101 protein-coding genes (2 of these 101 cut by a window edge) are annotated in these 113,133 nt (G+C 62.8%); 61 read left to right on the plus strand and 40 right to left on the minus strand.

The genetic code is table 11. From position 1 onward, the window contains the following. A protein-coding gene (locus BLS08_RS05120; RefSeq protein ID WP_090336184.1) for an organic hydroperoxide resistance protein crosses the window boundary here: on the minus strand, positions 1 to 53 show its start. Its footprint begins 373 nt before the window's first position; only the first 53 of its 426 coding nucleotides appear in the window; the start codon lies at positions 51 to 53; its stop codon lies beyond the left edge, outside the window. 302 nt (positions 54 to 355) lie between these two features. Between BLS08_RS05120 and BLS08_RS05125 the strand changes: the two genes are divergently transcribed. The 3 genes from BLS08_RS05125 (at position 356) to thrC (ending at position 3,959) form a co-directional block, all read left to right on the plus strand. Further along, positions 356 to 1,084, plus strand: a complete 729-nt coding sequence (locus BLS08_RS05125; RefSeq protein ID WP_090336185.1) for a thioredoxin fold domain-containing protein — start codon at positions 356 to 358, stop codon at positions 1,082 to 1,084. 102 nt (positions 1,085 to 1,186) lie between these two features. Next, complete coding sequence (locus tag BLS08_RS05130) at positions 1,187 to 2,491, plus strand: homoserine dehydrogenase (protein WP_017675128.1); 1,305 nt, start codon at positions 1,187 to 1,189, stop codon at positions 2,489 to 2,491. Between the two features lie 58 nt (positions 2,492 to 2,549). Further along, complete coding sequence (gene thrC / locus BLS08_RS05135) at positions 2,550 to 3,959, plus strand: threonine synthase (protein ID WP_017675127.1); 1,410 nt, start codon at positions 2,550 to 2,552, stop codon at positions 3,957 to 3,959. A 57-nt stretch (positions 3,960 to 4,016) separates the two neighbouring features. Here the strand turns inward: thrC and BLS08_RS05140 are convergent, their stop codons facing one another. Further along, positions 4,017 to 4,268 carry a hypothetical protein gene (locus BLS08_RS05140; RefSeq protein WP_017675126.1) on the minus strand — a complete coding sequence of 84 codons (252 nt, stop codon included), beginning with the start codon at positions 4,266 to 4,268 and terminating at the stop codon, positions 4,017 to 4,019. 293 nt (positions 4,269 to 4,561) lie between these two features. Between BLS08_RS05140 and bacA the strand changes: the two genes are divergently transcribed. From bacA to BLS08_RS05190, 10 genes are all read left to right on the plus strand, one after another. Next, a complete protein-coding gene (bacA, locus tag BLS08_RS05145; protein WP_017675125.1) occupies positions 4,562 to 5,182 on the plus strand; it encodes a biofilm formation regulator BacA in 621 nt (206 codons plus the stop codon). Positions 5,183 to 5,196: 14 nt separating this feature from the next. Further along, entirely contained in the window at positions 5,197 to 5,892 is a 696-nt protein-coding gene (locus tag BLS08_RS05150; RefSeq protein ID WP_017675124.1) for a PspA/IM30 family protein, read from the plus strand. Between the two features lie 50 nt (positions 5,893 to 5,942). Next, entirely contained in the window at positions 5,943 to 6,584 is a 642-nt protein-coding gene (locus tag BLS08_RS05155) for an OB-fold-containig protein (RefSeq protein ID WP_017675123.1), read from the plus strand. A gap of 84 nt (positions 6,585 to 6,668) precedes the next feature. Next, positions 6,669 to 8,714, plus strand: a complete 2,046-nt coding sequence (locus tag BLS08_RS05160; RefSeq protein WP_017675122.1) for a flotillin family protein — start codon at positions 6,669 to 6,671, stop codon at positions 8,712 to 8,714. Positions 8,715 to 8,822: 108 nt separating this feature from the next. Continuing rightward, a complete protein-coding gene (locus BLS08_RS05165; RefSeq protein WP_026088396.1) occupies positions 8,823 to 9,062 on the plus strand; it encodes a hypothetical protein in 240 nt (79 codons plus the stop codon). Positions 9,063 to 9,244: 182 nt separating this feature from the next. After that, positions 9,245 to 14,482, plus strand: a complete 5,238-nt coding sequence (locus BLS08_RS05170; protein WP_017675120.1) for a DNA repair ATPase — start codon at positions 9,245 to 9,247, stop codon at positions 14,480 to 14,482. Then, positions 14,479 to 15,027 carry a rhomboid family intramembrane serine protease gene (locus BLS08_RS05175; protein WP_017675119.1) on the plus strand — a complete coding sequence of 183 codons (549 nt, stop codon included), beginning with the start codon at positions 14,479 to 14,481 and terminating at the stop codon, positions 15,025 to 15,027. The genes BLS08_RS05170 and BLS08_RS05175 overlap by 4 nt, the downstream gene beginning before the upstream one ends. 12 nt (positions 15,028 to 15,039) lie before the next feature. Next, positions 15,040 to 15,729 carry a phospholipase D-like domain-containing protein gene (locus BLS08_RS05180; RefSeq protein ID WP_017675118.1) on the plus strand — a complete coding sequence of 230 codons (690 nt, stop codon included), beginning with the start codon at positions 15,040 to 15,042 and terminating at the stop codon, positions 15,727 to 15,729. Beyond that, a complete protein-coding gene (locus BLS08_RS05185; protein WP_231976596.1) occupies positions 15,729 to 16,331 on the plus strand; it encodes a hypothetical protein in 603 nt (200 codons plus the stop codon). The genes BLS08_RS05180 and BLS08_RS05185 overlap by 1 nt, the downstream gene beginning before the upstream one ends. Beyond that, positions 16,280 to 16,480, plus strand: coding sequence for a hypothetical protein (locus BLS08_RS05190; RefSeq protein WP_081593803.1), 201 nt, complete (start codon positions 16,280 to 16,282; stop codon positions 16,478 to 16,480). The genes BLS08_RS05185 and BLS08_RS05190 overlap by 52 nt, the downstream gene beginning before the upstream one ends. 7 nt (positions 16,481 to 16,487) lie before the next feature. Here the strand turns inward: BLS08_RS05190 and BLS08_RS05195 are convergent, their stop codons facing one another. Then, entirely contained in the window at positions 16,488 to 18,218 is a 1,731-nt protein-coding gene (locus tag BLS08_RS05195) for a tetratricopeptide repeat protein (RefSeq protein ID WP_017675115.1), read from the minus strand. Between the two features lie 243 nt (positions 18,219 to 18,461). Between BLS08_RS05195 and gtfA the strand changes: the two genes are divergently transcribed. The 4 genes from gtfA to BLS08_RS05215 all read left to right on the plus strand — a co-directional run bounded on the left by gtfA (position 18,462) and on the right by BLS08_RS05215 (position 23,321). Then, complete coding sequence (gene gtfA, locus BLS08_RS05200) at positions 18,462 to 19,901, plus strand: sucrose phosphorylase (RefSeq protein WP_017675114.1); 1,440 nt, start codon at positions 18,462 to 18,464, stop codon at positions 19,899 to 19,901. Between the two features lie 64 nt (positions 19,902 to 19,965). After that, positions 19,966 to 20,505, plus strand: coding sequence for a YaeQ family protein (locus BLS08_RS05205; RefSeq protein ID WP_017675113.1), 540 nt, complete (start codon positions 19,966 to 19,968; stop codon positions 20,503 to 20,505). A 214-nt stretch (positions 20,506 to 20,719) separates the two neighbouring features. Next, positions 20,720 to 22,429: a single-stranded-DNA-specific exonuclease RecJ gene (recJ, locus tag BLS08_RS05210; RefSeq protein ID WP_017675112.1), complete on the plus strand. Its 1,710-nt coding sequence runs from the start codon at positions 20,720 to 20,722 to the stop codon at positions 22,427 to 22,429. Positions 22,430 to 22,595: 166 nt separating this feature from the next. Beyond that, the gene (locus BLS08_RS05215) at positions 22,596 to 23,321 is read left to right on the plus strand and encodes a tellurite resistance TerB family protein (RefSeq protein WP_017675111.1); all 726 of its coding nucleotides are present in this window, start codon (positions 22,596 to 22,598) and stop codon (positions 23,319 to 23,321) included. A gap of 14 nt (positions 23,322 to 23,335) precedes the next feature. On the opposite strand, the gene BLS08_RS05220 is transcribed toward BLS08_RS05215, so the two are convergent. After that, on the minus strand, positions 23,336 to 25,108 hold the full coding sequence (locus BLS08_RS05220) for a SulP family inorganic anion transporter (protein ID WP_017675110.1): 1,773 nt from the start codon (positions 25,106 to 25,108) through the stop codon (positions 23,336 to 23,338). 179 nt (positions 25,109 to 25,287) lie between these two features. On the opposite strand from BLS08_RS05220, the gene BLS08_RS05225 reads away from it, so the two are divergent. The 11 genes from BLS08_RS05225 (at position 25,288) to BLS08_RS05275 (ending at position 36,340) form a co-directional block, all read left to right on the plus strand. After that, complete coding sequence (locus BLS08_RS05225; RefSeq protein ID WP_017675109.1) at positions 25,288 to 26,949, plus strand: GMC family oxidoreductase; 1,662 nt, start codon at positions 25,288 to 25,290, stop codon at positions 26,947 to 26,949. A 79-nt stretch (positions 26,950 to 27,028) separates the two neighbouring features. Further along, entirely contained in the window at positions 27,029 to 27,964 is a 936-nt protein-coding gene (locus BLS08_RS05230) for an autotransporter outer membrane beta-barrel domain-containing protein (RefSeq protein WP_017675108.1), read from the plus strand. A gap of 178 nt (positions 27,965 to 28,142) precedes the next feature. Continuing rightward, positions 28,143 to 29,238 (plus strand): peptide chain release factor 2 gene (prfB, locus tag BLS08_RS05235; protein ID WP_100227586.1). Its coding sequence is split into 2 segments (ribosomal slippage): positions 28,143 to 28,214 and positions 28,216 to 29,238, totalling 1,095 coding nucleotides; the frame shifts between segments, so codons are not numbered across the junction. Between the two features lie 81 nt (positions 29,239 to 29,319). Further along, entirely contained in the window at positions 29,320 to 30,822 is a 1,503-nt protein-coding gene (gene lysS, locus BLS08_RS05240; protein ID WP_017675106.1) for a lysine--tRNA ligase, read from the plus strand. A 165-nt stretch (positions 30,823 to 30,987) separates the two neighbouring features. Continuing rightward, entirely contained in the window at positions 30,988 to 31,701 is a 714-nt protein-coding gene (locus BLS08_RS05245) for a TetR/AcrR family transcriptional regulator (RefSeq protein ID WP_021490309.1), read from the plus strand. Between the two features lie 43 nt (positions 31,702 to 31,744). Then, positions 31,745 to 32,296 (plus strand): hypothetical protein, encoded by a 552-nt coding sequence (locus tag BLS08_RS05250; protein WP_017675104.1) that lies wholly within the window; start codon positions 31,745 to 31,747, stop codon positions 32,294 to 32,296. A gap of 8 nt (positions 32,297 to 32,304) precedes the next feature. Further along, a complete protein-coding gene (locus BLS08_RS05255) occupies positions 32,305 to 33,594 on the plus strand; it encodes a flavohemoglobin expression-modulating QEGLA motif protein (protein WP_017675103.1) in 1,290 nt (429 codons plus the stop codon). Positions 33,595 to 33,641: 47 nt separating this feature from the next. Then, positions 33,642 to 34,301: a Bax inhibitor-1 family protein gene (locus tag BLS08_RS05260; protein WP_017675102.1), complete on the plus strand. Its 660-nt coding sequence runs from the start codon at positions 33,642 to 33,644 to the stop codon at positions 34,299 to 34,301. Positions 34,302 to 34,390: 89 nt separating this feature from the next. Next, on the plus strand, positions 34,391 to 35,137 hold the full coding sequence (locus BLS08_RS05265; RefSeq protein ID WP_017675101.1) for a TIGR00266 family protein: 747 nt from the start codon (positions 34,391 to 34,393) through the stop codon (positions 35,135 to 35,137). Continuing rightward, on the plus strand, positions 35,088 to 36,020 hold the full coding sequence (locus BLS08_RS05270; RefSeq protein ID WP_244756368.1) for an alpha/beta hydrolase: 933 nt from the start codon (positions 35,088 to 35,090) through the stop codon (positions 36,018 to 36,020). The genes BLS08_RS05265 and BLS08_RS05270 overlap by 50 nt, the downstream gene beginning before the upstream one ends. Beyond that, positions 36,017 to 36,340 (plus strand): PA3694 family proteiin, encoded by a 324-nt coding sequence (locus tag BLS08_RS05275; protein ID WP_017675099.1) that lies wholly within the window; start codon positions 36,017 to 36,019, stop codon positions 36,338 to 36,340. Before BLS08_RS05270 ends, BLS08_RS05275 begins: the two co-directional genes overlap by 4 nt. A gap of 839 nt (positions 36,341 to 37,179) precedes the next feature. Here the strand turns inward: BLS08_RS05275 and BLS08_RS05280 are convergent. From BLS08_RS05280 to BLS08_RS05290, 3 genes are all read right to left on the minus strand, one after another. Continuing rightward, the gene (locus tag BLS08_RS05280) at positions 37,180 to 37,965 is read right to left on the minus strand and encodes a lipotoxin F family OmpA-related lipoprotein LptF (RefSeq protein ID WP_017675098.1); all 786 of its coding nucleotides are present in this window, start codon (positions 37,963 to 37,965) and stop codon (positions 37,180 to 37,182) included. 47 nt (positions 37,966 to 38,012) lie between these two features. After that, positions 38,013 to 38,426: a DUF4398 domain-containing protein gene (locus BLS08_RS05285; protein WP_026088394.1), complete on the minus strand. Its 414-nt coding sequence runs from the start codon at positions 38,424 to 38,426 to the stop codon at positions 38,013 to 38,015. 420 nt (positions 38,427 to 38,846) lie between these two features. Further along, a complete protein-coding gene (locus BLS08_RS05290; protein WP_017675096.1) occupies positions 38,847 to 39,191 on the minus strand; it encodes a hypothetical protein in 345 nt (114 codons plus the stop codon). A 167-nt stretch (positions 39,192 to 39,358) separates the two neighbouring features. On the opposite strand from BLS08_RS05290, the gene ppc reads away from it, so the two are divergent. From ppc to BLS08_RS05325, 7 genes are all read left to right on the plus strand, one after another. Next, positions 39,359 to 41,995: a phosphoenolpyruvate carboxylase gene (gene ppc / locus BLS08_RS05295; RefSeq protein ID WP_017675095.1), complete on the plus strand. Its 2,637-nt coding sequence runs from the start codon at positions 39,359 to 39,361 to the stop codon at positions 41,993 to 41,995. A gap of 223 nt (positions 41,996 to 42,218) precedes the next feature. After that, the gene (adk, locus tag BLS08_RS05300; protein ID WP_017675094.1) at positions 42,219 to 42,866 is read left to right on the plus strand and encodes an adenylate kinase; all 648 of its coding nucleotides are present in this window, start codon (positions 42,219 to 42,221) and stop codon (positions 42,864 to 42,866) included. Between the two features lie 180 nt (positions 42,867 to 43,046). Then, on the plus strand, positions 43,047 to 43,808 hold the full coding sequence (locus tag BLS08_RS05305) for a 5'-nucleotidase, lipoprotein e(P4) family (RefSeq protein ID WP_017675093.1): 762 nt from the start codon (positions 43,047 to 43,049) through the stop codon (positions 43,806 to 43,808). Positions 43,809 to 44,185: 377 nt separating this feature from the next. Continuing rightward, positions 44,186 to 44,869 carry a tRNA (adenosine(37)-N6)-threonylcarbamoyltransferase complex dimerization subunit type 1 TsaB gene (gene tsaB, locus BLS08_RS05310; protein WP_017675092.1) on the plus strand — a complete coding sequence of 228 codons (684 nt, stop codon included), beginning with the start codon at positions 44,186 to 44,188 and terminating at the stop codon, positions 44,867 to 44,869. A 113-nt stretch (positions 44,870 to 44,982) separates the two neighbouring features. Continuing rightward, a complete protein-coding gene (locus BLS08_RS05315; protein ID WP_017675091.1) occupies positions 44,983 to 45,327 on the plus strand; it encodes a hypothetical protein in 345 nt (114 codons plus the stop codon). 42 nt (positions 45,328 to 45,369) lie between these two features. Beyond that, on the plus strand, positions 45,370 to 46,239 hold the full coding sequence (locus tag BLS08_RS05320; RefSeq protein ID WP_017675090.1) for a DUF72 domain-containing protein: 870 nt from the start codon (positions 45,370 to 45,372) through the stop codon (positions 46,237 to 46,239). Between the two features lie 12 nt (positions 46,240 to 46,251). Beyond that, a complete protein-coding gene (locus BLS08_RS05325) occupies positions 46,252 to 46,953 on the plus strand; it encodes an extensin-like domain-containing protein (RefSeq protein WP_017675089.1) in 702 nt (233 codons plus the stop codon). 91 nt (positions 46,954 to 47,044) lie between these two features. Here the strand turns inward: BLS08_RS05325 and BLS08_RS05330 are convergent, their stop codons facing one another. After that, positions 47,045 to 47,812 (minus strand): hypothetical protein, encoded by a 768-nt coding sequence (locus BLS08_RS05330; RefSeq protein ID WP_017675088.1) that lies wholly within the window; start codon positions 47,810 to 47,812, stop codon positions 47,045 to 47,047. A 106-nt stretch (positions 47,813 to 47,918) separates the two neighbouring features. Between BLS08_RS05330 and BLS08_RS05335 the strand changes: the two genes are divergently transcribed. Then, a complete protein-coding gene (locus tag BLS08_RS05335) occupies positions 47,919 to 48,710 on the plus strand; it encodes a class I SAM-dependent methyltransferase (RefSeq protein ID WP_017675087.1) in 792 nt (263 codons plus the stop codon). Between the two features lie 4 nt (positions 48,711 to 48,714). Here BLS08_RS05335 and BLS08_RS05340 read toward each other — a convergent pair whose 3' ends face one another. Next, entirely contained in the window at positions 48,715 to 49,350 is a 636-nt protein-coding gene (locus BLS08_RS05340) for a TetR/AcrR family transcriptional regulator (protein ID WP_017675086.1), read from the minus strand. Between the two features lie 91 nt (positions 49,351 to 49,441). Between BLS08_RS05340 and BLS08_RS05345 the strand changes: the two genes are divergently transcribed. After that, on the plus strand, positions 49,442 to 50,545 hold the full coding sequence (locus BLS08_RS05345) for an efflux RND transporter periplasmic adaptor subunit (RefSeq protein WP_026088392.1): 1,104 nt from the start codon (positions 49,442 to 49,444) through the stop codon (positions 50,543 to 50,545). 6 nt (positions 50,546 to 50,551) lie between these two features. Further along, a complete protein-coding gene (locus BLS08_RS05350) occupies positions 50,552 to 53,626 on the plus strand; it encodes an efflux RND transporter permease subunit (RefSeq protein WP_090336187.1) in 3,075 nt (1,024 codons plus the stop codon). 129 nt (positions 53,627 to 53,755) lie between these two features. On the opposite strand, the gene bfr is transcribed toward BLS08_RS05350, so the two are convergent. The 3 genes from bfr to BLS08_RS05365 all read right to left on the minus strand — a co-directional run bounded on the left by bfr (position 53,756) and on the right by BLS08_RS05365 (position 56,972). Next, entirely contained in the window at positions 53,756 to 54,226 is a 471-nt protein-coding gene (gene bfr, locus BLS08_RS05355; RefSeq protein WP_003462607.1) for a bacterioferritin, read from the minus strand. A 269-nt stretch (positions 54,227 to 54,495) separates the two neighbouring features. After that, entirely contained in the window at positions 54,496 to 56,025 is a 1,530-nt protein-coding gene (glpD, locus tag BLS08_RS05360) for a glycerol-3-phosphate dehydrogenase (RefSeq protein ID WP_017675083.1), read from the minus strand. A 188-nt stretch (positions 56,026 to 56,213) separates the two neighbouring features. After that, on the minus strand, positions 56,214 to 56,972 hold the full coding sequence (locus tag BLS08_RS05365; RefSeq protein WP_017675082.1) for a DeoR/GlpR family DNA-binding transcription regulator: 759 nt from the start codon (positions 56,970 to 56,972) through the stop codon (positions 56,214 to 56,216). A gap of 98 nt (positions 56,973 to 57,070) precedes the next feature. On the opposite strand from BLS08_RS05365, the gene ybaK reads away from it, so the two are divergent. The 3 genes from ybaK to BLS08_RS05380 all read left to right on the plus strand — a co-directional run bounded on the left by ybaK (position 57,071) and on the right by BLS08_RS05380 (position 60,191). Continuing rightward, the gene (gene ybaK, locus BLS08_RS05370) at positions 57,071 to 57,541 is read left to right on the plus strand and encodes a Cys-tRNA(Pro) deacylase (protein ID WP_017675081.1); all 471 of its coding nucleotides are present in this window, start codon (positions 57,071 to 57,073) and stop codon (positions 57,539 to 57,541) included. A 226-nt stretch (positions 57,542 to 57,767) separates the two neighbouring features. Next, positions 57,768 to 59,255, plus strand: a complete 1,488-nt coding sequence (gene glpK, locus BLS08_RS05375) for a glycerol kinase GlpK (protein ID WP_090336189.1) — start codon at positions 57,768 to 57,770, stop codon at positions 59,253 to 59,255. A 129-nt stretch (positions 59,256 to 59,384) separates the two neighbouring features. Beyond that, on the plus strand, positions 59,385 to 60,191 hold the full coding sequence (locus BLS08_RS05380; protein ID WP_090336190.1) for a PhzF family phenazine biosynthesis protein: 807 nt from the start codon (positions 59,385 to 59,387) through the stop codon (positions 60,189 to 60,191). Here the strand turns inward: BLS08_RS05380 and BLS08_RS05385 are convergent, their stop codons facing one another. Together BLS08_RS05385 and argF are read right to left on the minus strand one after the other, a co-directional pair. Next, on the minus strand, positions 60,192 to 61,298 hold the full coding sequence (locus BLS08_RS05385) for an ABC transporter ATP-binding protein (RefSeq protein ID WP_055986866.1): 1,107 nt from the start codon (positions 61,296 to 61,298) through the stop codon (positions 60,192 to 60,194). After that, on the minus strand, positions 61,295 to 62,215 hold the full coding sequence (gene argF / locus BLS08_RS05390) for an ornithine carbamoyltransferase (protein ID WP_090336192.1): 921 nt from the start codon (positions 62,213 to 62,215) through the stop codon (positions 61,295 to 61,297). The genes BLS08_RS05385 and argF overlap by 4 nt, the downstream gene beginning before the upstream one ends. 337 nt (positions 62,216 to 62,552) lie before the next feature. Here argF and BLS08_RS05395 point away from each other — a divergent pair, with 337 nt between their 5' ends. The 3 genes from BLS08_RS05395 (at position 62,553) to grxD (ending at position 65,695) form a co-directional block, all read left to right on the plus strand. Next, on the plus strand, positions 62,553 to 62,984 hold the full coding sequence (locus tag BLS08_RS05395) for a hypothetical protein (RefSeq protein WP_021490288.1): 432 nt from the start codon (positions 62,553 to 62,555) through the stop codon (positions 62,982 to 62,984). A gap of 145 nt (positions 62,985 to 63,129) precedes the next feature. Next, entirely contained in the window at positions 63,130 to 65,238 is a 2,109-nt protein-coding gene (locus BLS08_RS05400; protein ID WP_090336194.1) for a molybdopterin oxidoreductase family protein, read from the plus strand. A 130-nt stretch (positions 65,239 to 65,368) separates the two neighbouring features. Next, positions 65,369 to 65,695 carry a Grx4 family monothiol glutaredoxin gene (gene grxD, locus BLS08_RS05405; protein WP_013716756.1) on the plus strand — a complete coding sequence of 109 codons (327 nt, stop codon included), beginning with the start codon at positions 65,369 to 65,371 and terminating at the stop codon, positions 65,693 to 65,695. 61 nt (positions 65,696 to 65,756) lie between these two features. Here the strand turns inward: grxD and BLS08_RS05410 are convergent, their stop codons facing one another. The 3 genes from BLS08_RS05410 to BLS08_RS05420 are packed head-to-tail and all read right to left on the minus strand — an operon-like array spanning position 65,757 to position 68,890. Then, positions 65,757 to 66,095, minus strand: coding sequence for a YdbL family probable chaperone protein (locus BLS08_RS05410; protein WP_017675075.1), 339 nt, complete (start codon positions 66,093 to 66,095; stop codon positions 65,757 to 65,759). 31 nt (positions 66,096 to 66,126) lie between these two features. Beyond that, positions 66,127 to 66,318, minus strand: coding sequence for a YnbE family lipoprotein (locus BLS08_RS05415; RefSeq protein ID WP_003462588.1), 192 nt, complete (start codon positions 66,316 to 66,318; stop codon positions 66,127 to 66,129). A 4-nt stretch (positions 66,319 to 66,322) separates the two neighbouring features. After that, the gene (locus tag BLS08_RS05420; RefSeq protein WP_090336196.1) at positions 66,323 to 68,890 is read right to left on the minus strand and encodes an intermembrane phospholipid transport YdbH family protein; all 2,568 of its coding nucleotides are present in this window, start codon (positions 68,888 to 68,890) and stop codon (positions 66,323 to 66,325) included. A 132-nt stretch (positions 68,891 to 69,022) separates the two neighbouring features. On the opposite strand from BLS08_RS05420, the gene BLS08_RS05425 reads away from it, so the two are divergent. The 4 genes from BLS08_RS05425 to rmuC all read left to right on the plus strand — a co-directional run bounded on the left by BLS08_RS05425 (position 69,023) and on the right by rmuC (position 72,610). Next, positions 69,023 to 69,394, plus strand: a complete 372-nt coding sequence (locus BLS08_RS05425) for an antitoxin Xre/MbcA/ParS toxin-binding domain-containing protein (RefSeq protein ID WP_090336198.1) — start codon at positions 69,023 to 69,025, stop codon at positions 69,392 to 69,394. 233 nt (positions 69,395 to 69,627) lie between these two features. Beyond that, on the plus strand, positions 69,628 to 70,380 hold the full coding sequence (locus BLS08_RS05430) for an RES family NAD+ phosphorylase (RefSeq protein WP_090336199.1): 753 nt from the start codon (positions 69,628 to 69,630) through the stop codon (positions 70,378 to 70,380). 437 nt (positions 70,381 to 70,817) lie between these two features. Beyond that, complete coding sequence (locus BLS08_RS05435) at positions 70,818 to 71,069, plus strand: SEL1-like repeat protein (protein WP_017675070.1); 252 nt, start codon at positions 70,818 to 70,820, stop codon at positions 71,067 to 71,069. Positions 71,070 to 71,134: 65 nt separating this feature from the next. Continuing rightward, positions 71,135 to 72,610 (plus strand): DNA recombination protein RmuC, encoded by a 1,476-nt coding sequence (gene rmuC / locus BLS08_RS05440; RefSeq protein WP_021490283.1) that lies wholly within the window; start codon positions 71,135 to 71,137, stop codon positions 72,608 to 72,610. 14 nt (positions 72,611 to 72,624) lie between these two features. Here the strand turns inward: rmuC and BLS08_RS05445 are convergent, their stop codons facing one another. After that, positions 72,625 to 73,572: an alpha/beta fold hydrolase gene (locus tag BLS08_RS05445; protein WP_090336201.1), complete on the minus strand. Its 948-nt coding sequence runs from the start codon at positions 73,570 to 73,572 to the stop codon at positions 72,625 to 72,627. Between the two features lie 456 nt (positions 73,573 to 74,028). Then, positions 74,029 to 77,517 carry a hybrid sensor histidine kinase/response regulator gene (locus BLS08_RS05450; RefSeq protein WP_017675067.1) on the minus strand — a complete coding sequence of 1,163 codons (3,489 nt, stop codon included), beginning with the start codon at positions 77,515 to 77,517 and terminating at the stop codon, positions 74,029 to 74,031. Between the two features lie 216 nt (positions 77,518 to 77,733). On the opposite strand from BLS08_RS05450, the gene BLS08_RS05455 reads away from it, so the two are divergent. Both BLS08_RS05455 and BLS08_RS05460 read left to right on the plus strand, forming a co-directional pair. Then, positions 77,734 to 78,303, plus strand: coding sequence for a GNAT family N-acetyltransferase (locus BLS08_RS05455; protein ID WP_017675066.1), 570 nt, complete (start codon positions 77,734 to 77,736; stop codon positions 78,301 to 78,303). A gap of 5 nt (positions 78,304 to 78,308) precedes the next feature. Further along, positions 78,309 to 79,136 carry a helix-turn-helix transcriptional regulator gene (locus BLS08_RS05460; RefSeq protein WP_017675065.1) on the plus strand — a complete coding sequence of 276 codons (828 nt, stop codon included), beginning with the start codon at positions 78,309 to 78,311 and terminating at the stop codon, positions 79,134 to 79,136. A gap of 78 nt (positions 79,137 to 79,214) precedes the next feature. Here BLS08_RS05460 and BLS08_RS05465 read toward each other — a convergent pair whose 3' ends face one another. Then, positions 79,215 to 80,552, minus strand: a complete 1,338-nt coding sequence (locus BLS08_RS05465; protein ID WP_017675064.1) for an imelysin family protein — start codon at positions 80,550 to 80,552, stop codon at positions 79,215 to 79,217. A 190-nt stretch (positions 80,553 to 80,742) separates the two neighbouring features. Here BLS08_RS05465 and BLS08_RS05470 point away from each other — a divergent pair, with 190 nt between their 5' ends. Both BLS08_RS05470 and BLS08_RS05475 read left to right on the plus strand, forming a co-directional pair. Beyond that, the gene (locus BLS08_RS05470) at positions 80,743 to 81,315 is read left to right on the plus strand and encodes a LemA family protein (RefSeq protein ID WP_017675063.1); all 573 of its coding nucleotides are present in this window, start codon (positions 80,743 to 80,745) and stop codon (positions 81,313 to 81,315) included. Between the two features lie 10 nt (positions 81,316 to 81,325). Further along, positions 81,326 to 82,231, plus strand: a complete 906-nt coding sequence (locus BLS08_RS05475) for a GIDE domain-containing protein (RefSeq protein ID WP_017675062.1) — start codon at positions 81,326 to 81,328, stop codon at positions 82,229 to 82,231. 63 nt (positions 82,232 to 82,294) lie between these two features. Here BLS08_RS05475 and BLS08_RS05480 read toward each other — a convergent pair whose 3' ends face one another. After that, positions 82,295 to 84,349 carry a putative bifunctional diguanylate cyclase/phosphodiesterase gene (locus BLS08_RS05480; RefSeq protein ID WP_017675061.1) on the minus strand — a complete coding sequence of 685 codons (2,055 nt, stop codon included), beginning with the start codon at positions 84,347 to 84,349 and terminating at the stop codon, positions 82,295 to 82,297. A gap of 304 nt (positions 84,350 to 84,653) precedes the next feature. Between BLS08_RS05480 and BLS08_RS05485 the strand changes: the two genes are divergently transcribed. Beyond that, positions 84,654 to 85,949 carry an ammonium transporter gene (locus BLS08_RS05485; RefSeq protein ID WP_017675060.1) on the plus strand — a complete coding sequence of 432 codons (1,296 nt, stop codon included), beginning with the start codon at positions 84,654 to 84,656 and terminating at the stop codon, positions 85,947 to 85,949. A gap of 2 nt (positions 85,950 to 85,951) precedes the next feature. Beyond that, on the plus strand, positions 85,952 to 86,596 hold the full coding sequence (locus BLS08_RS05490) for a hypothetical protein (RefSeq protein ID WP_017675059.1): 645 nt from the start codon (positions 85,952 to 85,954) through the stop codon (positions 86,594 to 86,596). A 69-nt stretch (positions 86,597 to 86,665) separates the two neighbouring features. Here the strand turns inward: BLS08_RS05490 and BLS08_RS05495 are convergent, their stop codons facing one another. The 8 genes from BLS08_RS05495 to BLS08_RS05530 form a co-directional block, all read right to left on the minus strand. Then, the gene (locus BLS08_RS05495; RefSeq protein WP_003462535.1) at positions 86,666 to 87,247 is read right to left on the minus strand and encodes a superoxide dismutase; all 582 of its coding nucleotides are present in this window, start codon (positions 87,245 to 87,247) and stop codon (positions 86,666 to 86,668) included. 403 nt (positions 87,248 to 87,650) lie between these two features. Beyond that, on the minus strand, positions 87,651 to 88,982 hold the full coding sequence (locus BLS08_RS05500) for a DUF58 domain-containing protein (protein WP_017675057.1): 1,332 nt from the start codon (positions 88,980 to 88,982) through the stop codon (positions 87,651 to 87,653). Further along, a complete protein-coding gene (locus BLS08_RS05505; protein WP_017675056.1) occupies positions 88,979 to 90,013 on the minus strand; it encodes an AAA family ATPase in 1,035 nt (344 codons plus the stop codon). The genes BLS08_RS05500 and BLS08_RS05505 overlap by 4 nt, the downstream gene beginning before the upstream one ends. Next, complete coding sequence (locus BLS08_RS05510) at positions 90,010 to 91,200, minus strand: DUF4350 domain-containing protein (RefSeq protein ID WP_017675055.1); 1,191 nt, start codon at positions 91,198 to 91,200, stop codon at positions 90,010 to 90,012. The genes BLS08_RS05505 and BLS08_RS05510 overlap by 4 nt, the downstream gene beginning before the upstream one ends. Beyond that, complete coding sequence (locus BLS08_RS05515) at positions 91,197 to 92,783, minus strand: DUF4129 domain-containing protein (RefSeq protein ID WP_017675054.1); 1,587 nt, start codon at positions 92,781 to 92,783, stop codon at positions 91,197 to 91,199. Before BLS08_RS05515 ends, BLS08_RS05510 begins: the two co-directional genes overlap by 4 nt. Continuing rightward, positions 92,770 to 93,750 carry a stage II sporulation protein M gene (locus tag BLS08_RS05520; protein ID WP_017675053.1) on the minus strand — a complete coding sequence of 327 codons (981 nt, stop codon included), beginning with the start codon at positions 93,748 to 93,750 and terminating at the stop codon, positions 92,770 to 92,772. Before BLS08_RS05520 ends, BLS08_RS05515 begins: the two co-directional genes overlap by 14 nt. Continuing rightward, positions 93,747 to 94,472, minus strand: a complete 726-nt coding sequence (locus BLS08_RS05525) for an RDD family protein (protein WP_017675052.1) — start codon at positions 94,470 to 94,472, stop codon at positions 93,747 to 93,749. The genes BLS08_RS05520 and BLS08_RS05525 overlap by 4 nt, the downstream gene beginning before the upstream one ends. A 102-nt stretch (positions 94,473 to 94,574) precedes the next feature. Next, the gene (locus BLS08_RS05530) at positions 94,575 to 95,333 is read right to left on the minus strand and encodes a DUF975 family protein (RefSeq protein WP_017675051.1); all 759 of its coding nucleotides are present in this window, start codon (positions 95,331 to 95,333) and stop codon (positions 94,575 to 94,577) included. Between the two features lie 184 nt (positions 95,334 to 95,517). On the opposite strand from BLS08_RS05530, the gene sbcB reads away from it, so the two are divergent. Further along, positions 95,518 to 96,966 (plus strand): exodeoxyribonuclease I, encoded by a 1,449-nt coding sequence (gene sbcB, locus BLS08_RS05535; RefSeq protein ID WP_017675050.1) that lies wholly within the window; start codon positions 95,518 to 95,520, stop codon positions 96,964 to 96,966. A 199-nt stretch (positions 96,967 to 97,165) separates the two neighbouring features. On the opposite strand, the gene mvaT is transcribed toward sbcB, so the two are convergent. After that, positions 97,166 to 97,540, minus strand: coding sequence for a histone-like nucleoid-structuring protein MvaT (gene mvaT / locus BLS08_RS05540; RefSeq protein ID WP_017675049.1), 375 nt, complete (start codon positions 97,538 to 97,540; stop codon positions 97,166 to 97,168). Positions 97,541 to 97,837: 297 nt separating this feature from the next. Here mvaT and purU point away from each other — a divergent pair, with 297 nt between their 5' ends. From purU to BLS08_RS26285, 3 genes are read left to right on the plus strand one after another with little or no spacing between them, the layout of a single operon-like run. Then, positions 97,838 to 98,689 carry a formyltetrahydrofolate deformylase gene (purU, locus tag BLS08_RS05545; RefSeq protein ID WP_017675048.1) on the plus strand — a complete coding sequence of 284 codons (852 nt, stop codon included), beginning with the start codon at positions 97,838 to 97,840 and terminating at the stop codon, positions 98,687 to 98,689. A 45-nt stretch (positions 98,690 to 98,734) separates the two neighbouring features. Beyond that, complete coding sequence (locus BLS08_RS05550; protein WP_017675047.1) at positions 98,735 to 99,160, plus strand: CBS domain-containing protein; 426 nt, start codon at positions 98,735 to 98,737, stop codon at positions 99,158 to 99,160. Between the two features lie 16 nt (positions 99,161 to 99,176). Then, positions 99,177 to 99,350 carry a hypothetical protein gene (locus BLS08_RS26285; protein ID WP_017675046.1) on the plus strand — a complete coding sequence of 58 codons (174 nt, stop codon included), beginning with the start codon at positions 99,177 to 99,179 and terminating at the stop codon, positions 99,348 to 99,350. A gap of 41 nt (positions 99,351 to 99,391) precedes the next feature. Here the strand turns inward: BLS08_RS26285 and BLS08_RS05555 are convergent, their stop codons facing one another. Further along, entirely contained in the window at positions 99,392 to 101,269 is a 1,878-nt protein-coding gene (locus BLS08_RS05555; protein ID WP_017675045.1) for a methyl-accepting chemotaxis protein, read from the minus strand. A 158-nt stretch (positions 101,270 to 101,427) separates the two neighbouring features. On the opposite strand from BLS08_RS05555, the gene BLS08_RS05560 reads away from it, so the two are divergent. Next, positions 101,428 to 102,903: a helicase HerA-like domain-containing protein gene (locus BLS08_RS05560; protein WP_017675044.1), complete on the plus strand. Its 1,476-nt coding sequence runs from the start codon at positions 101,428 to 101,430 to the stop codon at positions 102,901 to 102,903. 139 nt (positions 102,904 to 103,042) lie between these two features. Here the strand turns inward: BLS08_RS05560 and BLS08_RS05565 are convergent, their stop codons facing one another. Next, a complete protein-coding gene (locus BLS08_RS05565; RefSeq protein WP_017675043.1) occupies positions 103,043 to 103,264 on the minus strand; it encodes a hypothetical protein in 222 nt (73 codons plus the stop codon). Positions 103,265 to 103,507: 243 nt separating this feature from the next. Further along, entirely contained in the window at positions 103,508 to 104,383 is an 876-nt protein-coding gene (locus tag BLS08_RS05570; RefSeq protein ID WP_017675042.1) for an aldose 1-epimerase, read from the minus strand. A 107-nt stretch (positions 104,384 to 104,490) separates the two neighbouring features. On the opposite strand from BLS08_RS05570, the gene BLS08_RS05575 reads away from it, so the two are divergent. Continuing rightward, on the plus strand, positions 104,491 to 105,246 hold the full coding sequence (locus BLS08_RS05575; RefSeq protein ID WP_017675041.1) for a FadR/GntR family transcriptional regulator: 756 nt from the start codon (positions 104,491 to 104,493) through the stop codon (positions 105,244 to 105,246). A gap of 7 nt (positions 105,247 to 105,253) precedes the next feature. On the opposite strand, the gene BLS08_RS05580 is transcribed toward BLS08_RS05575, so the two are convergent. The 6 genes from BLS08_RS05580 to BLS08_RS05605 form a co-directional block, all read right to left on the minus strand. After that, positions 105,254 to 106,156 (minus strand): EamA family transporter, encoded by a 903-nt coding sequence (locus tag BLS08_RS05580; RefSeq protein WP_017675040.1) that lies wholly within the window; start codon positions 106,154 to 106,156, stop codon positions 105,254 to 105,256. A gap of 106 nt (positions 106,157 to 106,262) precedes the next feature. Further along, positions 106,263 to 107,543 carry a TRAP transporter large permease gene (locus BLS08_RS05585; RefSeq protein ID WP_017675039.1) on the minus strand — a complete coding sequence of 427 codons (1,281 nt, stop codon included), beginning with the start codon at positions 107,541 to 107,543 and terminating at the stop codon, positions 106,263 to 106,265. Continuing rightward, positions 107,544 to 108,071 carry a TRAP transporter small permease gene (locus tag BLS08_RS05590; RefSeq protein WP_017675038.1) on the minus strand — a complete coding sequence of 176 codons (528 nt, stop codon included), beginning with the start codon at positions 108,069 to 108,071 and terminating at the stop codon, positions 107,544 to 107,546. A 59-nt stretch (positions 108,072 to 108,130) separates the two neighbouring features. Further along, positions 108,131 to 109,105, minus strand: coding sequence for a TRAP transporter substrate-binding protein (locus tag BLS08_RS05595; protein WP_017675037.1), 975 nt, complete (start codon positions 109,103 to 109,105; stop codon positions 108,131 to 108,133). A 77-nt stretch (positions 109,106 to 109,182) separates the two neighbouring features. Next, positions 109,183 to 110,058, minus strand: a complete 876-nt coding sequence (locus BLS08_RS05600) for an SMP-30/gluconolactonase/LRE family protein (RefSeq protein WP_017675036.1) — start codon at positions 110,056 to 110,058, stop codon at positions 109,183 to 109,185. Positions 110,059 to 110,110: 52 nt separating this feature from the next. Continuing rightward, positions 110,111 to 110,938, minus strand: a complete 828-nt coding sequence (locus BLS08_RS05605; protein WP_017675035.1) for an NAD-dependent epimerase/dehydratase family protein — start codon at positions 110,936 to 110,938, stop codon at positions 110,111 to 110,113. Between the two features lie 375 nt (positions 110,939 to 111,313). Here BLS08_RS05605 and BLS08_RS05610 point away from each other — a divergent pair, with 375 nt between their 5' ends. Continuing rightward, positions 111,314 to 112,339 carry a LacI family DNA-binding transcriptional regulator gene (locus BLS08_RS05610; RefSeq protein ID WP_017675034.1) on the plus strand — a complete coding sequence of 342 codons (1,026 nt, stop codon included), beginning with the start codon at positions 111,314 to 111,316 and terminating at the stop codon, positions 112,337 to 112,339. 5 nt (positions 112,340 to 112,344) lie between these two features. Here BLS08_RS05610 and BLS08_RS05615 read toward each other — a convergent pair whose 3' ends face one another. After that, positions 112,345 to 113,133: the 3' portion of a DUF1513 domain-containing protein gene (locus tag BLS08_RS05615; RefSeq protein ID WP_017675033.1), read on the minus strand. Its footprint extends 315 nt past the window's final position; the window shows 789 of its 1,104 coding nt (coding positions 316-1,104); its start codon lies off the right edge, out of view; the stop codon is at positions 112,345 to 112,347.

Genomic DNA, 113,133 nt, shown 5'->3' on the forward strand with positions numbered 1-113,133 from the left:
CGGCCACCAAAGGCTTCAGCGGTTGCACGGTAGAGAACGTTTTCGATAGTCATGGCGGTGATCCTTTTAGGTAATGTGGTGATGGAGTGGTTCGCTAATGTCTTGCGCGCTAACCGTTTCCATAGGGCGAACTGTAGTGTGCAAAACATTAGTTCGCAAGATAAATATACGGATCTTTTTGCTATATGCCTTAAGGTTATTGGAATAAGGCTTGGAAGGCCGCGTCCCGGTTGTGGGTGTGGCCGTTGGTGCTGGCGAGGCTTATGCGTCGTCTGCTACCTGATCGGCTGTCTGGCGCGCCATCTGTGGTAGGCTGTAGCGATTTTCACCGGTCCGTCGTTCGACAGGAGTGTTCATGTCCCTGACCCGTATTTCCATTGCTCTGGCGCTCATGCTGGGCAGTAGCGTCACGCTGGCTGCCGACCCCGATCAGGTCATTCGTCAGTCACTGAAGTCGCTCGACGCCAGCCTGCCGATCGAGGCCATTGCCGAGAGCCCGATGCCCGGTGTCTATCAGGTTCAACTGGAAGGCGGTCGTCAGCTTTACACCAGCGCTGATGGCCAGTTCCTGATTCAGGGCTATCTGTTTCAGGTCAAGGACGGCAAGGCTGTGAACCTGACCGAGATCGAAGAAAGCCGCGCCGTGGCTAAGCAGATCAACGCCATTCCGGCCAAGGAAATGGTGGTGTTCGCGCCGAAGGCGCCGAAAACCCATATCACCGTGTTCACCGATACCGACTGTGGCTATTGCCAGAAACTGCATAGCGAAGTGCCGGAGCTCAATCGTCTGGGTGTCGAAGTGCGTTATGTCGCCTTCCCGCGTCAGGGCCTGAACAGCCCGGCGGCCAAGGAGCTGGTCAGCGTCTGGTGCGCCAAGGATCAGCAGGACGCGATGAATCGCGCCAAGACTCGCCAGGGGGTGGCCGATGCTTCCTGCGACAACCCGGTGGCCAAGCAGTACCAGCTCGGTCAGATGATCGGGGTCAATGGCACGCCGGCCATCGTTCTGGCCAACGGCAAGATGATTCCGGGCTACCAGCCGGCGCCACAGTTGGCCAAAATAGCTTTGGAGTCAAACGACTGAGCGCGGATTGACTAACAAACAGCCGCTTCGTAAGGTGCGGCTCTTTATCTGCGGCCGGGGCATGCTCCGGCCGTTTCGTGCAGTGCTGATGGGGAATTGAGTGTGAAGCCGGTCAAAGTGGGCATCTGTGGGTTGGGCACCGTTGGTGGCGGTACGTTGAATGTACTCAAGCGCAATGCCGAGGAGATTACTCGGCGCGCCGGTCGCGGCATCGAGATTGCCCAGATTGCCATTCGTTCGCCCAAGCCGCAGTACGACACCACCGGCATTGCCATGACCAGCGACGTGTTCGAGCTGGTCAACAACCCCGAGATCGACATCGTTATCGAGCTGATCGGCGGCTACACCCTGGCCAAGGAGCTGGTGCTCAAGGCCATCGACAATGGCAAGCATGTGGTCACTGCCAACAAGGCGCTGATCGCCGTGCACGGTAACGAGATCTTCGCCAAGGCGCGCGAGAAGGGCGTGATCGTCGCTTTCGAAGCGGCTGTGGCCGGCGGCATCCCGGTGATCAAGGCGATTCGCGAAGGCCTGTCGGCCAACCGCATCAACTGGCTGGCCGGCATCATCAATGGTACCGGCAACTTCATCCTCACCGAGATGCGCGAGAAGGGCCGTGCCTTCGAAGACGTGCTCAAGGAAGCGCAGGCGCTGGGTTATGCCGAGGCCGACCCGACCTTCGACGTAGAAGGCATCGATGCCGCGCACAAGCTGACCATTCTGGCGTCCATCGCCTTCGGCATCCCGCTGCAATTCGACAAAGCCTACACCGAGGGCATCACCAAGCTGACCACGGTCGACGTGAACTATGCCGAGGCGTTGGGCTATCGCATCAAGCACCTGGGTGTCGCTCGCCGCACCGATGCAGGCATCGAGCTGCGCGTGCACCCGACGCTGATTCCGGCCGATCGCCTGATCGCCAACGTCAACGGCGTGATGAATGCAGTGATGGTCAACGGCGATGCGGTTGGCAGCACCCTCTATTACGGTGCCGGTGCCGGCATGGAGCCGACCGCTTCGGCGGTGGTGGCCGACCTGGTGGACGTGGTACGTGCGCTGACCACCGATCCGACCAACCGTGTGCCGCACCTGGCCTTCCAGCCGGATTCGCTGTCCGATCACCCGATTCTGCCCATCGAGGAGTGCGAGAGCGCCTATTACCTGCGCATCCAGGCCAAGGATCATCCGGGTGTGCTGGCGCAGGTGGCGAGCATCCTCTCCGAGCGCGGCATCAACATCGAGTCGATCATGCAGAAGGAAGTCGAGGAGCAGGACGGTCTGGTGCCGATGATCCTCGTGACCCACCGTGTGGTCGAGGCGCGTATCATCGAGGCCATCGCCGCCATGGAAGCGCTGGATGGCGTGACCTCGCCGGTCGTGCGTCTGCGCGTCGAACAGCTCAACTAATCCCGTGTCCACCCGCAGGCCTCTGGTCTGCGGGGGCTGCAGAACGAAGGTTTATCCCATGCGCTATATCAGTACCCGCGGCCAGGCGCCGGCCCTGAATTTCGAAGACGTGCTGCTGGCTGGTCTGGCCAGCGACGGTGGCCTCTACGTGCCGGAGAATCTGCCGCGCTTCACCGTCGAGGAAATCGCTTCCTGGGCGGGCCTGCCCTATCACGAGCTGGCCTTCCGGGTGATGCGCCCGTTCGTTGCCGGTTCCATCGCCGATGCCGACTTCAAGAAGATCCTTGAAGAAACCTACGGGGTGTTCGAGCACAATGCTGTCGCGCCGCTGCGCCAGCTCAACGGCAACGAGTGGGTGCTGGAGCTGTTCCACGGCCCGACCCTGGCGTTCAAGGATTTCGCCCTGCAACTGCTCGGCCGTCTGCTCGATCACGTACTGGCCAAGCGCGGTGAGCGTGTGGTGATCATGGGGGCGACCAGCGGCGACACCGGTTCGGCGGCCATCGAAGGCTGCAAGGCCTGCGACAACGTCGACATCTTCATCATGCACCCGCACAACCGCGTGTCCGAGGTGCAGCGCCGGCAGATGACCACCATCCTTGGCGACAACATCCACAACATCGCCATCGAAGGCAACTTCGACGACTGCCAGGAGATGGTCAAGGCCAGCTTCGCCGACCAGGGCTTCCTCAGGGGCACGCGTCTGGTAGCGGTCAACTCGATCAACTGGGCGCGGATCATGGCCCAGATCGTCTACTACTTCCACGCTGCGCTGCAGCTCGGCGCGCCGGCGCGTTCCATCGCCTTCTCGGTGCCGACCGGCAACTTCGGCGACATCTTCGCCGGCTACCTGGCGCGCAACATGGGCCTGCCGGTCAGCCAGCTGATCGTCGCCACCAACCGCAACGACATCCTGCACCGCTTCATGAGCGGCAATCAGTACGTCAAGGAAACCCTGCACGCGACGCTGTCGCCGTCCATGGACATCATGGTCTCGTCCAACTTCGAGCGCCTGCTGTTCGATCTGCACGGCCGCAACGGTGCGGCCATCGCCAGTCTGATGGACAGCTTCAAGCAGGGCGGCGGTTTCAGTGTCGACGAAGATCGCTGGGTCGAGGCGCGCAAGTTGTTCGATTCGCTGGCAGTGAACGACGAGCAGACCTGCGAGACCATCACCGAGGTGTACAGGGAGTGCGGCGAATTGCTCGACCCGCATACCGCCATCGGTGTGCGTGCTGCGCGTGAGTGCCGCCGCAGCCTGGCCACGCCAATGGTGGTGCTGGGTACCGCGCATCCGGTCAAGTTCCCCGAGGCGGTGGAAAAGGCTGGGATCGATGCCGTGCCGGCGCTGCCGGCGCACCTGACTGATCTGTTCCAGCGCGAAGAGCGTTGCACGGTGTTGGCCAATGATCTGAAGACCGTGCAGCAGTTCGTCGCGGCTCATGGTAATCGCGGCAAACCGCTCTGAGGTTTCTGCTTCGACGCAACCGGCGCCCTTGTGGCGCCGGTTTCGTTTGTGTGCGGCTCAAAGGGCGAAGATCAGAGCCAGAAGCGCCATCAGGATGATCAGGATCAGCCAGGTCAGGGCGTTAAGGCGGCTGGCGCGGACAACGGCAGCGCCGCGCAGGTGCACGGGTGGATCGTCCTCCAGGTACTGATCGATACGGCGTTCGGCTTCCTTCTGGTCGTTTGCCAGGTATTCGCTCAGCAGGTCGATTGCTGCCTGGCGTTGATTGGCATGCAGCAGTTGGCGTACAGCCGGTGGGAGTTCATTCATGGCGCTGCCTGTCTCCTGGGTTGGCTGAGTAGGGATCTTAACTGCGACCCGGTTGGCGCTTTTTTCCGTGCGTAATGAAAGCGCCTGATGTTTAATCCGACACTTCGCGAATGGAAGCGTTTTGCTCGAATCATGGATGAGCCTGAGTGCCTGCCTCTCCTCTTTCCCATTTCTGTGCATGCTTCGGCGTTTTGTGCCGAGGATGACTCCTGCGCGCTGATCTGACGAACGGCATCACATTTATTACATGTGATTACTTTACGGTTCACATGTAAGGATCTAGGCTGCGATTCATGGACAACAAATCATCAGCCCATTACCAGCGTCTTTATCGTCAGCGTCTGCGTGAGCAGGGGTTGGTCAAGAAGGAAGTCTGGATCTTGCCCGAGCATGCGCCATTGTTGGTCGCGTTCGAGCGCAAACTGCGCCAGCCACAGTCGCTGCTGGCTTCGATGGAGAAGGAGGAGGGTATGAGCATGCCTCAAGTTTGGACCGCCCAGGCGCTGCATGAAGCGCTGGCGGCAACGGAACTGTTCCAAAGTGGTCAGGCCGGCATCGAGCTGATTCAAGGCGCTGACGCCAGCCTGCACATCACCATGCGTGAGTACGGCGACCTGCCGCTGTTCATCGCCGTGTTCGGTGAGCAGATCATCGTCGAGGCGCTGCTCTGGCCGGCAGCGGACGTCAAGGATGCGGCGGCCTTCAACGAAGAGGTACTGCGTACCCACAAGCTGTTCCCGCTGTCGTCCATCGGCCTGGAAAAAATGGGCGATGGGCGCGATTGCTACACCATGTTCGGTGCGCTGAGTTCGTCCTCGACCCTGTCCGACGTGGTGTTCGAGATCGAGCTGTTGGCGGACAACGTGATCAAGGCCACCGAAGCCTATGAAGGCTTCCTCAAGACCAGTGCCTGAGAGGAGAGAAGACGATGAATGTCTGGAGCAAAATGCTGACGGCGCTGCGTGGCGGCGCCAATGAAGTGGGTGAGGCGGTGGTCGATAGCCAGGCCCTGCGCATCCTCGATCAGGAAATCCGTGACTCCGATGTCGAGCTGCGCAAGTCCAAGGAAGCGCTGGCCGAGATCATGGCCAAGCAGAAGCTGGCCAGCGACAAGGTGAACAAGAGCGCGGCGAGCATTGCCGAGTACGAACAGTACGCGCTGAAGGCGCTGGACGCGGGCAACGAAACCCTGGCCAAGGAAGTCGCCGAGAAGATCGCCAACCTGGAAGTCGAGCAGGCCAGCGAACGTGAGCAGGCCGAAGGTTTCGCCGCCAGCGTGGCGCAACTGCGCAAGGCCGTGACCCAGGCCGAGGGCAATATCAAGCGCCTCAAGCAGCAGGTGGATACGGTCAAGGCCACCGAAAGTGTGCAGAAGGCGCAAATGGCCGTGGCCCAGCGTTATGGTGGCTCGCAGGCCAAGCTGCAGACGGCGGTCGAGTCGCTCGAGCGGATCAAGCAGAAGCAGGCCGAGCGTGCGGCGAAGATGGAGGCTTCGGCCGAACTGGCTGCCACCAGTGCGCCGGACGATTCGCTGGAAGCCAAGCTGCGCGCGGCTGGCATCAAGGCCGACAACGCCAGTGCCGACAGCGTGCTGGCGCGCCTGAAGGACAAGTCCAAGGCTTGAATGATGCGGGGCGTTCGCGCCCCGTTTCCCTACATCAGGGAAAGGAATAAATGGAACTCTTCCTGCAGACAGCGCTGTCATTCCCCACCGCCATCTACAGCTTTCTGCTGTGCGTGGCGGTCATCTACTGGCTGGTGGTTGCCGCCGGCCTGCTCGAGGTCGACTTGCTCGACGTCGAAGCCGATTCGGTGATGGAAGGCAGCGGCCAGACCGAAGGCCTCGCCGGCCTGCTCTACAAACTCAAACTCGATGGCGTACCGGTCACCCTGGTGCTGACGCTGCTGTTCTTCTTTGCCTGGTTCGCCTGCTACTTCATCGAGCTATGGCTGTTGCGTCACCTGCCGTTGGGCATTGTGCGTTACCCGCTGGGGCTGGTGGTCATCGCTGGCGCCTTCGTGCTGGCTGCACCGCTGTGCGCGGTGATCTGTCGGCCGCTGCGGCCGCTGTTCCACAAGGTCGAGGCGATCAGCAGCAAGTCGGTGCTGGGCCAGGTGGCCGTGGTGCGCAGTGGTCGTGTCACCACCAGTCATGGTGAGGCGGTGCTGGAAGATGGCGGCGCTGGTTTGATCCTGCGGGTACGTGCCGATGAGGCGCTGGGCTTCAAGCGCGGCGACCGCGTCGTGTTGCTCGAATACCTGGCGGCCGAACATGCCTATCGCGTCATCACCGAAGAAGAATTTCGAGGCGTCTAGCCTCTGCCGACCATCCGTACGTAACAGAGGGCAGGCAGGGTATGCCGAACCTGCCTGCACAACTAGCAAAGGAGTAAAGCTGTAATGGAAAACGTCATTCCCTTCATCGTCGGGGCAGGGCTGGTCGTCCTCTTCATCATCGCCCTGATTGCCCTGTTCAAGGCCTTCTACATCAAGGTTCCACAAGGCACTGCGCTGATCGTCAACGACATGAGCTCGACGCCCAAGGTGCACTTCACCGGCTCGCTGGTATACCCGGTGATCCACCTCAAGGAGTTCATGAAGATCTCCCTGATCACTCTGGAAGTCGACCGTCGCGCCAAGGACGGTCTGATCTGCCGCGACAACATGCGTGCCGATATCACCGTGGCCTTCTACCTGCGTGTCAACGAGACTCAGGAAGACGTGCTCAAGGTGGCCAAGGCCATCGGCGTGGAGCGTGCCTCCGACCGCTCAGCGGTCAACGAACTGTTCAACGCCAAGTTCTCCGAAGCACTTAAGACTGTCGGCAAGCAGTTCGACTTCGTCCAGCTGTTCGAGAATCGTCAGGAGTTTCGTGATCGTATCGTCGAGGTGATCGGCAACGATCTCAACGGTTACGTGCTCGAAGACGTGGCCATCGACTACCTGGAGCAGACGGCCAAGCACTCGCTTGACCCGAGCAACATCCTCGACGCCGAAGGTATCCGCAAGATCACCGAGCTGACCGCTGCGCAGAACGTCATCACCAACGAGCTGGAGCGCAACGAAGAGCTGGCGATCAAGAAGAAGAACGTCGAAACCCGCGAGGCGACCCTGTCGCTGGAACGCCAGCAGGCCGATGCCGAAGCACGCCAGAAGCGCGAGATCGAGACCATCCGTGCCCGCGAGGAAGCGGAAACCCTCAAGGTACGCGAGGAAGAACGCCTGAAGGCCGAACAGGCCCGCATCCAGACCCAGCAGGAGCTGGATATCCGCGCCGAGAACCATCAGCGCGAAGTCGAGGTGGCCCAGCAGAATCGCCAGCGAGCCGTAGTCATCGAGGTGGAGAAAGTCACCCGCGCCAAGGACCTGGAAGTGGTCGCCCGCGAGCGCGAAGTCGAACTGCAGCGCATCGAGAAGGAAAAGGCGCTGGAAGAAGAGCGCAAGAACATCGCTGGCGTGATCCGCGAGCGCGTCGCAGTCGAGAAGACCGTGGCCCAGGAAGAAGAGCGCATCAAGGAAGTGCGTGAAGTCTCCGAGGCCGAGCGCCTCAAGCAGGTCACCGTGCTCAATGCCCAGGCCGAAGCCGAGCAGGAGCTGGTGCGCCAGGTCAAGCAGGCTGAAGCCGACGAAACCCGTTCCAAGCACAAGGCTGTGGAAATCAACAACCTGGCCCAGGCCGAGCTGGAAGCAGCGGCCAAGAGCGCCGAGGCCAAGAAGAAACTGGCCGAAGGTATCGAAGCCGAGCGCGCCGCACCTGGCCTGGCCGATGCGCGCGTGCGTGAAGTCACCGCTGCGGCCAAGGAGAAGGAAGGCCTGGCCGAGGCTCGCGTGCAGGCCGAGCGTCTGATCGCCGAAGCCAAGGGCGAGCAGGAGAAAGGCCTGGCGCAGGCGCGTGTCATCGAAGCGCAAGCGGCGGCCAAGGAAAAAGACGGCCTGGCCGACGCCAAGGTGCTGGAAGAGAAGCTCGGCGCCCAGGCGCGCGGTGAAGAGCAACTTGGCACCGCCAAAGCCAAGGCGACTCAGGATCTGGGCATGGCCGAAGCGCAGGTGCTGCTGGAGCGCCTGAACGCCGAAGCCGAAGGTCTGGGCAAGAAGTTCGGCGCGCTGGATGCACTGAGCGACAACGCGCGTGCTCACGAAGAGTTCCGCATGCAGCTGGAGAAGAGCTTCGAGGAGGCCATGGCCGCCATCGCCGCCAACAAGGAAATTGCCAAGGATCAGGCCGAGGTGCTGGCCACCGCGCTGGCCAAGGCGAAGATCGAGATCGTCGGTGGCGAGGGCGACTTCTTCAACTCCTTCGCCAAATCGCTGTCGGTGGGCAAGGCCATTGAAGGCGTGGTCGGCAAGAGCCCGGTGGTGCAGGACGTGCTGTCGCGTCTGCTGGCTGGCAAGGCCGCTCCGGCCGCACCGGTGGTTGCACCGAGCGCAGGCCCGGAGCAAGCCTGAGCGCCCTGTCTGTAGGGTGGGCTGCCGCCCACCATTGCTCACTGTGGTAGGGGCTTCAGCCGCCCCCGCCACATGACCACCTAATTTCGACCAATCAGGGAATATGAGATGTCAGAGTCAAGAGATTATCTGGAGATGACCTTCCGCTCGATCCAGTGCTTCAGCAATGACGGTCGCCTGGATGCGCAGGAGCTCAAAGCGCTGCTGGAAATTGCCGAGCGAGACGGCGTGATCGACGATAACGAGGTGCGGGTGCTGCGCAAGATCATCGCCCAGGTGCGCCCGGAAGAGATCGATGCGGCGCTGCGCGACAAGATCGCCATCGTCGAGCAGAAGATCGGCGTATAGCAAGGCCTGCTCACCCTACCAACACTCGCAGTTTGTAGGGTGGGCTTCAGCCCACCACGTCGGCCATAGATAGTGGGTTGAAGTGGGCGCCCGGGGCCACCCTACGCGGATGCCGCCCAGCCCAACCTGCCAGCCCCTCTGCGGAGGGGCGTTTTAGACGCAGCAGATTCAGGATGACTACGATGTCGGACGCACACACACAGGACGTATTGGACAAGGCCGTCGCCGAAGGCGGCGCCTACGAGGTGCTGCACAGGCGCCTGCAGGAGCAGGGCCAGCGCCTGCGCAGCTTGACCGAGACGCTCAACGGCCAGCGCCTGGCCGAGTTCGGCAGCAGCGCCATGGAGGCCATTGGTCGGGTGCGTATCCGCACCGAGAACAACTGCATCGCCCGCGATATCGTCCAGGTCGGCGAGTGCCTGCTGTTCGGCTACAACGTGTTCCTGGGGCTGAAGAAGGAAACCAGCGTCGCCGACGTGTTCTCCCTCTACCGCCTGGTGGAAACCCCTGACGGCTTCGATGCCGAATCGGTGCCGCTGGACGGCAGCTTCCTGGCTCAGGCCAGTTTCGTCGCCGATTTCAACGAGCTGTACACCTACTACAAGAACACCCGTCTGCTGCAGTTGGCCATCCGTGACGGCAAGCTGCTGGCGAGTTTCCAGATCGGTGAGCGCATCACCGACATCCGCGTGTTCCGTTGGTCGATCTCCATCGACGGCAAGGACGTGCGCTATATCGACAACCGTGGCGAGCGCGATATCGCGCTGCCGGCGCCGTTCGACTTCGAGTGGCAGAAGACCACCCGCGAGATGGTGGTCATGGGCCGCCATCCGCACGTCAACATCCTCGACAGCGTATTCGTCGAGACCGTTGGCGGCGATCTGACCATCAAGGTCGAGAACAACACCCAGGACGGCCAGGGTATCTACCGTGAAGCCGTGGTCGACAAGACCCAGTCGCTGGATGACGCGCAGATCGAATATGCCCGCCTGGGCAGCCTGATTCTGCTGAAGATCCTGCCGTACCGCGAAGAACAGTGGCGCTACCTGGTATTCAACAGCCTGACCAACCAGGTCGAGCGTATCGACGCCATCGGCCTGGCCTGCGTGCAGTTGCCGGAAGACCACGGCATCATCTTCCCCGGCGGCTACTACCTGCAGAGCGGCGAGTACAAGACCTTCGAACAGCCCATGGGCGGCATGCGCTTCAAACGCTCGGTGCGCTCGCCCAACGGCGAGGACGTGCAGTACATCTTCTATCACCCGGAAGAAGGCCGCGCGGCGCTATTCACCTACAACATGATCAACCGCCAGTTGCACAACCCGATCTTCGGTCACGGCTACGCGCGCCTGGAAGACGGGCGCATGGTGATCTTTTCCGCCGAGGGCAGCGAGCCGACGCGCATCCACCCGATGCAGATCTGGCAGACGCCGTTCGAGAGCGAGGACCATGCCGCACGCCAGCCTGCGCGCAGCGGCTTCTTCGGCCGTATCGGCAACGCCGAGCTGGTGCGTGGCGTGTCCGACCTGCTCAATCTGAGCCGTGAGATCGATAGCCGCGAAGTGTCGGTGGCGCGCTACACCCAGCTGTGCCAGAACACCCGTCGTCTGTTCGACGTCTACCATTGGCTGGGCGACGCCCAGTGCGCCGAACTGGCGCCGCTGCTACGCGAAGTAGCCGCCACGTCCGAGCTGGTATTGGATGAGTTCGAGAAGGTCGAGAGCATTCGCCAGCAGTCCGCGCGCGCCATGGCCGAGGCCGAGACGCGGCAGAAGAGCCTGCTCTCCGGCCTGCTGGTGGACAGCTGGGACGAGGTGCAACACTTCGTCGAGGCGCTCAACGCCATCACCGCGCAGCGCGGCCAGTTGCTGACCATCCGCGACTACCGCTACATCGACGTGGCGCGTATCGACGCCATGGAGACCGAGCTGCTCGAAGCCCAGGAGCGCGTGGCCGGCGCCACCTCGGCCTTCCTCGCCAGCGATGCGGCGCTGCAACCCTATGTGCAGCGCCTGGGCGAGCTGGATGTCCTGGCGCAGAAGGCCGAGACCGTCACCCAGCTCAACGAGCCGCTGGTCGAGATGCAGGAGATGGCCGGCAACCTCGACATGCTGTCGAGCCTGATGGCCTCGCTGAAGATCGATGACGCCACCCAGCGCACGCGCATCGTCGAATCGATTTCCGAGGTCTACGCCCGTCTCAACCAGGCCAAGGCGCGCGCCGAGCAACGGCGCAAGGGCCTGGGCTCGGCCGAGACCGTGGCGCAGTTCGGCGCCCAGTTCAAACTGTTTGGCCAGGGCATCACCAATGCTCTGGCGCTGGCCCAGGACCCGGAGAAGTGCGACGAACAGCTGTCGCGCCTGCTGGTGCAACTGGAAGAGCTGGAAAGCCAGTTCGGTGATCAGGAGCAGTTCCTCAGCGATATCCTCGGCAAGCGCGAGGAGTTGCTGGAAACCTTCGAGGCGCACAAGCAGAGCCTGCTCGACGAGCGTCAGCGCCGCGCCCAGGGTGTGCTCGACGCTGCCCAGCGCATCCTCGACAGCCTCGTCCGGCGTACCGCACGCCTGACCCAGATGGACGAGCTCAACGCCTTCTTCGCCGCCGACCCGCTGATTCTCAAGCTGCGCGAAATGGCCGAACGTCTGCGCGAGCTCAAGGACAGCGTCAAGGCTGACGATGTCGAGGCGCGCCTGAAGGCCGCCCGCGACCAGGCGGTGCGTGCGCTGCGCGACAAGAGCGAGCTGTTCGAAGAGCGCGGCAACGTCATCAAGCTCGGCCCGCGCCACCGCTTCAGCGTCAACACCCAGGAGCTGGATCTGACCCTGATGCCGCGCGGTGATCAGCTCTATCTGCACCTGACCGGCACCGATTTCCTCGAACCGTTGCGTGACGAAACGCTGGAAGGCCTGCGCGATTACTGGCAGGTCTCGCTGGAGTCCGAATCGCCTGCGCTGTACCGCGCCGAATACCTCGCCGGCCTGGTGCTGGACGCTGCTCTGAGCGGGCGTGAAGGCCTTAGCCTGGATCTACTCAAGACCCATCTGGCGCATCCGGAAGACCTGACTCGGCTGATCCGCGACTTCGCCGCGCCGCGCTACAAGGAGGCCTATGAGAAAGGTATTCACGACCACGATGCCGCGCTGATCCTGATCCAGCTGTTGCCGCTGCGCGAAAGCGCCGGGCTGCTGCGTTACGCGCCGGCCGCGCGGGGCTTTGCCGCGCTGTTCTGGAACCGCTGGGGGCAGGACATCGAGGCTGAGCTGTGGCCGGAGCGGGCGCGCAGCAGCCTGCACCTGCGCCAGTTGTTCGGCAGCGAGGACGGCGTGCAACGCCTGCGCGAAGAGATCGATGCGGCCATGCAGCGCTTCCTCGCCCAGCACCCGCTGGCGGTGACGGCCGCGCAGCGCCAGACGGCTGCGGCCTATCTGGTGGAGGAGCTGGCGGCCAAGCCCATCGAGTTCACCTTCAGCAAGTACGCGCGGCAACTGCTCGACACCCTGCAGCAGCGCATGCAGGCCAGCCATGTCTGGGACGACTACCGCGCCGCGCTGGACAACTTGCGCGGCCGCCCGGTGCAGCGCTGGTCGCTGGCGCAGACCTGGCTCGATGGCCTGTGTGCGCAGGATGCCAGCATGGCCGAACTTGCCGACTACGTGCCCGAGGCGATCGCTGTCAGCCTGCTGGACGACGAGTTCCCGCGGCGCTTCACCGAGGTCGACCTGCGCTTCAGCGTCAGTGGCCTGCTCGGCGACCATCCGCGTGTGCAGGATGGTGCCCTGGTATTGGCCATCGACGACTACTTCGCCCGTTTGCAGCAGCATCGCGGCGACTTCGTGCCGCAGCTGCAGCGCTACCAGGCGCTGCGCCAGGAGGTGATCAACCGCGAGCGCCAGGCCCTGCGCCTGAGCGAGTTCAAGCCGCGGCCGCTGTCTTCCTTCGTGCGTAACAAGCTGATCAACGACGTGTATCTGGGTTTCATCGGCGACAACCTGGCCAAGCAGATGGGCACCGCCGGCGAGAACAAGCGCACCGACCTGATGGGCCTGCTGATGCTCATCTCGCCGCCCGGCTACGGCAAGACCACGCTGATGGAGTACGTGGCGCACCGCCTGGGCCTGATCTTCATGAAAATCAACGGCCCGGCTCTGGGCCATGAAGTGCGTTCGGTGGACCCGGCGCAGGCGCCGGACGCCACCTCGCGCCAGGAGCTGGAAAAGCTCAACCTGGCGCTGGAGATGGGCAACAACGTGATGCTCTATGTCGACGACATCCAGCACACTCACCCGGAGTTCTTGCAGAAGTTCATCTCGCTGTGCGACGGCACCCGGCGCATCGAGGGTGTGTGGAAGGGCAAGACCAAGACCTACGACATGCGCGGCAAGAAATTCTGCGTGGTGATGAGCGGCAACCCGTACACCGAGTCCGGCGACGTGTTCAAGATCCCCGACATGCTTGCCAACCGTGCTGACATCTACAACCTGGGCGACACCTTGGGCGGCATGCAGGAAGCCTTCGCGCTGTCCTACATCGAGAACAGCCTGACCTCCAACCCGGTGCTGGCACCGCTGGCCACCCGCGACATGGCCGACGTCTACCGCTTCGTCGCCAAGGCCGAGGGCAAGCCGTTCTCCGCCAACGAGCTGAGCCACACCTACAGCGCCGCCGAGATCAACGAGATCACCTCGACCCTGCAGCGCCTGATGCAGATTCGCGATGTGGTCGGCCGGGTCAACCAGCAATACATCGTCAGCGCCGCGCAGGCCGACAGCTACCGCACTGAGCCACCGTTCAAGCTGCAGGGCAGTTACCGCAACATGAACAAGATGGCCGAGAAGATCAGTGCGGTGATGAACGATGCCGAACTGCTGCAACTGATCGCCGACCACTACCAGGGCGAGTCGCAACTGCTCACTACCGGCGCCGAGGAAAACCTGCTCAAACTCGCCGAGCTGCGTGGCAACATGACGCCCGAGCAGGCCGAGCGCTGGGCGCAGATCAAGCGCGACTTCATGCGCAACAAGGCCATGGGCGGCAGCGATACCGACGTTGGCGGCCGCGTGGTGGCGCAGCTCAATGATCTGGTCGAGAGCGTGCGTGGCCTGGGCGCCGGCAAATCGGCCGACGAGACGCCGAGTATTCCCTGGGAGCAGTTGCTGACTGGATTGGACAACCTCGGCAAGCTGCGCCCGCAGGTGGAGGTGGTTGCGCCGCCGCAGCAGGGTACGCAAAAATTGCTGGAAAGCCTGGCCGATAGCCTGGAGAACAGCTTCCTGCCGCTGATCAAGGCAATGGACAAGAAAATCGATATCGATTTGCGTACCCACAACCGCATGCTGGAAATCTCCACCCAATTGCGTGACCTTGGCTCGCTACTTGGCCAGGAGCAGCGCAGCGACGCCTCGGACAACGAGGCGCCGTGAGGCGAGGTTGGCTGGTTGAGTTGCGTCCGCTGCTGTTGATCAGCGGCGCGATGCTGCTGGTGCAACTGGTCAATGGCGCCCTTGGCGGCGCCTTGAATGTCTGGGGGCTGGTGCCCCGGCATATCGAGGCGCTGCCCGGCATTCTCCTCGCGCCCTGGCTGCATGGCAGTTGGGCGCATCTGCTCAGCAACCTCAGCGGTCTGTTGGTGCTCGGCAGCCTGGTGCTGCTGCGCTCACGCCGCGACTTCTTCTTCGCCAGCGCCTTTATCATCATCGGCAGCGGTCTGCTGGTCTGGCTGTTCGGCCGTATCGGCCTGCACGTCGGTGCCAGCGGCTGGCTGTTCGGCTTCTGGGGGCTTTTGCTGGCGCGGGCCTGGTTCGAGCGCAGCCTGCTCGACCTGTTGTTGGCCGTGCTGGTGTTCTTCCTCTACGGCGGCTGGTTCTTCGGCCTGCTGCCGCGTGCCGGCGTTTCCTTCGAATACCACCTGGCGGGAGCTTTCTGCGGTGTTCTCTATGCCGCGCTGAGCCGTCGTAAATATCGTTAAAAGGGACTTTAAATGGATTTCAATCGACTCGATCAGCAACTGCGTGACAGCCTGGCCGATCTGCGTCTGAGCAATGAGGAGCGTGACGAGCTGCGCCAGCTGGGCAGCGAGTTGAATCAGGATCAGGTGCGCTTCATGCGCAACCGCGCCTTCGCCCTGGCCCGCGAGTTGATGCGTGAGCCGGAGAACGTCGAGCCTGCGCTGAAATGGCTTGAGCAGGTGATCAAGACCCTCGACAGCGTTGGCAGCGCGCCGCGCGTGGAGCATGCCAGCGCTCACTTCAGTCCGGGCGAGAGCTGCCGGCGTAAGATTCGCGAGCTGTGCCGCCAGGCGCGCAAGAGCGTGGAGATCTGCGTCTACACCATCTCCGACGATCAGCTCAGTGAGGAAATCCTTGCCTGTCACGAGCGCGGCATCGCCGTGCGAGTGATCACCGACAACGAAAAACAGTTCGATGTCGGCAGCGATATCCAGTGGCTGCGTGACAAGGGTGTGCCGCTGCGCATCGACGCCGGGCCTTATCACATGCACCACAAGTTCGCCCTGTTCGATGGCCGCTTGCTGCTCAACGGCAGCTTCAACTGGACGCGCAGCGCCACCACCAGCAACGAGGAAAACCTGCTGGTGATCGACCATCCGCAGCTGCTGGCAGCCTACAGTCGTGAGTTCGAAGCACTCTGGGCACGCTACGCAGGTAATTGATGAAACATCCTCACGCCCGCCAGTTTCTCGGTTTCTATCGCAGCTGCTACCTGGCCGACAGCCGCGACCTGGACCTGGACAACCTCGGCAAGCTGCCTGCCAACCGCTGGGCCTGGCTCGATGGGTGTGAGGAACTGGCCAGCGGCGGCATACCCCTGTTGCCGCTGTCGGCCGAGCTGGGGCGTGCTTTGGCCGAGGCGCAGGCGCTGTATCAGTGTGAGCTGCAATTGGTCTACGGCGTGCTGCCGAACTGTGGCCGCCTGCAATTGGAGGGCGGTGGTTCGCAGGCGATCTGCGGCCCGCTGTTCTATTACGAAGCGAGCCTGCAAGCGATGGCGGACGGGCAGAGCCACTTGCTCGCCATCGACCCGCAGCAGGTGCATGGCAACTGGCGTCTGCTGCGCATCTGTTGCGCCGCTACCTGGAATTCCTGCACAAGCCTGCTGTCAGTTGGCAGGCGAGGGCTGTGGAAAGCGCCCGCCAGAACCTGTGTCAGGCGCTCGAAAGTCAGGGTGTCAGCGTGTGGAGTCACTATCCGCTGGCCGGGCAGGTGCTGGATCTGTTCTGTCGCCGCGGCGACAAGTGCCTGGCCATCGACCTGATCGGCTTTCCGGGGGAGGGCGAAGGCTTTCTCGAACTGGAGCGCTACCTGGTGCTGGCGCGCGCCGGCCTGGAGACCTTGCCGCTGAGCTACGGTCTATGGCGTGAGGCACCAGAGCAGGCGTTGCAGGCGGTACTGGAGCGGCTCTGAGGGGTATTCATCCTGCCCCATAGATATGAATTTGCCCCCAGCTGCGCCAGGACTGGTCGTCGTTCAGACACTCTTGCAGTTGCGTTTGCAGGCGCTGATAGCGTTGTGCATCCGTCTCCTTCACTGCCGCGATGGATTGGTGCAGGCGCTGCAGGTTGGAGGTGCCGCAGCTGCCGATCAGCGTGTGTAGGTCGATGCAGGCGAGCGCCTCCTCCAGTAGACCGGCATCGAGATAAGCCGTCATCAGCGGCTGCTTCATATCGTCCTCGGCAAGTTTCTGGGTCAACATTTCTCTGGCTTGCTCGAGCTCGCCCATGTCGATCAGAGCCCGCATGATTTCGTTGTAGTGATACGGCGCGTCCTCTGGCGCGATACCCTCGCCTGCCTCCAGTTGCTGGCGCAGCTGCAGCAGTAAATCCCTGGCCGCCTTGGGTTGACCCAGTTTATCCAGTAGCTGGCTGTAGAGGATGCGTTCGCTCAGGCTGTCCTCGGCGTCGAGTTCGGCGTGCAGCCGTTCGGCCTCTTCGAGGAAGTTGCGCAACGACCAGTTGTCGCGCTGAGCAGGCGCACGACTGGCCTGTTCACGTAGCAGGTGCTGCAGATGATAAAGGCGCATGCCTGGCCAGGAGGCCTTGCCTTGTTCGCCGACGAGTAGGCGCTCGGCCTGGCGCCGCAGGCTGGTCGCCCATGACGCGTTGCTCTGTGCGTGCTCCTCGGCCAGGCTCAGTACCAGCCAGTGCTGGACCGAGACATCCAGGCACTGCATTTCTCGATCCAGTAGTTGCTGGGCCTGGGTGATGTCGCCACGCCGTGCATGCCAGCTGACATGGCACTGCAGCAGGTGCGACGTCAGACCGTCCTTCTGCGTTGCAAGCAGGCGCTGCAAAAGTTCGGGCCGTTGGGCCTCGATGAAATGCTCGAAGAGCTGCGGCGCATCGATCATGTAGGCTTTCGATGTATCCGTCGCAGCCAGCAGTTCCAGTGCCTCGTCGTATCGTCCGTGGGCCGCCAGAAGCTCCACGACGCTGTATCCGGGCAGATCGCTGCGCTGGGCAAGTTGCAGCAGGTGTGGATAGTGTTGCAGATCAGCCAGTGTTTGTAGCAGTGGGCGCCAGCTGAAATCCGGTTCGTTATTGCTGTCGAGCTGTGCCTCGACCCTGGCCAGGATTTCATCGGCCTGCTCTGGCTGGTCACACGCCTGTCGCAGGCGAGCGAGATCCAGCAGTTGCCCTTCACTGATCTGCTGATTCAGGTCCAGGGCATCCAGTGCTTTGCGAGCCTCTTGCGTTTTGCCCTCGGCTAATAGCAGCGTGCCGTACGTTAGCGGTGAGTTGGCACAGGTGACGTCGAAACGTTTCTGCAGCTGGAGGGCCTTGCCGGCATCGCCTCTGCTCACCAACTCCTGCAGCATCGTCTGCAGGGCCTGTTCACGGTAAGAAGAGTCAAGTTTCCAAAGCAGCTCCAGCGCCTCTTCTTCGCGATTCAACAGCATCAGTCTTGAGCAGAGTGAGACGTGGGCGAGTTGCCAGGCGTCGCCCCAAAGCTGTGCGGCCAGCGCCATGGCGAGGTCGGGGGCGCTGCCTTGCAGCACGAATATGCGGTTGAGTTGAGTGGCCTCGGTGGGGGTGAGGCGAGCTGTGCCGCCCTGCAGCTCGAGCTTGGGTTCTTCAGGTGCATGGGACACGTGAAGAACGAACAGAATAAAGACGATAGCGATGATTCCAACGAACAGCTCCACGACGACTTCCTTATCAGCTAACGATCCCTGGCCGGCCTGTTGCTCATGCTCGGCCGAGGCGTTTTATACGGATTGTCAGGCTGGCTTACAACCGTATTGCACAGCATTTGCCAACCGGTTTGAGGGAGAGGCGCATGTCCCGGCAGCGGGGCGCGCGGCAAGCTAATCTCGCAGGGTGGCTTGACGAACGAAAAGAGGGTGGCCTAGGTCTGTCTGATAGACCATCGATATACCGGGGGGCTCATGACGCTGCGCAACGCTGTTCAACTGATCACCTATCCCGACCGCCTGGGACGTAACCTGGGGGAGCTTTACCAACTGTTGGATCGGCATCTGGGTGACGCCCTTGGCGGGGTGCATATCCTGCCGCTGTATCCGTCCAATGCCGATGGAGGCTTCTCGCCGCTCACCCACATGGAGGTGGATCCGCGCTACGGCGACTGGGCGGATGTCGAGCGCATCTCCGCGCGCTTCGACCTGTGCGTCGATCTGGTGATCAGCCATATCGCCGACGAGTCGCCGGAGTTTCTCGATTTCATTGCACATGGTCAGGACTCGCCCTACGCGGATCTTTTCGTGCAGGTAGACAGCTTCGGCGAAATCACTCACGACGACCTGGCCAAGATCCATATCCGCAAGGAAAAGGAGCCGTTTCGCGAGGTGCGCCTGGCCAATGGTGAAACCTGTCGGGTCTGGTGCACCTTCACCGAGCGACAGATCGACCTCAATTACGACTCGCCGAAAACCTACCAGTTGATGGAGCAGTACATGGCCTTTCTCGCGGCGCGCGGGGTCAAGCTGTTTCGTCTGGATGCCTTCGGCTACACCACCAAACGTATCGGTACCAGCTGCTTTCTGGTGGAGCCGAACGTGTACCGCATCCTCGAATGGTTCCGCGAAACCGGGGCCAAGTACGAGGCCGAGATGCTGCCGGAGGTGCATGACCACATCAGCTACCAGTACGCCATCTCACGGCGGCACATGCGCCCCTACGGTTTCGCCCTGCCGCCCTTGGTACTGCACGCATTGCTCAGTGGCAGCAGCCGTTATCTGAAGAACTGGTTGCGCATGTGCCCGCGCAATCAGATCACCGTGCTCGATACCCACGACGGCATCTGCATTCCGGATGTCGAAGGCATGCTGCCCGAGGCGCAGATCCAGTACCTGATCGACGAGGTCTCGACCCGCAGCGCCGACCCGATCATGCGTCGCTCGGCGGTGAACGTGCACAGCGTCGGGGCCATCTACCAGCTGACCTGCACCTTCTACGAGGCGCTTATGCGCAATGACGAGGCTTATATCGCCGCACGCGCCATCCAGTTCTTCGTGCCGGGTATCCCGCAGGTTTACTACGTTGGCCTGTTGGCTGGCTGCAACGACTTTGACCTGCTCGAGCAGACCGGCGAGGCGCGCGACGTCAATCGCCATTACTACAGCCTTGAGGAGGCCGAGCAGGCATTGCAGCAGCCACTGGTGCAGCGCTTGCTGGCGCTGATGCGCTTTCGTTGCCAGCATCCGGCTTTCGAGGGGCGTTTCGAGCAGAACTATGCGGCTGACGACCAACTGCTGCTGGCCTGGCGTCATGGCGAGCATTACTGCCGTTTGCACCTCGATCTGAGCAGCCTGCAAGCGATCATCGATTACACTGATGAGCAACTGAGGATCTGCCGTATGACCTGTTGAAGGTCGGCGGGGGCCATGCTTTCGCGTTAGACTTGCGCTCTTTCGACCAGTCAAGAAGCCCGCCATGGCCCTGCCATCGACCACCTACAAGATCGACATGAACCTCACCGACATGGATCGCAGCGTTTACGAAAACCTGCGTTTCACCGTCGCTCGCCACCCGTCCGAGACCGAAGAGCGCCTGGCCGCGCGGCTGATTGCCTATGCGCTGTTCTACCACGAGCAACTGGCGTTCGGTCGCGGCCTGTCGGACGTCGACGAGCCGGCGTTGTGGGAAAAGAGCCTGGACGATCGCGTGCTGCACTGGATCGAAGTGGGTCAGCCCGACAGTGAGCGCATCACCTGGTGCTCGCGGCGTACCGAGAAGTTCAGCCTGGTGGCCTATGGCAACCTGCGCGTATGGCAGACCAAGTGCCTCGACCCGGTGCGCAGCCTGAAGAATATCAACGTGGTTGCGCTTGGCCAGGAGGCATTGGCCAACCTGGCGCTGGACATGCCGCGTTCGCTGAACTGGAGCGTGATGATCAGCGATGGCGAGTTGTTCGTCACCGACGAGCGCGGTCAGCACGAGATTCCCATTGAGTGGCTCGCTGGTCAGCGTTGAAACCGTAGCCCGGATGCAATCCGGGAAAATGGTTTTGCACATTCCCCGGATTGCATCCGGGCTACGGTTCAGTTCCCTCTCCCCTCGGGGAGAGGGCTAGGGAGAGGGGGATTTCGGCGACTCGGTGTTGCTGGATGAACCCTCTCCCCCAGCCCCTCTCCCATAAATGGGAGAGGGGAGACAAGCCACTCCCATGCGAACATGAAGAAGTCCCATGCGTATCGAAGCCCGTCCCTTACCCGCCCAACTGCCTGATCTGGGCAGCCTGCCGCCTTTGCTGACCCGTCTCTACGCCGCCCGTGGTGTGCAGTCCGCCGAGGAACTGGACAAGGGCCTGGCGCGGCTGATCCCGTACCAGCAACTGAAGGGCATCGACGCGGCGGTCGAGTTGCTGGTCGAAGCCTTGGCGCAGCGTCAGCGCATCCTCATCGTCGGCGACTTCGATGCCGATGGCGCCACCGCCAGTTCGGTCGGGGTGCTTGGCCTGCGCCTGCTCGGCGCGGCGCATGTCGATTACCTGGTGCCGAACCGCTTCGAGTACGGCTATGGCCTGACCCCGGAGATCGTCGCCGTGGCCCTCGAACGCCAGCCTGATCTGCTGCTGACCGTCGACAACGGCATTTCCAGCGTCGATGGCGTGGCGGCGGCCAAGGCCGCCGGGTTGACGGTGCTGGTTACCGATCACCACCTGCCAGGGCCGGAACTGCCGGCCGCTGATGCCATCGTCAACCCGAACCAGCCAGGCTGCGAATTCCCCAGCAAGGCCATGGCCGGCGTCGGCGTGATGTTCTACGTGCTGCTGGCGCTACGTGCGCGGCTGCGCGACAGCGGCTGGTTCGCCAGTCGTGCGGAGCCCAATCTGGGCGAGCTGCTCGACCTGGTGGCACTAGGTAGCGTCGCCGACGTGGTGCCGCTGGATGCCAACAACCGCATCCTGGTGCATCAGGGCCTGGCGCGCATTCGTGCCGGGCGGGCGCGGCCGGGTCTGCGCGCAATTCTCGAAGTCGCCGGGCGCGACCACCGCCGTATCACCTCCACCGACCTCGGCTTCATCCTCGGCCCACGGCTGAACGCGGCCGGGCGTCTGGATGACATGAGCCTGGGCATCGAATGCCTGCTGTGCGACGACGAGGCCCTTGCTCGCGACATGGCGGTGCAACTCGACCAGCTCAACCAAGACCGCAAGGCCATCGAGCAGGGTATGCAGCGCGAGGCGCTGGCCCAGCTCAAGGATCTGCCAGTGGCGGACATGCCGTTCGGCTTGTGCCTGTTCGAGCCGGACTGGCACCAGGGCGTGATCGGCATCCTCGCCTCGCGCCTGAAGGAGCGTTATCACCGCCCTGCCATCGCCTTTGCCGATGCCGGTGACGGCCTGCTCAAGGGCTCGGCGCGCTCGGTGCCCGGGCTGCATATCCGTGATGCACTGGATGCCGTGGCGGCCAAGCATCCGGGGCTGATCAGCAAGTTTGGCGGGCATGCCATGGCCGCCGGGCTGTCGCTGCCGCAGGAAAATTTCGGCGCGTTCGCCGTCGCCTTCGACGCCGAGGTGCGCCGTCAGCTGTGCGAAGACGACCTGACCGGTCGCCTGCTGTCCGACGGCCAGCTCGATGCCACCGAGTTCCACCTGGAACTGGCCCGCGCCCTGCGCAACGCCGGCCCCTGGGGCCAGCACTTCCCCGAGCCGCTGTTCCATGGCGTGTTCCAGATCGTCAATCAGCGCATCGTCGGTGAGCGTCACCTCAAGCTGGTGCTCAAGACCGAATGCGGCAGCGTGCAACTCGACGGCATCGCCTTCAACATCGACCGTGAGGTCTGGCCCAACCCAACCTTGCGCTGGGCTGAAGTGGCCTACAAGCTCGACCTCAACGAGTTTCGTGGCAATGAAACCGTGCAACTGATGGTGGCGCATATCGCTCCGCGTTGATTGCGGCTGCAATGAAATTCGGCGTTACCAATATGTCCGGCTGGCTGGGGCGAACTCTGCTAGAAACGCTCGTCAATACAACCGATGTCGGTTGAGGGGCATGCGGAATTTCCCTGTGTTATCCAGGGTCGGATGCACCGGTGCCTATTTTTCAGGAGAGTTCGCGATGAACACCAGCAATCTGCTCGACCAACTGCTCAAGGCCGGCCAGCAGGCCATGCAGAAGCCAGCGACGAAGAACACCCAGGGGCAGCAGGCAGGCGGTTTGGGTGGCCTGCTCTCTGGTGGAGGCCTGGGCAGCCTGCTCTCGGGTGCGGGGGGCGGCGCGCTGGCGGCCGGTGCGGTCGGCCTGCTGCTGGGCAACAAGAAAGCGCGCAAGATGGGCGGTAAGGCACTGACCTATGGCGGCCTGGCTGCCCTGGGTGTGATGGCGTACAAGGCTTACGGCAACTGGCAGGCGCAGCAAGCCCAGCAGGGCGGCGCGCAGCCGGTCGAACCGCAAACCCTGGATCGTTTGCCTGCAGCGCAAGTCGAGCAGCACAGCCGCGCCATTCTCAAGGCCCTGGTAGCGGCAGCCAAGGCCGATGGTCATGTCGACGAGCGTGAGCGTCAGTTGATCGAAGAGGAACTGGGCAAGCTGGCGCAGGACGCCGAACTGCAGAGCTGGCTGCACACCGAACTGAACAAACCGCTGGATCCGGCCGATGTCGCGCGTGCCGCCAGCACGCCGGAAATGGCCGCCGAAATGTACCTGGCCAGCGTGCTGATGGTCGACGAAGAGCACTTCATGGAGCGCGCCTACCTCGAAGAGCTGGCGCGTCAGTTGAAGCTGCCGCTGGAGCTGAAGGCGGAGCTGGAAACCCAGGTGCGCTCGCTGCCGGCCGGTGTCTGAGTCGTCTTCTCGTTTCAGTCCGCATGCCGGGCATGGCCCGGCATCGCCTCATCAGCATGATCGCTCAGGTAGGCTTCGACGGCCGCGCTAACCGTTGGTTGCAGGTGCCTTGGCTGATCGTCGTGCAGTAACCCAAAGCGCCGCAGCTTGTCCTTGAGCGGCCCCTTGACCTCGGCGAAGTGCAGTTCGATGCCGGCCTCGGCGAGCATGCGATCCAGCTCGCCGAGCATGTCGGCAGAGGTCACGTCGATGCTGGTGACCGGTTCGGCGGCGATCACCACGCGGCGCACTGGCGCGGGGGCTCGTTCTAGCGCCTGCAGCAGGCATTGCTGGAACAGCTCGGCATTGGCGAAGAACAGTGGCGCGTCCCAGCGAAACAGCAGCAGGCCGGGTATCTGCCGCGCATCGGGGTGTCGCTTGATGTCATGGAAACCACGGATGCCCTCTACCTGGCCGAGAACGGTGTAGTACGGGCGCCAGCCATCCCAGAGAAATTCGATCACCGCCAGCACCACGGCAATGCCGATACCGGGGATCACGCCGAAGGTCAGCACGCCGGCGAAGCAGGCCATCGACAGCCAGAACTCCCATTGCTGCACGCGGAAGATGCGCCGCAGGTCGGTGACCACGAACAGGCCGATGACAGCGGCAATCACCACCGCGGCCAGCGCACTGGTGGGCAGGTACTGCATCAGATCCGGGGCCAGCACCAGCAGCAGGGCAACGCTGAGGGCGCCGACGATACCGGCGACCTGGGTCATCGCGCCTGCCGCTTCGGCGACCGGCGTGCGTGAGGCGCTGCTACTGATGGGAAAACCCTGAAACAAACCACCGGCCAGGTTCGCCGCGCCAAGGGCGACCAGCTCCTGATTGGGGTCTACTGGGCGTCCGGTACGGGCTGCGTAGGTGCGCGACAGCACGCTGGTGTCGGCGAACGCGACCAGGGCGACGGCGATACCGCCCAGTACCACGCTGGCCAGATCGACACCGCTGAGCCGGGGCAGGGTGAAACTGGGCAGCCCCTGGGGCAGCTCGCCGAGCACCTGTACGCCCTGGCTATCGAGCTCGAACAGGGCCACCGCCAGGGTTGCCAGGGTCACGGCGATGAGGATGCCAGGCAATTGCCGGAAGCGGCTCAGCAGCAGGATCAAGGCCAGGGTGCCGGCGCCGACGAGCAGGCTGTAGAGGTGGGCCTGGCCCTCGATCAGCGCGCTGGCGATGGCCCATAGGTCGCTGAGCGGACCCTGGCTGTCGATGCTAAAGCCGAACAACTTGGGCGCCTGGCTGATCAGCACGCTCAGCGCAATACCGTTCATGTAGCCATAGCGAATGGGCTTGGACAGCAATTCGGTGATGAACCCCAGGCGCAGCAGCCCGGCTATCAGGCAGGTGAGGCCGGCCACCACGGCCATCATGCTGGCCAGGGTCACCGCGCGCATCGGGTCGCCGCCGGAGAGTGGCAGCACCACGGCGAGAATCAGTGCTGCCAAGGCCGAGTCCGGGCCGAGCACGAGAATACGGCTGGGGCCGAACAGGGCGTAAGCCAGCAGCGGCACGATGGTCGCGTACAGGCCATAGATGCCGGGCACGCCGGAAGCCTCGGCATAGGCAATGCCCACCGGTACCAGCATGGTGGTCAGCACCAGGCCGGCGGCAATGTCCTTGGGTAGCCAGGCCAGGCGATAGTCCCTGAGCGTTTGCAGGCCCGGAAGCCAGCGTAGCCAGCCGCGCTGTTGCGAAATGGCAGGAAGCGGCGTGTGTGGCTTGCGTGCAGGCGCTGGTGGCATCGCGGATGGGCTCGGGCAGGAATGCCTACAAGTAAAGCGCAGGGCACGGATGCTTCACCATAGCTGCCAGTCGATGGGCGCACATTCAGCCGCTGCCTCAGACCAAAAGATCATTCATCCTCGCCCCCGGCTTGTTTTAGGCTGTTGGCCAACGACAAGAACGACACGCGAGGATGCTTATGTCGCAACTGCCACTGGAAGCATACGACTACCTGATCGTTGGCGCCGGCCCAGCCGGTTGCCTGCTGGCCAATCGGCTTTCCGCCGACCCTGGCGTCAGCGTGCTGCTGATCGAGGCGGGCGGGCGCGACAACTATCCCTGGATTCATATCCCGGTTGGCTACCTGTACTGCATCGGCAATCCGCGTACCGACTGGTGCTACAGCACCGAGGCCGATCCCGGTCTGCATGGCCGTTCGTTGAAGTACCCGCGTGGCCGCGTGCTTGGCGGCAGCTCGTCGATCAACGGCATGATCTACATGCGTGGCCAGGCCGCGGACTACGATGGCTGGGCTGCGGCGGGCAATCCCGGTTGGGCCTGGCGTGATGTGTTGCCGCTGTTCAAACGCTCGGAGAATCATTTCGCCGGCGCGAGCGAGCTGCACGGTGGCGACGGCGAATGGCGGGTCGAGCGCCAGCGTCTGTCGTGGGAGATTCTCGAGGCCTTCCGTGAGGCGGCGGCGCAGAATGGTATTGCCAGCGTCGATGACTTCAACGGTGGGGATAACGAAGGCTGCAGCTACTTTCAGGTCAACCAGAAGCGCGGCGTGCGCTGGAATGCCTCCAAGGCCTTTCTGCGCGATATTCGCCAGCGCCCCAATCTGCAGGTGCTGACCGGCGCCGAAGCCGAACGGCTGGAGCTGGAGGGCAGTCGTGCCCGTGCCCTGCATCTGCGCTGCCAGGGGCGGGCGCTGCGGGTGGCGGCACGTCGCGAGATCATCCTGTGTGCCGGCGCCATCGGTTCGCCGGCTTTGCTGCAGCGTTCCGGCATCGGCCCAAGGCCGCTGCTTGAACGCCTGGGTATCGGCGTCAGGCACGAGCTGCCAGGTGTCGGTGAGAACCTGCAGGATCACCTGCAACTGCGCCTGATCTACCGCGTCGAGGGCGTGAAGACGCTCAATCGCATTGCGGCTACCCCTTGGGGCAAGCTGGGCATGGGCCTGGAGTACCTGCTCAGGCGCAGCGGGCCGCTGTCCATGGCGCCCAGCCAGCTTGGTACCTTCGCCAAGTCCGACCCCGGCCAGGCGCGCGCCAATCTGCAATATCACGTGCAGCCATTGTCGCTGGAGCGCTTTGGCGAGCCCTTGCACGATTTCCCGGCCTTCACCGCATCGGTATGCAACCTGCGCCCGACCAGCCGCGGCAGCGTTCAGATTGCCTCCGTCGATGCCAGCGTAGCCCCGCTGATACGCCCAAATTACCTCAGTGACGAGCGGGATCTACAGGTGGCAGCCGATGCCATCCGCCTGACCCGGCGCATCGTCGCCGCGCCCGCCCTGGCCGGCTACCGGCCCGAGGAATACAAGCCAAGGCCACAGTACCAGAGCGAGGAAGACCTGCAGCGCGCTGCGGGCGAGATTGGCACCACCATTTTTCACCCGGTCGGCACCTGCGCCATGGGCCAGGGCCGTGAAGCGGTGGTCGATGCGCGTCTGCGCGTACATGGTATCGCCGGGCTGCGTGTGGTCGACGCGTCGATCATGCCGAGCATCACCTCGGGCAATACCTGCTCGCCGGTACTGATGATCGCGGAAAAGGCCGCGCAGATGATCGCTGCTGATGCGCGAGCAGCGATAAGCATGGTGCCGCAGCGCGAGCCTGGCTGCGCGGTGAGCGCGTGACCGCTCGACCGAGGTGCCTCGGCGGGCGAGACGACAGGTGTGCTCTGCTAGCATTGGACGTCGATGACTGGAGGCGAACATGGCTCTGCGTGTAGCGCTGATCGGGTTGGGCTTGCTTCAGGTCGCCACGGGCCTTGTAGCGGGTGACCTGGCGTTGGACCAGCGCGCCCTGCTCCTGGAGGACAGTAGGTTGCCGCGTGAGGCGGCTCTGGATCGTCTGCAGCAGGTGCGCTTCGCCTTTCGCGAGGCGGCGCCCGAGGCCGGCGAGTGGCCGCTGTGGTCGCGTACTTACGGCATCCAGGGGAGCTGGGACGACGCCGGCCTCGAGCGCCGCGGCGAGGGGCTGCTGATGGGGATGGATCGTGCTCTGGGCGGACAGTGGATCGGCGGTGTGCTGGGTGGAGTGGCGCGTGCCCGGCTGGATCATGATCAGGGTCATGGCCGCACCGACAGTCGTTATCTTGGGGTCTACGCCGCGACTCGGGTATACAACCAGTTGGGGTTTCGGCTCGGGTTGCTGCACGGCTGGCACGAGCTGGAACGGCGCGATAACGCGCGCAGTTGGCAGCTGTTTGGCGAAAGCAGTTACGCCATGGACTATCGCAATTTCACCCTGGAGCCATTTGCCGGCCTGGCGTTAGTGCATCTGGATGCCGACGCCCGGCGTTTCGAGGGACTGCGCCTGGCGGCAGCGCACGAGCAGACTGGTTACCTGACGCTTGGCTGGCGCCTGGCCGCGCCCTGGTACTGGCAACAGCGCAAGTGGGTAGGGCGTGCCAGTCTGGCGCTGCGGCAGAACCTGGGCAGCGACCGCTTGCGTGACGAGGCGGTCGACGGCCAGGGCGTACTCCAGCAGATGCACAGTCGTGAGTTCGAGCGCAGCAGCCTGCGTCTCGACCTGAGTCTGGATCATGAGCTCAGCCGCAGTCTCTACCTGGGCCTGACCTATGCAGGCCATTACGCCGAAGACGCGCGCGACAACGCCTTGGCCGCACGTCTGAGCCTGAAGTTCTGAGCGCGCCCCGCCGGTCAGCCAGCGGGCTGCCAGGGGGCTTCGAGTCGGGTATACTCGCCGGCTTTTCAGAAACTTTGCGGTCACGGCTCTTGCCGTGCTCGGCCAGGGTAGCGCATTAGCCGCTCGGGCGAGCCGGATTGAGCCGTTTCGCGTCTTTTGCCCGAGAGTGCTGCCCACCATGGAAATCAATCCGATCCTCAACAGCATCAAGGACCTGTCCGAACGTACCCAGTCAATTCGGGGGTATCTTTGACTACGATCACAAGCATGATCGTCTGGTCGAAGTAAACCGCGAGCTGGAAGACGCCAGCGTCTGGAACAAGCCCGAGTACGCCCAAGCCCTGGGCCGCGAGCGCGCCATGCTGGCGCAGATCGTCGAAACCATCGACGACCTCACCGGCAGCCTGGCCGATTCCAAAGATCTGCTGGAAATGGCCGCCGAAGAAAACGACGAAGGCGCGGTGAACGACATCGCCGCCGAAGTCGAGCGCCTGCGCGAGATTCTCGAGAAGCTGGAATTCCGCCGCATGTTCAGCGGCGAGATGGACCCCAACAACTGCTACCTGGATATCCAGGCCGGTTCCGGCGGCACCGAGGCCCAGGACTGGGCCAACATCCTGCTGCGCATGTACCTGCGCTGGGCCGACAAGCGTGGCTTCGACGCCACCATCATCGAGCTGTCCGAGGGTGAGGTCGCCGGTATCAAGGGCGCCACCGTGCACATCAAGGGCGAGTATGCCTTCGGCTGGCTGCGCACCGAGATCGGCGTGCACCGCCTGGTGCGCAAGAGCCCGTTCGACTCCGGCGCGCGTCGCCACACCTCGTTCTCGGCAGTGTTCGTATCGCCCGAGATCGACGACAAGGTCGAGATCGACATCAACCCGTCCGACCTGCGCATCGACACCTACCGCTCCTCCGGCGCCGGTGGTCAGCACGTCAACACCACCGATTCGGCGGTGCGTATCACCCACGTGCCGACCAACACCGTGGTCGCGTGTCAGAACGAACGCTCCCAGCACGCCAACAAGGACACCGCCATGAAGATGCTGCGGGCCAAGTTGTACGAGTTGGAGATGCAAAAGCGCAACGCGGCTTCGCAGGCGCTGGAAGACAGCAAGTCCGATATCGGCTGGGGGCATCAGATCCGCTCCTACGTGCTCGATGACTCGCGCATCAAGGATCTGCGTACCGGCGTCGAGCGTAGCGACTGCCAGAAAGTCCTCGATGGCGACCTCGACGGCTACCTCGAGGCCAGCCTCAAGCAGGGCCTGTAAGCCCAGTAATCAATCCGTGGGAGCCGGCTTGCCGGCGCCTGCTCAAAATCTTGTACGACACGCCAGGCAGAAAAAGCGACCATGAGCGACCAACAACTCGACCACAACGAACTGCAACAGGAAGAAAACAAGCTGATTGCCCAGCGCAAGGAAAAGCTTGCTGCCGTCCGTGAGCAGGGCATTGCCTTCCCCAACGATTTCCGCCGCGATCGCCTGTGCGCCGACCTGCAGAAACAGTACGAGGGCAAGAGCAAGGAAGAGCTGGAAGCCGCCGCCATCCCGGTCAAGGTGGCCGGGCGCATCATGCTCAACCGTGGCGCCTTCATGGTCATCCAGGATACGTCCGGGCGCCTGCAGGTCTACGTCAACCGCAAGACCCTGCCGGCCGAGCAACTGGAAGCGGTCAAGCACTTCGACCTGGGCGACATCATCGCTGCCGAGGGCACCCTGGCCCGCTCGGGCAAGGGCGACCTGTACGTCGACATGCAGAACGTGCGCCTGCTGACCAAGTCGCTGCGCCCGCTGCCGGACAAGCACCATGGCCTGACCGACACCGAGCAGCGCTACCGCCAGCGCTACGTCGACCTGATCGTCAACGAGGAAGTGCGCCACACCTTCCGCGTACGTTCGCAGGTGATCGCGCACATCCGTCGTTTCCTCAACGAGCGCGGTTTCCTCGAAGTGGAAACCCCGATGCTGCAGACCATCCCCGGCGGCGCGGCAGCCAAGCCGTTCGAGACCCACCACAACGCGCTGGACATGGCCATGTTCCTGCGTATCGCGCCAGAGCTGTACCTCAAGCGTCTGGTGGTCGGTGGCTTCGAGAAAGTCTTCGAGATCAACCGCAACTTCCGTAACGAAGGCGTTTCGACCCGGCACAATCCCGAGTTCACCATGCTCGAGTTCTACCAGGCCTATGCCGACTACCGCGACAACATGGACCTCACCGAGGAGCTGTTCCGCGAGCTGGCCCTGGCCGTGCTGGGCAGCACCGACGTGCCCTATGGCGACAAGGTATTCCACTTCGGCGAGCCGTTCGTGCGCCTGTCGGTGTACGACTCGATCCTCAAGTACAACCCGGACATCACCGAAGCTGACTTGAACGACGTCGAGAAGGCCCGCGCCATCGCCAAGAAGGCCGGCGCCAAGGTGCTCGGCCACGAAGGCCTGGGCAAGCTGCAGGTGATGATTTTCGAAGAGCTGGTGGAGAGCAAGCTGGAGCAGCCGCACTTCATCACCGAGTATCCGTTCGAAGTGTCGCCACTGGCGCGTCGTAACGACGACAATCCCAACGTCACCGACCGCTTCGAGCTGTTCATCGGTGGTCGTGAGATCGCCAACGCCTACTCCGAGCTCAATGACGCCGAAGATCAGGCCGAGCGTTTCCTCGCCCAGGTGGCCGAGAAGGACGCCGGTGATGACGAAGCCATGCACTACGACGCCGACTTTGTCCGCGCCCTGGAGTACGGCATGCCGCCGACGGCTGGTGAAGGCATCGGCATCGACCGCCTGGTGATGCTGCTGACCAACTCACCGTCGATCCGCGACGTCATCCTGTTCCCGCATATGCGTCCGCAGGCTTGATGCCAGACAGAAAGCCGCCTTCGGGCGGCTTTTTGCTACCTGTCGTTGCACTTTTCACGGCAATTTCACCGCTCGCCAGGGCTGTAAGCGAAACGGAGCCTTTTGCTTGCCTGTCCAAGCCATTACTCTCCCTGTCATAACTAGAACCTAGAGGGTCGACCCATCTTGAGCTCCGTGCCCGCGTCCCCGAATGCCACCCAGGCAGCCAATGCCGTCGCCGAAAGCGTCCAGTACCAGGGCCGCAAGGCCAGTCGTCAGGGCAGCGAGCAGCGCCGTCAGGCGATTCTCGATGCCGCCATGCGTATCATCGTGCGCGATGGCGTGCGCGCCGTGCGCCATCGTGCGGTGGCGGCCGAGGCGCAGGTACCCTTGTCGGCCACGACCTACTATTTCAAGGACATCGATGACCTGATCACCGATACCTTCGCCCAGTTCGTCGAGCGCAGCGCCGCGCAGATGGCGGCATTCTGGGCCGGTACCCAGGGCGTGCTGGAGGAGATGGTCGGGCGCCTGGATGGCAGCGAGCAGGCGCGTCGGCAATTGGCTGACGAAATCGCCGCTCTGGCGGTGCAGTACGTGCAGCGTCAGTTACGTGAGCGTCGTGATCACCTGATCGCCGAGCAGGCATTCCAGCAGGAAGCCTTGCTCAATCCACGACTGCGCGAGCTGGTGCGAGCGCACCGGCAGATCCTGCAGCAGGGTGTCACCCACTTCTTCGAAGTGCTGGGCTCGCGCCAGCCTGAACAGGATGCCGTGCTGTTGACGGCCGCCATCGTGCGGATGGAGTATCAGGGCCTGCTAGACGGTGTAGAGCACCTGGACAGCCAAGGAATGCTGGCCATCCTTAAACGCTACATGAATCTGGTTCTGGGGTTGTAAACCGTCGATCATCGGGTCGAACGGCCTTCACAAGGAGAGCGTAATGAAAGCCTGGCGCGCATTGGTCGCCCTGTCCTTCCTGCTGTTGAGTGGTTGCCTGGTCACCTTCAAGGACCCGATTCCGGCCAACGAGGCTGCCCCGATACCTCTGCTGGGCGAATGGACCCGGCAGGACGAGTGGGGCGACCAGCTATTTCTGGAGATCACCCGTGCCGGTTCCAACCTCTACCTGGCGCGTATCTATGAAGGCAGCGCGGACAACGAAAGCAGCTTCGAGGAGTTCGGTTTCACCGTCGCTCATCATGGCCGCCGCTGGTACCTCTCGGCGGGCCTGCCGAAGAGCCTGGGGGCCAACTTCGCCATTGCCGGTTTCGAGTTGACCAAGGACAACGAGCTGGTGCTGTACAACCTCGACACCGACCGCATTCTCCAGGATATGGAAAAGGGTCTGCTGGAAGGGCAGACCGTTTCCATGCCCGAAGCGGACGGCGCATTGATCACCAGCCCGCTGGACAAGGTATTCGCTTACCTCGACGACCCGGCCAATGCCGACCTGTTCGTCGAGGTGGCGCGTTATCAGCGGGCCGCCGAGTAGGAACTGCAATGAACAGCCAGCAGAAACTGGACGACTATCAGCTCTGTATCCGCGCCCTCAGTGACCGCATCGTCGAAGCGCAAACGCCCATCCGTGTACTCGATGCGGTGAAGTGGGACGACGGCATCCGTGACGGCTTTCTCAAGGCCAAGGGCAAGCAGCCACCGGCCGTGGATCGCGACTACTACCTGAGTCGGCCGCTGGCCTTCGATGCCGCCGCGAAGAAACTGGAATTCCAGAACATCGAGCGTGACATCACCCGTCAACTCGGCCAGTTCAATCCGGTCGGGCAGATCATGCGGCGCATGTGCAAGGAATACCGCATGGTCATCCGCATGCTCGAAGCGCGTGGTACCGAGGACTTCGGCCTGATCAGCCAGGAGCTGTATGGCGCTGCCTCCGACGCCTTTCATGCCGGTGATCCGACCCTGGCCGATCTGGGCCTGATGCTCTCGGACTACCTCAACAACATCGCTGCGCGTGGTGACCTGGAAGACGAAGCCAAGACCCTCGGTGCCAGTGATGCGGTGAACATCCTGCAGCAACGTCTGGCCGGGGTGTTCGGCGACGACACCATTCGCGTGTTCGAGTCCGACGGCATTCTCGCCGATGCTGCGGCAGGCGCCGACTACATCAAGATCCGCAGCGATGCGCGTTTCAACGAGCGTGACGTCAAGGCGCTGGAGGTGCATGAAGGCCTGGTGCATGTCGGCACCACGCTCAACGGCCTCAACCAGCCGATCTGCACGTTTCTGGCCAAGGGCCCGCCCTCATCGACGGTGACCCAGGAAGGTCTGGCCATTCTCATGGAAGTGATCGCCTTCGCCTCCTATCCGACCCGTCTGCGCAAGCTGACCAACCGCACCCGCGCCATCCACATGGCCGAGGAGGGCGCGGATTTTCTCGAGGTGTTCGAGTTCTTCCGCGAGCAGGGCTACGGCCTGGAAGGCGGCTACAGCAACGCCAGCCGGGTGTTCCGCGGCTCCTTGCCGACGGGCCTGCCGTTCACCAAGGACCTGTCATACCTCAAGGGCTTCATCCTGATCTACAACTACATCCAGTTGGCGGTGCGCAAAGGCAAGCTGGAGCAGATTCCGCTGCTGTTCTGCGGCAAGACCACCCTGGAGGACATGCGCACCCTGCGCAAACTGGTGGACGAGGGCCTGGTGCAGCCGCCCAAGTACCTGCCGCCGCAGTTTCAGGACATGAACGCGCTGTCGGCCTGGATGTGCTTCTCCAACTTCCTCAACCATCTGAGCCTGGATCGCATCGAAGCGGACTACGCCAATATCCTCTGATCGGTGCCGCTCTGGCATCAGACTACCTCTGTAAAGGGATTTACCTCATGGAACACTCGGTTTTCGAGCGACAAGGGCAGCTCACGGATCGGCTCGTCAGCCCGGCGGCCTATAACCTGGTCATTGGTCTGACCCTGCTCTGGGGCTTGCTGTGCAACTGGTGGATGGTGGCTAACATCAGCACTGACTGGCTACGCGGCATCAACCCCTGGGTGTTCTTCGGCGGCTACTTCGCCTCGTGCATGCTTGGCGTCTCGCTGTTCGCTCGCTCCAGAAATGCATTGGTGAGCTTCGTCGGTTACAACCTGGTGGTGGTGCCATTCGGCCTGATCGTCAACCTGGTGGTCGACCGCTACGACCCGAAGCTGGTGCAGGAGGCAATTCGTATCACCGCGCTGGTCACGGTGGGCATGATGATCCTGGGTACGCTGTTTCCTGCCTTCTTCAGGCGCATCTCCTCAGCATTGACGGTGGCCCTGCTGGTGGTGATCGTCGTGGAGCTGGTGGAGATTTTCGTGTTCCGTGCTCGTCACGGTATCCTCGACTGGATCGTGGTGGTGATTTTCTGTGGCTACATCGGCTACGACTGGGGGCGCGCCAACCAGATTCCGAAGACCCTGGACAACGCGATCGACAGTGCGGCTGCGTTGTACATGGACATCATCAACCTGTTCCTGCGCATCCTGCGAATACTGGGCCGCAAATGATCGGCTGATCCCGTGGTCTGTTTGCTGGAGCGGGAAAGCGTCCAGACCCGATAACCGTCGTGCCCGATAGACCAAGGAGACTTGCCCCTGTGCCCAGCCATCAGCTCGAATACGAAATCCTCGGCGCATCGGCGCAATCGGTGGAGATCATCCTCGATCCTGGCGAGACGGTGATCGCCGAGGCCGGTGCGATGAACTACATGACTGACGGCGTGCGCTTCGAAACGCGCATGGGTGACGGTTCGTCCAGCGGTCTGCTGGGCAAGCTGTGGAGCGTTGGCAAACGCATGCTCACCGGCGAATCGCTGTTCATGACCCACTTCAGCAATGCCGGCAAGCGCCAGGCGCGGGTCGCCTTCGCGGCGCCTTATCCGGGTACCGTGGTGCCCATCGACCTGGCGAAGATCGGCGGGCGCTTGATCTGCCAGAAAGACGCCTTCCTTTGTGCCGCCCATGGCACCAGCATCGGTATCAGCTTCGCCAAACGCCTGGGCGCCGGCTTCTTCGGCGGCGAGGGTTTCATCCTGCAGAAGCTCGAAGGTGACGGCCTGGCCTTCGTGCATGCCGGTGGCACGGTGATCCGCAAGGAGCTGAACAATGAAACCCTGCGCCTGGACACCGGCTGCCTGGTGGCCTTCAGCAGTGGCATCGATTACGACATCGCTCTGGCCGGCGGCCTCAAGAGCATGCTCTTCGGTGGCGAAGGCATCTTGCTGACCACGCTCAAAGGCACCGGTACGGTGTGGATTCAGAGCCTGCCGTTCTCGCGTCTGGCCGAGCGCGTCTATGCGGCGACCGTGCAGGCGCGCGAGGAGGTTCGCGCCGGTGGCAAGTAGCCTGCGAGCACTGCTCTTGCTGCTGGCCAGTCTGTGCTTGGTCGGTTGCAGCGGTCTGTTGTTCTACCCGGAGCCGGGCTTACCGATCACTCCGGCTCGCGCTGGCCTGGAATACCGCGACATCGAGCTGCGCGCCGCCGATGGCACGCGTCTACATGCCTGGTGGTTGCCGGCCAAGGCCGGCGTGCAGGTCAAGGGCACGGTGCTGCATCTGCATGGCAATGGCGGCAACCTAGCCTGGCACCTGGGCGGCGTTCACTGGCTGCCGGAACAGGGCTATCAGGTGCTGATGCTCGATTATCGCGGCTACGGTCTGTCCGAAGGCAAGCCGCGGCTGCCGGAGGTCTATCAGGATATCGATGCGGCCTTTGTCTGGCTCGATCAGGCGCCGCAGGTGCAGGGCGCGCCGCTTTTCCTGCTCGGGCAGAGCCTCGGTGGTGCGTTGGCCGTGCATTATCTGGCCGAGCATCCCGAGCGCCAATCGACCTTGCAGGCCATTGCACTGGACGGTGTGCCGGCCAGTTATCGCGACGTCGCCCGCCATGCGCTGAGCAAGTCCTGGTTGACCTGGCCGCTGCAGGTGCCGCTGTCCTGGCTGGTGCCGGACGGCGACAGCGCGATTCACAGCATTGATCGACTCGCAGGCGCGCCCTTGCTGATCTATCACAGTGTTGACGACGCGATCGTGCCGCTTTCCAATGGCCAGCGTTTGTATCAAGCTGCGCGCCCGCCACGTGCCTTTCAGGCGACCCGTGGCCCGCACGTGCAAACCTTTGCCGAGCCCGCCTGGCGTCAGTCGCTACTGGCGTTCTTCGTCGCGCCGCAGGCCTACGTCGAGCGCCTGGGACCGGCTACCGAATCCGCAACAGAGAGTCCGCAATGACCGAACGTAACCCCATCCCCCTGATCCTCACGGGTGTCGCCAGCATCGTCGGCACCATCGGCGTGCTCTGGTACTACGGCTACGTGCATTTCGCCAAACCGGAAGATGCGCTGCTGTTATCCGATTTCACCATGCTCAAGACCGTTCCCGGTGAGGACTACAAGGTCTCGCTGAAACCGGCCAACCAGGTGGCGCAGTGCATCGATGGCGTGCTGGTATTGTTCGACATGCAGCAGAAGGGGCTGACCGGCGTGCTGGTGGACAACAAGAAGCAGGCGGTGCGCTGCATCGGCCAGGAAACCCCGGCCCTCGAGCAGTAAGGTCCGGCGCTAAAAAGAAGGTTCTTCGCATAGTTTGGGGAAAGTGCGGGTTGACACACCGGACTGGCAAGTTTGTGTGCGTCTTGCTTGCTGACTTAGCACTATCTATTACCGCGTGTGCTGAGCGTTTGGGTTGCGCCCCTTACGGGCGCCACACCTTTCTTGCTTGCCCAAGAAAGGTGTGCCAAAGAAGGGCACCCCGACATCCGGGTTTCGCTGCGCGAAACTTCCCTCGCTCCGGTGCTGCTCCGGGGGCCGGCTTACAAGGGCCATCCCTGGCCCTTTAAGCCTCTCGCCGCATCCATGCGGCTCGCTCCCCTACGCAACACCTCCACTCGGCCTCCTGAAGGGGACCAGGTCGCGAGCTTGCGCAATCTTTGCGGAATTGGAATTGGCGGCGTCTGGCCTTTGCTTTTGCTCTTCAACTGCGATGGTACGGACGACGGCCAAGTCCCCCTTCAGGAGGCCGAGTGGAATCGCCACGTAAGGGGTTGAGCGACATGGATGTCGCGAGAGCTGCGATGGGCTAGGGATGGCCCTTCGCAGCGTGCCCCTGAAGTGGTGATGGAGCGAGGGAACCCCGGCGCAGCCGGGGCCGGATGGTGGGGTGCCCTTCTCTTTGGTTACTTTCTCTTGGGCAAGCAAGAGAAAGTGACTCGCCCGTGAGGGGCGAAACCAAGACGAGAGATCGACGCGCTAGTGATCTTGGCCCGGAGATAAATAGCGCAGCAGAACACACAAACTTTCCAGTTCGGTGTCAAGCGTATCCTCCCCGCGAAAATGCGATGTACCAAAAAGAAACCCGCCATCAGGCGGGTTTCTTCATTCCGGCATGGCTGTCAGGCTCCGGTAGCCGAACGCGGAGCGACCGGCTGATTGTCGTTGGAGATGGTCACCTCCACACGACGGTTCTGCGCGCGACCGGAGTCACTGGAGTTGTCCGCTACCGGATACTCCTTGCCATAACCCTGGGCGACGATGCGCGTCGGCTCCACGCCAGCGCGAATCAGTGCGCGACGTACGGACTCGGCGCGACGCTCGGACAGGCCCTGGTTGTAGCTGGCCGAGCCGACGCTGTCGGTATAACCCTCGACGATCACCTGGCGCTCCGGGTTTTCCTGGAGAAAACGTGCCAGCTGGGTGACGTTGGGCAGTGCGCTGCTCTTGAGTTCGGCCTTGTTGAAGTCGAACAGGACGTCACCGAAGGTCACCAGGGTGCCGCGTTCGGTCTGCTTGGCGTTGAGGCTGTCCTGCAACTTGCGGATCTGCGCGTCGCGAGCATCGAGCAGGGCCTGGGCGCGCTGCGCCGAGGAGTTCTTCAGCTCGGCTTCGGCGTTACGCAGGACGATGGTCTGCTTGGCTACCTCGACGCGCTTGTTGGTCAGGTATGCCAGTTGGTCGACCTTCTTCTCGTCTTCCTTTTCCATGTAGGCCTTGTCGGCCTTGTTCAGCCATTCCTGGGCTTCCTTGGTTTCCAGCGCAGCAACCTTGCTCGCCTGCGGATCGCTCTGCAGCGAGGAGAAGTTGCTACGCGCCGACTCCAGGTTGGCATTGGGCTGGTGCGAGCAGGCGGCCAGGCCGACGCTCAGAGCCAGAAGGGCGGGGATCATCACGTGTTTACGCATGGCGTTCATCCTTTGATCTGTCAGCGAATGGGTGGGGTGCATGCCGCTCACTGAGCGTTACGCATGCCTTCCTCACGCAGTTCCTGAACACCCTGACGGGCGTCCTGCAAAGCCTGCTCGGCTTTGGCGGCCTGGGCCTTGCGCTCGGCGAGTCGAGCATCCCACTCGGCCTGTTCAGCCAGGCGACGGGCTTTCTCATACTCTTTTTCGTGCATGGCCAGCTCGGCCTCTTTTAGCTTGTCCTGCGCGGACTTCATTTCCACGGCGGCAAACTCGGTACCCCCGGCGCTGATCGCCGAGTTCACGGCAGACTGCGTCACGGCGTATTGCTCGCTGGGCGGGTTACCCGCACAGCCAGCCAGCACCAGGCTGCTACCCAGTGCCAGGGTAGCCAGTTTGATCCCGTGCAGGCGGCTGCGCGGGGCTTTCTCGGTATGGGTCTTCATGGCGGCTAACTCCATTTGAAACACTCCTATGAACGACGATATCCGTGGCAATTGGCCCATCGTGTAGCTCGTCTACCAAGGGGTTTGGCGATATTGGCGTGCCACGATGGCCTGCAGTTGGGACCGACAGGTTTTTCGAATAGTTCAGAAAAAAACACAGCGTGCTTATGATTTTCTGGATGACTGGTCAGTCAACTATTTGCCTGTGACAAGGCCGCGGCACGGCCTTCCATGCAGTTGGAAACGCTCTTTTGGCCCTTCTATATAAAGGTTTTGGTGGGTTTCTATGGGGCGAGGGAAGGCCCTGGCGCCCGCGCGTTGCCGAAGGTGGGGGAGGCGCCGTGTCAGTGCGAAAAGGGCCGATCAGGAGACTTACGTTCTCCCTGAACGCCTGGAATTGAACAATATGTCGAACGCAAAGAGCTGTTCAGGGCGTCAATGGCTTGTCTCTTTGCCCGGTTCACTCAGTTCACGCAGGTATTTGCGCGACAGCGCCAGAAAGCGCGGAGTGGGCCCTATGTCCTCGTACAGCGGGTCGCCTTGCTCGTCCAGCGCCACGACCTTGCTGCCGCGCACGTAGGGTAGGCTGGCTTCGAGTTCCTCGAGCGCTGCGCCGATCAGTTCGCCAAGCAGTTCCTCGCTGTGATGCTTGGGGTACATCTCGGTGAGCGCCGCCAGGCGAGCGGCCGACTCGACATTCAGATGAATGTGATAACGGGTCGGGGTCAGGTGCCCCTTGGCATTCTGTTCCCAGTGTTTTGCCAGTTCGCGAATTCTCATGTCGTTACTCCTCACGGGTGGCGCAGCTGATGCCGGCTAGCGCATCCACTACGCCTGTCAGTAAGCCTAGTCCCAGCACGCAGGACTGCCTGGGTACGCGTCGCACCCTTGTAAGAAGTTGGCGCGCTGTGCACTCTGTTGACACTGGACAGGGGAAGGAGTGCGACATGGCGGAAATCGATGCGCGCCTGCGTGAAGAGGTGCACCTGCTTGGCGAGCTGCTCGGGCATACCATCAGCACCCAGTTGGGCGACGAGTTTCTCGACAAGATCGAACGCATACGCAAGTCGGCCAAGGCCGGTCGTCGCGGCTCTGCCGCGGGTGCCGAGCAGTTGACCAGCACCTTGGGGGACCTGGGTGACGATGAACTGCTGCCGGTGGCACGGGCCTTCAATCAGTTTCTCAACCTGGCCAACATCGCCGAGCAGCAGCACCGTGTGCGCCGTCGCCGTGCTGGTGAGCCCGAGCCATTCGAGTTGCGCGTGCTCGACGAACTGCTTGAGCGCCTGCTCGCCGCCGGGCAGGGCAGCGATGAACTGGCGCGGCAACTGGGGCGTCTGGACATCGAACTGGTGCTGACTGCACACCCCACCGAAGTGGCGCGGCGTACGCTGATCCAGAAATACGATGCTATCGCCGCGCAGCTGACGGCACTGGATCACAGCGATCTGTTGCCAACAGAACGTGAACGCATCGCCCAGCGCCTGCAGCGGCTGATCGCCGAGGCCTGGCACACCGAGGAAATCCGTCGTAGCCGGCCCAGCCCGGTGGACGAAGCCAAGTGGGGTTTCGCTGTCATCGAGCATTCGCTATGGCAGGCCGTGCCGCAGTTCCTGCGTCGTGCCGATCAGAGCTTGCAGGCCGCCACCGGTCTGCGTCTGCCGCTGGAGGCTGCGCCGATTCGTTTTGCCTCGTGGATGGGCGGCGACCGTGACGGCAACCCCAATGTCACCGCGCGCGTGACCCGTGAGGTGTTGCTGCTGGCGCGCTGGATGGCCGCCGATCTCTATCTGCGCGACGTCGACAATCTGGCCGCGGAACTGTCCATGCAGCAGGCCAGTGACGAACTGCGCGCGCAGGTGGGCGACAGTGCCGAACCGTACCGTGCCTTGCTCAAGCAACTGCGCGAGCGCCTGCGCGAAACGCGTAGCTGGGCGCAGCAGGCCCTCAGCGCCGATGTGGCGCCGAGTACTGCAGTGCTGCGCGACAACCATGAGCTGCTGGCACCGCTGCAGCTCTGCTACCAGTCGCTGCATGCCTGCGGCATGGGTGTGATTGCCGATGGTCCGTTGCTCGATTGCCTGCGCCGGGCAGCCACCTTTGGTCTGTTTCTGGTACGCCTCGATGTTCGTCAGGATTCCTCCCGGCACGCTGCGGCGATGTCGGAAATCACCGATTATCTCGGCCTCGGTCGCTACGCCGAATGGGATGAGGAGGCGCGCCTCAGTTTTCTCCAGCGCGAGCTGGATAACCGCCGGCCACTGCTGCCGAACGACTATCGTCCCTCGGCCGATACTGCCGAGGTGCTCGCCACCTGTCGTGAGGTGGCTGCCGCTCCCGCCGCATCGCTGGGCTCCTACGTGATCTCCATGGCCGGTGCTGCCTCCGACGTGCTGGCCGTGCAACTGCTGCTGAAAGAGGCCGGGTTGCGCCGGCCGATGCGGGTGGTGCCACTTTTTGAAACCCTGGCCGATCTGGACCACGCCGGGCCGGTTATCGACCGGCTGCTGGGGTTGCCCGGCTATCGCGCGCGCCTGCATGGCCCGCAGGAAGTGATGATCGGTTATTCCGATTCGGCCAAGGACGCCGGTACAACCGCCGCAGCCTGGGCGCAGTACCGCGCCCAGGAGGAACTGGTGCGTCTGTGTCGCGAGCATCAGGTCGAACTGCTGCTGTTCCATGGTCGCGGTGGCACCGTTGGCCGTGGCGGTGGCCCTGCTCACGCGGCCATTCTGTCGCAACCCCCGGGATCGGTGGCGGGGCGTTTCCGCACCACCGAGCAGGGGGAAATGATCCGCTTCAAGTTCGGCCTGCCGGATATCGCCGAACAGAATCTCAACCTCTATCTGGCCGCGGTGCTGGAAGCCACGCTGCTGCCGCCACCGGCGCCGGAGCCAAGCTGGCGGGCGATGATGGACCGCCTCGCCGACGTCGGCGTGAAGGCCTATCGCGGCGTGGTGCGCGAGCATCCGCAGTTCGTCGAGTATTTCCGCCAGGCCACGCCGGAGCAGGAGCTCGGCCGCTTGCCGCTGGGCAGTCGCCCGGCCAAACGGCGCGAAGGCGGCGTGGAGAGCCTGCGGGCGATTCCGTGGATCTTCGCCTGGACCCAGACGCGACTGATGCTGCCGGCCTGGCTCGGCTGGGAGCAGGCCCTGGGACAAGCCCTGCAAGGTGGTGATGCTGAGCTGCTGAAAAGCATGCGCGAGCAATGGCCGTTCTTTCGCACCCGCATCGACATGCTGGAAATGGTCCTGACCAAAGCGGACGCCAATATCGCTGCCCTGTATGACGAGCGCCTGGTCGAACCGTCGCTGCAGGCGCTGGGTGCGCAGTTACGCGACCTATTGTCGCAGGCGTGTGCTGCCGTGCTGGAACTGACTGGCCAGTCGCGCCTGCTCGCACATAATCAGGAAACCCTGGAATCGATCAGCGTGCGCAACACCTACCTCGACCCGCTGCATCTGTTGCAGGCCGAGCTGTTGGCGCGCTGCCGACAACGTGAACAGGCGCCGGAGAGCCCTCTGGAGCAGGCGCTGCTGGTCAGCGTGGCGGGTATTGCAGCGGGCTTGCGCAACACCGGCTGAGGGCGGCAGTGCGCTGGCAGATAGCTGCCTGAGCTGCGCCGCGTAGCAGGTCCAGGCCGTCGCGAGGAGGGTTTTTATCCGACTTTTGGCGGCTTGTGCGCCTGGGGTGCGCTGTGTATCTTGAGCAGCCTTTTGGCCGCTACGGCTGCCGCACTACATTCAAGAGATTGGCCCCACGAGGCGAGTCCGACCGATTACTACATAACTCTTGAGGAGCACATCGATGCGCGTGATTCTGCTGGGGGCGCCCGGTGCCGGCAAAGGTACCCAGGCTCGCTACATCACCGAGAAATTCGGCATTCCGCAAATCTCCACTGGCGACATGCTGCGTGCTGCGGTCAAGGCGGGCACCGAGCTCGGCCTGAAGGCCAAGAGCGTTATGGATGCCGGTGGCCTGGTCTCCGACGACCTGATCATCAATCTGGTCAAGGAGCGCATCGCTCAGGCCGATTGCGCCAATGGCTTTTTGTTCGACGGTTTCCCGCGCACCATTCCGCAAGCCGAAGCGCTGCGCGATGCCGGTGTCGCGCTGGATCACGTGGTTGAAATCGCCGTTGAGGACGAGGAGATCGTCAAGCGTCTGTCCGGCCGCCGTGTTCACCCGGCTTCCGGCCGCGTCTACCACACCGAGTACAACCCGCCGAAGGTTGCCGGCAAGGACGACATCAGCGGTGAAGAGTTGGTTCAGCGCGAAGACGACAAGGAAGAAACCGTGCGTCATCGCCTGTCCGTCTACCACTCGCAGACCAAGCCGCTGGTGGACTTCTATCAGAAGCTCTCCGCTGCATCCGGTACCCCGAAATACAGCCATATTCCGGGCGTCGGCAGCGTCGAAGAGATCACCGCAAAGACCCTGGCGGCTCTGGACTGAGTCCAGATCGCCCGTTGTCATCGCAGCAAGGCCCCGCAAGGGGCCTTGTTCGTTTATGGAACCTGATACGTTCAGGTCGCTCTCAAGCATGGCTGGGCAATGCGTGCCGGCTAGTATCGACGATGCAGCCTCCGGTCTGCGCCGGGGTGTGTCGATAACCTATAAGGAAGAGGGCATTCAATGACCGAGAAACGCATCTGGCTGGGCCTTGCGGTATCGCTGCTGGCTACTCCGCTGGCATTTGCCGACACCGCGACGGATTGTTCCGTCGCCGAGTTCACCATGGGCCTGCGCTTTCAGCAGCAGTCGGCGGAAATCCAGGCGCTGCAGTTGCAGGCCTACAACATCGCCACGGAAAAGCTCGACAAGGCCGTGGCGGCGGCGAAGGATCCATCGAAGCTGGCCATCGTCACCGACCTCGATGAAACCGTGATCGACAACAGCGCGCTGCTGGCGCGCGATCTGGCCAACTGTCACCAGTACGACGCCTGGGACACCTGGCTGCCCTGGGAGCGTGACGGCACGCCCGAGCTGATCCCCGGTGCGAAGAAATTCCTCGAGCACGCCGACAAGCTCGGCGTGACCATTCGCTACATCTCCGACCGCGCCGACGAGCAGAAGAAGTACACCCTGGCCACCCTGAGCAAGCTGGGCCTGCCGCAGGTATCGGAGGAGAGCGTTCTGCTGCTCGGGCCGCCCAAGGTCGAGCGCCGCGCCATCGTCAGCGCCGGTCATCAGATCATCATGCTGCTGGGCGACACGCTGCATGATTTCGACGCACGTTTTCGCAAGACACCGCTCGACGCGCAGCGCAAGACTGTCGCCGAAGAGTCGGACAAGTGGGGCGTCGAGTGGATCGTGTTCCCCAATGCTGGCTACGGCACCTGGTCCAAGGCGCCGCTCAAAGGCTGGGAGGCCGAGACGGTGGTCGAGCCCTGGTAAGAGCCTGTTCAAAGTCTGCTGCGCGTCGGACCTGCCGCGTTAAATACAGGCTCGGACCGTGACTTGTCACTGAACGTCCACAGGACGGCCCGCAGGGCGAGCGCAGCGAGTAATGCTCATGTACAAAAGTACAGTCGAACGCGACCCCGGTCGTTCCTCGCCTGTTTGATTCGCTGGCGCTCGCCCTTCGGGCCAGCCTTCGGCTGTTACTCCCGTTGGTCGTTGCGCCTTGCATTGCTCTAGCTCGCGAGACTTTGAGCAGGCTCTAAGGGCGCCCGTCGGTCGCTCTGCGCAAGCCAGGCGCCGTCATGGCGCTGGAAAAAATGTTGTCGAGCCGGTCTAATGCCGGCTCTTTTTTCTTCAGCTGTCCGAATGCAATGACCACTCTCCTGGCCCTCGATACCGCCACCGAAGCCTGCTCCGTCGCGCTGATGCACGATGGTCGCGTGCTCAGCCACTACGAAGTCGCCCCGCGCATGCACGCGCAGCGCCTGTTGCCGATGATTCAGCAACTGCTGGGAGAGGCGGGTATCGCCGCATCGGCGCTGGATGCCATCGCCTTCGGCCGTGGCCCGGGTGCATTCACCGGTGTGCGCATCGCCATCGGCGTGGTGCAGGGGTTGGCCTTTGCCCTGGATCGACCGGTGCTGCCGGTCTCCAATCTGGCCGTGTTGGCTCAGCGTGCGCTGCGTGAGCAGGGCGCGACCCAGGTCGCCGCCGCCATCGATGCACGCATGGACGAAGTCTATTGGGGCTGCTACCGCGCCGAGGCTGGCGAGATGCGTCTGCTCGGTCAGGAGGCAGTGTTGCCGCCGGAGCAAGCCGAGGCGCCGCGTGGCAGCGATGGTGAGTGGTTCGGCGCCGGCACCGGTTGGGGCACCTTCGCCGCGCGTATCGCCCTCACACCGGTGAGCATGGATGGCAGCATGCTGCCGCACGCCGAAGACCTGCTGACTCTGGCCCGTTTTGCCTGGGCGCGTGGCGAGGCGTTGCCGGCCGATCAGGCGCAGCCGGTGTACCTGCGTGACCAGGTCGCCACGCCGAAAGCACCGCCGGCATGACAACTGGTCGGATGCTTGGCGCCAAGAACTCTTCGGCATTTGCCAAGGACGCAGCCCGCCGCTACATTGCCAGCACTGTCCCTTGTTCAGCCGAGCCCACCGAGCAGCCCTAGATGCGGATCGACGGTTACTTACCTTCCTACTCGCCAGATCGTGGCCCCCGTTCGGGGACTGCGGTCACGCCCTATCGCGAGGCGCAGCGGGAGGTCGAGGCCCAGCGTGAACAACCGGCTGCCCCAGCCAGCAGCCAGGGGCTGGAGCAGGCGCCGCAGATTCGCCGCGTACAGGCCAGCAGCAGTAACACCGACAGCCTGCCGACCCGTTCGCAGGATCTCGGTTATCAACAGCCTGCGCTGAGCAACCGTGCTGCACAGGCGTTGGCCAGCTACAGCACCACCGCCGCTTACGCCAGCGAGTACGATGCGCAGGAAGTGCTCGGGCTCGATCTCTACGCGTAACCCCGTTTCACACCCTCTCAGCCAGGCCCGCTAAACCGATTGATGAGCGCTGCGCTTCCCTATTACCTTGGTTGTCCGTCCTGGAGCGAAGCGGCCTGGCGCGCCACGCTGTATCCGCAGGATACCCGGCCAACCGAGTTTCTCAGCCGCTACACCGAGGTGTTCAACGCGGTGGAAGGCAACACCACGTTCTATGCCTGGCCCAGCGAGCAAACGGTGGCGCGCTGGGCGCAGGTCATGCCGGCGCACTTTCGTTTCTGCGCCAAGTTGCCGCGAGACATCAGCCATAGCGAGGATCTTTGCCAGCAACTGGATGAGGTCACGCAGTTTCGCCAGTTGCTGGCGCCGCTCGGCGAACGGGTAGCGCCTTACTGGCTGCAACTGCCGGCCAGCTTCGGACCATCGCGGTTGGCGGAGCTGGCGGCGTTCATCGAGCAATGGGGTGACTGGCCGCTGGCGATAGAGGTGCGCCACCCGGAATTCTTCGCCAAGGGCGATGCCGAGCGTATGCTCAATCGCCTGCTGCACGAGCGTGGTATCGAGCGCATCTGCCTGGATTCGCGCGCGCTGTTCAGCTGCGACTCGCAGGAGCCCGCCGTGCTGCATGCGCAAGCCAAGAAGCCGCGTCTGCCGACTCGGCCTACCGCGTTCAGTCAGGGCCCGCAGTTGCGCTTCATCGGCCACCCCGAGTTGCTGGCTAACGACCCTTTCATGCTGCCCTGGCTGGACAAGGTCGCCGGCTGGATCGAGCAGGGACTGTCTCCCTACGTATTCGCTCATACCTCGGATAACCGCCTGGCACCGGAGCTGGCGCGGCGTTTTCATGAGCAGCTGATGCAGCGCCTGCCTGGCTTGCCCGAACTGCCTGTGTTGCAGATTGAACCGGAACTGGAGCAGCTTGGCTTACTCTGATGGAGCATGGATATGCTGATACGGATAATCGGCCGTTTGCTGTTTCTCTCCTTGCTGCTGGGCGCAGCGCTGCTGATGGCGCTGTGGCGTGGCTGGTTGGAGGTGGCGCCGCGTTTCAACCCCTGGGCGCCGCTGGATGTGCGAGAGACGCCGAACCTGCTGACCCCCTTCAAGCTCTGGCGTCTGGGTGACGATCGCGAGTTGTGCGACCTGGCTCTGGCGACGTCCGGGCTGCGTTTTACCCGTCTGGCCGACAGCACGCCGCACCCCGGTTGCCCGGTGGAAAACGCCGTGCGCATCCAGGGCGCCAACGTTGGCCTGAGCAGCAGCTTCATGGCCACCTGCCCGCTGGCGGTGAGTTTCGCCCTGTTCGAGCGACATGGCTTGCAGCCCGCTGCGCAGGCGGTATTCGGCCAGCCGGTGACCCGCGTCGAGCATGTCGGCAGCTTCGCCTGTCGCAGCATTGCCGGCAGCCAGCGGCCCAGCCAGCATTCCTATGCCAACGCGCTGGATATGGTCGGCTTCCGTCTGCGCGACGGCCAGCACATCAGCGTGCTGCGCGACTGGCCGGCGCAGGGCGACAAGGCGCGCTTTCTGCGTATGGTGCAGGAAGCGGCCTGTGACAGCTTCAACGTCACCCTGGGCCCGGAATACAACACTGCACACCGCGACCACTTTCACGTGGATATGGGCATGTGGCGGATGTGCCGCTGAGGCGCTTACGATCCGTAGGGCGGGTGCAACCCGCCATAGCGCCAATGGCGGTTTGCATCCGCCCTATGGCAACGAAAAAGCTTCGCCATCCCTAGCGCTTGGCCAACAGCAGATCGGCCGCCTGCCCGCTGCGCCCATCGGCGAACTCGAATCGTCCCAACTGGGCGATCTGGTCGTAAGCACCCAGGGCGATGCTGACGTCACGGGCGCGCAGGTCGATGGCGCTGACGCCTGCTTCGCCGAGTGTCTGCAACTGCTGGCGGCCCTGGGCATCGAAACGCAGCAGGCGCAGCTGGTCGAATACCGCATCGGCCGCATCGATACGGCCGTCGCCGTTGTCGTCGAAGCGCGCTAGTTCGGCGAAGCCATTGGCAGCGCCATGCTGATCGCCGAACAGCTCGCGGCCATCGTCGATACGCCCGTTGCCGTTACGATCCAGCGCCAGCAGCGCATCGTCACCGGTGGGTACGCTGATCGAGTCCATGCGTCCGTCGGCATCCAGATCGAAGCGCACGGGGCGGCCAAGACCGCTGGTGGAGAAGCCGTTGTCAGCCATATCCAGTACCAGCGGATCGACCTGCTGAGGCGCCTGGCCCAGGCTGACATTCAGTTCCAGGCCGCGTTGATCGATTACCGCCTGGCTGACCACGGCGGCGCTGGTGGACACGGCAGGTGGCTCGGCGGTTTCCCGCAGCTCACGAGCGATCTCGCCGGGTTTCTGCTCGTCTTCGATACCCAGAGTGCGGCGCAGAATCTGATAGTTGATGGATTCGTGCGTCGCGCGGTCGAGTTCGTCATCGAGAGGACGAGCGTTGGCAGGGCTGCTACTAGGACGTGGGGCGGAGAGGGCGTCAAACATGTTCACTCTCGATGCGGCTGTCGGCGGCCGGGTCTGGCAGAATGCCGCTTCTTCGATATCGGCCGTGTGGCCGGTGCTTTGAGTGATTTTTGAGCAGAACGAGCCAATGACCGACGAGCGGCACAACGCCAGCATCCGTATCCAAGCCTTGCATCCTCAGTACGCCGAAGCGGCTGCTCAATGGGCATCGCGCCTGGACTTGAGGCAAGACGGCGAGACCGAGTTCGCCCTGCAACTGGGCGACGACGGGCTGCAACTGGTCGAGCTGGGCGACAAGGCGCCTGGCCCGGTACGGGTGGATTTCGTCGAGGGGGCGGCGGCGCATCGCCGCCAGTTCGGCGGCGGCAGTGGGCAGATGATCGCCAAGGCGGTGGGGGTGCAGTCGGGCATTCGGCCACGGATTCTCGATGCGACCGCGGGGCTGGGGCGTGACTCGTTCGTGCTGGCCAGCCTGGGCTGCGAGATGACCCTGATCGAGCGCCAGCCGCTGGTGGCGGCGTTGCTGGAGGACGGCCTGCAGCGTGCGGCACTGAACCTCGATGTGGCACCCATCGTGGCGCGCATGCGCCTGCTTACCGGTAACGCCATCGAGCTGATGCGCAGTTGGCAAGGGGAGGCGCCACAGGTGATCTACCTCGATCCGATGTTCCCGCATCGCGACAAGAGTGCGCTGGTGAAGAAGGAAATGCGCCTGTTCCGCCCGTTTGTCGGCGATGACCTGGATGCGCCGGCGTTGCTCGAAGCGGCGCTGGCGCTGGCCACTCACCGCGTGGTGGTCAAGCGCCCGCGCAAGGCCCCGGCAATCGAAGCTGGCAAGCCGGGCTATGTGCTGGAGGGTAAATCCAGCCGTTACGACATCTACCCGAAGAAGAAGCTGGAAGCCGGCGCTCAGGTGTAAGCCGTCAGGGTCTGTAGGCGCGCAGAAACAATTGCACCGCATCCTGCACATGATGCTCGGCGGCTTCACCTTTCAGCGGTTCGCCACAACCGATCAGCAGGCGAAAGTGCGCGCCGCCCTTGAGCAGGCTGAAGAAGTGATCGGCGGCCAGATGCGGATTATCCAGGCTCAGTAGACCGCGCTTGGCGGCCTTGTGCAGTAGCACTTCCATCTCTTCCTGCACCCGCTTCGGACCTGCTTCGTAGAACAGCTGCGACAGCTTCGAGCCCTGGCTGGCCAGGTTCACCATCATCCGGTGCATTTCTACCGATTCGCGACTGTTGACCAGCGCCAGGAAACCACGCGCGATTTCCAGGAGCTGGCTTTCCAGCGGCACGTTATCCGGCAGTTCGAACAGCAGTTCGGGAAGCTGCTCCTCGCACTTGGCCTTGATCGCCGCAGAGAACAGGGTCTCCTTGTCGGTGAAGTGGCTGTACACCGTGAGCTTGGAAACCCCAGCCTCTGCGGCGATGGCGTCCATGCTGCTGCCGTCGTAACCGTTGCGCAGGAACAGACTCTTGGCTGCCTCGAGGATGGCACGACGTTTGGCGGGATCCTTCGGTCGGCCGGGGCCGGAAGGTTGTAACAACTTGTCAGGCATTGGCGGATTTTAATACTGGACTGGCGAGTTTGCTATTTTTACTATACCCGCCAGTACAAATATTCCAAACCTTCTCTGAAAGGTCTTACACATGTCTCGCCATGTTCTCCCGCTCGTTGCTTCTCTGGGTCTCGTCTTCCTGCTGTCTGCCTGCGGTAACGGTGAACAGGCGGAGCAACCGATCCGTCCTGCCATGGTGGTGCAACCGCAGCCGGCTACTGCGCTGGTCGACAGCTATCCGGGCGAGGTGCGTGCACGTTACGAGCCGGAGCTGGCCTTCCGTATCGCCGGCAAGGTGAGCAAGCGCATGGTGGATGTCGGCGACCGGGTGAAGAAGGATCAGCCACTGGCCGAACTGGACCCGCAGGACGTGCGCCTGCAGCTGGAAGCCATCCGCGCGCAGATGGCGGCAGCCGAGGCCAACCTGCAGACCGTGCGCGCCGAGCGTGAGCGCTACAAGGCGTTGCTTGGGCGCAATCTGGTCAGCCGCTCGCAGTTCGACAACGTCGAGAACCAGTACCGTGCTGGCGAAGCGCGTCTGAAACAGGTCAAGGCCGAGTACGACGTGGCCCGCAATCAGACCGACTATGCCGTGCTGCGGGCCTCGCAGGACGGTGTGATCGCCCGTCGTGCGGTCGAAGTGGGGCAGGTGGTGGCGGCCGGTCAGACGGTGTTCACCCTGGCTGCCGATGGTGAGCGTGAGGTATCGATCAGCCTGCCGGAGCAGAGCTTTGGTCGTTTCGAGATTGGTCAGGTGGTCGAGGTGGAGCTCTGGTCGCAGCCCGATCAGCGTTTCCCCGGACGCATCCGCGAGATGGCACCGGCGGCCGATCCACAGTCGCGCACTTTCGCCGCCCGTGTCGCTTTCACCGAAGGCAAGGTGCCGGCTGAGTTGGGGCAGAGCGCGCGGGTATTCATTGCCAGCAATGGCGAGGTACCGCTTGCGGTGCCGCTGTCGGCACTCAGCGCCGAGCAGGACCAGGCGTTCGTCTGGGTCGTGGACCCCAGGGAGCACATCGTGCAGCGCCGCCCGGTGCGTGTCGGTGCCTATGGTGATGACCGGGTGCCGGTGCTGGAGGGGCTCGCCGCTTCCGATTGGGTAGTCGCAGCCGGGGTGCAGATTCTTCGCGAAGGCCAGCAGGTACGCCCGGTCGATCGGGACAACCGCAACGTCGAACTGGCCGCCAAGGAGTAAGCCCGCATGAGCTTCAACCTGTCTGCCTGGGCGCTGCGCCATCGCCAGATCGTCCTCTACATCATGCTGCTGTTCGCCGTGGTCGGCGCGCTTTCCTATACCAAGCTGGGGCAGAGCGAGGATCCGCCATTCACCTTCAAGGCCATGGTGATTCGCACCAACTGGCCGGGCGCCAGCGCCGAAGAAGTATCGCGTCAGGTCACCGAGCGAATCGAAAAGAAGCTGATGGAGACCGGCGAGTACGATCGCATCACCAGCTTCTCCCGTCCGGGCGAGTCGCAGGTCACCTTCATGGCACGCGACTCCATGCGCAGCTCAGAGATTCCTGAGCTGTGGTATCAGGTGCGCAAGAAGATCAGCGACATCCGCCACACGCTGCCGCCCGGCATCCAGGGGCCGTTCTTCAACGACGAGTTCGGCACCACCTTCGGCAATATTTATGCGCTGACTGGCAACGGTTTCGACTACGCCGTGCTCAAGGACTACGCCGACCGCCTGCAGTTGCAACTGCAGCGGGTCAAGGATGTGGGCAAGGTTGAGCTGGTGGGACTGCAGGACGAGAAAATCTGGATCGAACTGTCCAACACCAAGCTAGCGACCCTAGGTTTGCCACTGTCTGCCGTGCAGCAGGCGCTGGAGGCGCAGAATGCGGTGGCGGCTGCCGGTTTCTTCGAAACCGCCAGCGAGCGTATTCAACTGCGTGTGACCGGGCGCTTCGAATCGGTGGAGGAAATTCGCGATTTTCCCATTCGCGTCGCCGATCGTACCTTCCGCATCGCCGACGTGGCCGAGGTCAAGCGCGGCTTCAACGATCCACCCGCACCGCGCATGCGCTTCATGGGCGAGGATGCCATCGGCATCGCCGTGGCGATGAAGGACGGCGGCGACATTCTGGTGCTGGGCAAGGCGTTGGAAGGTGAGTTCGCCCGCCTGCAACAGACGCTGCCGTTGGGCATGGAGCTGCGCAAGGTGTCGGATCAGCCGGCGGCGGTGAAAACCGGCGTGGGCGAGTTCGTCAAGGTGCTGGTGGAGGCGCTGGTGATCGTGCTCGCGGTCAGCTTCTTCTCCCTGGGGGTGCGCACCGGCCTGGTGGTGGCGCTGGTAATTCCGCTGGTGCTGGCGATGACGTTTGCCGCCATGTACTACTTGGGGATAGGCCTGCACAAGATTTCCCTCGGCGCGCTGGTGCTCGGCCTCGGCCTGCTGGTGGACGACGCGATCATCGCGGTGGAGATGATGGCGATCAAGATGGAGCAGGGCTACGACCGCTTCAAGGCAGCCAGCTTCGCCTGGACCAGCACGGCCTTTCCGATGCTCACCGGCACACTGATCACCGCGGCCGGGTTCCTGCCCATCGCCACCGCGCAGTCCGGTACGGGTGAGTACACCCGGTCGATCTTCCAGGTAGTGGCCATTTCGCTGATCGCTTCATGGATCGCGGCGGTGATGTTCGTGCCCTATCTGGGCGACAAGCTGCTGCCCGATCTGGCCAAACTGCACGCGGCGAAACACGGTGGCAGCGCAGGCGGTCATGACCCTTATTCGACGCCGTTCTACCGCCGTGTTCGCGCCACGGTTGAATGGTGTGTGCGTCGTCGCGGCATCGTGATCCTGCTGACCATTGCGTTGTTCGTCGCCTCTGTGCTGCTGTTTCGCTTCGTGCCGCAACAGTTTTTTCCGGCCTCCGGGCGCCTGGAGCTGATGGTCGACATCAAGCTGGAGGAGGGCGCCTCGCTGAGCGCCACCGAAGCCGAAGTGCATCGCCTGGAGAAGCTGCTCAAGGAGCAGCCTGGCATCGACAACTACGTGGCCTATGTTGGTACCGGCTCACCGCGTTTCTATCTGCCACTGGATCAACAATTGCCGGCGGCAAGCTTTGCCCAGTTCGTGGTACTGGCCAAAAGCATCGAAGAGCGCGAGCGCCTGCGTGGTTGGCTGATCAAGGTGATGAACGACGAGTTCCCGACCCTGCGTAGCCGCGTCAGCCGCCTGGAGAACGGGCCTCCCGTGGGCTACCCGATCCAGTTCCGCGTCAGCGGCGAGCATATCGACGAGGTGCGTGCCCTGGCCCGTCAGGTGGCGGACAAGGTGCGCGAGAACCCGCATGTGGTGAACGTGCACCTGGACTGGGAGGAGCCGAGCAAGGTGGTGATCCTCAATATCGATCAGGATCGTGCCCGTGCCCTGGGGGTCAACACCGCCGAGCTGTCGCGCTTCCTGCAAGGCTCGCTGTCCGGCACCAGCGTCAGCCAGTACCGTGAGGGCAATGAGCTGATCGAGATTCTTCAGCGCGGCACGCCGCAGGAACGCAAGGCATTGAGCCTGCTGCCGAGCCTGGCGGTGCCGACCGACAGCGGCCGCAGCGTGGCGTTGTCGCAGGTGGCGACGCTGGAATACGGCTTCGAGGAAGGCATCATCTGGCACCGCAATCGCCTGCCCAACGTCACCGTGCGCGCCGACGTCTATGGCAAGCAGCAGCCGGCCAGTCTGACCCAGCAGATCCTGCCGACGCTGGACCCGATCCGTGCGGAACTGCCTGCGGGTTATCTGCTGGAGGTCGGCGGCACGGTGGAGGACTCGCAGCGCGGACAGAAATCGGTGAACGCCGGTATCCCGCTGTTCATCGTGGTGGTGCTGACGCTGCTGATGCTGCAGCTGAAAAGCTTCTCGCGCACGGCGATGGTGTTTCTCACCGCACCGCTGGGCCTGATCGGCGTCACCCTGTTCCTGTTGATCTTCCGCCAGCCGTTCGGCTTCGTTGCCATGCTCGGCACCATCGCCCTGGCCGGGATGATCATGCGTAACTCGGTGATTCTGGTCGATCAGATCGAGCAGGACATCAGCCACGGTCTGGATCGTTGGCACGCCGTTATCGAGGCCACGGTTCGCCGCTTCCGTCCCATCGTGCTCACTGCACTGGCGGCGGTGTTGGCGATGATTCCGCTGTCGCGCAGCGTGTTCTTCGGGCCGATGGCGGTAGCGATCATGGGCGGGCTGGTGGTGGCCACGGCGCTGACCTTGCTGTTCCTGCCGGCGCTGTATGCAGCGTGGTTCCGGGTCAAGGAGAGCGAGGCGCAGTAAGTTGTGGGAGGCGCTTTAGCGGCGAGCTTTTAATGCTGTCGCGGCTATCAGGCTCTTCCCCGCAAAGTTACTGATAGCAATAAAAAAACGGGAGCCAGTGGCTCCCGTTTTTCGTCGAGCGGATCTGACTTATTCGTCCATCTGCGATTGCAGGTAGTTCTGCAGGCCGACGGCTTCGATCAGGCTGAGCTGGGTTTCCAGCCAGTCGATATGATCCTCTTCGGAGCAGAGGATTTCTTCGAGCAGTTCGCGGCTGGCATAGTCACCGATGCTCTCGCAGTAGGCTATGGCGGCCTTCAGGTCACCGTGGGCCTTGTGCTCGATCTTCAGGTCGCACTCGAGCATTTCCTTGGTGTTTTCACCGATCAGGATCTTGCCCAGATCCTGCAGGTTGGGAATGCCTTCGAGGAAGAGAATGCGCTTGATCAGCTTGTCGGCATGCTTCATCTCGTCGATGGACTCGTGGTACTCGTGCTCGCCGAGTTTCTTCAGGCCCCAATCTTCGTACATGCGCGCATGCAGGAAATACTGGTTGATGGCGACCAGTTCGTTACCAAGAATCTTGTTCAGGTGTTGAATGACCTTCTTGTCGCCTTTCATGACCGCTCCTGCTGCTTCAATGACCGTGATGATCTCGAATTTTCGGCTTGGTTTTCCCTTATGTCAAACTTAAGTGGTTGAAACATAAGTAAAAATAAAACTGAATAAGAATGTTTTTATTCCGCATCATGACGCCAAGTTATTGAATCAACGCAATAAAAAAGTTACTGAAAGTTCTACGCTGACTGAAACGGGGAAGTAACCCCGGTATTTTATTTTTCCGCGCCCATAAAAAAGCCCCGCAGAGCGGGGCATGGGGCACGCAGAATTCAGGCCGCGTAAGCCGAATGCGGGTCGCGGCTGTTCAGGTAGTCCTGCAGGCGGGCCTGCTGCGCCGGGGTCATGAACAGGCCCAGTTTGCTGCGCCGCCAGAGAATGTCGGCACTGCTGCGCGCCCATTCTTCACGGCGCAGGTATTCCACTTCGCGGGTGTAAAGCCCGGCACCGAGATGTTCGCCGAGATCGGTAAGGTTGTGTACGCCATCGAGCAGGCGCCAGGTACGGCTGCCATAGCTGGTAGCCCAGCGTCTGGCCAGGCTGGTGGGTAGCCAGCCATAGCGTTCGCAGAGCGCTTCGACCAGGGCGCTCTGGCCTTGCAGATCCTCACCACCGGGGAGCGGGGCGGTGGCTGTCCAGCTCGGCCCCAGGTTGCTGAAATGCGCGGCCAGTTCCTGCATGGCGGACTCGGCCAGCTTGCGATAAGTGGTCAGCTTGCCGCCGAAGACCGAAAGCAGTGGTGCCTCGCCCGGCGCGCCGGAGAGCGACAGGGTGTAGTCGCGGGTAATGGCCGACGGCTCATCGGATTCGTCATCGCACAGTGGGCGTACGCCCGCGAAGCTGTGCAGCACATCGTCGCGGCTGAGCTGTTGCTTGAAGTGATCATTGACCACCTTGAGCAGATAGTCGGTTTCCTCGGCAGTGATCGTCACTTGGGCGGGGTCGCCCTGATATTCGCGGTCAGTGGTGCCGATCAGGGTGAAGCGCTCCAGATAGGGGATGGCGAAGACGATGCGACGATCCTCGTTCTGCAGGATGTAGGCCTGCTCACCGTCATACAGGCGTGGCACGACGATGTGGCTGCCCTGGATCAGGCGGATGCCGTAGGGCGATTGCTGCTTGAGGTCTTCACGGATGAAGCGCGCGACCCAGGGGCCGGCGGCGTTGACCAGAGCGCGGGCGCGAATGGACAGCAGGCTGCCGTCGCTGCGCTCCAGATGGATATGCCAGAGCCCCTTGCTGCGCCGTGCACTGACGCAGCGAGTGCGCGGGTGGATGTGCGCGCCTTTTTCCCGCGCGGCCATGGCGTTGAGCACCACCAGGCGAGCATCGTCCACCCAGCAGTCGGAATATTCGAAACCGCGGCTGATCTCCGCTTTCAACGGGCTACCGGCGCCGAAGCGCACGCCGCGCGAAGCCGGCAGGCGCTCGCGCTTGCCCAGATGGTCGTAGAGGAACAGGCCGGCGCGGATCATCCAGGCCGGACGCAGGTGGGGGCGGTGCGGCAGAACGAAGCGCATCGGTTTGACGATATGCGGCGCCTTGGCCAGCAACACTTCGCGCTCGGCCAGGGCCTCACGTACCAGGCGGAATTCGTGGTGCTCCAGGTAGCGCAAGCCGCCATGGATCAGCTTGCTGCTGGCCGAGGAAGTGTGGCTGGCCAAGTCGTCCTTTTCGCAAAGGAACACGGACAAGCCACGACCGGCTGCATCGGCTGCGATGCCCACACCATTGATACCGCCGCCAACGACGGCGAGGTCATAGACTTCCGCAACGGGGCTGGCGAACTGGTCGTGGGGCATGTGGCACGCTCGGCTGTTGGATTCGAATGTGGTTATGTTCACTTTCGAAAATATGCTAGACGAAGATGCGCAGCTTCGCTACCCCGGCACACGATTGCGCGCCGAGCGGTATTGAACGGATGGGAGCAGGGGGTAAACCGTGATGGGTGCTTTGGCGGGTTACACCCGCCCTACGAGAACGTGCGCACTCAGACCAGGTCGAGCTGGACCTTGTGGCTGTGCAGCAGGCGGGTGATGGCGGCTGAAGGCGCGCTATCGGTAAAGACGCGGTCGACCAGGGCGATTGAGCCCAGGCGCACGACGGCGTTGCGGCCGAACTTGCTGGAGTCGGCGGCGAGGAAAACCTGCCGCGCGTTGTCGATGATCGCCTGGGAAACGCGTACTTCCTGATAGTCGAAGTCGAGCAGACTGCCGTCGTCGTCGATACCACTGATACCGACGATGGCGTAGTCGACCTTGAACTGCTGGATGAAATCCACCGCCGCCTGGCCGACGATACCGCCGTCGCTGCGCACCGTACCGCCGGCCACCAGGACTTCGAAGTCAGCCTTGGCGCTGAGTTGCGCGGCGACGTGCAGATTGTTGGTGATGATCTTCAGGCCCTTGTGGTTCTGCAGCTCTCGGGCGATGGCTTCGGTGGTGGTGCCGATATTGATGAACAGTGAGGCGTGATCAGGTATCTGCGCCGCCACGGCTTCGGCGATACGCTGTTTTTCTTCGCGCATCTGCCCGGCGCGCATGCCATAGGCGGTGTTCTGAATGCTCGATGATTCGCACGCCGCGCCGCCATGGGTGCGACGCAACAGACCGTGCTCGGCCAACTGGTTGATGTCGCGGCGAATGGTCTGTGGGGTGACGGCGAAGGCTTGAGCCAGTTCATCGATGCTGACGTAGCCACGGTCGCGGGCGAGGTTGAGGATTTCGTGCTGGCGGGGAGCGAGATTCATGAGCGCTTCCTGTGATGGTCACCCATTATAGGCTGTAGATGCGGAGGATTTCGGCCTGTTAATGTAGGGCATCTTTCACAGCGTTTTCACATTCGAACATGACCCCAGCCATCGATCTGTTGAAAAAGGCCAAGGCCGAACACCGTGTGCATAGCTACCAGCATGACCCCAAGGCGCCGTCCTATGGGCTGGAAGCGGCGGAAAAGCTCGGCTTGGCGCCCGAATGCGTGTTCAAGACTCTGCTCGCGGCGACCGAGAAAGGCGAGCTTCTGGTGGCGGTGGTGCCGGTCGTCGGCAGTCTCGATCTCAAGGCGCTGGCCGCAGCGGCTGGCGCGAAGAAGGCCGACATGGCCGACCCGACTGCCGCGCAGCGCGCCACTGGTTATCTGGTCGGCGGCATCAGCCCGCTGGGGCAGAAGAAACGCTTGCGCACCTTTATCGACGAGACCGCACGCCAGCATCCCACCATTCACGTCAGTGGCGGCCGGCGCGGGCTGGAACTGGAACTCTCGGCCGAGACCCTGGCGCAACATACCCAGGGGCAGTTCGCCGCTATCGGCAAAGCCTGAACCGAGCAGTATGCTGCCAGCAAAATAAGCCAGTCTGCAGTCAACTGCAGTGAACGTTAGCAGATCATTGAAAAACGTAGGCGAGGCAGCCAGTGCAAGGAAAAAATAGGCGAAAAAGCGGAGTTTACGCGTTGTAAATGAGCATTTTGAGCCTGTTTTTGACGCAGCAATGGCAACGCAGGTAGTTTTTCAACAGCCTGCTACCGATAACAACAAGGAATCTTGCATGACCCAATACCTGCTAGCCATCGACCAGGGCACCACCAGCTCCCGCGCCATCATATTCAGTGCCCAAGGCTTGCCGGTTGCACGTGCCCAGCAGGAGTTCAAGCAGTACTTCCCGCAGGATGGCTGGGTCGAGCACGACGGCCAGGAAATCTGGCTGTCCACGCTCAAGGTCTGCCGCGATGCGATTGCCAGCAGTGGACTGCAGCCGGAAGCGATCGCCGCCATCGGCATCACCAACCAGCGCGAAACCACCCTGGTGTGGGATGCCGTCAGTGGCACGCCTATCCATCCGGCCATCGTCTGGCAGGATCGTCGTACCGCTGATTATTGCGGCGGGCTCAAGGATCAGGGCCATGAGGCGATGGTCTCGGCCAAGACCGGCCTGCTGATCGACCCGTATTTCTCTGCCACCAAGCTGCGCTGGATCCTGGAGAACGTTCCAGGTGCCCGTGAGCGAGCTGAGCGCGGTGAACTGCGTTTTGGCACCGTCGACAGCTTCCTGCTGTGGCGTCTGACCGATGGCAAGGTGCATCGCACCGATGCCAGTAATGCCTCGCGCACACTGATGTTCAATATCCATACCCAGCAGTGGGATGAAGAGCTGCTCAAGCTGTTCGAGATCCCCGCCAGCCTGTTGCCCGAGGTGCTCGATTGCTCCGCCGAGTTCGGTCACACCGACAGCGAGCTGCTCGGCGCCAGCATCCCGGTGCTGGGCATGGCCGGTGACCAGCAGGCGGCGCTGATCGGCCAGGCCTGCTTCGAGCCGGGCATGGTCAAGAGCACTTACGGCACTGGATGCTTCATGATCCAGAACACCGGCGATCAGCCGGTGAGCTCGAAAAATCGCCTGCTCACCACGGTCGGCTATCGCCTCGATGGCAAGGTCACCTATGCGGTCGAGGGCAGCATCTTCGTGGCCGGTGCGGCGGTGCAGTGGCTGCGCGACGGCATCAAGCTGATCAGCCATGCGCGCGACAGCGAGGCGCTGGCCGAGGCCACCGGTGAGGCCTGCGGCGTCTATCTGGTGCCAGCATTCACCGGCCTGGGTGCGCCGTATTGGGACCCCAAGGCGCGTGGCGCCATCTTCGGCCTGACCCGCGACACCGGGATCAAGGAGATCGTCACCGCCGGCCTGCAGTCGGTGTGCTACCAGACCCGCGACTTGCTCGAGGCCATGCGCCAGGACGGTGCCGCGGCACCCAGTGCGCTGCGTGTCGACGGTGGCATGGTGGAGAACAACTGGGTCATGCAGTTTCTTGCCGACATTCTTGGGGTCAGCGTCGAGCGCCCGGAGGTCACCGAAACCACGGCGCTCGGCGTCGCCTACCTGGCGGGTCTGAAGCTGGGCCTTTACCAGGACCTCAATGCCATCGCCAGCCACTGGCATCGTCAGCAGCGCTTCGAGCCGCGAATGAACGAGGCGCACCGTGAGCGTCTCTACGCCGGTTGGCTGGATGCGGTGAAACGTGTGCGCAGCGAGCCCTGAAGCACCCCTGGATCGTAGGAGCGGCTTTAGCCGCGATGCTCTCAGAGCATCTGGAAAACAGGAACTGTATCTGTTGCGGCTTACCCTGCGCAGGCATGCTGACGGCTCTCATCTGGCCAGGAATGCAGCATGCCTCTCGAATTCCATCAAGTTGACGCCTTTACCGACCAGCCGTTCGCGGGCAATCCCGCTATGGTCTATCGCCTGGATGCCTGGCTCGACGATACGTTGATGCAGCGTATCGCCGCCGAGCACAACCTGGCCGAGACGGCATTCGTGGTGAAGGAGGGCAGTGCCTGGCATATCCGCTGGTTCACCCCGGTCAGCGAAGTGCCGCTGTGCGGGCATGCCACCCTGGCTGCGGCCAAAGTGCTGTTCGACATCTATCAGGAACCGGCCGAGGTACTGGATTTCACCTGCTTGTCCGGAGCGCTGCAGGTCACCCGCCAGGGTGAGCGTCTGCAGCTGGATTTCCCAGTGCGCCCGGTATTGTCGGTGGCGGCGTTGCTACACTCCGACGTCGAGCGCGCGCTGGGTCAGCCTGCGCAGCAGGTCCTGGCTCTGCTGAATGCCGATGGCAGCGTGCAGGAGCTGATGGTAGTGCTGGCGTCCGAGGCGCAGGTGCGCAGTTTCACCGCCGATCTGCCGGCGCTGGCCACCCTGCCTGGGCTTGGTGTACTGGTGACTGCCAGCGGGCAAAAGCACGACTTCGTCTCGCGCTACTTCGCGCCGAGCATTGGTATCGATGAAGACCCGGTGACCGGCTCGACGCACTGCATGCTGGTGCCTTACTGGGCCGAACGCCTGGAGCGCAGCGAACTAAGCGCTTTCCAGTGTTCGGCGCGCGGTGGTGAGCTGCTCTGTCGTCTGGAGGGCGAGCGGGTCAAGATTGCTGGCCACGCGCGGCATATCGCCAGTGGCCAGCTGATGCTCTGATCAGTTGCTGCTGACCCGGCGCACGCCACCGGAGTCGCTGAGTTGCAATTGCGCGGCGACGCTGCCGAGAGCCGGGAAGGCCACCAGGTGATCGGCGGCGACGCGGATGCCTACCTCGTCGCCTGGCTGGTGATCGGCATGGCTGGGGAAGATCGATTCCAACTGACTGCCGGTCGGCAGTTGCAGGCGGTAGAGCGTGGCAGCGCCGAGGAAGGTCTTGCCGACGATGCGCGCCTTCAGTTCGCTGTGCTCGTCCGGGACGATGTCGTCCGGGCGCAGCAATACGTCCACCGCGCTGCCCTGAGCCCAGGTATAGGCGCGGTTGCCGCGGATCATGCCGAGCTCGGTCTGCACCGTTTCCGGGCCGAGCAACTGGCCGCGAATGAAGTAACCCTGACCGATGAAGCTGGCGACGAAAGGCGTCAGCGGCTCGTGATAGAGGTTGAACGGTGTGTCCCACTGCTCCAGGCGACCATCCTTGAACACACCGACGTGATCGCTGACGGCGAATGCTTCTTCCTGATCGTGAGTGACCAGAATGGCGCTGGTGCCACGCGCCTTGAGAATTTCTCGTACCTCATGGCTCAGGCGCCTGCGCAGTTCGCCATCGAGGTTGGAGAAAGGTTCGTCGAGTAGCAGCAATTTCGGTTCCGGCGCCAGAGCGCGCGCCAGGGCGACCCGTTGCTGCTGACCACCGGACAGCTCGTGCGGGTAACGTTTGGCCAGGTTACCGAGCTTGACCAGCTCCAGCAGTTCTTGAGTGGCGTGCTCGGCGTTGGGCTGCTTGCGGATACCGAAGGCGACGTTTTCCGCCACACTCAGGTGGGGGAACAGGGCGTAATCCTGGAACACCATGCCGATATGGCGTTTCTCCGGCGCAAGGGTAAAACCGGCGCGGGAAATCACTTCACCTGCCAGTTCGATCTCGCCTTCCAGGACTGGCTCGAAACCGGCGATGGCGCGCAAGGTGGTGGTCTTGCCGCAGCCCGATGGGCCGAGCAGGCAGCCGATGTCGCCAGGGTTGAGGTGCAGGTCGAGATCCTGCACCACCTTGTGGGCGTGGTAGCCGCAGTTCAGTCCGCGTAGCTGCAGCAGAGGCTGGCTCATGCGTGGTGGTACGCCGGTTCGACCAGCATCTCCAGCAGTGCCTTCTGGGCGTGCAGGCGGTTCTCGGCCTGATCCCAGGCAACCGAGCGCGGGTCGTCGAGCAGGTCGAAGCTGATCTCTTCGCCACGGTGCGCCGGCAGGCAGTGCATGAAGAGCACGTCTTCGGCGGCGGCGTCGAGCAGCTCGCGGGTGACCTGGTAGGGGCGGAACAACGCCATGCGCTGCTCGGCTTCGTCTTCCTGGCCCATGGAGGCCCACACGTCGGTGCTGACCAGATGGGCGCCGGCCACTGCTTCGCGCGGGTCACGCACGACCTGAACGCGCTCGCCAGCCTGGGCCAGAAAGCGCGCATCCGGCTCGTAGCCAGCAGGGCAGGCGACCTTGAGCTGGAAGTCGAACTGCATCGCCGCTTCGATATAGGAGTTGCACATGTTGTTGCCGTCGCCGATCCAGGCCACCGTCTTGCCGGTGATGCTGCCGCGGTGTTCGAGGAAGGTTTGCATGTCGGCCAGCAACTGGCAGGGGTGCAGATCGTCGGACAGGCCGTTGATCACCGGTACCTTGGACTTGGCGGCGAACTCGATGAGGTTGCCGTGGGCGAAGGTGCGGATCATCACCGCGTCGAGCATGCTCGACATGACGATGGCAGCATCGCCGATCGGCTCGCCACGGCCCAGTTGGGTGTCGCGCGGCGAGAGGAAGATGGCCTGGCCACCGAGCTGGATCATGCCGGCTTCGAAGGACAGGCGGGTGCGAGTCGAGGCCTTCTCGAAGATCATGCCCAGCACGCGATTCTTCAGCGGCTCGAAAAGTACCCCACGGTTGCGCAGATTCTTCAGCTCGATGCCTCGGCGGATCAGTCCCACCAGTTCGTCCGGTGTGTAATCCATCATCGAGAGAAAGTGTCTGACGCTCATCGTTAACTACCTTTATCACTACAGTTCGCAAGCCCGCAGTCGGGGATAAAACCGACAAAAACAGCAGAGCTTGCGGCAGGAGGCCGCAGGGTGCGACGAAACAGGGGAAGGCGCGATCTTATAAGGAAATGACGAGACGGCGCAAATTGCCGCCCGCAGGCATACAAAATCCTGTTTTGTAAGCCTTTTCCCAAAGCTGCGTGCGAGATGTCACAAAACTGACATCATCGCTTGCACCGCTCTAGACCGGGCCTCTAGGATGCCGCCGCCTTTCCAAGGCAATGCATTGCCCCCGCAACGGGGACATCCATGGAATATATGTGCAAAGGAGTTTTGCATGAAACACGTAGCCTACGCCGCCGCTTTCTCCGCTCTCGCCCTGCTGACTGGCTGTGCCAGCCAGAACGTTAGCCAGCCGACCGTTCCGCTGAACGGCACCGTGCAAACTAACCTCAAGGCCGACGTGAAAGTGGGCGAGCCCATCTCCGGTCAATCTTCGGTGAACATCCTGTTCGGTGTGTTCAAGCTGGGTGGTGACACTCAGTTCGCCGATGGCGTGACCTACGGTGGTGGTGAGGGTGGTTTCGCGCTGGGTCTCGACCCGGTCGCTTCCGCCAAGTCCGCAGCTGCCTACAAGGCAGTCAAGGCCTCGGGTGCCGACGTGATCGTCGCCCCGCGTTACGAAGTGAACGTTCAGGATTACTTCGTGTACAAGACCGTTAGCGTCAACGTTACCGGCAACAAGGGCACCGTGACCTCCATCCGTTAATTCGGACAGTCGCGACCCTGAATCGGCAGGCTTGATGCCTGCCGATTCATGAGACGAACGCTGCTGGCGTCGTCTCCGCGCTCGGCCCATAGTTCATGACCTGCGACCTGACCGGTCGTCTCGGATCAGAACAAGAGGCCAGGCCATGACCAAGTCCCTCCATTACCGTGCGTGCCATCTGTGCGAAGCCATCTGTGGGCTCGCCATCGAAACCGAAGCTCAAGCTGACGGCAGCACGCAGATTCGCTCGATCAAGGGCGATGCCCAGGACAGCTTCAGCCGCGGCCATATCTGCCCCAAGGCTGTTGCGCTGCAGGACATCCAGAACGACCCCGACCGTATCCGCCAGCCCATGCGCCGCGTTGGCGAGCAGTGGCAGGCCATCGGCTGGGACGAGGCCTTCGATCTGGTGGCCGAGCGCCTGAGCACAATCCAGGCGGCGCATGGGCAGAACGCCGTGGCCGTGTATCAGGGCAATCCCAGCGTGCACAACTACGGGCTGATGACCCACAGCAACTACTTCCTCGGTCAGCTGAAAACCCGAAATCGCTTCTCCGCTACCTCGGTCGATCAGTTGCCGCACCACCTGACCAGCCTCCTGATGTACGGCCACGGCCTGCTGATTCCGATTCCCGATATCGATCACACCGATTTCATGCTGATTCTTGGCGGCAACCCGCTGGCCTCCAACGGCAGCATCATGACCGTGCCGGATGCGGAGAAGCGCCTGAAGGCCATACAGGCGCGTGGCGGCAAACTGGTGGTGGTCGACCCGCGGCGCAGCGAAACCGCGGCCATCGCCGACCAGCACCTGTTCGTGCGCCCCGGCAGCGATGCCGCGCTGCTGCTGGCGCTACTCAACACCCTGTTCGAGGAAGGCCTGACGCGCGACAGCCATCTGCCGGTGGAAGGGTTGGAACAGGTGCGTGAGGCGATTGCCGGCTTTGATGCGCAAGCCATGAGCGCACGTTGTGGGGTGCCGGCCGAAACCATTCGGCAACTGGCGCGGGATTTCGCCGCTGCCGACAAGGCCGTCTGCTACGGGCGTATGGGCGTTTCCACCCAGGCGTTCGGCACGCTTTGTCAGTGGCTGGTGCAGGTGATCAACCTGGTCACCGGCAACCTCGATCGCGCAGGCGGTGTGCTCTGCACAACGCCGGCGGTGGACCTGGTGGCGAGCACCTCGGGCGGGCATTTCAACCGTTGGCAGAGCCGGGTTTCCGGCTTGCCGGAATACGGCGGCGAGCTGCCGGTCTCGGCGCTGGCCGAGGAGATGCTGACGCCCGGCGAAGGGCAGATTCGTGCGCTGGTCACCGTGGCCGGCAACCCGGTGCTGTCAACGCCCAATGGGCGGCAACTGGAGCAGGCGCTGGACGGTCTGGAGTTCATGCTCTCGGTGGATTTCTACATCAACGAGACCACTCGCTACGCCGACCTGATCCTGCCGCCGACCGCGCCGCTGGAGCATGATCACTACGACACCACCTTCAATGTGTTCGCGGTGCGCAACGTCACCCGTTTCAACGAGGCGATCCTGGCCAAGCCGGACGGCGCGCTGCACGACTGGGAAATCTTCGTCGGCCTGGCCAAGGCCTTCGCGGCGCGCAATGGCCTTGAGCTGAAACCGACCATGGCGCCTGAGCAGATGATCGATATGGGCCTGCGTTTCGGCCCCCATGGTGATAGTAGCGAGCGCAAACTCAGCCTGGCGGCTTTGCGCGAGCAACCGCATGGGCTCGACCTGGGACCGCTGCAACCGAATCTTGCTGCGCGTCTGAAAACGCCGAGCAAGGCGGTGCAGGCCGCGCCTGAGCTGTTGCTGGCCGATCTGGCACGTTTCGCCGAGCAGCAACAACCGGCTGCTCATGAGCTGCTGCTGATCGGCCGTCGCCATGTGCGCAGCAACAACTCCTGGATGCACAACTATCACCGTCTGGTGAAGGGCAAGCCGCGTCATCAGTTGCTGATGAATCCGGCGGACCTGGCCAGTCGTGGCTTGGTCGATGGCCAGCGCGTAAGTGTGCGCTCGCGGGTCGGCAGCATCGAGGTAGAGGTGGCAGCCAGCGATGAGGTGATGGCGGGTGTGGTCAGTCTGCCCCACGGCTGGGGCCATGCCCGACCCGGCGTGCAGATGGATATCGCCCGCGCGCAGCCGGGCGCCAGTGCCAATGATCTGACTGACGAGCGCCAGCTCGATGCGCTGTCCGGCAATGCGGTGCTCAATGGCGTGCCGGTGGAGGTGGTGGCTGCGTAGCCCGAATGAAATCCGGGGTTGTCTCGACGTGATGGGGGGGATGGCAAGGCCGAGCATTGCGCTCGGTTTTTCGCTACAATCGCGCCACCGTGGCGACCGTCGGGTCGCGAAGTCTATGCTGAGGTGCCCCATGGATATCATCGAAACCATCAAAGAGCAGATCGCCAACAACACCGTTCTGCTGTACATGAAAGGCTCGCCCAACGCGCCGCAGTGTGGCTTCTCTGCCCGTGCTGCCCAGGTGGTGATGGGCTGCGGCGAGAAGTTCGCCTACGTCGACATCCTGCAGAACCCGGAAATCCGCGCCAACCTGCCGAAGTACGCCAACTGGCCGACCTTCCCGCAGCTGTGGGTCGGTGGTGAGCTGGTCGGCGGTAGCGACATCCTCACCGAGATGTATGAGAAGGGCGAGCTGCAGACCCTGATCAAGGATGCCGTGAGCAAAGCCGGCGCCTGATCACTGCTCGTGCAAAAAAGAACCCGCCTAGGCGGGTTCTTTCGTTTCTGCCAGCAGCTTTCTATTTCTGCAGCCACTGGCCGTTCAACTGGATGAACTGGCCCTTGGGCGTGCGCTCGATGGCCTTCTTGCCGGCGATGGCTTCCACGTCGTTCAGGCTGATGCCATTGTCCTGTGCCACCTTCTGATACTCGGCGCGACGCGCCTGGTTGATCAGGCGGGCAATTTCGTCGGCCTGGCCGCCAGGCTTGACCACGCCCAGGTAGCCGTTGGGTTGCTCGCCGAGCTGGCCGCTGGCCTTGGCTTCGCCCAGGGCACTCATGGCCTGGTTGAGGTTCAGTGCGTACGCCGGCAGGCTCAGGCTCAATGCCAGCAGCAGGGTCGAAATGTATCGAATCATCGTCTCTCTCCGTAGAACCTGTGCGGCGGGCTCAAAACAGACCACTGTCTTCGTTGAATACACTGTCCAGCGCCTTGTCCACCTTGATGTAGATTTCGTGCTCGACCTTGACGTTCAGGTTGATGTTGATCGGTTCGTTCGGCATCGCCAGTTGTACCGTCGGGGTACAGGCCTGGCACAGCAGCCCCAGGCTCAGGACTGCGAGGAGGCGGTACGTGCGCATGGCGCTACTCCTTTGGTTCTTGGGGGACACGCTGGCGCATCCATTGCTGAATCCGTTGCTGGATGATGCCACTGACCTTGTCGGTCAGCTGCAGGCTGGCCAGCAAGGCAGGGATGTCTTCTTCCAGATTGATGTTGAAATGGATGGGCCGACCTTTCTCGATGGCCGGGTTCTGTCCATGCAGGCGCATGCCCAGCCGCAGTGTGCCGGACTGATCATAGTCGACGCTACTGCTGAGCAGATCGTAGTGGAAGTCTTCCAGCGCGTCGGTGACCAGCTTCATGCCTGGGTTGGCCTGCCCCATGGCGCGGATGCGCGGTGAATGAAAACTCAGTTGTCCACCCGGGGGCCTGGCTTCGATCAGGCCCTGTTCGATACTGATGGCGTCAGCCAGGCGCAGCGGCAGGGTGCCGTCGATCAGCCCGCTACCGGCCAACCCTTCGGCTGGGTAGACGCGAAACAGCTCTTGCAGATCCAGGCCACTGAGCCGCAGGGGCAGCAACTGACTGGGTTGTTCCAGTGCCCAGGTCGCCGGTGCCAGGCTCAGGCTGCCGCCGAGAATGCCCAGTTCGGCGCGCTGGTGGGTCAGGCTGCCTGCCAGTGGTCGTTGCAGGCTGGCCTGGTAGCTGGCCTGCAGCCGCAGGGGGCCGAGCTCGATGCCGGGATCGAGCTGCTTGGCACTCAACTGAGGCAGGTCGAGGCGAAGTCGGTCGCCGTTCAGCTGCAGCTGTAGCTCTGCATCGAGACCACTCAAGGTGGAGCGGTCGTAGATGCCGGCCAAACCCTTGCCAGTCAGGCTGGCCTTGAGTTGCAAGGGCTTGTCACTGGGTAGTTGCAGGTCGGCCTCGGCCTGTACGCGGCCGTTGTCCAGCGCCAGCAGCGGTGGCCAGTCGGCCAGGGTTTGTGCCAGTGGGTTGCCGGCGCGCAGGAACAGCTCGTCCAGAGTGGCAGTCAGGTTCAGCGCATTGGCCGTGTTGTTCAAGCGCAGGGCCATGCTCAGGCCCGAATCGGCCAGCAGTGCACCGTCTAGGGTCTGGCTGCCGGCGTCGGCGTTGACGCGTCCCTGCCATTGCCAGCCCTGGGCCTGCAATTGTGGATGGTGCAGACGCTGGATGCGCAGGCCCAGCGGGCCGGACAGGGTCGGTGTGCTTGGGGGGCCGCTCAGGGTGATGCCGGCCAGCGTCGCCTGCGCTTGCTGCAGGTCAAGCTCGGCGCCGCGCAGGCGCAGGCGCAGGCGCTGGACGTCGAGGCGTGAGCTGTCGGCCAGACTGAGCCGCAACTGCTGCTGCGTGACGTTGCCTTTGAGGCCAAGACTCAGATGCAGGGCATCGAGACGGCTGTCAGCCAGATCCATGCGTTTGCTGCGCGCCTCGACCTGCAGGTGTCGAACGTCGAGTGCCCAGTCGGAGGATTGGTGCAGGGCAAGCTCGGCATCTGCCTGCAGTTCCAGCGGGCCGTGGCCGCTGACGTTCAACAGCAGGGCCAGCGCCTCATCGGCATCGCCCTCCAGAGGCGCGAGGTGCAGTTGCAATTGCTGCGGACGCAGGCCGCTCGGCAGCGACGCCAGCCAAGGTGCGTCCTGCGTGTCGAGCTGCAGTTGAGCGTTCAAACGCCGGGCCTGCCATCTGCCCAGGGTATTGCTGAGATCGAGCGCCAGCTCACCGCTGACCAGGCCGACGCCGGGAAGCGGCCAAGGCTGCGGTAGCTGCGCATCGACCCGCAGCCACCCGGAGGTGGCCATCAGTTCGCTGAACGTAGGGGGGACCTGCGGTACCTGCAACTGCCACTGGGCGTTCATCCCGGCCTGCCGGGGCGTGGCCGGCAGAGCGTCAGCGTCGAGTAGCGTCCATTCGCTCAGCCATTCGGCGAGCCAGGCCATATCCTGCAGAGCGGTAACCTCAAGCTCGCCGCTCCATTGCAGGGCATCGGCCTGAGCCTGCAAGTCGCTATGCAGGGCGATCTGCGGTTGATCATCGAGATGCAGGTTCAACTGCAGCTGTCGCGGGCTGTTCAGCTCTCTGCCCAGCCCCTGCAGTTGTGCTTGCAACTTCGCCCTGTGGGCTGCGCGCAACAGCAGCGTATGTAACTGCAGGGTATCGTCCAGCAGTCGTAGGTCGACGTCGCCCTGCAGTATGCAGCGGCCGCTGGCGCAGGGCAGTTGCGCTTGGGCGTTGCGCAGTTCGATGTGCCGTGGAAGCCATGGCAGGGTATTGCTCAGGGGCTGCAGTAGACGGCTCAGATCGTTGTCGCTCGGGCTTTCGGATTCTCCCTGCGCAGGCTGCCACGACAGGCGCAGGTCCTGTGCAACCAGGCGGTAGCGAGGCGCCTCACTGGCCAGCCAGTAGAGTTGCAGCTGTCCGCTTTGCACCAGCAGTTCGCCGTCGCGGCGTTGTACCAGGCTTGCATCCTGGAACTGCAGGCCTCGCCAGGAAAGGCTCAGTCGCTGCCAATCCAGTTCTATGTGCTGTTCCTCGAGCAGTTGCTGCACGCGGTAGCCGACATAGCAGGCCAGTAGCGACAGCAGCGCCAGTATCGCTACGCAGGTGCTCAGCCAGAAACGCCGGCGACTCATGAGTGTTCCTTGCTCGGTGCGGTCCACTGGACGGTACCCCATGCTCGAGTGAGTGCCAAGCGGCTTTCCGTGCTATTGTGTATTTACAGCTTTAAATATTTATTTTGTCGTAAACGAGCTAAGGAGGATGTGATGAGTGCTGTGACTCGCTCTCAGCCCGATGCCGATTCGGTACTGGCTAAAGCCCTGATCAATACCCGTGAGCAACTGGGGCTGACGCAGCAGGAGCTGGCCGACATCGTAGGCGTCCATCGCAGTGCCATCAGCCGCTGGAACGAGCAGGGCGGTTTGCGTCCGCAGAGCAAGACCGGCGAGCTGGCGCTGTTGCTGATTCGCGTCTATCGCGCGCTGTTTGCCCTGTTTGGTGGCAATCAGCAGGACATGCGCCATTTCCTACGCACCGAAAATCGCCATCTGGCAGGCATTCCGCTGCAGCAGATGAGTCAGGTGCAGGGGCTGGTGCGTGTTGTCGAGTATCTGGACGCCATTCGCGGCAAGGTCTGAAAGCCAATAAGTCCTGCTGCATCGAGAACGGGCTCGGTAGGCTGCGTACGACCAGCGAAGTTCGTCCGAAGGGGTGTTTGCGGCGGGTCAAAATACTGTATAAATATACAGATTAGCGGCTCTGACCATTGCTTGCCTGTTGTGATCAGCCGGAGGCTGTCACTAACCCAGCGCCTTGTACGGCTCCAGCGTCGCGATGCCTTTAGCAGGCTCTACCCTTGGGAGGTATCGCCATGGATATCTGGCAACTATGTGACGGCGAGCGACAGGTGCGACCGCTGCGCGGCAAGCTGTTGCGCATGGTGGAAAGCCAGGCGCAGGTTGCGACCCTGCAACTGGTGGATAACCTGGCCGAACAGGCCCTGCTCGAGGAACTGCTCGAGAGCAGCAAGCCGCCGCTGCCTGAAGCCGCCGAGCCGTTGCACTACCTGCTGAAGACGCCGTTTCGTTATCCGCCGCTGCGTTGGGGCTCGCGCTTCGGCACCGTGCACGAACCCAGCCTGTTCTACGCCGCTCAGCGTCTGGAAACGGCGATGGCCGAGGCCGCCTACTACCGTTTCGTATTGTGGAACGGCATGGTCGTGCCGCCGCCCAGTGGCCGCATCCTCTCCGAGCATTCGACCTTCGAGGCGCGTTACCGCGTCGAGCGAGGTATCCAGTTGCAACAGCCGCCTTTCGATCAACACGGCGCACTGTTGGCTCACCCTAGTGATTACAGCGTGCCTCAGCGTCTCGGTACGTCGATGCGCGCGGCGGGCATTCAGGCTTTCGAGTACCGCTCGGCACGCTGCCCTGACGGTGGCAGCAATGTGGCGCTCTACGTACCGGCTGCGTTCGCGGAGAAGCGTCCGCGTAATCTGACGGCCTGGTTGTGTGAAACCACGAGCGAGTACGTGGCGTTCAAGCATGCGCAAACGCCGGATCAACCACGGCTGTTTCACTGGGAGCAGTTTCTGGTGCAGGGGCAATTGCCGCACCCCGCGTAACGCCTGCGCTGGCGCGTCAGATGCCCCGAAACAGAGCGCTGCGCGGATCTGTCGCAGGGAGTTGTGCACAATGCTGAAGCAGGCTGTCATATCACTGTCAGAAACGCCGCTAAACGCTTGATTTTTCGTGGTTGATTTTTAAGTCAATGAAAAATATGAATTTTTTTCGTTGGTGAAAAAATCGACAGTTTGACTGAGAGCCCCACCGCATCAGGCCTGTGACTTCTTTCGCCCAAGTTGTTCACGGAGTTATCCACAGCTTCTGTGGATTGTGAGGGAACTCTTTTCTGCAGCCGCAAACGATCCGGCAGGCAAGACTTTACCTTCGAGAAAAAAGGAGTAGAGTGGCGCGCCCCGGCAGTCACCCCCCTTTATTTATGCCTCGCGCTTTGCCTTCTTCATCCCCTGCAACTCGTCCCGGTTCTTCTCGCCTGCCCATGCGCGTTGCGCTGTGGCTGCTCGACAGCCCGCGTCTGGGACAAACACCGAGCGTCAAACGCATCGCCGGCAACCTGCTCAAGCAGCCTGCCCGCAAGGGCTGTGTGCAGGCGCAAAGTCGGTTGGGCCAATTGCTCTGCCGCGACTGCGGAAATACCCGTGATCGCCGCATCGGTTATGAACTGCTACGCCAGGCTGCTCGCGCGGGCGATCGCAGTGCTCAGCTGGAGCTGGAGCGTCTGTCGCGCTGATTGCGTGCTGGCCCCGTGTAAATCGCCGGCGGGTATACTGCACGGCGGTCAAACATGGAGCGTCTATGCCAATCGATCCCCTCTCTCTCGCCATCGGCACCGTCGTTGCGCTGGTTCCGTTATTGGCTGGCCTTTGGTCCTTGCAGCGCCGGCTGGCTCGCGCGCAAGGCGAGCAGGCGCTGCTGCAGGAACGCCTGGAGCATGCGCAACTGAGCCAGGCCGGTTTGCTGGCTCAGCTCGATGCCTGTCGCGCCGAGTTGGCCGAAGTCAGCGAGATCAAGGTGGAGCAGCAGACCGAGTTGGCCGGCCTGCGTCGTGAGAACGAGTTGCTGCAGCAGGAGCGGCAGATTGCCCGTGAGGCGGCGCAGTCCTGGAATCAACAGCGCGAACGCAACGAAGCCGAATTGCGTCGGCTCACCGCCGAGTGTGCGGCGCTGGCTGCCGAGTTGCAGGAAAACCGCGATAACCAGCAACAGCGCCTCGACGATCTGCAGGGCGCGCGCAACGAGCTGCGCGCGCAGTTCTCCGAACTGGCGACGAAGATCTTCGATGAGCGCGAGCAGCGTTTCGCCGAGACCAGCCAGCAGCGCCTCGGCCAGTTGCTCGACCCACTCAAGGAGCGCATCCAGGCATTCGAGAAGCGCGTCGACGAGAGTTATCAGCAAGAAGCGCGCGAGCGTTTTTCCCTGAGCAAGGAATTGGAGCGTCTGCAGCAGCTCAACCAGCGCCTGGGCGACGAGGCGACCAATCTGACCCGTGCACTCAAGGGCCAGAAGACTCAGGGCAACTGGGGCGAGTTGGTGCTGGAGCGGGTGCTGGAGCATGCCGGCCTGGAGAAAGGGCGTGAATACCACACTCAGGTCAGCCTCAAGGGCGCTGGTGGCGAGCGCTTTCAGCCTGACGTGCTGATCCGCCTGCCGGGAGACAGGCAGGTGATCGTCGATGCCAAGGTCAGCCTCAGCGCCTACCAGCAGTATGTCGCGGCTGCGGACGAGCCGATTCGCCAGCAGGCGCTCAAGCAACACCTGATCTCGCTGCGCAGCCACCTCAAGGGCCTCTCCGGCAAGGATTACCAGCGCCTCGAAGGTTTGCACAGCCTGGATTTCGTCCTGCTCTTCGTGCCCATCGAGGCGGCCTTCGCCGCGGCGTTGCAGGCCGAGCCGGACCTGTTCCGAGAGGCCTTCGAGCAGCAGGTGGTTATCGTCAGCCCGACCACCTTGCTGGCTACCCTGCGGGTGATCGACAGCCTCTGGCGTCAGGAGCGTCAGGGCCAGAATGCGCGCGAGATCGCCGAGCGTGCCGGCCAGCTGTACGACAAGTTCGTTGCCTTCGTCGCCGATCTGGACGAGATGGGCAGCCGTCTGCAGCAATTGGACAAGGCGTACGCCAGTGCCCGCAACAAGCTGGTGGATGGTCGCGGCAACCTCATTGGCCGTGTGGAAAACCTCAAGCTGCTGGGCGCTCGCGCAAGCAAGAGCCTGCCAGGCGAGTTGCTCGAGCGCTCTGCCGATCTGCCGGCGCTGGACGAACTGGGCGAGTGAGCGATTTCTACCCGCTAGCGCAGGGGCGCTTGCTCGGGTTGTGTGCGAGGACGGGCCTGCTCCAGTCTGCTGACGTAGCCGCGCAGCCAGCCGGCCAGGGCGTTGGGCTCGGCCAACAACTGCCAGTGGCCGGCGCGGACTTCGCGACGGGTCAGTAGGGGCGCCCAGTGCTGCAGATCTTCGAACAGCTGTGGGCGTACGAAGCGGTCGTTCAGCGGCACGATCAGTTGCACTGGCACGCGGGTGCTGCGCGAGCGCGGCCTGAGCAGGCTGCGCATGAAATTGGCGCGATACAGCTGCACACCGCGCATGCCATCACTGCGCTGCGTAGGGCTCGCTGGCAGATTGCCCACACCTTCGAGGCGGCGCAGCAGCCAGGGCCAGGTGCGATCCAGGCCCAGACGCCAGCACAACTCCGGCAGCAGTGGGGTGTGGAAGAAAGCGATGTACCAGGAGCTGAGCAACTGCCTCAGCGCCTGCAGTAGTGCATCAGGGCGACGCAGACTCAGGCGCTGGCGCATCCAGTGGCCGACATGGTCGAGGCAAGGGCCGGAGATGCTGGTGTAGGACGCCAGCTGCGGCTGCATGCGTGGCTCGGTTACTGCCTCCCAGCTCTGGATCGAACCCCAGTCGTGAGCGACCAGATGCACCGGGCGCTCCGCACTGGTGGCCTGCACCACCGCTTCGAGATCGCGACCCAGTTGCTCCAGACGGTAGTCGCGCAGCCGTTTCGGCACCTCGGATGCACCGCAGCCACGCACATCATAAGCGACGATCCGGTAGTCGGCGGCCAGCTCGCGGATCAGCGGCCGCCAGATCTCGTGATTGTCCGGATAACCATGCACCAGCAGCAGGGTTGGGGCGTCAGCCTTTTCCCAGACATAGGTACGCAGGCGCAAGCCGTCGCTATCCACGTCCAACTGTCGAGGTGACAGTTCATCCCGCGACAGTGGCGCGTTCATCGCAGGAAATCGAATGGTTGGGCGAACAGGAACATGGCTGGCTCCACGAATGACGATTGCATCGCTCGGTGTAAGGGCCATTGTTGAGTGCTGGCTTGCCTCTGCCTAGCCCTGTTGGGCTGGCGTTACGAAAGTGCCAGTAACCTCTGTGCCGCTCTGAAACAGGGGGTTGGGCGATCCTGGAAGGTTTCGTGCAGCGCCAGTGCCTGGCAAGTCCAGTCCTTGGTTGGGGCTCTCGAAGGCAGGGTTGCCGCGAGTCGCGAAACCGCGCGAACGTGTCCGGCCATTGCTACCGGCTTGCTGCCGCGCGGTCAGATTGATGAAGTGCCGCGTATTTGCCTGCGTCGCGTACCCCGCCAGCGATGGCGCCTGGTGCGCCAATGCCGGTGGGGGACGTCGCGGTAGAGGTGGCAAACCTTCAGCAGTGGTCCCGCCCTGTGGAAAACATTCGGCCCCCTAGCCGCGCAACACCAGATGACGGCTGAGCAGGGCGCGCAGTGCGGCCGGCTTGACCGGCTTGGGCAGGTAGTCGAGGCCGGCGGCGTGTACCTCGGCAACCAGCTCCGGGCGACCGTCAGCGCTGATCACCACGCCCGGAACCGGTTCGCCCAGGCGCGTGCGTAGCCAGGCCATCAGCTCGGTACCGGTTTCGCCCTCGTCGAGGTGATAGTCGACCAGCGCCAGCTGCGGGTGCACATCTTCGCTGAGCAGGTGCTCGCACTCCAGACGATTGCGCGCTGTCCACACCTGGCAGCCCCAGCGTGACAGCAGGCTGTACATGCCGGTGAGGATGCTGTCTTCGTTGTCGATGCAGATTACCTGGGTGCCCTGCAGGGGTTGGCCATCCACTGCCGGTACGACTGGGCCTTGCGGTTTCGGCGCCGGTTTTCTCGCCAGCGGCACGCTGACGCTGAACACGCTGCCTTTGCCTGGCCAGGAACGCACTTCCAGGCGGTGGGCGAGCACGCGGCACAGGCCGTCGGCAATCGCCAGGCCCAGTCCCAGGCCTTTCTCTGCGCGCGTCTGGTGACTGTCGAGGCGCTTGAACTCCTCGAAGATCACCTTGCGCTTGTCTTCGGGGATACCCATGCCGCGGTCCCAGACTTCCAGGCGCAATTGTCCGCCTTCACGGCGCACGCCCAGCACCACGCGGCCCTTGGCGTAACGGAAGGCGTTGGTCAGGAAGTTCTGCAGGACCCGGCGCAGCAGCTTGATGTCGCTATCGATCCACTGGCGACTGCCGTGCACGCGCAGGTCGATACCCTGTTCGGCAGCCAGCACGCCAAACTCGGCGGCGAGGGTATCGAACAGGCTGGAGAGGGCGAAGGCGTGACGATCCGGGGTGATTCGGCCGTTTTCCAGACGTGAGATGTCCAGCAGGTCGGTGATCAGGTCCTCTGCCGAACGCAACGAGCTGTCCAGATGCCGGACCAGCTCCTGGGCTTCGTTGGGCAGGGCGTCATCCTGGTGGGCCAGCGCGGCTGAGAACAGCCGGGCTGCGTTGAGCGGCTGCATCAGGTCATGGCTGACCGCGGCGAGGAAGCGTGTTTTCGACTGGTTGGCGGCTTCGGCGTGGGCCTTGGCTTCGGTCAGTGCCTGATTCAGCTTCGACAGCTCATGGGTGCGTTCGGCAACCCGTCGTTCGAGGCTTTCGTTGGCGTCCTTGAGGGCGCGCTCGGCTTCGCGGAACTCGGTGATGTCGGTGAAACTCATGACGAAACCACCACCGGGCATGGGGTTGCCGATCAGCTCGATCACCCGGCCGTTGGGGAATACCCGTTCATAGCTGTGTGCCGTGCCCTGGCGCATCCAGTACAGACGCTTGGCGACGTTCTCCTCCAGGTCGCCGCTGCCGAGCATGCCGCGTTCGGCATTGAAGCGGATGATCTCGGCAATCGGCCGACCGACGTAGATCAGGCCCTCGGGGTACTCGAACAACTCCAGATAACGGTGGTTCCAGGCCACCAGGCGCAGGTTCTGGTCAACCACGCTGATGCCCTGGGTAATGTTCTCGATCGCACCCTGCAGCAGGGCGCGGTTGAACTGCAGCACCTCGCTGGCTTCGTCGACGATGCGCACCACATCCTCGACCTGCATCTCACGGCCTTCGATGGCGGCCTTGACCACCGCGCGGGTCGAGGAGGCGCCCAGCACACCGGCAAGCAGACGTTCGGTGTGGGCGATCCACTCGCTATTGGCCGGCTGGTTGGGATCGAAGTCCTTGCCTTTGCCCTGGCGCAGGGCGAAGCGGTTGAAGCTCTGGCGTGCGCGTTCTTCGCCGACGAAACGGCTGGACAGCATCAGCAGGTCGGCCACCTGCACTGCCAGCAGGCTGCGGTTGCTGGGTTTGGTGCCCAGGTCATGGCCGATGAAGCGCCCGGCCTGCCAATGCTCGGAAACGCGGGTACGCGAGAACCAGGAAACCCAGGCGAACAGCAGCAGGTTGCCGGTCAGTGACAGCACCACGCCACGCGTCAGCGGATCAACCTGCAGGCCGATGGGGGCGTAGAGCAGGGTGGTCAGGCCGGGGAAGCTGTCCAGCGACCAGCCCATGCCGCGTGCCGCCAGTGGCAGTACCAGGGTGTAGAACCAGAGCATGGCACCGAAGATCAGGCCGGCGAACACGCCGCGGCGGTTGGCCTGTTTCCACACCAGCGCGCCGAACATGGCGGGGGCCAGTTGGCCAATGGCGGCAAACGACACCTGGCCAATGGTGGCCAGGCTGGCGCCTTCGCCGAGCAGGCGGTAGCAGACATAGGCCAGCAGCAGGATCAGCACGATGCTGACCCGGCGCGCGGTGAGCATCCAGTGACGGAAGGCCTCGAACGGCCGCTCGGTGCTCTGCCGGCGCAGCAGCCAGGGTAGCAGCATGTCGTTGGAGATCATGGTCGACAATGCCACCGAGGCGACGATCACCATGCCGGTAGCGGCCGACGCGCCGCCGATGAAGGCCAGCACAGCCAGACTTGGATGGGCTTCGGCCAGCGGCAGGCTGATGACGAAGGAGTCCGGTGTCACGCCTGCCGGCAGCAGCATCTGCCCGGCGAGGGCGATAGGCACGACGAACAGCGCAGCCAGCATCAGGTAGGCGGGGAATACCCAGCGCGCCAGGCCCAGGTCCTTGGGCTCGATGTTCTCCACCACGGTGACGTGGAACTGCCGCGGCAGACAGATGATGGCGATCATCGCCATGCCGGTCTGCACCAGCATCGCCGGCCAGTTCACCGCCTCGTTCCAGAAGGCGTCCAGCTCGGCGGTGTTGTGTGCCTTGTCGAGCAGATCGTGGAAGCCGTTGTACAGGCCGAAGGTGACGAAGGCGCCAACGGCGAGGAAGGCCAGCAACTTGACCAGCGACTCGAAGGCAATCGCCAGCACCATGCCGCGATGGTGCTCGGTGACGTCTAGGTTGCGGGTGCCGAACAGAATGGTGAACAACGCTAGAGCCAGTGACACGATCAGCGCGGTGTCCTGAGCGCTGGTGCCGGTGTCCTGGGCATGTACACCGATCAGCAGATTGACGCCGAGCACGATGCCCTTGAGCTGCAGGGCGATGTAGGGCAACACGCCGACCAGGCAGATCAGCGCCACCACGATGGCCAGCGACTGCGACTTGCCGTAGCGCGCGGCGATGAAGTCGGCGATGGAGGTGATGTTCTCCTGCTTGCTGATCATCACCATCTTCTGCAGTACCCAGGGCATGGTCAGCAGCAGAATGGTCGGCCCGAGGTAGATCGGCAGGAACGACCATAGCTGTTCGGCTGCCTGGCCGACGGCGCCGAAGAAGGTCCAGCTGGTGCAGTAAACGGCCAGCGACAGCGAGTACACCCAGGCACGGATCTTCGGCGGCATAGGCGTGCTGCGGCGGTCACCATAGAAGGCGATGGCGAAAAGAATGGCCATGTAGATCAGGGCGACCGCGGCGATCAACCCGGGGGACAGCGACATGCAGACTCCGAAACGCACAGTGAAACGAAATGAGCCTGGCCGCCGAGGCGAGGCCGATGTTGATCAGTGTTGCACAAAGCCGGGCGCTGTCGGCTGCGACCAAGGTCGCAGCCAAGCAGACGTGCTTTGCGACGGGACTCGATTGTGCAGCAGCGCAGGGGCTGATAGCTTGGCGCGTTTGCGATTCTGCCCAAGGAAGGACCCTGAGGAAGCTCTATGTTCAAGCCGCAGCTGGTGACTTTGCAACGTGGCGCTCTGCGCCTGGAACCGCTCTCTGACGCGGATATCCCCGCGCTGGTGGCGCTGGCCGAAGCCAACCGGGAGGAACTGCTGTACATGAGCGGCACCCAGCGACTGGACTGGTACCGCAGCGCCCTGGCCGATATGCGCGAGCAGCGGGCACTGCCGTTCGTCATTCGTCTGGGTGACGAGTTGGTAGGCACCACCCGCTTTGCCGACTTCATGAACACCCTGCCGGCTTGTGAAATCGGCTGGACCTGGCTCGACCGCGGCCAGCATGGCAGCGGGTTGAACACCAGCATCAAGTACTTGATGCTCAAGCACGCTTTCGAAAATTGGGGCATGGTTCGCGTGCAACTGAAAACCGCCGCCAGCAACCTGCGTTCGCAACGCGCCATCGAGAAGCTTGGCGCCGTTCGTGAAGGGTTGCTGCGCAACCATCGCCGCCTGGCTGATGGCCGACTCGATGACACCGTGCTGTACAGCATCACCGACCTGGAATGGCCGGCGCTGCGTGGGGCCATGGAGGCGGGCTTCAACGCCTGAGCCTGATGCACAGTCGCGAGCAGACCCGCTTCTGGCAAGCTTCCGCATTGAGCGGCGTCGAGCTGTTGCAGGCGCGCTACCTTGAACAGCGCTTCGCGCCCCACGTGCATGAAGGTTTCGTGTTCACCGTGATCGAGCATGGCGCCCAGCGCTTTCGTCATCGCGGTTGTGATCATCTGGCCCCACAGGGCAGCATGGTGCTGATCAACCCGGACGAAGTGCACACTGGCTCCAAGGCGCACGAAGACGGTTGGCGCTATCGCGGTTTCTATCCCGACAACGCCCAGGTTCTGGGGGCGCTGCAGGAGCTGGGCCTGGCCAAGGCTGGCATGCCGTCGTTTGCCTTCAGCGTGCTGCATGATCCACGTTTGCATGCGGCCTTTCTGCAACTGCACCAACTGCTCGAGGGTGGTGCTGAGGCGCTGCAGCAGCAACTGGCCTGGCGTGAGGCGATTCTGCTGCTGTTTCAGCACCATGCGCAGCTTGCCGAACCACCTGCGCCTGGGCGTGAGCCCTGGGCAGTGGCTTGTGCCAAGCAGATGCTCGCCGAACGCCTGATCGAGCCGCCCTCGCTGGAGGAACTGGCGGCTGCGGTCAACCTCTCACCTTTTCACTTCGCGCGCGTATTTCGCCGCGCGACCGGCTTGCCGCCGCATGCCTGGCTCAAACAGCGTCGCCTCGAACAGGCGCGGGCATTGCTAAAGACGGGTTGCACGGCGGTCGCTGTGGCGATGCAGTTGGGCTTCGCCGATCAGAGTCACTTGTCGCGACAGTTCAAGCAGGTTTATGGCGTGAGCCCTGGCGAATATCGCAGCGCGGTGGCCCGGAGCTGACAGCAGGCAAAAAGGACCAGGCATGAAAAAGCCGGCGCTCCTTATCGGGGCGCCGGCTTTTTCAGCCCGCTATGTCGATCAGAATTCGTGATCGGCGGTGTCCGGGTTCAGGTCGCTGATGCCCAGTTTGCCCGCAGCCTGCTCGATGGCGCCGGTCTGCTTGACCAGGGCAGCGATGGCGTCACGCACCAGTTGCTGGCCTTCGGCGTTGCCTTCCGCGATCAACTGGTCGAAGTGCACGTTGTTCTTCTCGGCGCTGTCTACCAGTGCCTGCAGCTTGGCTTCGGTTTCCTGCAGGTCGGCCTTGAGCGTGGCATCGGCCTGGGCATCGGCCTTGGCCACCAGCTCGGACAGGCTCGGGCCGGTCAGGGTGCTGCCGTCGACCTTCTTGTACTCGCCCAGGTAGACGTTACGAATGCCTTTGCCGTTGTAGAAGTGCGAGTTGTGGGTGTTGTCGCTGAAGCAGTCGTGCTCGTCTTCGGTGGAGTTGGCTTCCAGTGCGACCTTCATGCGCTCGCCCGCCAGTTCGCCGAGCGACAGGCTGCCCATGCCGAACAGCATCTTGCGCAGGCCGTTGTCGGCCGAATCGGCGACCAGCTCGCTGCGGTAGTTGCCTTGCACGCCGTCTTTCCACTGCTCGACCATGTCGTTCAGGTCGCTGACCAGCAGGTCGGTAGCCGCCTTGAGGAAGGCGCGGCGGCGCTCGTTGTGGCCACCGGTAGCGCCTTCACCCACCACGTAGTCGGTGTAGGGACGCTCGCCGGCGCCTGGCTCGGTGCCGTTGAGGTCCTGGCCCCAGAGCAGGAATTCGATGGCGTGGTAGCCGGTGGCGACGTTGGCTTCGGAGCCGCCCAGCTCGTTCAGGCTGGCCAGCAGCTCGCCGGTGATTTCGCTGACGTCGATCTTGTCTTCACCCACCTGGATCTCGGTGTTGGCGATGATGTTGGCTTGCGCGCCCGGGTTACCCAGGGCGTGCTGGTAGTCCTCGGCCACGTAGTCGATCAGGCCTTCGTCCAGCGGCCAGGCGTTGAGCTGACCTTCCCATTCGTCGACCACCGGGTTACCGAAACGGAACACTTCGGTCTGCATGTAGGGCACGCGTGCGGCCAGCCAGGCTTCGCGCGCAGCTTTCAGAGTCGCTTCGCTGGGATCGGCAAGCAGTGCATCGACGGCAGTCTGCAGGGCCTTGCCGGTGCTGGCGGCGTCGCTGAACACCGCCAGGGCCAGATCGGCGTAATGGTTGACCACGGCCTTCGCCGCTGCTTCGTCGACCTTCGCCGCAGTGGCTGGCGCCGCGCTCTCGGTGGCGGCAGCAGGAGCAGCTGCCTGGGTCGCGGGGGCTTTGTCTTCGCCACAGCCAGCGAGGGAAATGGCGATGGCCAGCAGGCTGGCGGAGGCCAGAGGCATACGAATCATGGCGGGGTCCTTTACATGTACGAAATGTGGACGGTACTCAGTGGTACCTGAAAAACTGCAACATAATGCAAATGTTTCGCATTATGTGTAAAGGCCATTATTCGTCGCTGTGCGGGATATCGCTACCGGGCTGCCTCGTTGCCGTTAGAATGCCAGCACCCGATTCGCAGTTCTGCCTGGAGAAAACTGCATGAGCCTGACCGCCGTGATCATCATCGTTGTCCTCGTTCTGCTCGGCGCCTACGCGGTGTCGCTGTACAACGGGCTGGTACGCCTCAAGCATGGCGTGAGCAAGGCCTGGTCGAACATCGACGTGCTGCTCAAGCAGCGACACGATGAACTGCCCAAGCTGGTTGAAACCTGCAAGCAGTACATGCAGTACGAAGGTTCGACGCTGGAGCGGGTGATTGCAGCGCGTAGTGCCGTTGCCAGTGCTCGCGAACAACATGATGTCGGCGCCCTGGGCAAGGCCGAAAGTGGTCTGCGCGCGGGCCTCGGTCAGCTCTTTGCCCTGGCCGAGAACTACCCTGAGCTGAAGGCCAACGACAGTTTCCAGCATCTGCAGCAGCGTATCAGCGGCCTTGAAAACGGCATCGCCGACCGCCGCGAGCTGTACAACGAGGCGGTCAACCTCAACAACGTGCGCATCGAGCAGTTCCCCGATGTACTCATCGCGCGCCTGTTCAACTTCCAGGCTGCCGAACTGCTGGTGTTCAGCGAGGCGGAAAAAGCCGACGTAGACATGAAATCACTGTTCAACTGAGAACCTGCCGATGATGCAGGTCGACCCCTTCGGCTTCTTCTTCACCCTCACGTTCACCCTCGGTGCCTGCCTGGGCGGTGCCTGGTGGTGCCTGCGGGGTTGGTCGCAGGCGCGCCATCTGCTCGATACGCCCACCTCGAAGATCCGCTCGGCGGCGCAGGGTTACGTCGAACTCTATGGTGTGCTCGAAGCGTTACCGGACATGCAGTTGCGTGGGCCGCTGACTGGCAAACCCTGCCTGTGGTGGCGCTTTCGCATCGAGGAGTATCGCTCCAGCGGCAAGAAGCGCAGTTGGCGGGTGATCGAGAGTGGCGCCAGTGACGCCTGGTTGCGCCTGGTCGATGGCACCGGCGAATGCCTGATCGACCCGCGTGGTGCCGAGATTCGTGCGACGGTGCGTGACGTCTGGGAGGGTAACCTGCGGCACCCGCTGGGTCCGGCCAAGACCGGATTGTTCGGCTTTCTCACCAGCGGCCAGCGCTATCGCTACAGCGAAGAACGCTTCCATGTCGGCCAGCCGCTGTATGCCATTGGTGACTTTCGCACCCGCGGCGCTGCGCAGCAGGGGTTCGACAGGCATGCCGCTCAGGGCGAAGTGATCCGCGAATGGAAGGGCGATTACGTTGGGCTGCTGCGGCGTTTCGACAGTGACGGCAACGGTGAGCTCGACGAGCAGGAATGGAATCGCGTGCGATTGGCGGCGCAACTGGAAGCCGAGAATCGGCACCGGCAAAAGGCCTCCGAGCCGGCGCGGCACCAGATGGCCAAGCCTGGTGAGCGCCAGCCGTTCATTCTCTCCAACAGCGGAGAGGACGAACTGGCCCGCAGCTTTTACTGGCAAGCCGCTGGCGGCGCCGTACTGTGCGTGGTCGGTGCATTGGCCACGGCCTGGCTGCTGGGTGTGCAGCACTGGTGAGTTGGTTTTGCGGGCTCGAACGAAAACGCCGCGACTGATCGCGGCGTTTTTTATGGGTGACGTTTAGAGCGTCGCGGCTGAGCTCAGGCGCCGCGATTGCTTGAGGAACAGCGTCAACTCGCGCGCTGGCAGCGGTTTGCTGTAGAGGTAGCCCTGACCCTCATGGCAGCCCTGGGCGATGATGTAGGCCTCCTGCTCGGCGGTTTCCACGCCTTCGGCGATGACTTGCATGCCCAGGCTCTTGCCCAGCTGGATGATGGCGCGAACGATGGTGGCGTCGTCTTCGTCTTCGAGCAGGTCTTGGACGAAGCTCTTGTCGATCTTGATCTTGTCCAGCGGCAGGCTTTTCAGATAGCTCAGCGAGGAATAGCCGGTACCGAAGTCGTCGATGGCGATCAGTGCGCCGGAGCGGCGTAGGCTGAGCAGATGCTGGGCGGCGGTGCTGATGTCTTCCATCAGGCCGGTCTCAGTGACTTCCAGCTCCAGGCTTTTGGGTGGCAGGCGGTAGACCTGCATCAGATTGTTGACCACGCGCGGCAGCTCGGCGTGGTGCAACTGCACGGTAGACAGGTTGATTGCCATGCGCAGATCGCTGAAGCCCTGGTCATGCCACTCGCGCAGCTGGCGGCAGGTCTGGTCGAGAATCCATTCACCGATGGGAATGATGGTGCCGTTCTGCTCGGCCAGCGGGATGAACAAGTCCGGTGCGACGAAACCATGTTGCGGGTGCTGCCAGCGCAGCAGCGCTTCGACGCCGACCACGCGGTGGTCGCGGTAGTCTATCTGGGGCTGGTAGACCAGGTGCAGCTGGTTCTGCGCCAGGGCATCGCGCAGATCCTTTTCCAGCTCACGGCGGCGCCGCATCTCGCTGTCGACGCTGGCGATGTAGAACTGGTAGCGATTGCGCGAACGACTCTTGGCCAGGGTCATGGTCTGTTCGGCTTTCTGCAGCAGCTTCTCGGTGCTGTCGCCATCTTCCGGGAACAGGGTGATGCCGATCGTGGCGCGCAGGCGCACTTCGTGCTGATCGAGCAGGAAGGGCAGCTCCAGGTCGTCGAGTACGCTCTGCGCCAGTTCGGCGGCTTCGTAGGGTTGTTCGATATCGGCTTGAACCAGGGCGAACTGGTCACCGCCCAAACGGGCCAGTGCGCCGAGGCGGCCGCTATGGCTGCGCAGGCGGTCGGACAGTGCGAGCAGCAACTGGTCGCCGCTCTGGTAACTGAATTGTTCGTTGATGCCCTTGAAGTCATCCAGGCCGACGCAGAGCACGGCGACGCGACGCTGAAGACGGCCGGCATCTTCGAGAATCTGATCGAGCTGCTGTTGCAGTTGCTGACGGTTGGGCAGGCCGGTAAGAAAATCATACTGAGCCATGCGCAGCAGGCTGTTCTCGGCTTCACGGCGCAGGTGGGTGTTGCGCTCGATGGAGGCCAGCAACTGGTTGGCGGTGTTGATCCACAAACCCAACTCGTTCTTCTCGTTGCCCTTGAGCATGGGCAGCTTGTGTTCGCTGGGTCGGTCGGGATTGATGTTAGTAAGGTGCTCGATGATCTTCGACAGTGGTTTGGTCAGCAGCCAGTGATAGACCAGATAGAGCACCAGGCCCATGGCCATGGCGCGCAGCACCCCTGAGATGAAGATGATCACCGAGTTGGTGACGAAGCTTTCGCCGTAAGGCGCCGTATCGAGGGTGATGTTGAGGTCACCGTAATACTCGCTGTAAGGACCGCGGCCGACCAGCTTGGTGGCGAACAACTGCTCCTGACCGAGAATCGGGTCGGTCAGCCAGCGAGTCGGCATCTGTGCCAGATCGCGAGTGCGCTCGGCCAGCATGGGTTCGTTGGGGTGGCCGATGGAGGCGTGACGCACCGATTCGTGCTGGAACAGCCCCTCGATCACCTGCATGCCCATCTCGCGGTCCAGGCTGTATACCGCCTGGGTCGAAGGATCGCGGAACATGCCGAGGATGCGATGGGCATCGTTGGCCACCGCCTGACGTGTCTTGTAGGCGTCGAAGACAATCTGCGCACAACTCAATACCACTCCTACTACGAGTGCTGACAACAGCACCACGCGGAGCAACTTGAGTGACAAGCTGTTTTTCAATTCCAGCTTCAAAGGCAATTCCTTATGTCGATGCTTACAGCGTCAGTCAGACGAGAGTATTGGCAATCTAGGCCTGGCCGTCAAAGGGCCATCATGCCTGGTGGCACTATTTATCCCACAAGGAACGCTCCTGGTGCGAATCGCCGCTTGGAGGCCGACTCACTGCTCTGTGTCGGTGCGATTGCGCCGTACTTGAACACCTTTGGTCATATTGACCGTCCGTCGTTGTTACGCCCTGTGACGCGCCACATGCCGTCTGCTTGGCCGCTGGCACAAGAGTTGCGAAGGCCGGGCATCGACCGGGAGGGGATTCGTGATGAAAACGCTCGTGCTGTTGCTCGTCGCTGTCAGCTTTGCCCCACAGGCCCATGCCGCCAGCGAAGAGGCCGCCAATACGGCCTGGCTGGTGTTGGCCAGCGTGCTGGTGTTCTTCATGCAGGCGGGTTTCGCACTGTTGGAGAGCGGCATGTCGCGGGCCAAGAACGCGGTCAACGTGATGATGAAGAACTACATGGACTGCTGCGTTGGCGGCATCGTGTTCTGGCTGTTCGGCTTCGCCCTGATGTTCGGTGCCAATGTCACTGGCTGGTTCGGCATGAGTCACTTCGCGCTGAATGACGGCGAGCCTTGGGATTACACCTTCCTGCTGTTCCAGATGATGTTCGCCGCCACCGCTGCGACCATCGCCAGTGGTGCCATGGCCGAACGCACGCGGTATGGCGCCTATCTGATTGGCGCGGTACTGATCAGCGGTGTGATCTATCCGATATTCGGCAGCTGGGTGTGGGGCGGTCTGTACGGTGGTCAGGGGTGGTTGGCCAAGCTGGGCTTCATCGATTTCGCCGGCTCGACCGTGGTGCATAGCATCGGTGCCTGGTGCGCGCTGGCAGGGATTCTGGTGCTGGGCCCGCGTCTCGGGCGTTTCGCCCCTGATGGCAAGGCACGCTTGATCCCTGGGCACAATCTTGGCCTGGTGGCATTGGGCGGTTTCATCCTCTGGGTGGGCTGGTTCGGCTTCAACGCTGGCAGCAACCTGGAAGTCAGCAGCAGCCTTGGCTTGATCGCCCTGAACACGCATCTGGCTGCGGTCGCGGGTGCGCTCGGTGCTCTGCTGGCACAACGCAGCACGGCCAGCCCGGTACTGCTGACCACCACGGTGAACGGCTCGATTGGCGGGCTGGTCGGCATCACCGCCGGTTGCGCCAGCATGGCGCCGGGTTTCGCCCTGCTCAGCGGTCTTGTCGCCGGTTTCGTCGTGGTCTATGGCATGCGTCTGCTCGATCGCCTGCAGCTCGACGATGTGGTCGGTGCTATCCCCGTACATGGTTTCGCCGGCATCTGGGGCACCCTGGCAGCAGGCCTGTTCTATCAGGGTGACCTGTTCAACTGGGAGCGTGTCGCGGTACAGGCATTGGGTGCTGCGGCAGCTTTTCTCTGGGCCTTTCCGGTTGCCCTGGTGTTCTACTTCCTGTTGGCCAAGACCATGGGGTTGCGGGTTTCGACCCAGCATGAGCAGCGCGGGCTGGATTTTGCCGAGCATGCCGAGGTCGGTTATCCGGAGTTCAATCTGACGCAGACCTTCGACAGCGAGCAATGGTCGAGGAGGGGCTAAGCATGAGATTGAGCCTGCGCCGTCGCGCGATCTACACCGGCCTGGCCGGACACTTTTCGGATGAAGAGGTCTGGCCACTGCTGGCCCTGTGGGAGAACAAATACGCCGAGCAACCGCCGTTCGCCCTCAATGAATTTCTCGCCGAGGTGGTGCTGCGTACCGAGCGCAAGCTCGAACGCGCACGCCTGTATCGCGAGTTGGTTGGCGCCCTGACGGGACCACCCTCGCAGCTGTTGCCTGACCCTGAGGAGCAACTGGCCGCCTGGCGCCAGGGACGCAATGAGGCCGTGCGGCAGGTAGCGACTCCGGATAGTGCCGCGCAAACCACCTTCCTGGCCCTGAACCAGGCCTTGCTGGAGCAACTCGATAGCGCGCAGCAGGCGGCGCTGAGGCGCTTTGCCGCCGGCAACCTGTCCGGTATGGGGGTGAGCGCGGAGCTGTCGACGCGTTTGCGTATCTGGTTGGAGCAGGGCGGGGGCGACGGTATCGCCAACCTGGGGCTGGAGCAACTGCGCAAGCTGTTGAACCTACTCTATATCGGGCTCTGCGAGTTTCTCGGGCCGGTACGTGCCGACCGTGTACTGAGCCAGGCGGTCAACCGTGTGGAGGAGCAGGGGGTGGAGTTTTCACCACGCAGATTGCTCTAGCTGCGCAGCCTGATGCAGAAACGAAAAACCCGGCCTGAAGGCCGGGTTTTCGCATTACGGGGCTGAGATTCAGGCCGCGTAGTTCTGGGCGACGAAGTCCCAGTTCACCAGGTTCCAGAACGCCTCGACGTACTTCGGACGCAGGTTGCGGTAGTCGATGTAGTAGGCGTGTTCCCACACGTCGCAGGTCAGCAGCGGAGTGTCGCCGCTGGTCAGCGGGCAGCCGGCGCCGATGGTGCTGGCCAGGGCCAGGGAACCGTCAGCTTTCTTCACCAGCCAGCCCCAGCCGGAACCGAAGGTGCCGATGGAAACCTTGCTGAACTCTTCCTTGAACTTGTCGAAGGAACCGAAGGCCGCGTTGATGGCATCAGCCAGGGCGCCGGTCGGCTGGCCACCGCCGTTCGGCGACAGGCAGTTCCAGTAGAAGGTGTGGTTCCACACCTGAGCGGCGTTGTTGAAGATGCCGCCCGAGGAAGTCTTGACGATTTCTTCCAGGCTCTTGCCTTCGAACTCGGTGCCCGGCACCAGGTTGTTCAGGTTCACGACGTAGGTATTGTGGTGCTTGTCGTGGTGGAATTCGAGGGTCTCGGCGGAAATGTGCGGCTCGAGGGCATTCTTTTCGTAAGGCAGCGGCGGCAATTCAAAAGCCATGGTCTATCTCCTACTCAGGTCGTGTGCGGTATGCGCAAGGCCGATCACGGGCGGCCTATAGGCGGCGTCGAGTTTGTACTCTTTGCGCCGCAGACTCGGGATCATAGCACCCGACCACGGCCATAACCACGCAACATCTGTGTGGGAAAGCCGGTGCCAGGGCCTTTGCAGCATTGGGTTCGACAGTCAGGGGCGCCAGCAGTTGCCTCTTTCTACGCAGTCGTGCCGAAACACCAGCAGAGCTTAACAGGCCATTGAAAAACGTAGGCGAGGCAGGCAAGACAAGGCGAAAACGACCGAAAAAGCGCAGTTTACGTGCTGTAAATGAGTATTTTGACTGGGCTCGCACGCGAGGTCGTTTTTAACGCAGTATTGCCAACGCAGGTAGTTTTTCAACGGCCTGTTAAAGCGCGCCGGCTTTTTTCCAGGCTAGATAACTGCTCACCAGTTCCGGGCCCAGTTCGCCAGGGCGGGCGTCGAGCACCGGTACTTCATGGGCGGCCAGACGTTCGTGCAGGTCGGCGCGGGCATTGAGGTAGTCCAGCGTGCCGCAGTAGGCCAGAGCCTGATCGAATTGCTCCACCGGCGTCTGGCGCAGGCGGTCCAGCGCTTCCTCGCGCAGGCTGGCGATCAGCACGCGATGCTGGCGCGAGAGGCGACGCACGGCAGCGAGCAGATCCTGATCGTCCTCGTCGCGCAGGTTGGTCACCAGCACCACCAGCGAGCGGCGGCGCTGACGCGCCAGCAGCAAGTCGGCAGCGGCGCTGAAGTCGGCCGGTTGCTGGCTGGTGTCGAGGTCGTAAACGGCGTTGAGCAGCACGTTCAATTGCGCAGGGCCCTTGACCGGCGCGAGGTAACGCGACTGGTTGCCGGCGAAGGTTGTCAGGCCGACGGCATCGCCCTGGCGCAGGGCTACGTAGCTGAGCAGCAGGCAGGCGTTGAGAGCATGGTCGAAGTGCGACAGTTCATCGTCCTGGCTGCGCATACGGCGGCCGCAGTCGAGCAGGAAGACGATCTGCTGGTCGCGTTCGTCCTGGTACTCGCGGGCGATGGGTGTGCGCTTGCGGGCGGTGGCCTTCCAGTCGATCTGGCGCAGGGTGTCGCCATCACGAAACTCGCGTAGCTGGTGAAATTCCAGGCCCAGGCCACGGCGCGGGCGCTGGCGCACGCCCAGCTGGCTCAGCCAGTCATCCACGGCCTTGAGCTGGGCGCCATAGAGGCGCGCGAAATCCGGATAGACGCGGCTTTCGCCGGCGAGCGGCAGCAGGCGTTTGGCCTGCCACAGGCGCAGCGGGCTGGGTAGCTTCAGCTCGCACAGGGCGAAATGGAAATGCCCGCGGATCAGTGGCTTGAGGCGATAGCTGACGCGTGTCTGCTGGCCGGGGTGCAGGGTGATGCGCTGCGGCAGGAAATCGAATTCCATGCCTTCAGGCACATGGTCGAAGACTTCGATTTCCTGGGTTTGAGTGAAGTCGTGATGAGCGATCAGTTGCACCTCGCTCCAGCGCCCGAGCGGCAGGTTGCCGGGCAGCACGCGCTCCAGGCGCGGCGAGTGCTGGCGGCGCAGCCACAGGGCATCGACGGCGGCGATCAGTGCCAATGCCAGCAACAGCCCCCAGGCCAGTGGCATCAGGCTGTCTGCCAGGCGCATGCCGAGCAGGGGCAGGGCGCCGAGCAGCACGGCCGCAGCGAACAGGCCGCCGAGTAGCCCGAGGAGCAGGCGCGAAGGTTTCATAGGCGTGGCGCCGGTACCTGATCGAGCAACTGTTGCAGAACCTGATCCACCGACAGGCCTTCGATATCCAGTTCCGGCGCCAGACGTACGCGGTGACGCAGCACGGCCAGCGCGCAGCTCTTGATGTCATCCGGCAGGACGAAATCGCCACCGCGCAGCAGCGCGCGAGCACGGGCACCGCGCACCAGGGCGATCGACGCACGCGGCCCGGCACCCATGGCCAGGCCCGGCCAGCTGCGGGTAGCGCGGGCCAGGCGTACGGCGTAATCGAGCACCTGATCATCCAGTGGCAGATCGCTGGCGATCTTCTGCAGGGCCAGCACGTCCTTGGCTTGCAGCAGGGTGCGCAGCGGGCTGACTTCGAGCATGTCGGCCTTGGCCGAGCGGGTCACCTGGCGCACCATGTTCAGCTCTTCATCCTGCTGCGGATAATCCATGCGCAGCTTGAGCATGAAGCGGTCCAGCTCCGCTTCCGGTAGCGGGTAGGTGCCTTCCTGCTCGATCGGGTTCATGGTCGCCAGCACCATGAACGGCAGTTGCACCGGCAGGGCGCGGCCTTCCAGGGTCACCTGGCGCTCCTGCATCACTTCCAACAGGGCGGCCTGGGTCTTGGCCGGTGCGCGGTTGATTTCGTCGGCCAGCAGCAGGTTGGTGAACACCGGGCCCTTGCGCAGCTTGAACTGTTCGCTCTGCATGTCGTACACGGCATGGCCGGTGACATCGCTGGGCATCAGATCCGGGGTGAACTGGATGCGTGCGAACTCGCCGCCAAAGCAGCGCGCCAAGGCGCGCACCAGCAGGGTCTTGCCCAGGCCTGGCACACCTTCGACCAGCACATGACCACCGGCGATCAGTGCGGTCAGCACGTCGTCGATCACCGCGCTCTGGCCAATCACGGCCTTGCGCAGCTCGGCGCGCAGGGCCTGGGCCAACTGGCTGGCACGCTGGCGCTGCTGCGCTTGCGGGTTGCTCGGCGCGGCGGCAGGGGGTTCCTGCACCGGCAGGTTGTCGTTCTCGGGGATCTCGCTCATAGGGCATTCCTGAGGGTTTGCAGGTGGGCGACCTGGCGGGTGAAGTCACTGGCGGATAGGCGCTGCGGCGGCAATGGGCGCATGGCCTGGCTGATGTCCTTGGCGGGCAGGCGGGTCAGGCGACCGAGAACCTGCCACTGCTCGGCGACGGCGAGCTTCTCGAAACCTGGGTGGCGGCGCCGTGCACGGCGATTGATGTCCTGTTGCAGACCTTTGAGCAGGCTGTGCTGGCCGCTGCGGCGGAGCAGGAAGTCGGCACTGCCACGCAGGTGTTCCTCGAGCTGGCGCCGTGCTCGGCTGGCCGGTGCCTGCAGCGGGCCATGACGCATGCCGACGTGCCACAAGGTGGCGATGATCAGCAGGGCCAGCACCAGCAAGGCCAGCGGGAAATGGCGCAGCAGCAGGCGCGCCAGACCATCGCTGTCGGCGTGGTAAAGCAGGGTCACGGCGCTGTCCTGGCTCAGATACCAGAGTAGCCAGGCATGGTCGTACTCGCTGATATTGCGGTTCTGCCAGATCCACGGGTCGCTCAGTACGGTGATCAGTCCGTCGCCGTGATACAGCTGCAGCAGGTGCGTGGCAGAGTCGCTATTGGCCCAGGCGTGCGCGCGGTTCTGCGCATCGTACAGGTGAAAATCGGTGTCGAAGGCGATGTAGGCCGGGGCCTGTTCGTTCTCCAGGTAGAGCTTGGTGAGTTGCGGGTAGGCTTCGTGCTCTTCGTTCTGCTCGTTTTCCGCTTCTGCCTCACTGGCTTCTTCGTCGTCCAACTCGTCACTCATGTATTGCTGGACGCCGAGCAAATCGAGCAGCAGGTCGCCGCTCTTGCCTTCCTCCTCGTCCCACAGGCGTTCGGCGATGAACAGCAGGTGACCGCCGCCCGCCGTCCATTGCAGCACGCGTTCGACCTGACGTGGCGTCATGTTGCCGCGGTCGGCCAGCAGCATCAGGGTCTGGCCTTCGCTGGGCAGGCCATCGAGCACATCCAGGCCTTCGGCGCGGCGGGCGGCAATACCCTGTTTGCGCAGGAAGTGCTCGGCTGCCAGGTAAGGGCTGCTGGCAACCTCGGGGGCCGGGCCGTGCTCGATCACGTCTTCATAGGGTTCGAGTTTGCCCAACACGTAGCTGGCGATCAGCCCCAGTACCAGCAGCAGGGCGATGGCGAGGATGAAACCGGCGCGCCGACTCATGCCGCACGCTCCTGACCGAACAGGCTGCGCCAGCCCTGACAAAGGCCCTGACGCAGCGATTCGGCAGGCAGGCGGTGACCATAGGCCAGCGCCTGCCAATGCAGGGTAAGCTTACGACTGTAGTCCTCCAGGTTTTGCTGCCCGAGGCCGGCGACCAGGTGCAGCACTTCGCCTTCGGTGTGCGACTGCTTCAGGGGCAGGCGGTGTTCGTGTAGCAGGCGGCTGAGCAGGGCGCGGTAGAGCAGACCGAGTGCAGCGCGCGGTTGTTCGGCCCAGAGCCGCTCAGCTTCGCTGGCGACATCGTCGGGCAGCGTTTCCGGCGCCAGTTCGAGCCCGAACAGCTGCTGTGGTGCGGCCTGCCGGCGCCGCGTCGGCAGACCGATGCGTTCGCCAAAGGCCTGCAGCCACTCGCGGTAGCGCCACAAGACGAAGGCCAGCAGCGCGGCCAGCGCCGCCCACAGCAATGCTTCGAAGACTTGCGCGACGACATCCAGGCTCTTCCACCATTCGCCGAGTTTGAGCAGGTTCTCGAGCATGTCGAGGAAGGCTTCGATGTCTTCCGGTTTGGTTTCCTCCGCGGGCTTCTCTTCGCCCAGGCGCCAGCGGGTGACGGTTTCGCGGTGCTGGAAGGGCGGTTCGTCGAGCAGGGCCTCGATGCTTTCACGCGCGGCCTGGCTGCTCAGTGGCTGCAGGAGCAGGCGCGGCGCGTCGGGGCCTTGCGGGTCAGCCTGCTTGGCTTCCTCGCTGACGGCTGGCGCTGTGTCGGCCCAGGCCTCGCTGGGCAGCTGCGTCAGCAGCAGGGCGCAACCGAGCAATAGGGCGTAGGCGCTGCCGGTCAGGCGCTGGCGCAGGCGGCGGAAGGTCAGTTCGATATCCCAGGCTTCCAGGGCGGTGCGGCGGTTGAGGTAGAGGGTGAAGCCGCAGGCGACATAGACCGGTTCCCAGATGATCAGCAGCAGCACATAAAGCAGGTTGGACAAGTGTTCCAGCCACAGCCACTGGCCGCTGCTGGCGGCGATCAGGCTTTCCCAGGTCCAGTTCAGTTCCACTTGTTGTGGCAGCATCAGATAGAACAGGGCGACCAGGCCCATCCACAGGGCAATTTCCAGATGCATGCCCACCAGCGTCAGCCAGGTGGCAGCGGCGCTGTCGCGCTGACCGAGTACCACCAGGCGCTGGCTGCGTGCCTGACCGCCCAGGCCCTCCAGCTGCAGCACGGGCAGATCGAAGCTACGCGTCGGGCTCAGGCGGCGCCAGGTCAGGCTGGCCAGCAACTGTGGCCATAGCAGTTTCGGTAGGGCGCGCAGGGCCTGTCTCAGCGAGGGTGTGTTGCCGAACAGCGCTTGCGACAGGATGTAGAGCGGCAGTCGCTCATAGGCCGGCTTGAGCCACCAGAAGACGAAGATGGCCCAGCCCGGATACTGCCAGAGCAAGGCGCAGAGCAGGGCGAACAGCGGCAGCGTGACCAGCGCCCAACTGGCCATCAGCAGGCCGGCGTGACGACGGGCCAGCAGCACGCCGAGGTCGATGGCTTCCCAGGCGCTGCGCGGGCGGATGGCAACGCTGGCTTCAGTCAGGCGCATGCTGCCTCCGACCGGCCAGCAGCAGATAACCCAGCACCAGCGCCCAGAGCCCGGCACCGACGGCGTACTTGATGTCGGGGGTGGCGAAGGTGGTGGATGACCAGAAGGCCTCGATGAAGGCGGCCAGCAGCAGGAACAGGATCACCCCGGCCACCAGCTGTATCGCCTTGCCAGCGGCCAGGCGCAAGGCTTCGCCACGGGGCAGGCGGCCCGGGGCGAGCAGCGCCCAGCCGAGCTTGAAACCGGCTGCACCCGCCAGGGCGATGGCGGTCAGCTCGAAGGCGCCATGGCCGATGACGAAGGACCAGAACGGCTCGCCATAGCCGATGCGCGTCAGGTGGCCGGCCACTGCGCCGATCATCAGGCCATTGAACAGCAGGAAGAACAGGCTGCCGAGACCGAGCAGCAGACCGCTGGCGAAGGTCTGAAAGGCGATGCCGATGTTGTTCATGATGTAGAAGCCGAACATCACCCAGTCGTCGCCCGAACCGCGTTCACTGAAGCGGCCGAGGCGGCGCGCGTCGGGATCGTACATGCGCTCCATTTCGCTGACCTGGTCGGGGCTGACCAGGCTGAAAATCAGCTCGGGATAGAGATAGGTCAGCAGTCCCATCACTGCCAGGCTGCCGAAGAACAGCAGGCTGGCGACGCATACGCTGCGCCATTCGCTGCGTACCAGACGCGGGAAGCCGCCGAACAGGAAGCGGATCGTCTGCGCGCCGAGGTGGCTGCGATGGCGATAGAACTGCTGGTGGCCGCGCATGGCCAACTGCTGCAGTTGATCGATCAGGTGGCTGCTGTAGCCGCGCGCCTGGGCCAAAGCCAGATGCTGGCAGAGTTGTCGATAGCGGGCTGCGAAGCTCTGACAGGTTTGCGCTTCGGCCTTGCCGCGCTCGAGCGCCTCGAGCTGACTGTTGAACGCATCCCAGTCTGGCTGATGGCGACTTTCGAACAAGCTCTGTTTCACGGTGCACTCCCCAGCAGGCCACGGGCGATGCCGTTGAGGCGCGGCTCGGCCTGTTCGGCAGGCACTTGTAGCGGTTCGGCCAGCAGCGCCGCCAGCTCCGCTCTGCGGGCGGCAGACAGCTGGCTGCCACGTTCGGCAAAACCGAGAATGGCGCGTTGTTCGTCAAGGCTGAGCGGGAAGGGCGCTGGCAGCGGTTCGGCATCGGCCAACTGCGGTTTGCTCAACGGCGCATCGCGATAGACCACCAGGGTGCCGGCGGCGATATCGCCGAGGCGCTTGAACGCCGGGTGGTTCAGGCAACTGATGATGCCCAGGGTATAGCCGAACGGCAGGATATCGACGAAGCGCAGCAGGTTGCGCGTCAGTGAAGCGGCCCAGCCGATTGGCGTACCGTCATCGTGAACCACGCGCAAGCCGAGCATCTGCTTGCCGGGAGAGCGGCCCTGGTTGAACACCTCGAACAGCACCATGTACCACCAAGTCACGAGAAACAGCAGGATAGTGCCGAGGCCCATGCCGAACTGACCGAGCAGGCCGAGAACGATGAACATCACCATCAGGATCAGGCCGCGAATGGCCAGGTCGATGGCGAACGCCAGGGCGCGCGGCACCAGCCCGGCCGGTCGCAGATGCAGATCGATACCTTCCGGCGTTTCGACCTGGTAGCGAGTATCCAGGGGAGGCTGGTTGAGCGGAAGGCTTGCGCTTGAGCGTGAGTACATCGGCGGACTGCATCAAGGAAAGCCCGATGCTAGCGAGCAGCGGGCCACGAACGCAACCGGGCCAGTGAACTGGCCCGGGTCACGTCGACTTATTGGCTGGCCTTATTGGGCGGTAGGCAGCACGCCAAAGACGGTGCGATAGAGCACGCCCATGGCCACGACCATCAGCGGAATGCTCCACACCAGACCGATACCCAGCGGGATGGCGCTGACGATGACGATCAGACCGAGCAGCAGGAACAGGCCGAAGACCTTGAACCAGTGCTGGGTGATGGCCTTGCGCGAGGCTTCCAGTGCCTGCCAGGGCGACAGACCACGCTCGACCACCAGCGGAATGGCCAATAGATAGGCCACGGCCAGGTAGATGCCGGGGATCAGCAGCAGGATCATGCCGAGGTAGATCAGCAGCATCATCACCACGGCGGTGATGATCAGCGGTACGGTGCGCCCGAAGTGGCTGAAAATCTCGTTGAAGTTCAGCGGCTGGTCGGCTGCACGGCGAATGCCGACCATGTTGATGCCGGCCATGAAGGGGTAGGCCAGGGCCGAGGCCAGCAGCGAAATCAGGATCTCGCCGACGAATACCAGAAACAGGTTTTCGCTCAGGGCGCCGAAGATGCCGACGACGCCGCCGAGGATGAAGGTGGCGGCCAGCAGCACCACGTAGAACACCAGGAAACCACCGATGATGATGCCTTTGGTGCCCTTGACCTTGCTCCAGGATTCGCTCAGCAGCTCGCCGATGCTGAAGTCATAACCGCGTGCCAGGGCTTCTTCGATGCTCGGTGTCTGGTTAGACGGCGTCTGTTGCAGGTCGCTGGTGGGAGCGGCATAGGGATTGGGGGTGATCGCGTCACTCATGGTTGCATCCTTGTAAGTAGAGTGGGGAGACTGGGCAATGCTAGTGGTTACGGCTCTCGCCCGACAAGTGCAGCGAGCCTGGCGCTGCAACGGCTGTGCGCTGGTTCATGCTTTGGCCGGCGACGGCGAGCCTGGAGGTGAATGATAGACTGCCGGCAACTTTACGTCCGGTACGGAGCCGCCAATGACTTCCAGCATCTTCTGGTACGACTACGAAACCACCGGTATCAATCCGCGGTGTGACCGTCCGCTGCAGGTGGCGGGTATCCGTACCGATGAGGCGCTGAACGAGATCGGCGAGGTGCTGAACATCTACTGCCGCCCCAGCGACGACATCCTGCCGCACCCCGCAGCCTGCCTGGTGACTGGCATTGATCCGCAGCGCCTGCAGCAGTTGGGGCTCGACGAGGGCGAGTTCATGACCCGTGTGCATGCCGCGCTCTCGGCGCCTGGCACCTGTGGCGCCGGCTACAACAGCTTGCGCTTCGATGATGAGGTGACGCGCTACAGCCTCTATCGCAACTTCTTCGATCCTTACGCGCGTGAGTGGCAGGGCGGCAACAGTCGCTGGGACCTGATCGATCTGGTGCGCACCGCTTATGCGCTGCGTCCCGAGGGCATCGAGTGGCCTGAGGAAGAGGGGCGGGTGTCGCTCAAACTGGAGCGCCTGACCCAGGCCAATGGTATCGACCATGGTCAGGCTCACGATGCGTTGTCCGACGTGCGCGCCACCATTGGCCTGGCACGGCTGCTGCGCGACCGACAGCCAAAGCTTTACGACTTTCTCTACCAACTGCGCAGCAAGCAGCGAGTGCTGGATCAGATTCGCCTGCTGCAGCCGCTGTTGCACATTTCCGGACGTTTCTCTGCTGCACGTCATTATCTGGCACCCGTGCTGCCGCTGGCCTGGCATCCGCGCAATCGCAATGCGCTGATCGTCTGTGACCTGCAGGCCGATCCGTCGCCCTTGCTGAATCTGGATGCCGATACGCTGCGTAGTCGTCTCTACACGCGCCGCGAGGACCTTGCCGAGGGCGAGTTGGCGGTGCCGCTGAAGCTGCTGCATATCAATCGCTGCCCGGTAGTGGCGCCGCTTTCGGTGCTGCGCGAGGCGGATCGGCAACGCCTGCAACTGGACTGGTCGACTTGTGAGCGCAATGTCGAGGCGCTGAAGAATGAACAACCGCTTTGGCAGGACAAACTAGCGGTCATTTACCGTGAAGAGGCCTTTGCAGGCAGTAACGACCCTGAGCAACAGCTTTACGATGGGTTTATCGGGGATCGTGACCGTCGTTTGTGTGAACAGGTACGTGGTGCTCAACCCGACGCATTGGCCAACGACAAAAAATGGCCGTTCGATGATGCGCGACTGCCAGAGTTATTGTTTCGTTATCGGGCGCGTAATTTCCCTGCCAGCCTGTCAGCCGCTGAATCTCAGCGCTGGGAAGAGTTCTGTCGGCAGCGTTTGAGCGATCCAGAGTTTGGTGCGCCCAATACCCTGACGCAATTTCACGCGGCGTTGGAGCAGTTGCGTACGGACTGTAGCCCCGACCAGTTGCAACTTCTGCAGCAGTGGCAGACCTATGCGCAGGCGCTGCAGGCGCGTTTTGCCGTGAATCCTGCTGGCGTTTAAAGCGGGCAACAGACAGTCAGGGCGATGCGCAGAGGCGATGGCCTCGTCTGTGCGTTGTAAGAAAAATGCAGGGGACGGGAACTTTTCGCTCGTTCAGCTTTATTGCTGATGCAGGCAATTGCTCGAAACTGTTGCGCCTGAAAAAACATCGGCAATAAAAAACGCCAGCGTGGCTGGCGTTTTGGGTATCGCTCAGGAATTAGCCCAGCAGAGTGGCCCAACCTTCTACGACATCGGCGCCCCACTTGGCTTTCCACTCTTTCAGAGTCTTGTGGTTGCCGCCTTTGGTTTCGATCACTTCGCCGCTGTGCGGGTTCTTGTACTGCTTGACCTTGCGCGCGCGCTTGGCAGCCACAGGCTTGCTGGCACGTACGCCTTTGCCGGTTTTGGCTTCAGGGTCGAGCAGGGCGATGATGTCGCGCAGCGACTTCTGATATTCGCCCATCAGGGTGCGCAGCTTGCCTTCGAATTCCAGCTCTTTCTTCAGTTTGTCGTCTTGCGACATGTTCTTCAGACGCTCTTGGAGCTCTTTGATGCTTTCTTCGATGTTGCGGTATTCGTTGATCAGCGACATGGGCATTACCTTGGCGTGAATAAGTCTGTGGTAGTCAACAGTGGTCTAATAATAGTCACGCACTTATAGCAAGTAAACAGCAGGCCACAAAATAACTGCAGTGCAATGCAACGCTATGTGTCGCTCAGGCTTAAATTTAATCGGCTACTGCAACTAGGCCATGAAGTTTTCGCTGCGCGCAAATAGGGCACTTGCCGGGCGCTCAGTCGCGGGCTTGTGCAGGCGCATGGCTGCTGCAGTTTTGCCGGCATATCGTTAGAATGGCCGACTTTTTGCGCCGCCATTGGGGTTTTAGTTATGCGCACGTTCAGATTGGTCATCTCCTGCCCTGACCGCGTCGGCATCGTTGCCAAAGTCAGTAATTTCCTCGCGACCTATAACGGCTGGATTACCGAAGCCAGTCACCACTCCGATACGCAGAGTGGCTGGTTCTTCATGCGTCACGAAATCCGTGCCGACTCGCTGCCGTTCGATCTGGATGGTTTCAAGCAAGCGTTCTCGCCTATTGCCCGCGAGTTCTCCATGGAGTGGCGTATCACCGATTCGGCGCAGAAGAAGCGCGTGGTGCTGATGGCCAGTCGTGAGTCGCATTGCCTGGCCGATCTGTTGCACCGTTGGCACAGCAATGAACTCGATTGCGAGATTCCCTGCGTGATCGCCAACCACGACGATCTGCGTAGCATGGTCGAGTGGCATGGCATTCCTTACTTCCATGTTCCGGTCGATCCCAAGGACAAGGCCCCGGCCTTCGCCGAGGTGGAACGCCTGGTCAAGGAACATCGGGCCGACGTCATCGTCCTGGCGCGCTACATGCAGATTTTGCCACCGGCGCTGTGCGCCGAATTCGCCCAACGCGTGATCAACATCCATCACAGCTTCCTGCCGTCGTTCGTCGGCGCCAAACCCTACCACCAGGCTTCGCTGCGCGGCGTGAAGCTGATCGGCGCCACTTCGCATTACGTCACCGAGGAGCTGGATGCTGGTCCGATCATCGAGCAGGACGTGGTGCGCGTGACCCATCGCGACGATATCGAGGAAATGGTGCGTCTGGGCAAGGATGTGGAGAAGATGGTGCTGGCACGTGGGCTACGCTATCACTTGGAAGACCGAGTGCTGGTGCACGACAACAAGACGGTGGTGTTCGACTGATCTTGCTGCGTGGGCAGGCTCGATGTACGTCAGAGGAGAACGCCCATGCTCAAGTCCATCAAGGTGCGCGACTACATGACTCGCCATCTGGTGACCTTCAGGTCGGATACCGATCTGTTCACCGCCATCAATCGATTGCTGGAACACCGGATTTCCGGTGCGCCGGTGGTCGATTCCCAAGGCCACCTGATAGGCCTGCTGTCGGAGGGTGATTGTCTGCGTGGCATTCTCTCCGGCGCCTATTACGAGGCAATCGGCGGGACAGTCAGCACTTACATGACCACCGAGGTGGAGACGGTCACCCCTGAGGCCGACATCATCGAGTTGTCCGAGCGTTTTCTGCGGGGACGGCGGCGGCGTTTGCCGGTAATCGAGCACGGTCGCCTGGTGGGGCAGATCAGCCGTTGCGACGTGTTGCGCGCGGTGAAGGAGTTTGCCCAGCACGAGCAGGGCTCCCTGGAAGTCAGCTGATGGAGGCTCGAACGGCATGACCGACCCACTGGAAAAGGCCACCTCAAAGGCGCCGCCGACCCTGGGCGAAGGCTGTGTAAGGCGATACGACCCTGATGCGCTGAGCGAAGAGGATGGGACCGAGTTCGCCGATGCCGCCGAACTGTGGCGTCAGCTGCAGGAGCAGGCCGAAGACAAACCTGAGCGATAATCGAGAAGGGCGCCGTGGCGCCCTTCTTGTTACTGGCTGTTTCAGATTCGGAAGCTGTCGACCATCTGCTTGAGGCGTGCGGCCTGTTGCTCCAGATCGCCGCAGGCGCGCAGGGTGGCCTGCAGGTTTTCCACGCCCTCCTGGTTGAGGGTGTTGATCTCGATGATGTCCATGTTCAGTGACTCGATTACCGAGGTCTGTTCTTCGGTGGCGGTGGCCACCGACTGGTTCATCCCATCGATCTCGCCGATACGGGCGGTCACCGTGCCTAGGCGTTCGCCGGCCTGGTTGGCGATGTCCACGCTTTCTTCGCTGTAGCGCTGGCTCTCGGTCATGGTGGTGACCGATTCTCGCGAACCGACCTGCAGTTCCTCGATCATTTTCTCGATTTCCTGCGCCGACTCCTGGGTGCGGTGCGCCAGGTTGCGCACCTCATCGGCGACCACGGCGAAACCGCGTCCGGCCTCGCCGGCACGAGCCGCCTCGATGGCGGCGTTGAGTGCCAGCAGGTTGGTCTGCTGGGAGATGCTCTTGATCACCTCGAGGATCTGGCCGATGTCCACGGTCTTGCTGTTGAGCATCTCGATCTTGGCGCAGGCGTCGCTGATCTTGTTCGACAGTTCACTCATCGAACGGATCGCTTGCTGCACCACCTTGCCGCCGTCTTCTGCCTGATGGCGGGCATCCGATGCCTGGCTCGAGGCGTCGGCGGCGTTGCGGGCGATTTCCTGTGCAGCCGCGCCGAGCTGATTGATGGCAGCTGCCACGCTGTTGGTGCGGCTGGCCTGTTCGTCGGAGTTGACCATCGAGGAGTTGGAGGCATTGACCACCAGCTTGGCTACTTCGTTGACCTGGACGGTGGCCGATGACACTTCACGGATCGAGCTGTGGATACGTTCGACGAACTGATTGAAAGAGCGCGCCAGGGCGCCGAATTCGTCGTTGGACTGGATCGCCAGACGCTTGGTCAGGTCGCCTTCGCCCTTGGCAATATCCTCCATGGCCTTGCCCATGGCGGTCAGCGGCTGCATCAGCACCCGGATCAGCAGGCCGAGCAGGGCGATGATCAGCACCACGGCGATCACCGTGGCGATGATGGCCGAGGCGCGGAACTCGGTGAGCATGGAATAGGCCTTGGCCTTGTCGATCGACAGGCCGATATGCCAGCTGACCGAGGGCAGGCCCTTGACCGGGGTGAAGGTGAGGATGCGGGTGTCGCCATCGAGCTGCGCTTCGCTGAATTCACTGCTGATGCGCGGGGTGTTCTGCGGATAGATGTCCTTGAGGTTCTTCATCACCAGGTTCTTGTCCGGGTGCACCAGAACCTTGCCGTCGGCGCTGACCAGGAAGGCGTAGCCGATGCCGTCGAAATCCAACGCGTTGATGATGTTCACCAGCGTCTGCAGGCTGAGGTCGCCACCGACCACGCCAGCGGGCCTGGCCGGGGTAGCGATGGTGATGATCAGCTCACCGGTGGCGGCATCGACGTAAGGCTCGGTAAGGGTGGTGCCGCCAGCGGCCAGGGCGTCCTTGTACCAGGGGCGCGTACGTGGGTCATAGTCAGCGGGCATCTGCTCGTCCGGGCGCATGGTGAAACCGCCGCTTTCGGTGCCCAGATATGTAAAGGCGAATGAAGAGGTCAGCGCCTTCTGCTCCAGCAGTTTGACCACGCGATCCGGCTCGCTGTCGTTGCTGATCGACTGCGCTGTGCTTTCCACCAGCAGGATGCGCCCCGACAGCCAGTTCTGGATGTTGCTGGCGGTCACATTGCCCATCTCCTGCAGGTAGCTTTCCAGGTCTTCACGGATGGCGTTGCGTTGCAGGTAATCGTTGTAGAGGGTGAACAGGGAGAAGGCGACTATCACCACCAGCGATGCTGCGAGCAGAATCTTGTGGCTGAACTGCAGGTTTTTGCTCATGTTGTCTTGCGTCCGGATGGCTCTGGAACCAGTCTTGTATTCCACGGCTGCGCTTATAAGAGCGTTTTCGCGGGCTGTTGCGGCAGATGGGATGGGTATTTGTTCTGCTGTTTGTATCGGTATAACTGCAGTAAAGCTTTAACCCAGGGGATGGCAAGATGCCTTTGAATTCACAGTTCGTATTGGGTGCTGGCAGTGATGGTCAGGCGGTTGGTCAGCCTTTGCGCCTGGCCAACCGTCACGGTCTTATTGCCGGTGCCACCGGCACCGGCAAGACGGTGACCCTGCAACGGCTGATTGAGACCTTCAGTGACGCCGGGGTGGCGGTGTTCGCCGCTGATGTCAAAGGTGATCTGTGTGGCCTGGGCGCTGCTGGCGCACCGCAAGGTAAGGTCGCCGAGCGCATCGCCAGCATGCCCTGGCTCAATCACCAGCCGCAGGCCTACCCGGTGACGCTGTGGGACGTACATGGCCAGAGCGGCCACCCGCTGCGCACCACGCTCAGCGAGATGGGGCCGTTGCTGCTCGGTGCCCTGCTCGAGCTGACTGACAGCCAGCAGGCCGCTCTCTACGCAGCGTTCAAGGTGGCTGATCGTGAAGGTCTGTTGTTGCTCGACCTGAAAGACCTGAAGGCGCTGCTCGGCTATCTCAAGGACAATGCGCAAGTGCTGGGCGCGGACAGTGCGCTGTTCACCAGTACCTCGGCACAGGCGTTGTTACGTCGCCTGGCAGGGCTGGAGCAGCAGGGCGCCGAGGCCCTGTTCGGCGAGCCGGCGTTGCAGCTCGAAGACCTTCTACACCCTGACCGTGATGGCCGCGGGCGCGTGCATCTGCTCGATGCCTCCCGCCTGGTGCATGAGGCGCCCAAGGTGTACGCGACCTTCCTGTTGTGGTTGTTGGCCGAACTGTTCGAGCAACTGCCGGAGCGCGGTGATGCGGACAAACCGGTACTGGCGCTGTTCTTCGACGAGGCGCACCTGCTGTTTCAGGGAACGCCCAAGGCGCTGCAGGAGCGTCTGGAACAGGTGGTGCGGCTGATTCGCTCCAAGGGCGTTGGGGTGTATTTCGTCACCCAGTCGCCGAGCGACCTGCCGGATGATGTCCTGGCTCAGTTAGGTCTGCGTATTCAGCACGGCCTGCGCGCGTTCACGGCCAAGGAGCAGAAGGCCCTGCGTGCAGTGGCCGATGGTTTTCGCCCGAACCCGGCGTTCAACACGCTCAGTGTGCTGACTGAACTGGGCATTGGCGAGGCGTTGGTTGGCACGTTGGAGGAAAAAGGCACGCCGGCGATGGTTCAGCGCGTGGCCATCGCGCCACCGCAGTCGCGCATCGGCCCGCTGAATGAGTCCGAGCGTGCAGCATTGGTGCGCCAGTCGCCGTTGGCTGGGCGCTACGACAAGCCTGTCGACCGCGAGTCGGCCTATGAGCTGCTCACCGCGCGTGCCGAGCAGGCGCGCAATGACGCGCCAGTCAAGGTGGCGGGGAAACAGAAGGCGGAACCGGGGTTAGGCGACATGGCCAGCGACCTGCTTGGCAGCGCGATGAAGAGCGCGTTGCGTCAGGCCGCCAACCAGATTGGCCGGCAACTGGTGCGGGGGCTGATGGGGTCGCTGACGGGTAGCAGGAAGCGTTAGCAAGCGCTGAAAAATCGTCATTCCCACGCAGGCGGGAATCCAGAGCTCCAGAGCAATTGGACTCTCGCCTTCGCGCAGTGGCTGTAGAAAGCCTTTTTCAGAACTTCCCCCGGCTGTGGGGGAACCTGGGGGAGTGTCGCTAGCCGGCGGTTTCGTCGGCAGCGTCCTGCTTGTCCTGGCGTTCTTTCTCGATTTTCTCGATTTCTTTCTCGAAGGCCTGGTCGAGCAGACTGGGCTTCTTGCGCCAGGGTTTGCGGTCGGGGTCCGGCTGAGCGGCGTAAGTGATGACTTCTCCGCCGTATACATCCTTGTAACGCTGCGCCTGGCGCTCGAGTTCGGCGCGCAGTTCGTCTTTCGTCACTGTTTTTACCTGTAGGTTGTGATCGACCCACACGACAGCCGAAACATCAGGTTTCACTGTTGCGCTGAGGGATCAATCTAAAGTGCTTCGCCTTGGTTGGCTGGGAGAAAAGTTTGCAAAGTTTCACGCTTTGCATCTTTCTCCTTTCTCTTCAGTTACTTATCTATCTGTAACTTTTTTCCGAGAAAAGTTGCATTGGGCAACTGGCGGTATTATCGCCAATGCCCTTTAAATGTCCAGTGATCAGTCCGCAAGCGCCTGGTAGCGCAGGCTGAAACTCATCTGAACACTTTGCTCTGCTGCCAGTAAATGTAGCCCTGGTCGCCCCGCTAGATGATGTGCGTTGACCGGATGAGTGACCGGCTCGAAGCAGAAGAAGTTCTGCGCTTCTGGGCAGAACAACAGAAACACATTGCTGCCCTGCGCCTCGCAGATGAGTTGATAACCCGCCTCGGGTTGAATGATGCAAGCGCGCCCCGGCCATTGGGTAAACGCATTGTCGACAAGTTGTCGCGGCAACAGGGTGGGCTCGGAGAAGTTCCAGGCCTGTGGCAATTCGACCCACTGACTGGAAAGTTTGTCTTCGCCGCATAACCAGACGCCGCCTGCCTGCGCCTGTACGCGGGTGTGCGCAGTGCGCGGCAGATAAGGATGCAGGCCGAGCCCATACCAGGTGGGCTGTTCGCCAAGATGGGTGGCTTGTAACGTCAGGCGCAGACAGCCGTCAGTGAGTTGTACGTCGAGAGTGGCGTGATAGGGAAAGGGCAATTGGCTATGCAGTTCCAGGCTGGCGCTGTCGGACGTCGCATTGACTATCTTCCAGGGTTGTTGCCAGGCACTGCCGTGTATCGGCAGTGCTTCGTGTTCGGTGTTGGCGCCCAGCGCTTGCCAGCCGTCAGGGGTGGCGAAACCGCCTCCGCCAATGCGGTTGGACCAGGGTAGCAACGGGTAGCAGGCCAGGCGTCTGGGATTGGCGGCAGCCAGCGCCTGTTCATCGCTGTGACGCAGCAGTGGCTGGCCGTCGCTGAGGCGCACCCAGTTGACCAGGCTTGCGCCCAGTTCCGGGGCGAGAGTCAACTGTGTCAGGCTATCGCGCAGGGTCAGCAGAGTCGTTGGCATTTGACGCTCCTAGGGCGTTATTTGTCGGGAATTCATAGTGTCATCGTACAACTGCTGGGCTATCATTACGGCAAAGCCTCAAGTCTTAAGTCGAGAGTCCGTCCACCATGGAAACGCAAAACGCTCAACCTCGTGCTCGTCGCAAGCACCGCAGCCTGGCCCAGGAGCTGGTAGCCGATCTGTCGCAGCGCATTCGCGATGGGCTGATCAAGCGCGGTGAGAAGCTGCCGACGGAGTCGGCGATCATGGAAGAGCAGGGCGTCAGCCGTACCGTGGTGCGCGAGGCTCTGTCGCGTCTGCAGGCAGCCGGTCTGGTCGAGACCCGTCATGGCATCGGTACTTTCGTGCTGGACACGCCCAGCGCCAGTGGTTTTCGCATCGACCCGGCGACCATCGTCACCTTGCGCGACGTGCTGGCCATTCTTGAGCTGCGTATCAGTCTCGAGGTGGAGTCTGCCGGGATGGCGGCTCAGCGTCGTAATGACGTGCAACTGAAGGCCATTCGCGAGGCACTGGATGCCATCAACGAGAGCGCGATGCATGCCAGCGATGCCGTGTCCTCGGACTTTCATTTTCATCTGCGTATTGCCGAGGCCACCGGCAACCGTTACTTCACCGATATTCTCAGTCATCTGGGTACCAGCATCATCCCGCGTACCCGGGTCAATTCCGCCAGCCTGGCGCGTGACGATCAGGCCCACTACATGGCGCGCCTGGAGCGTGAGCACGAGCAGATCTTCGAAGCCATCGCGCGCCAGGATGCCGAGGCGGCGCGGGCAGCGATGCGTCTGCACCTGACCAACAGCCGCGAGCGCCTGCGTCAGGCGCACGAAGCGGCCGAGGCCGAAGCGCTGCACGGCTGAGCAGCCGCTAGCGGCGGTAAGCCAGCAAGACAATCCCGCCCACCACGATCAGCCCGCCAAGCACCTGCAGCGGGCCGAGCAACTGGCCGAGCACCAGCCAGCCCAGCAGCATGCCGGCTACTGGTTCCATGTTCATCACCGGCGCGTTGCGGGCAATGTCCAGGCGCGGCATCAGGATGAACAGCATCGAGAACGCCGTGCCATAGAGCAGCACCAGGCAGGCCAGGGCGATCCAGCCGGCCGCCGCGTTGGGCAGACCCAGGCCGCCGGGCAGTGCACCGCTGGCACCCGCCAGGGCCGAGGCACTGAAGACCACCGCCATGGTCAGCATGCTGCGCACTCGTCCGGGCATGACTGACAATCGATGTTCGGTAATCCACAGCGCAACGGCGAAGACCCCCGCAGCAGTCAGGCTGAACAGCACCCCTTCGACCCAGCGCGCGTCGAGCTGAGCCTCGCCGGACAGGCGCGCCGGCACATCCAGCACCAGCACCAGACCGAACAGGATCAGGCCCATGATCATCGCGGCGCGGCCGGTTGGCGCCGCGCCACCGAGTGCCCAGGTGAGCAGCGCCAGCAGGATCGGCGAGAGGTTCACCACCAGCAATGCCAGGCCTACCGGGATGCGTGCCACTGCCGAGTAGATGCAAAAGCTCTGCACCGCGATCAGCAGCCCCAGCACCAACTGCCAGCCCCATGTGCTGCGGCTCAGGCGCAGCGAGTCACGTTGCCATAGCACCAGCGCGGCGAGTACCAGCAGGGTGCCCCCGGAGCGGCAGAGCATTGCCATCAGCAGACCGGTGTCGTGGTCGAAGGCGATACGCGCGGCGATGTGGTTGCCAGCGAAGGAGCAGGCCAGGGTGGCGAGGATCAGCGCGGCGATATGCCGGGGAAACGGGGTTGCTGACATGGCAGAGCGATACGTCCTTATAAAGCGAGAGCCGCCAGGCGGCGGCTCGGGTTGGATGAGGTAGCCCCGCAAGCGGGGCGGCTAATCAATGCCTGCGATCACTGAATCAGAGCACGACGCTGGGCAGCCACAGCGAGATGGCTGGAATGTAGGTCACGGCCATCAGCACCATGAACAGCGCGGCGTAGAACGGCAGCAGTGCCTTCACGGTGTTCTCGATGGTGACCTTGCCGATTGCAGCGCCAACGAAGAGTACCGCACCTACCGGTGGCGTGATCAGTCCAATACCGAGGTTGACCAGCATAATCATGCCGAAGTGCACCGGATCGACGCCGAAGGAGGTCACCACCGGCAGCAGAATCGGGGTGAGGATCAGGATCAGCGGCGCCATGTCCATCAGCGTGCCCAGGGCCAGCAGCATGAAGTTGACGCACATCAGGATCACGTAGCGGTTGTCCGAGAAGGTCAGGAATGCCGTGGTGATCTTCGACGGAATCTGCATCAGGGTCATGATGTAGCCGAACGCGGCTGCGAAGGCGATGAGGATCATCACGATCGACAGTGTGCGCACGGTGCGGTGCAGCATCTTCGGCAGTTCACGCCACTTGTAGTCGCGGTAGATGAACATGGTCACGAAGAACGCCCAGACCACCGCGACAGCCGCTGACTCGGTGGCGGTGAACACGCCACTGAGGATGCCGCCGAGGATGATGAACATGGTCATCAGGCCCCACAGAGCTTCCACGCAGATCTTCAGCGCCTGGCGCAGCGGAATCACTTCGCCTTTCGGGTAGTTGCGCTTCTTGGCGAACCACAGGCACAGCGTGGCCAGGGTTACGCTCATCAGCAGACCCGGGCCGATACCGGCCACGAACAGCGCGGCGATGGATACGGTGCCACCGGCCGCCAGCGAGTAGATCACCGAGTTGTGGCTGGGCGGGGTGAGCAGCGCCTGTACCGAACCGGATACGGTGACGGCGGTGGCGAACTCACGTGGGTAGCCCTTCTTTTCCATTTCCGGGATCAGCACTGAACCAACCGAGGCGGTATCGGCCAGGGAGGAGCCGGAGATGGCGCCGAAGAAGGTCGAGGCGGTGATGTTGACCAGTGACAGACCGCCGCGGACGAAACCGATCAACACCCCGGCAAACGCCACCAGGCGCCGGGCCATGCCACCCTCGGCCATGATCGCGCCGGCCAGGACGAAAAACGGAATGGCCAGCAGGGAGAATTTGTTCACGCCACCGGCGATCTGGATCATCACCGCGTGCAGGGGGATATCGATCCACCAGGCGCCGATCAGTGCGGAAACGCCAAGCGAATAAGCAACGGGGACGCGTAGCAGGATAAGGACAATGAAACTGCCTAAAAGAATGGCGGCATCCATTTACGCGGCCTCCTTGGAATCTTCAGTGTGTTCGAAGTCGACGGCACGGCGCTTATGTTGATCGCCGTACAGCAGTTGTTCGATGACGAACAGGAGGGTGATGAAACCGCCCACCGGGATTGGCATGTAGCTGATGCCGACACGTACCGAGGGCAGGGTGCTGAGGTACTGGTTCCAGGTTGCTACGCAGAGCTTGTAACCCCAAATCAGCATGAACAGCGCGATGCCGCCCATGACCAGACGTACGAACAATGTGATCAGCGGTGCCAGGGTTTGTGGCAGGCGATCGGTCAGTGAGGTCACGGCCATGTGGGCACCTGCACGGTAGCCGGCAGCGGCACCGACGAAGGTGAACAGCACCATCAATAGCACTGAAATCGGCTCGGGCCAGCCCAGTCCTTGACCCAGCACGTAACGGCTGAATACGCCCCAGGGGATGATCAAAGCCATGATCACGATCGCCAGGCCGGCGGTCGCGATACAGGCACGGTAGATGGCGTCATTGACGCCCAGAACCAGGTTTTTCATGAGACTTCACCGGTTGCGCGGCGCAGGCGAGGTGCCGGCGCCGCGCGCTTGCGCGTGGATTACTGAACGGCTTCGATACGCTGAATCAGTTCAACGAACTGCGCGCCGTACTTCTCACGAACCGGGGCGGTCGCGTCGTAGAAGGGCTTGGTATCGATTTCGATGAATTCGACGCCTTCAGCCTTGAGTTTCTCTACGCTGCTGGCGCTTTTCTCGTCCCACAGTTGGCGCTCTTCCAGTTGCGCTTCCTTGGCCAGTTTCTTGACCAGTTCCTGCTGTTCCGGCGTCAGCTTGTTCCAGGTGGTCTTGGACATCAGCAACGGCTCGGGCAGGATCAGGTGGTGGGTCTGGGTGTAGTACTTGGCGGAGCGGAAATGGTTGTGCTCGAGCAGGGTGGGCGGATTGTTCTCGGCGCCGTCGATCACGCCGCTCTGCAGGGCACTGAAGATTTCACCGGTGTCCATGGCGATGCCGTTTGCACCCATGGCGTTGAGGGTGTCGATGAACAGCGGGTTGCCCATTACGCGGATCTTCATACCTTTCAGGTCTTCGATGCTGCGTATCGGCTTCTTGGTGTAGAGGCTGCGGCTGCCGCCGTCCATCCATGCCAGGCCGACCATGTTGAAGTCGGAGTTGGTGATGGCGTCGAGGATTTCCTGGCCGATCTCACCGTCGATGATCTTGCGCATGTGGTCGACGTCGCGGAACACGAACGGCATGTTGAACACGTTGGTGGCCGGAACCACCGAACCGACCGAACCGAGGCTGACGCGGGTCAGCTGCACGGCGCCGATCTGGGTCTGCTCGATGACTTCCTTCTCGGAGCCGAGAACGCCGCCGGCGAACATGCGGGACTTGATATCGCCGTTGGTGGCAGCTTCCAGCTTCTTGCCGAGGTTTTCCATGGCGACTACGGTCGGGTAGCCAGCAGGGTGGATTTCGGCAATCTTCAGGGTCATCTCGGCCTGTACGAAGGAGGACAGACCGAGCGCTAGCGGAAGTGTGGCGAGAAGCAACTTACGTTTGAGGTTCATGCGGAAAACTCCGTCTTGTTGTTGTTGGTGTACAGCAGTGTGAGTCCGGTGCCGCGAGCGGCCCGGGGTGAATCGGATTAGGGTTGGAAGGCAGGCTCCTCGATACCGCACACGCCGGCTTGCAGGGCGAATACACCACCGGCCAGAGGCTGGTCGGAAAGGTCGCCGCCGGGGCGGATCGAGGTAACGAACAAGGTGTCCAGATCGGCGCCACCGAAGGCGCACATAGCGGGCTTCTTCACCGGCACGGCGAGCGAGCGATCGAGTCGGCCATCCGGGGTGAAACGGTGGACCAAGCCTTCGTCATTGCCGCAGATCCAGTAGCAACCATCGACGTCCATCGCTGCGCCGTCCGGGCGACCCGGATGCTGCTTCATGTCGATGAACAGGCGACGGTTGTGCGGCGTGCCGCTATCGGTGTCGTAGTCGAAGGCCCAGACGCTCTGCACGCTGGGGTGCGAGTCGGAGAGGTACATGGTGCGGCCGTCAGGGCTGAAGGCCAGGCCGTTGGGCACGATGAAGTCGTCGAGCACCTGTCGCAGTTGGCCGTCGTAGCGATACAGCGCGCCGACGCGCGCACCTTGGGCCATATCCAGCAGCATGGTGCCGGCCCAGAAGCGGCCTTGGCGGTCGCAGCGACCGTCGTTGAAACGCATCTGCGGGCGGGCATGTTCGACCTGTGCCAGGCGCTCGGCCTGTACGCTGCCATCGTCCTGCGGGCGTAGATGGAAGATGCCGCTCTGCATGCCGGCGAGCCAGCCGCCAGCGGGGTGCATGGCGATGCAGGCAAGCATCTCGTCGGCCTGCCAGCTCTGCGTCTGGCCATCTGCCGCGGACCAGCGATGCAGGCGTGCGGCAGGGATGTCGGCCCAGTAAAGAGCCTGTTCGGCAGCGTTCCACACCGGGCTTTCGCCCGTGGCGTTGCGCGCATCGACAATCAGTTCGGCTGTCATGGCTGTGGCGCTCTACTTGTTGTTATGGCTTGGGGCGGTTGCGGCGTTCTGTTCAGTCGTCGCCGAACGGGCCGGCGGCAACGAAGGCGCCGCCCTGGTAGATGCGCGCCGGATCGTCGGCGGCCGGCATCGGCTGCGCTTCCACCTTGTCGCGGAACACTTCCGAGCTGTCCTTGGGCTCGAAGCCCAGGTGTGCGGCCTGGCTGTTGTCCCACCACACATCGCGGTTATCCGACATGCCGTAGACCACGGTGTGGCCGACGTTCTCGGTATAGAGGCAGCGTTCGAGCAGGTGGGTAAGGTCGTCGTAGCTCAGCCAGGTGCTCATCATGCGGCGATTGGCGGGTTCGGGGAACGAGGAGCCGATGCGGATGCTGACGGTTTCAATGCCGTAGCGATCGAAGTAGAAGCTGGCCATGTCCTCGCCATAGGACTTGGATAGGCCGTAGTAGCCATCCGGGCGGCGCAGACAGTTGGCGTCGAGATGTTCGTCCTGCTTGTAGAAGCCGATGACGTGGTTGGAGCTGGCGAACACCACGCGTTTCACGCCATGGCGGCGGGCCGCTTCGTAGACATGGAATACGCCGCAGATGTTGGCACCGAGGATTTCTTCGAAGGGGCGCTCGACCGAGACACCGCCGAAGTGCAGGATGGCGTCGACGCCTTCGATCAGTTGATGCACGGCGGCTTTGTCTGCCAGGTCGCAACGCACCACTTCTTCGTGGGGGCCGGCAGCAGGGGCCATCTCACCGATGTCGGACAGACGCAGGATATTGGCGTAGGGGCGCAGACGTTCGCGCAGTACCTTGCCCAGTCCGCCGGCAGCGCCGGTCAGCAGCAGGCGATTGAAGGGGCGCAGTTCGCTGGATATCGTGGTCATGGCGGGGCCTGGACTCTTGTTGCTTGTTGTTATTGGTTTGTCATACGTTGTCGTATGACTTGGGTCGATTATCAGCACCAACCCAGGCAATGTCAACGCGACAGTGGGGGGAAATTGAGGTGTTTTGTCTGCGTTTCACTGAGCGGGTCTGACCTGTTAAACAGCCATGGTTGGCAAGGTAAACTGCGGCTCGGTAGGCTCTACTACGGCAATTTATTGTGTTCGCACAGAGTATTCGAACAACGCGCGGGTGGCCTCAGGCAGGTGCGGGGTCAGTTTTCTCGGGGCGTATTTGACTAAAGTTGTATGACAACGTATCTCGGCTGAGGTGGAGTGTCTTCTTATGCGAAGCACTCGAGTGACTGGAGGCGTGACATGGGCAGGAAACCTGCTGGCATCCGCAGCAGTGCGGCCCCGACGCTGATTGATGTCGCCAGGGTCGCGGGGGTGTCGCCGATCACCGTATCGCGGGCACTGGGGCGCCCCGAGGTGGTCACCGATGCCACCCGCAAGCGCGTACTGGAAGCGGTGCGGGCGACCGGCTATGTGCCCAATCTCGCGGCAGGCTCTCTGGCGTCCAGTCGCAGCCGGCTGGTGGCGATCTTCCTGCCAACCATTGCCAATTCGATTTTCGCCGACACCGTGCAGGCGCTGACTGACCGGCTGGCTGCTGCTGGCTACCAGACCTTGCTCGGCCTCACCGGCTACAGCCCCGAGCAGGAGGAGGCCTTGCTCGAGGCGGTGTTGGGGCGTCGGCCGGATGGCATTGTCCTGACCGGCACTGAACATACCCAGGCGAGCCGTGAGCGCCTGGCGCGGGTGGGCATTCCGCTGGTCGAGGCCTGGGATCTGTGCGAATACCCGGTGGACATGCTGGTCGGCTTTTCGCACGAGGCTGTGGGCCAGGCGGTGGCGCGCTATCTGATCGGCAAGGGCTATCGCCGGGTCTCGGTCGTGGGCATCGATGACCCGCGCGGCCTGCGCCGTTATCGAAGCCTGGTGAAGGCGCTGCAGGGCCATATGAGAGCTCCCGTGGCAGCGCAGATCCTGCCTGCACCGGCGACCTTGGCGGTGGGCCGCGAAGGTCTTGCGCGTCTGCTGCAGGAAGATGTGGCCGGCGAAGTGGTGGTCTGCAGTTCCGATACGGTGGCGCAAGGCGTGATGGCCGAGGCACTCAGCCGTGGCCTGCGCATTCCTCAGGATCTTGCCGTGATGGGTTTCGGCGACCTGTCCAGCGCAGCGCACACTTACCCGCCGCTTTCCACCGTGCGGGTGGATGGGCCGCGTATCGGTTGCGCTATCGCCGATGCTCTGCTGGCGCGCTTCGCCGAGCCTGCAGCGGCGCGCCAGCCGCTGCGCCTAGACGTCGGGTTCGAACTGATCGAGCGCGGCAGCGCCTGAGCCTTTCAGGCCAGGCGCAGGTGGTTGTCCCACAAGCCGGCCGGTAACTTCAGGGCGTTGGTGACGATGCGCTCGCCGCGGCAATCGTACAGGCGGCAACGGCCCTGACCCGAGGTCACGACGAAACCGTCGGCAACCGCGCCAACGCCTGCACAGTCTGGCAATGGCACATCCAGGCGCACCTGAGCGCTGTCCAGATCCCAGATGAAGAAGCGGTTGCCGCGCGGTGCGGTCAGCGCCAGCAGGCGCAGGTCGTCGTGAATGGCCACGCTGGCGGTGTACTGGTTCATGGCCACGCGTTGCGTCTCGCCCAGAGGAAAAGGCTGGAACGGCTGGCCGGGGCGCTTGATCGCCAGCAGCGGCACCTGATCATGCAGATCGCCCATGTACTGCTGGCCGCTGACCACCGTGCCGTCACGCGCGACAGCCAGGTGGCGGATGCTGTTCTGCTGGTCGGCCAGATACTCCTGGCTGACCAGGCTGCCGTCGCGCTTGATCAGCGCCAGGCTGGCCTGCATGGCGTCGAGGTTCATCTCCACGCGGCTTTCCGCTTCGGTGCGGATGCCGCCGTTGGCCACCACCAGGGTTTCGCCATCGTGCATCCACAACAGTTGGTGCGGGCCGACCCCATGGCTGCTGTGTTCACCGTCGCGCAGCAGTTGCTCACCCTGCAGGCGATAAACGCCAATGATGCCCCGGCCTGGCTCGGTGGTGTCGTTTTCGGTGGTGTACAGCCACTCGCCGCCTTTGTGAAACACCGCGTGGCCGTTGAAGTGGCGCCCGGCCGGCGAGGC

It is taken from the genome of Ectopseudomonas chengduensis, assembly GCF_900102635.1.
Taxonomy (GTDB): domain Bacteria; phylum Pseudomonadota; class Gammaproteobacteria; order Pseudomonadales; family Pseudomonadaceae; genus Aquipseudomonas; species Aquipseudomonas chengduensis.

Excerpts from the sequence above, each read along its gene's own strand:
- BLS08_RS05330 (WP_017675088.1), bottom strand. The coding sequence starts at position 47,812 with ATGTTTGACGCCCTCTCCGCCCCACGTCCTAGTAGCAGCCCTGCCAAC.
- tsaB (WP_017675092.1), top strand. The coding sequence starts at position 44,186 with ATGACCACTCTCCTGGCCCTCGATACCGCCACCGAAGCCTGCTCCGTC.
- BLS08_RS05395 (WP_021490288.1), top strand. The coding sequence starts at position 62,553 with ATGAAACACGTAGCCTACGCCGCCGCTTTCTCCGCTCTCGCCCTGCTG.
- BLS08_RS05475 (WP_017675062.1), top strand. The coding sequence starts at position 81,326 with ATGATGCAGGTCGACCCCTTCGGCTTCTTCTTCACCCTCACGTTCACC.
- BLS08_RS05165 (WP_026088396.1), top strand. The coding sequence starts at position 8,823 with ATGTCAGAGTCAAGAGATTATCTGGAGATGACCTTCCGCTCGATCCAG.
- BLS08_RS05230 (WP_017675108.1), top strand. The coding sequence starts at position 27,029 with ATGGCTCTGCGTGTAGCGCTGATCGGGTTGGGCTTGCTTCAGGTCGCC.
- grxD (WP_013716756.1), top strand. The coding sequence starts at position 65,369 with ATGGATATCATCGAAACCATCAAAGAGCAGATCGCCAACAACACCGTT.
- BLS08_RS05590 (WP_017675038.1), bottom strand. The coding sequence starts at position 108,071 with ATGAAAAACCTGGTTCTGGGCGTCAATGACGCCATCTACCGTGCCTGT.
- BLS08_RS05530 (WP_017675051.1), bottom strand. The coding sequence starts at position 95,333 with ATGAGTGACGCGATCACCCCCAATCCCTATGCCGCTCCCACCAGCGAC.
- BLS08_RS05255 (WP_017675103.1), top strand. The coding sequence starts at position 32,305 with ATGAACAGCCAGCAGAAACTGGACGACTATCAGCTCTGTATCCGCGCC.
- BLS08_RS05415 (WP_003462588.1), bottom strand. The coding sequence starts at position 66,318 with ATGCGCACGTACCGCCTCCTCGCAGTCCTGAGCCTGGGGCTGCTGTGC.
- BLS08_RS05600 (WP_017675036.1), bottom strand. The coding sequence starts at position 110,058 with ATGACAGCCGAACTGATTGTCGATGCGCGCAACGCCACGGGCGAAAGC.
- BLS08_RS05450 (WP_017675067.1), bottom strand. The coding sequence starts at position 77,517 with ATGTCGCTGTCCCCCGGGTTGATCGCCGCGGTCGCCCTGATCTACATG.
- BLS08_RS05430 (WP_090336199.1), top strand. The coding sequence starts at position 69,628 with ATGGATATCTGGCAACTATGTGACGGCGAGCGACAGGTGCGACCGCTG.
- BLS08_RS05150 (WP_017675124.1), top strand. The coding sequence starts at position 5,197 with ATGAATGTCTGGAGCAAAATGCTGACGGCGCTGCGTGGCGGCGCCAAT.
- bfr (WP_003462607.1), bottom strand. The coding sequence starts at position 54,226 with ATGAAAGGCGACAAGAAGGTCATTCAACACCTGAACAAGATTCTTGGT.
- BLS08_RS05155 (WP_017675123.1), top strand. The coding sequence starts at position 5,943 with ATGGAACTCTTCCTGCAGACAGCGCTGTCATTCCCCACCGCCATCTAC.
- BLS08_RS05400 (WP_090336194.1), top strand. The coding sequence starts at position 63,130 with ATGACCAAGTCCCTCCATTACCGTGCGTGCCATCTGTGCGAAGCCATC.
- BLS08_RS05420 (WP_090336196.1), bottom strand. The coding sequence starts at position 68,890 with ATGAGTCGCCGGCGTTTCTGGCTGAGCACCTGCGTAGCGATACTGGCG.
- BLS08_RS05385 (WP_055986866.1), bottom strand. The coding sequence starts at position 61,298 with ATGAGCCAGCCTCTGCTGCAGCTACGCGGACTGAACTGCGGCTACCAC.
- BLS08_RS05470 (WP_017675063.1), top strand. The coding sequence starts at position 80,743 with ATGAGCCTGACCGCCGTGATCATCATCGTTGTCCTCGTTCTGCTCGGC.
- BLS08_RS05160 (WP_017675122.1), top strand. The coding sequence starts at position 6,669 with ATGGAAAACGTCATTCCCTTCATCGTCGGGGCAGGGCTGGTCGTCCTC.
- BLS08_RS05555 (WP_017675045.1), bottom strand. The coding sequence starts at position 101,269 with ATGAGCAAAAACCTGCAGTTCAGCCACAAGATTCTGCTCGCAGCATCG.
- glpK (WP_090336189.1), top strand. The coding sequence starts at position 57,768 with ATGACCCAATACCTGCTAGCCATCGACCAGGGCACCACCAGCTCCCGC.
- BLS08_RS05250 (WP_017675104.1), top strand. The coding sequence starts at position 31,745 with ATGAAAGCCTGGCGCGCATTGGTCGCCCTGTCCTTCCTGCTGTTGAGT.
- BLS08_RS05220 (WP_017675110.1), bottom strand. The coding sequence starts at position 25,108 with ATGCCACCAGCGCCTGCACGCAAGCCACACACGCCGCTTCCTGCCATT.
- BLS08_RS05485 (WP_017675060.1), top strand. The coding sequence starts at position 84,654 with ATGAAAACGCTCGTGCTGTTGCTCGTCGCTGTCAGCTTTGCCCCACAG.
- glpD (WP_017675083.1), bottom strand. The coding sequence starts at position 56,025 with ATGCCCCACGACCAGTTCGCCAGCCCCGTTGCGGAAGTCTATGACCTC.
- BLS08_RS05510 (WP_017675055.1), bottom strand. The coding sequence starts at position 91,200 with ATGAGTCGGCGCGCCGGTTTCATCCTCGCCATCGCCCTGCTGCTGGTA.
- BLS08_RS05550 (WP_017675047.1), top strand. The coding sequence starts at position 98,735 with ATGCTCAAGTCCATCAAGGTGCGCGACTACATGACTCGCCATCTGGTG.
- BLS08_RS05380 (WP_090336190.1), top strand. The coding sequence starts at position 59,385 with ATGCCTCTCGAATTCCATCAAGTTGACGCCTTTACCGACCAGCCGTTC.
- BLS08_RS05445 (WP_090336201.1), bottom strand. The coding sequence starts at position 73,572 with ATGAACGCGCCACTGTCGCGGGATGAACTGTCACCTCGACAGTTGGAC.
- BLS08_RS05275 (WP_017675099.1), top strand. The coding sequence starts at position 36,017 with ATGACCGAACGTAACCCCATCCCCCTGATCCTCACGGGTGTCGCCAGC.
- BLS08_RS05560 (WP_017675044.1), top strand. The coding sequence starts at position 101,428 with ATGCCTTTGAATTCACAGTTCGTATTGGGTGCTGGCAGTGATGGTCAG.
- BLS08_RS05225 (WP_017675109.1), top strand. The coding sequence starts at position 25,288 with ATGTCGCAACTGCCACTGGAAGCATACGACTACCTGATCGTTGGCGCC.
- BLS08_RS05260 (WP_017675102.1), top strand. The coding sequence starts at position 33,642 with ATGGAACACTCGGTTTTCGAGCGACAAGGGCAGCTCACGGATCGGCTC.
- BLS08_RS05270 (WP_244756368.1), top strand. The coding sequence starts at position 35,088 with ATGCGGCGACCGTGCAGGCGCGCGAGGAGGTTCGCGCCGGTGGCAAGT.
- BLS08_RS05345 (WP_026088392.1), top strand. The coding sequence starts at position 49,442 with ATGTCTCGCCATGTTCTCCCGCTCGTTGCTTCTCTGGGTCTCGTCTTC.
- BLS08_RS05315 (WP_017675091.1), top strand. The coding sequence starts at position 44,983 with ATGCGGATCGACGGTTACTTACCTTCCTACTCGCCAGATCGTGGCCCC.
- purU (WP_017675048.1), top strand. The coding sequence starts at position 97,838 with ATGCGCACGTTCAGATTGGTCATCTCCTGCCCTGACCGCGTCGGCATC.
- ybaK (WP_017675081.1), top strand. The coding sequence starts at position 57,071 with ATGACCCCAGCCATCGATCTGTTGAAAAAGGCCAAGGCCGAACACCGT.
- BLS08_RS05460 (WP_017675065.1), top strand. The coding sequence starts at position 78,309 with ATGCACAGTCGCGAGCAGACCCGCTTCTGGCAAGCTTCCGCATTGAGC.
- gtfA (WP_017675114.1), top strand. The coding sequence starts at position 18,462 with ATGACGCTGCGCAACGCTGTTCAACTGATCACCTATCCCGACCGCCTG.
- BLS08_RS05575 (WP_017675041.1), top strand. The coding sequence starts at position 104,491 with ATGGAAACGCAAAACGCTCAACCTCGTGCTCGTCGCAAGCACCGCAGC.
- BLS08_RS05125 (WP_090336185.1), top strand. The coding sequence starts at position 356 with ATGTCCCTGACCCGTATTTCCATTGCTCTGGCGCTCATGCTGGGCAGT.
- rmuC (WP_021490283.1), top strand. The coding sequence starts at position 71,135 with ATGCCAATCGATCCCCTCTCTCTCGCCATCGGCACCGTCGTTGCGCTG.
- BLS08_RS05595 (WP_017675037.1), bottom strand. The coding sequence starts at position 109,105 with ATGAACCTCAAACGTAAGTTGCTTCTCGCCACACTTCCGCTAGCGCTC.
- BLS08_RS05465 (WP_017675064.1), bottom strand. The coding sequence starts at position 80,552 with ATGATTCGTATGCCTCTGGCCTCCGCCAGCCTGCTGGCCATCGCCATT.
- BLS08_RS05495 (WP_003462535.1), bottom strand. The coding sequence starts at position 87,247 with ATGGCTTTTGAATTGCCGCCGCTGCCTTACGAAAAGAATGCCCTCGAG.
- BLS08_RS05325 (WP_017675089.1), top strand. The coding sequence starts at position 46,252 with ATGCTGATACGGATAATCGGCCGTTTGCTGTTTCTCTCCTTGCTGCTG.
- BLS08_RS05585 (WP_017675039.1), bottom strand. The coding sequence starts at position 107,543 with ATGGATGCCGCCATTCTTTTAGGCAGTTTCATTGTCCTTATCCTGCTA.
- BLS08_RS05185 (WP_231976596.1), top strand. The coding sequence starts at position 15,729 with ATGAAACATCCTCACGCCCGCCAGTTTCTCGGTTTCTATCGCAGCTGC.
- BLS08_RS05505 (WP_017675056.1), bottom strand. The coding sequence starts at position 90,013 with ATGAGCGAGATCCCCGAGAACGACAACCTGCCGGTGCAGGAACCCCCT.
- BLS08_RS26285 (WP_017675046.1), top strand. The coding sequence starts at position 99,177 with ATGACCGACCCACTGGAAAAGGCCACCTCAAAGGCGCCGCCGACCCTG.
- BLS08_RS05610 (WP_017675034.1), top strand. The coding sequence starts at position 111,314 with ATGGGCAGGAAACCTGCTGGCATCCGCAGCAGTGCGGCCCCGACGCTG.
- BLS08_RS05335 (WP_017675087.1), top strand. The coding sequence starts at position 47,919 with ATGACCGACGAGCGGCACAACGCCAGCATCCGTATCCAAGCCTTGCAT.
- BLS08_RS05365 (WP_017675082.1), bottom strand. The coding sequence starts at position 56,972 with ATGAATCTCGCTCCCCGCCAGCACGAAATCCTCAACCTCGCCCGCGAC.
- BLS08_RS05215 (WP_017675111.1), top strand. The coding sequence starts at position 22,596 with ATGAACACCAGCAATCTGCTCGACCAACTGCTCAAGGCCGGCCAGCAG.
- BLS08_RS05435 (WP_017675070.1), top strand. The coding sequence starts at position 70,818 with ATGCGCGTTGCGCTGTGGCTGCTCGACAGCCCGCGTCTGGGACAAACA.
- BLS08_RS05350 (WP_090336187.1), top strand. The coding sequence starts at position 50,552 with ATGAGCTTCAACCTGTCTGCCTGGGCGCTGCGCCATCGCCAGATCGTC.
- BLS08_RS05490 (WP_017675059.1), top strand. The coding sequence starts at position 85,952 with ATGAGATTGAGCCTGCGCCGTCGCGCGATCTACACCGGCCTGGCCGGA.
- BLS08_RS05570 (WP_017675042.1), bottom strand. The coding sequence starts at position 104,383 with ATGCCAACGACTCTGCTGACCCTGCGCGATAGCCTGACACAGTTGACT.
- thrC (WP_017675127.1), top strand. The coding sequence starts at position 2,550 with ATGCGCTATATCAGTACCCGCGGCCAGGCGCCGGCCCTGAATTTCGAA.
- ppc (WP_017675095.1), top strand. The coding sequence starts at position 39,359 with ATGGCGGAAATCGATGCGCGCCTGCGTGAAGAGGTGCACCTGCTTGGC.
- adk (WP_017675094.1), top strand. The coding sequence starts at position 42,219 with ATGCGCGTGATTCTGCTGGGGGCGCCCGGTGCCGGCAAAGGTACCCAG.
- BLS08_RS05180 (WP_017675118.1), top strand. The coding sequence starts at position 15,040 with ATGGATTTCAATCGACTCGATCAGCAACTGCGTGACAGCCTGGCCGAT.
- argF (WP_090336192.1), bottom strand. The coding sequence starts at position 62,215 with ATGAGCGTCAGACACTTTCTCTCGATGATGGATTACACACCGGACGAA.
- BLS08_RS05455 (WP_017675066.1), top strand. The coding sequence starts at position 77,734 with ATGTTCAAGCCGCAGCTGGTGACTTTGCAACGTGGCGCTCTGCGCCTG.
- BLS08_RS05305 (WP_017675093.1), top strand. The coding sequence starts at position 43,047 with ATGACCGAGAAACGCATCTGGCTGGGCCTTGCGGTATCGCTGCTGGCT.
- sbcB (WP_017675050.1), top strand. The coding sequence starts at position 95,518 with ATGACTTCCAGCATCTTCTGGTACGACTACGAAACCACCGGTATCAAT.
- BLS08_RS05410 (WP_017675075.1), bottom strand. The coding sequence starts at position 66,095 with ATGATTCGATACATTTCGACCCTGCTGCTGGCATTGAGCCTGAGCCTG.
- BLS08_RS05140 (WP_017675126.1), bottom strand. The coding sequence starts at position 4,268 with ATGAATGAACTCCCACCGGCTGTACGCCAACTGCTGCATGCCAATCAA.
- BLS08_RS05500 (WP_017675057.1), bottom strand. The coding sequence starts at position 88,982 with ATGAAACCTTCGCGCCTGCTCCTCGGGCTACTCGGCGGCCTGTTCGCT.
- BLS08_RS05605 (WP_017675035.1), bottom strand. The coding sequence starts at position 110,938 with ATGACCACGATATCCAGCGAACTGCGCCCCTTCAATCGCCTGCTGCTG.
- BLS08_RS05425 (WP_090336198.1), top strand. The coding sequence starts at position 69,023 with ATGAGTGCTGTGACTCGCTCTCAGCCCGATGCCGATTCGGTACTGGCT.
- BLS08_RS05515 (WP_017675054.1), bottom strand. The coding sequence starts at position 92,783 with ATGCGCCTGACTGAAGCCAGCGTTGCCATCCGCCCGCGCAGCGCCTGG.
- BLS08_RS05285 (WP_026088394.1), bottom strand. The coding sequence starts at position 38,426 with ATGGAGTTAGCCGCCATGAAGACCCATACCGAGAAAGCCCCGCGCAGC.
- lysS (WP_017675106.1), top strand. The coding sequence starts at position 29,320 with ATGAGCGACCAACAACTCGACCACAACGAACTGCAACAGGAAGAAAAC.
- BLS08_RS05205 (WP_017675113.1), top strand. The coding sequence starts at position 19,966 with ATGGCCCTGCCATCGACCACCTACAAGATCGACATGAACCTCACCGAC.
- bacA (WP_017675125.1), top strand. The coding sequence starts at position 4,562 with ATGGACAACAAATCATCAGCCCATTACCAGCGTCTTTATCGTCAGCGT.
- BLS08_RS05580 (WP_017675040.1), bottom strand. The coding sequence starts at position 106,156 with ATGTCAGCAACCCCGTTTCCCCGGCATATCGCCGCGCTGATCCTCGCC.
- BLS08_RS05340 (WP_017675086.1), bottom strand. The coding sequence starts at position 49,350 with ATGCCTGACAAGTTGTTACAACCTTCCGGCCCCGGCCGACCGAAGGAT.
- BLS08_RS05525 (WP_017675052.1), bottom strand. The coding sequence starts at position 94,472 with ATGTACTCACGCTCAAGCGCAAGCCTTCCGCTCAACCAGCCTCCCCTG.
- recJ (WP_017675112.1), top strand. The coding sequence starts at position 20,720 with ATGCGTATCGAAGCCCGTCCCTTACCCGCCCAACTGCCTGATCTGGGC.
- mvaT (WP_017675049.1), bottom strand. The coding sequence starts at position 97,540 with ATGTCGCTGATCAACGAATACCGCAACATCGAAGAAAGCATCAAAGAG.
- BLS08_RS05280 (WP_017675098.1), bottom strand. The coding sequence starts at position 37,965 with ATGCGTAAACACGTGATGATCCCCGCCCTTCTGGCTCTGAGCGTCGGC.
- BLS08_RS05320 (WP_017675090.1), top strand. The coding sequence starts at position 45,370 with ATGAGCGCTGCGCTTCCCTATTACCTTGGTTGTCCGTCCTGGAGCGAA.
- BLS08_RS05170 (WP_017675120.1), top strand. The coding sequence starts at position 9,245 with ATGTCGGACGCACACACACAGGACGTATTGGACAAGGCCGTCGCCGAA.
- BLS08_RS05290 (WP_017675096.1), bottom strand. The coding sequence starts at position 39,191 with ATGAGAATTCGCGAACTGGCAAAACACTGGGAACAGAATGCCAAGGGG.